Genomic DNA, 115,343 nt, shown 5'->3' on the forward strand with positions numbered 1-115,343 from the left:
ACTCAGCGTCACGGTATAGACGCTCCAGATTATAGTAGCCCCGTTCTTCTTTATGGAAGACATGGACGACGACATCACCGAGGTCAATCAGTACCCAGCGCGCTTCATTGAAGCCCTCCAGGCGGTTGACATCCAGCCCGTTTTTGTGGGCCTGATCTTTTACTTCGCGGGCAATCGCCTGTACTTGTCTATCTGAATTGGCATGACAGATTAAAAAATAATCTGTGATCCCGCTGATTGTTTTGACATCAATTGCTAAAATTTCTTCTGCACGTTTGTCATCACATGCTTTTGCTGCTACTTCCAATAATTGTTTTGAATCCATTCACTCAATCCTTTTCCTATTTTTCTAAGTTATAGTAATTTAAACACTCAATTGTTCTGGGATAAATGCATTTATCATTTTCAAGCAGAAATTTGACGGTCCGCTTCGAAATGTCGTAAATCGCTTTATCAAGTTTTTTCTCGTCAAATATCATTGTTCTCATCTCATCGACACCCGGCTGATTTCGTCCGGGTTCGATATAGTCAGCGACAAAAATAATTTTCTCTGTCAATGTCATCTGCTTGCGACCGGTTGTATGATTAAATATCGCCTGCAGCACTTCTACGTCTTCTATGCCGTGTTCATATTTCATGAGAGCTGCAGCAACCGGTCCGTGCAGTATTTCAGAATTATAGGCAAGCAGTTCCCGGTCAAGTTCATACTTCGTCACCAGCTGATACATGAGCGCTAAATCGTCGTACTTCGCGTAGTCATGCAGAATGCCTGCAAGCTCTACTTTCTCTGCGTCACCGTTGAATAAATCAGCCATTTTGACCGCTGTCTCTGCAACACGCATAGAATGTTCGAATCGTTTTTTCGGCAGCTTCTCTTCTACTAGTTTAATGGCTCTTTTCTTTTTCATAGATCTGTTCCTTTCGGACAAAGGCTTCAATCTCAGGATGCAGCCAGAATTTGACGGTTGCTCCTTCAGTCAGCCTTCTTCTAATTTCTGTAGCGCTGATGTCGATTCTCGGGATATGAAACGATATATCCGGTGCCGTTACTTGATTTTCTTCTGTCTCGCGATTGACGACGATAAAACGGCAGAGCTTTTTAAGTTCATCAATGCGGTGCCACCGATTAAGCTGGACGTATTGATCGGTGCCGATGATGACCACAATATCCTCATCATAACGGCTTAATTCAAGCACAGTATCATACGTATAGCTGTCACCCGTCCGGTTGATTTCCATGTCAGACACTTCGCCGAATTCCAGAACAGCAGCCGCCAGTTTAAGCATATCCAGTCTTTCCTGGTTCGTTGCTACTGTGCGTTTTACTTTCAAAGGGTTTTGACGCGCAGGCATCAGTATGAACCGGTCCGGTCGAAAAGACTGATACACTTCATGAGCAACGATCATATGACCGATATGAATAGGATCAAACGATCCGCCGTAAAGTATAATCATCGCGGTAATTCTAGCTGCTTGTGGTTCCGGGACGGTTTGTAGAGAATGATCGTTGACCCGATGACCTGCACAAGTTCACCGTAGACGCGTCGTGCCAACTCTTCAGCAAGCACTTCTTTTTCGTCCATATTGTTCTGAAGCACACTCACTTTAATCAGTTCGCGTTTCTCCAGTGCATCGTTCAGCTGGTCGATTAAATTACCGTTAATACCACCTTTACCGACTTGAAAAATCGGGTCAATGTGATGGGCTTTTGCTCTTAAATAACGTTTCTGTTTTCCTGTTAACATAGTAACCTCCTCATAGTTCCTGGATAACGCGTTCTTTCATGACACTTCTATCAGCCGGCTCACCCGTCCAGATTTCAAAGCTCTGCGCCCCTTGATTGACAAACATATCTAATCCATTCATCACTGGCAGCTGATGACGTGCGGCTTCAGCGAGAAACGGTGTGACCGCCGGCGTATAAATGATATCAGCCACGTGCGCGGTGTTATTAGCACGATTTAAGTCACAGAGCTCTTCTGCCGCAAAGCCGGTCATACCGATAGGTGTTGTATTGATGATTAAATCCATAGTGCCAATCACTTCATTGACATGCGCCAGCTGAATGGCATTCACAGTAAATGGCCAGTCACTGAAGCGGTCGAGCGAGCGATTAGCGACAGTGACTTCTGCCCCCGCCTGCTGCAGTGCATAGGTGATGGCCCGGCTAGCACCGCCTGCTCCGAGTATCAGCACTTTCGTTCGTTTGAAATCCGTCATGCTGAAATTCTGGCCGAGACTTTCCACAAAGCCGCTGCCGTCTGTATTGCAGCCAGTCCATCTGCCATCTGTTATTTTCACTGTGTTGACTGCCCCCATCATGCGGGCTTCCTCATCAACCTCATCAAGATACGCCATAATAGCAGATTTATGAGGAATCGTGACGTTGAAGCCATCAAGCTGCTGCTCTTTAATAATATCCCTGATATGATGGAAATGAGCCGGCGCAATATCGAGCGCTGTATACGAGTGCTCATGACTGCCGGCTGTAAAATTCGCATGGTGCATGACAGGCGACAATGAATGTCTGACCGGATGGCCGATGACTGCGAAATTCATCTGATCACCTACAATATGCTCGGTCTTAAATAGACATCCACCTGCTGCGGCGCAAACACTTCAATAACCGCTCCGGCTTCCACTGTAATAAACCCAAGACCTGAAATAATAATATCCTGTTTCTTATCTTTGACAGACAACGTATGGCGGCGCACCGCATCAAAATCAAATGTCTTATCACCTGGAGGTGTCAGCAGTTCACCGATCTGACGCTGCCATAAATCATCAGCATTTATAGACTTCGTCCGGTGAATATTTAACCGGTTAGAGATAAAGCAGTTTAGGCTGCGGCGGCCGCCGGACACATAGTCCACACGCACGAGCCCGCCGAGAAACAGTGTCTGACCTTCGTTCAGCTGATAGTTGCGCGGCTTGATCTCTTCTTTCGGCATAATGACCTTCAATTCATCATCTGTCACATAATGCGTCATCTGATGCGCCTGAATGATACCCGGTGTATCGAACATAAATGTCCCGTCACCGAGCGGGATATCAATCAGATCCAGTGTCGTCCCTGGAAAATGAGAAGTAGTGATGACATCTTTTTCGCCGATGCTGCGCTCGATGAGTTTATTGATCAATGTGGATTTACCGACATTTGTCGTCCCGACGATATAGACATCTTTGCCGTCCCGTTCACGTTCAATCGTCTCAAGCAGTTCATCAATGCCCTGATTTTTAGCTGCGGAGATAAGCACGACGTCTTCAGGCTTCATCCCAAGTTCCTTTGCCAAGTGCTTGATCCAGAGTTCGACGCGATTTTTATTGATCAGCTTCGGCAGCAGATCAATCTTGTTTGCTGCAAGAATCACTTTCTTGTTACCGACGATGCGTTTCAGCCCGTTGATCCATGACCCTTGAAAATCGAAGACATCAATCACATTGACAATGATACCATCGCGGTCTCCTAACGCATTCAGCATCGTCAGGAAATCATCACTCGTCATATTAACATCCTGAATTTCATTATAATGCTTCAATCTGAAACAACGTTTACAAATCACGTCTTCCTTATTCAAGCTTGACTGCGGCACATAGCCCGCTTTCGTTGCATCATCGCTCTGGAGTACTGCTCCACAGCCGATACATCTCATTTCATTCGACAAACATATTCCTCCTATAAATAACGAACTCGCCCTATATTCCTTTACTATTCTACCACATAAGCTGAGGAATGAAAAAAGAACTATTCACAGCAAAAAAGTCCAGGGAATATCCCGGGACTTCAGTAAGCGGGTGATCGGAATCGAACCGACGACATCAGCTTGGAAGGCTGAGGTTATACCATTTAACTACACCCGCACATGTATTTAATTATTTTAGCTGATACGCCAGAAAAAATAAAGAAGAAAGCTCCAGATTACTGGAGCAAAGTGCTTACCATCTGTTCTCAAGTTTCTCGAGCATTGACTGCCCTTGCTGTGTAAGTTTCAGATCACTCATCGAGCTGACGACGTATTCACCATTCTGTTGATATGCCGCTTTATCGCCGTCTACTAAGTCATTATCAAATAAGTAGTCAAGTTCAGCCGTAATTCCCTCCGACTGGACATCAACTTTTTCAGCATTAAATGTGCCTTCTTTAGAAATACTGTCTAAATAGTTATAAAGTACATCTTCATTTAAGTTCATTTTTATTCTCCCTTTCGCTGCTTGTTATATTATCTATACCCTTAAATTATAGTTTATACCATTTGATTTAAAGTCAGCAGAGAAAGGTTTTTGAGAAAAACAAAGTATAGGGCGGCCGCTCAAACGAATATTTCTCCACTTTTATTCGCGGGGAGCCGCTCAAACGAATATTTCTCCACTTTTATTCGCCGGGAGCCGCTTCATAGTTTTTCTGCCAGGTCATTCACTAAAACTGCAAGTTTTGCTCGTGCTATCTGCCTGACATTCACCTGTACACGATCCCAGAAACCGTCTTCCTTATATCTTGGTATGACATGGACATGAAAGTGAGTATCTGGATCCATAGCTGCGCCGTTATTTGAGGCGATAGTGACGCCTTGGACTTCAAACTGCTCTTCAATCAGCTGGACGATGAGCTGCTCAAGCCGGATGAGCTCAATGAGTTCCTCGTCCGTCAGTTCAGTCAAATTCAGCCGGTGCTGATTTGAGATCAATAGCAGATGGCCGTTCTGTATAGGGTCAATATCAAAGACAACTTTAAAGCAGCGGGTCTGAAGCAGCAGTTGCTCTTCTTTCAGTTGGTGACAGAATATACAATTATCCATTAAATCGTCCTCCGAATAACATAAAAGCTCTCAAACTTATGAGAGCTTTCCGGTTACTTATTGACATCAACGATGACGCCGTCACTGCCGATAGTGATCGGCTGTTTGCCGTCCCATTTATCGATCATCTGCTTACGGATAATCTGATCGGATAGAGATTTCTCGAGAATTTCATTGGCTGCTGCCTGACCTTCTGCTTCAATCTTCTTCTTTTTAGCGTTCTCTTCTGCTATCGCACGGTCCGTTTTAGCACGCTCCAGCTCCTGGTTGGCTTTCACCCGCTCATCAATCGCTGCCTGTGTCGCTTTATCAGCTTTCGGACTTGAAATGGCAATGTCTTCCACAATAAAACCCTGCTTCGTCAAATTGTCCTGCAGCATCTCAATTGTATTCTTCTTGATTTCGCTTGTTTTGACACCGAACGTCTCAATAACGGAGAACTTCGCCACGGACTGGCGCAGGCCGTCCTGCACACGTGTTCTTAAGAAGCCGCTCTCCAGGCCTTCGATATCGGCATTCCCAAACTTGTTGAAAATATTCACGACTTTCGTCGGATCTACATGATAGTTCACGCTGATGTCCATATTCAAGTTCTTACCGTCTGAAGTCGCTACATTTAAATCATCGTATTCCTTTGTCTGGGTTCTGATCGGGTAATGGACGGCCTTATCAAGTGGTGAAATAATATGCCAGCCTGCAGGTTTTGTCTGTTCTTTAACACCGCTGACTGAATAAATGACGGCCTGGTAACCTTGCGGGACTTTCTCGATGCTCATGAATAGAATGAGTGCACCAAGCAGCAGAATCGCTCCTAATATAGTGGTAAGCAGCAATGACTTGCGGTTAACGGGTTTCTTCGGTTTCGAGGGTGTGGATGAGTTCATTGATTTCTTCAAGCTCCTTCTCTAATGGTTTAATTTCAGAAAGCTGCTGAAAGTGCTGACTGCGGATTTCAATCGCATGTTCAAGCTGCTTTTTCTTCTGCACAAGCCGCTCTTTCTCAAGCTGATCATCATAGTGCTGACGCACATATCCCCGTCTGATATCACCTGCTTCAGCCCGATAAGCAAAATAGTCGTATACTCGGGATAAAATAAAATACAGTGCGATACATAGAATGATTAACAGTAGCATTCCCAGTAAAAAGTAGCGCATGAACTTACTCCTTTCATTCACTTCTTATTATAATTATAGCATTTTCTGATAACCAGCAGCTGATTTCCAACCTTAAAGTTTTCTTAAAAAAAGACATGCCGCAGCATGTCTATTCTTCCCATTTGATAGATGCCATTTAAATAAGAAGTAATACATTATCAATTTCAAGTATATCAAGGGCTAAACGGTTATCAGACCGCTTCTGATGTTAAGTGAAACATTATTTATCATCAGAAAGCTGTCGTTTTTTTGTCGTTTTTTATGCCTGACCCTGGGTGAACGTTTCGTTCTATCAGATCATTGCAATTTACTACATCATACACTAAAGAAGCGGTGATGTCTTTTAGGAATGTGAAAAAGGTAAATCTTTAGAATTCTTAAGGACTTTCGATCATGATGCTAAGGCCGACATTTCGGCTCTATACCAGTCATGGGGTCGTGTTTTACGACGTCATACTATGTCCTAAAGGTCATCGCGTTTCGCGCCCCCCTTTACAAGGGTTAAAGACAAATATGTCGCTTACTCTTTTTTGAGCAATAACCTCTATATTGGTCACACTTTTTTGTGTACTCAAAAATGAGTAACCAATAGCTGTTGTTCAAAATAAGACGATAGCTACTAGTCGTTTTTGACTAATAGGTACAACGTAAAAAAGGACATGTGCTCACTGAACTCATATTTGAGTCGAGCAAAACAATGTGTCCATATATGGACACATTAATGTCCTCAGATTTGGGGATATTGAATACGCTCAATAATGAGCGTATTCATTTTGCTTTTCGGATTCGGAAGGCAAACCAACCTCGTCATAAATGACGCAGTTCAAGGCCGCCCCATCCTTAGGCTACCCTTGCGATATGCTAGGACCTACCACATTGCCGTTTTGGGAATGTGGTCTCAGCCGAAGAATAATAAACCACTACCCTGAATCAGGGCATAGGTTAGGTGTCCCCAATTTTAAGGTGACCTCGCGTTTCACTAGGTCATGCCTTTAAACCAAAAAACGGCTATTTTTTGAATTAGGGATAATGCTAGGGTACCGGTTCGGTACGTCAGCAGCTAACCGATGCATTAAATCGGTCAGCTACCTGATGTAAACAATCCTTACATCAGGTCTAGTAGTCCTCTCTGCTCTCAATAGTCCTTAGTCCAGGGTGTGATCAATCTGCACATCCTTTGGGCGTAAACAATCCTTACGCACTATAACTGTCAGAGTGGCTGACCACTATAATACATCGGTGAGGTTTAATGAGGTCCCAATATAGGACTACACTATATATTTTTGTATTCCGACATTATCCAACAATTCATGTCAACAAATGTCAACATTCCAGGACCCGAAAGCGATAATATCGCTAGCTGGTCGGAACAATCTTCCGTTGAGGTCCAGAACAATCCCTCCTATATAGAATGAAATGTCAAGTTTTGTCAGGTTTTCATGTTAATAAAATTCAACATTCTTCAACATTTCATTTCAGGTTTTTTCAGATTTTCTCAACCTTGCTTCGTTCTGTATGTGCAACCTTTTAGGGAGTTGTTCCGTTTTGTAAAACGCCTGTACTCCGTTCTGAGTTATGTTAGGTAAATCTCTCAATAATCACCTTCCAGCCTTAGAGTGATGCCACATTTTGCAACACTCCAACTAAAAAAAGAGATGCAACCTTTGCACCCCTTTAACCGTGTTCGTTTGATATGAAATTGCAACCTTTTTTAGTTGTCATAATGTTCTTCTTGTAATTACTTCAGCATCATTCAGTTCTTGCAATATATCACGCTTCCGCTTCCAGGTTATCCTTTTCTTGTTGCGCATTATCATGAGTAATACGTCTTTTCTTACATAAAGCTGTCCGGTTTGATCCATCACACAAACGTCATCATCAATTATATGAAAACCTTTATATGTCTCCACCAAGTACTTGTTAGGACGCTGCGCCTTGTACGCTTTAAGTTCTGGTGCTGTTCCATACCTGAGCCGGTTTCCGTTGCCGATTTTAGAAGCGGAATTAGTATTCCCTCTGTTTCCCTTGCTAAATGTGTTGCCGTGCTTGAATCGTCCCTGTGCGTCTCTGAGAGTATCCATGTCATCACTCCTTTTTTATAGCCTCCGAATTCTCTATTTAGGGTGTCCGTTTTGTCCTTTAGAGTGTCGGAAGTCTCGGCTTTTAGGATGTCTAAAATGTCTAAAACCTTAGCATTTCTTAGCATTTGATAACTTTTCTTAGCATCAAAACCCAACAATTCCCTATATCACCTCTTTTTATGGCTGCCGAAAGTGCCGATTTCTTACCTTGTCAAGCAATTTATGAAATACTCTTGGACTTCTAAACACTTTTGATTTCATTATCTTCCTTACTTCTTTCGGGTCATTTTCCATAGCTGCCAATAGCTTAGGTATATCTTCATCTTTAAATTCGTATTCAGTAGTGAAGCTCTTTGTCGCTATCTGTTATATCTCCTTTTTATTGTATTGATTTAACCAACGCAATTTTGCGTTGGCTGATTATCAAAACGTAATATTGCGTTTTGATTAGAATGATTAGAAACCTCAAATTTGAGGTTTGCTATGAGAACGAACTTTTCCGTTTTCAGAATGCCTTTTCTTTTTTAGGGAGCCAATAAGGCCAGTTTAGAATGCTATCACTAATACATGCTAGGAATTGCTAGGTTATATATGATTGTGTTCTAGCATTTTCTAGTAATTGCGTGCCAACATCTGCCGACATTCTTAACGGGTCAGTTTTATTGCTATTTTAGTGAACTACTGCAAAGTCTTCTATCCAGGTACTACTTCTATCAACTCGCTCTTTTGCTATTGCTCGATTAAAGGCTTCTGCTTCTTTAATCTCTCTTTCTCGACACTTCTCTTTGTGTTCTTGTAACGCGATTGCTTCAGGATCCCCTGCTTTCAACTTTGCTTTGAACTCCTCTTGTTCTCTACGCGTTTCTTTATCGTAATATCCTACATGCCACCATTTGACAAAGTTATCTTTCTTAATCGCCTCAAAGTCTATCTCGTACTCAGTAAGACTATCAATTTCAGCACTTAACAGCTGCACTTGCTCTGGCGTGAGTTCATTATAGTCCTCTATGCACTGATAGCCTTTATCCCGCCTTTCTTCTCTGACTTGTTGAAGTGCTTCGATGAATGTATTTAAATGATATATATCACTGCGGATCATCTTACCTGTACGTTGATACTTGTTTACAACGACAAAATTATTGCCTTTCACTCTAATTGAAGCCTCTTGGAAGTCCTCATAATCGCGCTCTGCGCGTTCCATAAACCGAGCGAGACTTTCTTTCTTTTCGATGATTCTGAAAGTGAGATCTTCGACTGAATAGCCACCCATATACCATCCTTTGACTTCATCAATTTTGATGGTACAGACAGACATATCATAAAGGGATTCAATTTCCCTTTGCATCTTCATGATTTTAAGCGTAGTGAAGCGGGGATTGTACTTTGTGAGTAGATGCTTGAAACTTATGTACTTTTCCATGATTACATCAACTCCATAAGAAAGTTAGGCTCATAAGCCGCTTCATCATTAGTATCTTGCGGTGTAGCTTTTTTGCTCAACAAATAATCAAGGATCTCTTGTTTTAACTCTTCGCTGACATAACGACCATTTACAATTAGTTCTACTAACACGATTTTTAGTTGTTCAATCCGACTAGAAGTCGTATCGTTTTCTTGCAAGATCTCCAATTCTTTTTTTATCGCCAGAAAATCTTTTTTGACTTTCTGATTAACAGTGTCTTTATCAACACTCATCTTAGCTTTTTCCAGTAGATTGCGCTGACTTAATTCATGATTAAGGATATTCAGACGATCAAGCTGCCTTTTATAGGCCGGCTCTTCCTTGTTATCTTCATATTCATTCAAAATAATATTCTCGTTTATAAACAAATTGAGTAAATGCTCATCACTTATTTGAAGCGGCGTCTCTTGAATTATTTCGAACACACTTTTAACCATACCTTGTACCCCCTATCCATTTAATAAAAGGCAGGGCCAAAGCCCCACCCCTAAATTACTTCTCTTTGTCTGCCAGCCACTGCTTGAACTCTTTATGATGCAATACAAACTGTTTGAACATTTCTTCCTTGTCGCTCAATGCTTGCTGATAATCTTCAATGAGTTCTTCAATGACCTTGTAAAGCGGATTAGTTGAGCGGGCGTTTTGCGGCTCACCTCGATAAAAGTTATCGAAATTCTCCCTGTTGATATTTTCAATCAATTCACTTCTTGCCGCTTTTACACCTTGATTCTGCAAAATTCTAAAGAAACGCTCTTTTTCTTTCTTGATTTCTTGGTTCAGCTTATTATCAGTCATGTTTTATCCTCCTAAATTCCGTACTCATTTTTATATTTATCAAGCGCTAATCGCATTGTTAATCTAGCTGCGCCTCCGCCATCGGTAGCATAACGGTCCATATCTTCTTTCAGCTTGCGATACACTTTGAGTTTAGGCGGTGTCACAATGTCATCAATGTCGTTTTTGAATGTCGAGAAACTTACTGATGCATAATCTTGCTCAAAATCTGCGAGTTGTTTAATTGCATTCTTGAATAGATAAAGGTTGTTATTGATCGCATGCGCCTTGTATTTGTCGTATTTTGCCGCTTCCAGGTACTCATTGAATAGTACTCGTAATTCAGTAGCTGTTCTGACACTGTCTAATTTCATATTCAGCTCATTAGTCATCTGACTATTGTGATAGACACGCTTAGTGATTTCGTCTGAAGATAGATTGTCTGATTCATTCAGCGCTCTGTTCGCTGTCTCAACGATGAGATTACGCTTCTCAACCTGACTTTGTGCCGCCTGCTGAATTACTTCCTCTGCCTTTGCCCGTTCTTCCTGAATAATCGCTCTGATACCTTCTTTAAGTGCTTCGTCCGTGTATGTCTTGCCATACTCCGCTTTATACTCCGCGATACGTGCATCTGTCGCTTTACCAAAGTCACCGATGTTCTCAGCTGGATTAGTATTCACTAGACCCTCATAGGCTGATTTAACCGCTCCATTGTTAAAGTCTGTCTTGTTCATCAATTCAATAATTTCATTTGTCATTGTCCTGTCTCCTTATCTGTTATGTTTTCTGCTGTCTTTGTCGATTGGTTGTATCGCAATCTGTTCTTTACTTTCTCGTTCTTCTCGTCTTGCCTTCACCATGTCCGCTACATATTCGGGTGGTGCATTAGTCAGGTCGATTAAGTCACCCTCTGCTGTGCGATATAGGCTCCGTCCGTCATGCGTTCTTACCCAGTCACTCATATTATGCCTCCCTGTCTATTTGTTGATGGCAATACTCTAATACATCCAGGCGTCCTGTAAGTGCTTCTACGCGCGATATAAGCGCACGTTTTGCTATATGGAAGTCAGAGTCGTTCTTACAGTAGAAGTAACCTTTACGGCCTTCTATGCTGCTTGAACCGATAGGTATTTCAAAATCATTTACTAGTTCGCTGATGATCTGCTGTAACTTCCTGTGATAGTCTTTGTCCTTGTTTAGCTTTGCGAGTATATCTGTTGATGATATATACTTATGTTCGGCTGATTTAATGATATTAAGTACATTGGCGTGTTCCTGTGTCATTATCAGCCCTTCTTTTTCATGGTCCATCTTGTCCCTCCTTTCCATTTATTGTATTTGAAGCGGCTCAACTTGAATCAAGCCGCTCAAATAATGCTTTCTGAAAGTCATCATCCGCCTTGTCGAACAGTAAAACCTCGTTACTATCAATCATCTGCTTGAGTGCCAGCCCTAAATTTAACCACTGCTTTTTTAACACTTCGTTCTCTTCGCTCTTATAAAGCTCTCTGAGCGTCGTTAAGTATTTTTCTACCGTGAATACCTCTTTCATCAAAAGAAGCCCCCTGTGGTCTTATAGAAGCTAAATAGGGCTGTTCCTGTCGCACTGTCTTTACTTTTTGCGATAATGCACTCAATATCTGACTTACCGAAAGCGTCAGGCTCTTTGGTCCTGTTGTAATAGTCATCACGGTATAAGAGAAAAACCATGTCAGCATCCTGCTCGATGCCTCCAGCCTCCCGTAAATCGCTCATAACGGGCCGCTTCTCTGTCCGGCTTTCTACTCCCCTATTCAACTGAGAAAGTGCGATGATGACGCATTTCTGCTCTTTAGCGATGATTTTCAACTTCCGGCTGATCTCCTCGACTTCTAACCGTCTGTCTCTGTGCTTGCCGTCCGACATCATAAGTGTAAGATAGTCAATGATGATGACATTGTTCTTTGATGTCTGTTTCATTCTGGACGCTTCACGACTAATCATTGAGGGTGTCACATGGTCGTTATCATGTACAACTAGCGACATGTCTTTGTATTTTTCCAGCGATTCAGCTAGCTTGTCCTGTTCGTCATCTGTAAATGCGTCAGGTGTCTTGAACTTATTGAGGTGTACGCGGCTCATTGTGGCTAGGATGCGCTGTGTGATCTTCTTGTTGGTCGTCTCTAGTGAAAACAGTGATACATGACTGCCTTTGTCAGCCAGCTTCAAAGCAAGATTGAGGGCAAAGGCTGTTTTCCCTGTGGACGGCCTCGCTCCCACTACAACAAGCTGACCCGGTTCCCAGCCTCCTATGAGGTTATCAAGCTGACTGTAACCCGTCTTGATAAGACTAGGCTTCACTTCGCCGCTCAACTCTTTGATGATCTCCCCTATGACTTCCTTCTTGCTGTCACGTTTGGAAACTTCCAGGCTGTTCACATATTGCATGACCTCATTCAAGTGCTGCCTGTTCTCCTTAGTGGGGTTGTTGCTGTATTGAATACTTGCATCTGATAAAGTTTTCGCTTTGAATACTTCCATTACTTCGATTTGATACTGAGTAAAGTGCGATTTGAATAACAGATCATCGTTACGCCACTGTTCAATTAATGCTGAGGGTATAAAGTCAACTTCATGCTTCTTAGCTGCCTGATAGAGTGCTGCTAAATTCATTCCATTGTTCTTCTCGATGAATGAGAAGAAGCGGGTAGAATATGGATCATAGAACATTTCAGGTTTCAACACTAGGTCACTGAGAAGCTCCGGGTATTTAACGATTGAGCCGATTACCATATATTCTAGGTTTTCATTCATCATCATTCAGATACTCCTTTAAACGGGCGTAGCGAGCCTGTATGCGCGCTTGTTTCTCTGGGTCCTTAGGTTTACTCCTGTTTGCCTCAATGTCCCGCTGTATGGCCTCGTATTGGCGTTGAGCTTCATTGATTTGCTCATACATGGCAATATCTGAAATGTGAGGAGCATACCGCACTTGGCGGTAATACTCCGATAATCTATTGTTAGTACGTTCATAGTCGGCTGTGCGTAATGCGTCTAGCCATGCCTGGCCTATCTCCCTATTCAGCTTGAAGTTAGGATATAGGCTCTGTACACGCTGTACGATGCTTGCCGCTTCCTTGTCTGTCATCGTTCATCCTCCTCACTCAGTAGATCAGTAATGTTAAAGGTTTCAGTATTGCTAGATTGATTGTTGTAGTCGGTTACTTGTGAATAATCTTCGAGATAGCACTCATTCTGTAAGAATGTCTTTGCGTATTTCTGATATTGCTTATTGGTGACTGTTTTCAAATATGCTTTTGTGCCTTGCATGATCTGTTCAAATGAGTGCTTCTTACGTGCTGCCTTGAATTTAGTTAATGCTGGTTTCTTATCCAGCTTCTTGTTGTATAAGTCCCACCATTCATTGAACTCTTCATCAAGTGCGCTATTTATTGCGCTATTCTTTTTATTAAGATTGTTATTTTTAAGACTGTTCTTTTTAGGGGGGTCATTTTGTTCCGGTACGAATTGTTCCGGTACGAATTGACCCGATACGGTTTCATCATCCTGTTTAGATAGCGGCCTCTCTGTTATCGTGTCGTTTTGTAACGGTACGAATTGACCCGATACGGGGTTAGAAATTAGGGTATATACATTGTTACTGAACCCCTTATCTTTCCTATGACGATTAACAATCAAATATCCATGATCTTGCAGCTGTTTTCTGTACTTTTTGAATCTCTTTTCGCTGATATTAAGCTCATGACAGATTAAATCGACACCTGGGAATGCCGTATCTCCTTTTCCGGCAAATGAAGCCAGGTAACTAAACAATGCTTTAGCTTCAATATCAAGGTTTCTATTGCGTGTAACACTTTGAAAAATATATCCATATCGCTCTTCAAACGGTCGAGTTTCATTGTTTTCTTTCGTCATGTCATGCCTCCGTTCCCTCCTATCTCGATTGTGAATACCGATTATGTTTACGGTGATCTTGGTCATTTAAGTTAAGGTAGCAGTTTAACGGCTGCTACTTCCGTGTTATAATAGCTTTAGAATTATGAATCTATGGTTTGATCCCTATCGGTGTTTGGTCGCGCTGCTAGGGGCTTTTTTATGATGATTAAAGCTAGGTTGTTGAGCTTGATGATGTCCTTGAAGTATCGTTTGAAACCCTCCCTGTTGCTGTCATACTCTTCAAACGCTTCTGACGTTGTAAGCTCAAATATAACGGCCTTGTCGTCTATGGTGATCTTTACACCTCGCATGTTTTCCCCTCCTGGTAATCTTTAAGAGTTTTGAATTTCAGTGATCTGACCGGCATATTCATTGCCTGAATCAGCTCAATGAAAGCATCGTGCCACTCTTCCTTATTGGCCCGATATGCCTCATCAGCATCTTGATGAGTGAAAGTGATTACCACGTCGCCTTGTCTGTCGTACTCGACACTTACACCCTCGCGCCTAACCATTCAGAACCTCGTCTAAACGCTTTTTTGTACACTCCACTGTTCCGCAGAAGCGGCGCTCGCTTACACCTGGCAATAACTTTGCCAGTGCTTCAAAAGGGATAGTTGCGACGATCTGGTCGCTACCTTCTTCTCTCAGGTTGAAGTGGCCGACAATGGTTTTCTTGAATGAATACTTCTTCATCTGAATATCCTCCTAAATAGGATGCTCCATTTTTGGGGAATCCTTTTTTATTTGTTTACTTCCACTTACTGTTGATATGAACCAGGTAAGCATCTAATCGTTCAATGACTATCAGCTTCAATCCACTCGATACCGAGATAGAAATGTTCTCAAACTCCGGTGTGTTCTCCGCCGCTTCTATCAGCCTGTTTGCTGTTGCTTTACTGCAATGAATGTAATTATGCACGAGTGATGCGCGGATATACTTTGCGGGTAATACCGGCATTTGTTCTTCTTTCAGGATGCTTTCATGCGGTTGTGGGTTGTCTAACTGAATGACTTTGCTCATGTTATTTCACCTCCTTAAAATAAAAGAGTTCGTTAAATTCTACGCCGAAGTAATCTAATAACTTCTTAGCTGTCTTCGGGGTAATATTGGCTCTATTATTAGTAGCTGATAAAACAGTTGGATAACTCAGCCCCGCTTTCTCGGCGAGTTCTTTCTTGCTGATCCCTTTTTCAACTAATAATAAATTAAAACGATTTTCATTAAGTTTCATCTTCAAACCTCCTTTAAAATACGCTTTTCTAATAGAAAGACTACTTTCTATTTATTAAGCTAATAAATTTATATCATATATTTTCGTGTTAATCAATAAATAAATATAAAAACTATTTAAAAAATAGAAAGACTACTTTATAATCGTTTATGAGGTGATAAATAATGATAGTATGTACATTGAAAGAGGTAATGAATCAGAGGAATGTTAAAGTTTCTGATATTGTCAGGGATACAAAGGTTACTCGACCAACAATCACAGCGCTTTATAACAACAGAAGTAAAGGCATTCAATTTGAGACTATGGAAAAACTTTGTAACTATCTCAATGTAAATCCTAATCAGCTTTTTACTGTAAGTGATTTAGAAGTAGATTATTCACTAATTAATGACCTTGAGGAACGTATTGGTACACTAAAAAAAGTAGTGGCTTTAAAAATGGATAACGGAATAAATACTCATACTGTGTTTTTTGATTTAACTATACTTGCAACAAATTCCGAAGATAAAGAGATTATTGTAGAAGCGGATCACATCCCCTATGATGAAATTGGCTTTCTAGAATTTATTTTTTCTGTAAACGAAAATACTGATAAAGAAGCATTAGAGTATTTAAATTCTTTAAGAGGGTCAATCAAAAATCATATACTAGGGACTTTGAATGATGGTATAGGTAATAGTATTATTAGCAAATATGAAATTGATAATATTTTAGCTGCTGTGAGAACTGATATCTAAAGGAGGACTAGCCTATGTTCTGTGAAGAGTTCATTAATAAGCACGGGGTGACTCAATACCGCTTCGTTGAGCGCTATACAGACCCGCTGACGAACAAACGTAAGCAAGTGAGCGTTGTCATGAACAAGAACGGTAAACAGTCTCAGAAAGAGGCTCAGAAGCGGCTGAATGCGAAGATAGATGACAAGCTGAATAACATCAGCAACACTAAACTAGATCAGCTGACGTTCTACCAGGCATGTGAAGAGTGGTTTGAACATTACGTCAAGACGTCCGGCAGCAAACGCACGACTATTAAGACGGTGAGAAGTACGCTGAATGGCATCGAGAATAACTTCAATCATGATATGCTCGTTGTGAAGATGGATGCAAAGACGATACAGAAACAATTTAATGAGTGGAATATTGAGGTGACTTATGGTCACCTTGAGAAATGTAAGAACGTTATCAAGTCCGTATTCAAGTATGTCAAAGCGTTCTATGGTTTGAAGGACGTCTCATTCTTTGAGGATATTACTGTACCTAAGAAGGCCCGGACACTCGACCAGGTAAAGGCTAAGAAGAACAACTATCTTGAAGAGATCGAAGTCAAGGAGCTTCTAGTGAAGTTTGATGAAATGATTGAAGTTACACGCAACCAGCTCATGAAGCGGAGCTACAAGCGCATCAAGAACATTGTAGAGTTTCAGATATTGAACGGCTTACGTATAGGTGAGTTAGTCGCTATCAAAGCGAATAATGTTGATCTTGATAACAAGAAACTTGAAGTGGACGGCTCACTTGTACGCGAACCGGACAAGAACGGCAGAACTTTCGGCGTCAAGGACACTACGAAGAATGAATCAAGCTACCGTGTGATTGACCTGACTGATAGAAGCTGTGAGATATTACGCAGAGTGATGCTAGAGAACAAGGCATCCAAACAGTGGGATGATAACTATTTCGATAACGGCTTCATCTTCACCAATAACCACGGCAGCCCGATGCATCTAGACAAGATCAACCTGCTGCTTAAGAATGTCGTTGAGATTACCAGCTTCAAGGATAAGAAAGTCACGTCGCACACCTTGCGTCATACTCATATCTCTACCCTGGCTCAATTAGGCATCCCAATCAAGGCCATCATGGAACGTGTGGGCCATTCCAATCAGAATACGACTATACAGATTTACACTCACGTGACGGATCAGATGAACAAGGACCTGCTATTCAAATTAAATAACCTCGAAAAAAACGGGTGATGAGAACTTAATCTCACACCCGTTTTTCTGTCGTTTTTATTCAAAAATATAATATAGTGTCGTTTTCTTGTCGTTTTTTCTAACTATTTTCTTATTTATGCTCTATAAACCCTTGATATATAAACGTTTAACAAAAAGGGTATATCACTCTTCCCAGTTGATATAGCCTTTACGCTTGAAATACGCAAGAAAGCGCCGTTCCATCATGCGGTTCACTCGTGTCTTCCATTCATCGTTGGCCTTGACCGGTACGACCATAATGGAATAAAAGCCATTTGAATTGGCCGCCAGAACGTCTGTCATCATCTGATCGCCGATCACCACGGTCTCTTCCGGCTTGACATTCATCGCACGGCATGCTTTCTTAAATGCCGCACCCATCGGTTTTCTCGCATTAAAAATATAATCGACTTTAAGCGGCGTCGCAAACGCTGCGACACGAGCCTCATTATTATTGGAGACAATCGTCACTTTAATGCCTTCTTCACTCATACTGTTGAACCAGCTGACGACTTCCTCGGTAGCGAGTTCAACGTCCCAGCCCACTAATGTATTATCAAGGTCTGTGATGATCGCTTTCACACCGCGGCCTGTCAGCTCTTCCGGCGTAATTTCGAAAATATTTTTAGCATACTTACTGGGCAGCAGATATTTTTTAAAGATTCCCATAGTTTCACCTCTATTTCAGCTTATTGTCTCTTACCCTTAATGAGGCAGGTCATTCATATAGAAACCCCAATTCCATGAGAATCGGGGTTGACGACTATTCGATAACTTCTCGTTCGCCACGTTCTACTTCAGTCTCAGAATAGATAATGAAGCCGATAACAGCAGTGGCAACCACAGCGATTGACATAATATAGATCATAATGTGCCTCCTTTAACAGCAATAATCTCTATTAATGATTTTACAATTTTACTGGAAGAGACGCAAGCGACTTCAAGGAACTCATCGAACGTCATGCCCGCCTCGCCGTTAGCAAGGTCAGACACAGCACGCGTAATAATAAACGGCATCTTATACTGATGACATACTTGAGCGACCGCTGCAGCTTCCATCTCCACTGCCAGCACTTCCGGAAAATCATTGATAATCTGCTGTTTTTTTGCTGATGTCCCGATGAAACTGTCACCGGAGACAATTAGCCCGATATGTGCAGTCAGTTCGTTGCTGACAATCGCCTGCTCAGTGAGTGCCATTAAGCGTTCGTCTGCCTCATAAGTAAGCGGCATCCCGGGCACCTGGCCGCGCGCGTAACCAAACTCTGTTGCATCCACGTCATGATGCAGTACGTCGCGGCTGATAACGATATCACCGACTGCAAGACCGCTGCCGAGACCACCCGCTGACCCTGTATTGATGATGGCATCCGGCTGATACTTATCAATCAGCAGCGTTGTACAAATAGCTGCGTTGACTTTGCCGATACCACTCTGCATCAGTACAGCTTCCTGGCCGTAAAGATTTCCTGTGTACACTTCAACATGGGCAAGCTGAATGGTCTCCATGTTCTGCATATCATTTTTCAGAATTGCTACTTCTTCCTGCATCGCTCCGATTATACCTAGCATAACTACCTCCTCATGATAAAAAGTGCTGTTGATCAGTGATCATCCACTGTCCAGCACATATTGAAACACCTTGGCCTCCGGAAACTTGACTATGATTCAGTCATTCCCGAGCGTCCAAGGTGTCACGGATTAATATGATCAGCTGATTTCTACGATTTTTACGCGCATTTCATTACCATTCGGCAGCGGCACATTGATCTCATCATTCACTTGTTTACCAAGCAGTGATTTAGCGATCGGTGATTCATTTGAGATTTTCCCTTCAAATGGATCTGCTTCAGCTGAGCCGACGATCATATAAGTTTCTTCGTCCCCGTCCGGAACTTCCACGAATTTCACTGTACGGCCAAGCTGCACTTCTGATTTTGAGCCATTGTCTGAAATGATGTTAGCATGACGCAGCATCATTTCAATTTTAGTGATTTCCTGTTCGACGAAACCTTGTTCGTCCTTAGCTGCATCGTACTCGGAGTTCTCAGATAAATCTCCGAAGCTGCGCGCCACTTTAATTTTTTCAACGACTTCAGGACGTTTGACTGTCTTTAAGTACTCTAATTCTTCCTCCAGTTTGTTATAGCCTTCCTGAGTCATCGGATATTCTTTTTGGATTTCCATCGTTCTTCCTCTTTTCTCGGTCTGTTAATTTCTAACTAATGATTGTATTTTTGTCGTCATAATATCAATGGCGACGGTATTGCTGCCGCCCTCTGGAATGATGATATCTGCATATCTCTTCGTCGGTTCAATGAACTGATTATGCATCGGTCTGACGACGGTCAAATATTGATCGACCACCGATTCCATCGTCCGGTCACGCTCTTCAATATCTCTGACAAGGCGTCGCAGAATCCTCAGGTCAGCGTCCGTATCGACGTATATTTTAACATCCATCAAATCACGTAATTTTTCATTCTCGAGTGCGAAAATTCCCTCTACTATAATAACATCTTTTGGTTCAAATGTAATCGTTTTCTCGCTTCTAGTATGGATTGTATAGTCATACGTCGGTACATGGACCGTTTTGCCGTCCCTTAAATCGATTAAATTCTGATACAGCAAATCATTGTCAAAAGCAAAGGGGTGGTCATAGTTAGTTTTCAGCCGCTCTTCAAAACTTAAGTCGGACTGATCCTTATAATAATAGTCCTGCTCGATCAGAGCAACACTGAATCCTTCCAGATTCTTCATGATCTGAGAGGTGACAGAAGTCTTACCAGACCCTGAACCACCTGCGATTCCGATGATCGTTGTTTTCATCAGCCAATTTCCTTCCGCATCATATTATTTTTAAAGACAGGATGCGCTGTTTTGAACTGCACAATTTGCAGCGGGTGTCTTGCTGCATCAAGCTCGTTTCCTTCTTCATCATAAATCTTGTCAATCACTTGCTTGAAATTGCGGATCTCTGGTCCGAAGAATTCAATTTCCATACCCGGCTTGAAATTATTGCGCTGCTGAACAGTCGCTATCTGTGTAGTTTCATCATAGTCTAACACTAAACCACAGAAATCAAAAGGTGTTTTTTTGGACTGCTGATGACCGAACATCTGCTCCTCAAATCCTGGCACCCCTTCAAAGAACGCAGGCGCTGTATCGCGGTTTGCACACTTATCCAGTTCAATCAGCCATGCAGGGTCAATCTTGAAGTTCTCTGGATCTGCACAGTAGGCATCGATGACTTTACGGTATACTGACACGACTGTCGCAATATAATGGATGGACTTCATACGCCCTTCAATCTTCAATGAATCAACGCCGATGTCAATCATACGCGGAATAGCTTCAATCAGCTTCAAGTCTTTCGGACTCATCGCGAAAGGTGTCACATTATCACCTTCATAGACGACATCAATGTCATCGTTATCAACCGTCAGCAAGTCATAGTCCCAGCGGCAGCTCTGACAGCAGCCGCCGCGGTTTGAGTCGCGGGCAGTCATATGATTGCTTAACGTACAGCGTCCGGAATAGGCAATACACATTGCACCGTGGACAAATGCCTCGATTTCAATGTCGACTTTTTCTTTCATCAGTTCAATTTCATCGGCACTCGTCTCGCGGGCAAGAACGACACGTTCAAGTCCTTCGTTCTTCCAGTATTCTACAGCTTTCCAGTTCGACAGTGACTGCTGCGTGCTCAAATGAATCTCAAGCTTCGGTGCCACACGTTTACAAGTCTCAATGATTAACGGGTCAGCCACAATAATCCCTGTCGCATTTGCTGCTTCCAGGCCGCGCAGGTAATCTTCCAGACCCGGAATATTTTCGTCATGGGCAAAGATGTTGGTCGTCACATAAACTTTCGCCCCGTATTTCGCTGCGAAGGCGGCACCTTCTTTAATTTCTTCCAGCGTGAAGTTGTCCGCGTTTGAACGTAGACCATATTCCTGTCCACCGAGGAAGACAGCATCTGCCCCGTAATGCACGGCGATTTTCAGTTTCTCAAGGTTACCCGCCGGCGCGAGCAGTTCAGGCTTCTTCAATAATGTTTTTGGTCGAGTTAATTCCATTTCTGCTTTCATATTATCATCCTTAATAAACAGTTTGTTTGTACAGAAAGCCTTGATCCAGCGGACGATATTCAGGCTGGATATCTTCGATGACTTCCAGCAGCTCAAATTTCTCTTCATCATAAAGGTCTGGATCTTCTTCGTATAAGTCGATGGCTTTTCTATATTGTCGAGTGACTTCAGTAATATAATCTTCTGAATGAAGGACGCCGTCAATTTTAAAGCTGTCAATGCCTGCTTCAAATAATTCTTCCAGCTCTTCAATCACACAAATATCATTCGGGCTCATAATATGAGTACCGTTATAATCCTCATAGATCGGATACTTATTATTACGTTCTTCATCGTACAGCAGCATGTTGCGGGCGTCATGACGGTTCTCTATCTTCATCGCCTTTTCCTGATACAGGAAGTAGTTACCCAGCAGCTGACGTTTTGACTGGAACATACAGGTCATCCCGTGGACCTGCACTTCAATCTCAACGTCAGCGTGTTCTTTAATCTCGACGACTTCTTCCATGCTCAGCTCACGGGCAAGCACTGCTCGAACTGCGCCGCGCGCGCCCCAGTAGTTACATTGGAAATGATTGGTGACCACAGTCTCCTGATTCCAGTGCAGAGGAATTGGATGTTCCTGCTCCTTGACGTACATGACTACTGCCGGGTCACCGAAGATAATGCGGTCTACTTTTATTTCATGCAGCCAGTTGATGTATGCTTCGACATCATCAAGATGCTCATTATGGAACAGGCCGTTCACTGCGACATACGCTTTCTTGCCGGCTGCGTGAATCATATTAACTGCAGCAAGCAGCTCTGCTTCCTTGAATTCACCGGCTAATCTCAAGCCGAATTTTTCCTCACCGATGACAAAGGCATCTGCTCCGGCTTCAATCAATGCCTCAAGGTGCGTCAGTGACTTAGGTGTTACTAATAACTCTGTCATATTAAAACTCCTTTACCGAGATGCTCATACCATCTCCGAGATCTATAAAATTCGTCGTATAGCCTGTCTGCTCTGTCAACCAGTCGTTGTACTGTTCGATTTTCCTCACCATCTGCTTAACGTTCCGGCTTCTGACGATTTCAATGTTGCCGACAAAATCGTGGTACAGAATATTGTCTGTAATAATCAGTCCGCCTTTTCTGACCAGCGGGCTGTACAGCTCAAAAAATTTCTTTGACTGGGCTTTAGCCGCATCGATAAACAATATATCATACTGTCTGTCATCAACGTCACATAATGCCTCTGCGGCGTCTTTATAGACGAGGCGGATGCGGTCTGTGCAGTTAAAAGCCGCGACATTTTTCACAGCCTGCTCATACATATCTTCGTTTCTTTCAATCGTTGTAACTGTCACTTCAGCAGCCACAGAAGCAAACTGCAGCGCACTGTAGCCGATCGCTGTACCGATTTCAAGAATGGAGCGGGCACCGTGTATACGGATCAGCTGCTTCACCATCTCAAGAGCGACTTTATCCATTATCGGCACTTGATGCGCTGCTGCATAGACACGTAAGTCATCTATTTCATTCATTTTATTTAACTGAGTAATATATGTTCTGTTGTCCAACACTACCATTCCTTTAACGGAAAAACTACCAACCGGCCGGCTGGTAGAATTCAAATTCATTCAAAATATTGTATCATATTTCAGCGTAAAAATTAAGTGTTATTTTTAACTTCTTACTCCTGCGCACTCCATCCATGACAAAAAGCAGCGGAATTGGCACCGGCTGCTTTTTGTTCGAGTCCTTCAGAGCACTCCACTGGTCACTGGTTATCGATGTGCTCAGCTTTTAACTTGTTATGCTCTTCCAGCGTTTTTGAGAAGTAGTTCTTGCCCGATGAATCAGCAAGGAAGTACAAGTAATCCGTATGCGCAGGATTCAGTACACTTTCCATCGACGCTGTACCGCTTGTCGCGATTGGTCCCGGCGGAAGTCCTGTATTGATATACGTGTTATACGGAGAATTTACTTTTAAGTCTGCTTCATAAGTCACTTCTTTATGACGGCCGAGTGCATAGAGCACGGTCGGATCAGTCTGCAGCGGCATCGGCGGGTTTTGTTCCATCCGGTTAATAAATACTGATGCGATTTTCGCGCGGTCAGTCAGTCCCGTCGCCTCACGCTCAACTAGTGAACTGAATGTCAGAAACTCATGGAACGTCAAATGTTTTTCAGTGCCGCCTTCATTGATGACGATACCACCGTACTTATTCCACAGTGGGAACGCATTGTCCTGTGTTGCCGTCAGCATTTTATCGACAATTTCTTCAGTCGATGGATTCTTTTTTGTGAATTCATACGTCGCCGGATACAAGTAGCCTTCCAGCGGCCGCTTAATATTAGGCGCAAAGACGTCATTTGAAATCAGCTTCGGATGCTTTTTCTGCATTTTCTTGACGAAATCCCTGCTGTTGACTTCCTTCATGAAATCCCCGGCCTTAATCGATGTATTCTTCGCGACAATCGCAGCAATCTCATCAATTGTGATGCCTTCCGGGATGTTCATCTTGAAGACTATCGGCTGATAGACTTTACCTTCCTGGAGACTTTTCGATATCTGCTTGAATGTCATCGATGGAGACAGTTCATAGCTGCCCGCCTGGAAGTTTGAAATATTGTTGAACTTCAAGTAATACTTGAACATATCACTGCTTTTAATGATGTTTTTCTTTTCCAGCTTCTCACCGATCATCGTCGCTGTCTCGCCCGGCAGCACTTCAACCTTCGTCGTTTTCTTGTTGTTCGGATCCAGCGGCTTCTGGCTGGCAGAAAAGTAAAAAAACGCTGCGCTTCCTGCGATGATAAGACCGAGCAGCAGCAGACCGATGATCACTGCTGACAAGGTTCTCGACGCTGATTTTGCGTCTCTTATCTCTTTATTACGGTTGCTCATAAAGTCACCTTAAACCCCTAGAAATTTTCCTCGTCAATTTCAGTGTTGACGATTTCTTCAATCATATCCCACTCTTCGTCTGTTTCGACCGGAAGGAATTTTCCGCCGTCGCCTGTCTCGTTAGGAACATTGATCATTGGAATCAATTCGATTTCATCTTCATCAGATGCGCCTTCTTCAGCAAGGATGACATAATTCTTATCGAACTCAGGATTATAGAACTCGAGAACTTTACGATAAAGTACTTCGTTATTGTCTTCATCATATAATGTCAGTAATTCCTCTTCGTTGTTGATATCTAAAGTACCGTTCACTTCTTCGTTTTCGTGGTTATGGTTATGTTCTGTCATAGTCATTCTCCTTATGATTTAGAATTTAAATACCCTTGTAAAATAAAAACTGCTGCCATCTTATCGATTACTGCCTTGCGTTTCTTGCGGGATACATCTGCTTCAAGCAGAGAACGCTCTGCAGCGACGGTTGAAAGCCGTTCATCCCACATTACAATCTCAAGATGCGGACAAGCTGCTTTCAGCACTTCGCTGAAATGAATGGACGCTTCCCCTCGCGGACCTACAGTGTTGTTCATGTTTTTCGGTAGACCGATGACAGCGACATTGACATGATGCTCGTCAATGATCTCCTGCAGCCGGTCGAGTCCGAGGTAACCTTCCTGCTCATTGATACGGAGTGTTTCGAGTCCTTGAGCAGTCCATCCCATGGCGTCACTCAGCGCTACACCGATTGTCTTCGTGCCGACGTCAAGACCTATCGCCTTATTCATCAGCTTCCTTTTCAGCCAGGATATAGCTTGATACGAGCTGTTCCATTATATCATCGCGGTCCAGTCTTCTGATTTGATTACGCGCCTCATTGTGTCTTGGAATATAGGCAGGATCCCCGGACAGCAGATAGCCTACAATTTGACTGATCGGACTGTAGCCTCTCTCTTCGAGCGTGTTGTACACATTGAGCAGGACTGTACGAACTTCTTCTTTCGGCAGTTCATCAAAGTCAAACTTCATTGTTTTATCGAAATTTTCCACTGTTTACACCCCTTTTACTGACATTGCTTCACTTTGTATCATACTATAAACTGCATGTAATTTATAGTGAAGAAATATGCTCTTTAACAAATTGTAATGCAGCTGTTATTTTAGCAGGGTCATTAGCGCCGCCTTGAGCGGAATCCGGACGGCCGCCACCTTTACCATCTGTCACTGCCGCCACTCCTTTGATCAAGTCGCCCGCTTTCACGCGGTCAGTGAGTGACTTGGCAGCAGTTGCCATGTAGCTCAGCTTGTCATTAGCTGCAGCGAGGAAAATAACTGTATCAGGCAGCTTTGATTTATAGTCATCCATCAGTTCACGCAGTGCTTTGGCATCTTCTGCTTCTACTTCCATAATTAATGCGTCAATGCCATTGATGTGTTCTACGCGCTCTTTAATGTCGCCGACTTTCAGTGCGGATAATTCTTTCTGCAGTTCACCGACCTGCTTCACGAGCTGTTTCTCTGACTGCACAAGTTCTGACACTTTCGTCTCGAACTGTTCAAGGTCCCGTGCTTTAAGCGTCGTCATCAGTTCATTGACCGCTGTCTCATACTGCGTCAGGAATGCATAAGCTCCTTTACCTGTCACCGCTTCAATACGGCGCACTCCCGCACCGGTGCCTGATTCAGAGACGATTTTAAACAGACCGATTTCAGCGGTATTTCTCACATGGACGCCCCCGCACAGTTCAATCGAGAACTCGCTCATCTCGACGACACGGACGACATCGCCGTATTTCTCCCCGAACAGTGCCATCGCACCTTTGGCTTTCGCCTCATCAATCGGCATCTCTTCTATCACAACTTTAATATTCGCCCATATTTTCTCATTGACGATCGCCTCAACTTTATCCAGTTCATCGCGTGTCACAGGACCGAAGTGTGAGAAGTCAAAGCGCAGACGTTCAGGCGTAACGAGAGACCCTGCCTGATTGACATGTGTGCCCAGCACCTGTTTTAGCGCTGCATGCATTAAGTGCGTCGCGCTATGGTTTTTAATGACATCATTTCTGAAGTCTCTGTTGACCGCAGCTTTCACCGTCGAGCCGACATGGACACGGCCGAACTTGACGGTCCCGGTATGCAGATTCTGACCGTTCGGTGCTTTCGTCACTTCCGTCACTTCGATCTCAAAGTCATCATGGCTGACTGTTCCTCTGTCGGCTATTTGACCGCCGCTCACCGCGTAGAACGGTGTCTCACGCAGAATAAACTGAATCGTCTCTTCACCTTCCACTTCCTTGACGTCACTGCCGGCTGCAATAATATGTTCAATCTCAGTCGTATGTGTCAGCGTGTCATAACCGACAAAGCGGCTCGGCGTCGTGATGTTCGCAAGCGTCTCATTCTGCACCTGCATACTCTGTGTCTTCTGACGTGATTCTCTGGCACGCGTACGCTGTTGCTCCATCGCCGCGTCAAAGCCTGCACGGTCAATCTTCAGTCCGTTCTCTTCCGCCAGTTCCTCGGTCAGTTCAACCGGGAACCCGAATGTATCGTAAAGCTTGAAGACATCTGCCCCGTCCAGTTGTCGTGAACCGCTGAGCGCTGCGTCTTTCAGACGGTTGAAGTGAACAAGCCCTTCTTCCAGTGTCTCGTGGAATCTGTCTTCTTCTGACTTGATGACCCGCTTGATGAAATCTTTCTGCGCGTCCACATCTGGATAGTACGGCTTCATAATGTCTGCGACAATATCAACAAGCTCATACATGAAAGGCTGGTTGATATCCAGCTGCTGTGCAAATCTGACCGCGCGGCGCAGCAGGCGGCGCAGCACGTAACCCCGCCCTTCATTTGACGGCAGTGCACCGTCACCGATTGCAAAAGCCACTGTGCGGATATGGTCAGCGATCACTTTGAACGCGACATCTGTTGCCTTTGACACGCCGTATGTTCTGCCGGAAATCTGCTCTGTCTGCTTGATGATCGGCTGGAATAAATCTGTATCGAAGTTTGTGCGCACGTTCTGAGAAACGCTCGCCATCCGTTCAAGACCCATCCCTGTATCGATGTTCTGCTTCGGCAGCGGTGAATAGGTATGGTCAGGATTATGGTTGAACTCAGAGAACACTAAGTTCCATACTTCAAGGTAGCGCTCATTCTCACCGCCCGGATACATCTCCTCTATCGGATCGTCCTGACCGTAATCCTCACCACGGTCATAGAAAATCTCAGTGTTCGGACCAGACGGACCTTCACCGATATCCCAGAAGTTGCCTTCGATACGTGTAATACGGTCATCAGTCAGACCGATCTCATTCACCCACAGCTCATAAGCCTCTGTATCTTCAGGGTGGATCGTCACATAGAGCTTAGCAGGATCTATCGCCAGCCAGCGTTCACTCGTCAAAAATTCCCATGCGAACTGTACAGCTTCCTTCTTGAAATAATCACCGATGGAGAAGTTCCCGAGCATCTCAAAGAACGTATGGTGACGCGCCGTAAAGCCCACGTTCTCAATGTCATTAGTCCGGATGGATTTCTGGGCATTGACGATTCTCGGGTTGTTCGGAATGACCCGCCCGTCAAAATATTTCTTCAGTGTCGCAACACCTGAATTGATCCATAGCAGCGTATCATCATCAATCGGTACAAGCGGTGCAGACGGCTCAATCATATGGCCTTTTTCAACAAAGAAATCCAGATACATCTGTCTGATTTCAGCAGCAGTTAAACGTTTCATTAAATAATCTCTCCCTTAAAATAAAATAAACGTCCGCCCCAGAAAGGGACGAACGTGTTCGCGGTACCACCCTAGTTATGACTGACGTCATCACTCAAAGAATTATTAATTTACACCATGAATGCAGCCTTCAACTGATTGCTGCGCACCTTTCACCGGCCGGTACGTCTCTTTAGACAACAAAGCAGTTTACTCATCATTCACTGAATAATTAAATTATATGGACATTCATGCTATTCGTCAACTGTTTGATAATCATACGGTGAAATCCCGTCCATATTGATCATCGGTGCAATTAAATGCATATTGTCCTCTGTCAGTTCTCCGACCGGAATCGCAGCCGGCACCGTGTCCAGCGCTTCATCCGGCTTGAAATATTCCTGCAGCACCGTGCTGAAGGAAGTCATTCGTTCAAGTCCGGTTCTCGCGATTCCTTCATCGAATGCCTGCCGCTCCCCGCAGATAATGAGGGACTGCTTCGCACGGGTCAGCCCGGTGTATAGTATGTTTTTCTGCAGCATGCGGTAATAGGCACGCACGACTGGCATGATGACGATCGGAAACTCAGACCCTTGGGACTTATGTATGGAACAGCAGTAGGCGTGCGTCAGTTCAGTCAAGTCCTGCTTCGTATAAGTGACTTCGTTCCCGTCATAATCGACGATGACGACGTCTTTATTCAGCGCGTTCTCCGCCGCCATGAAAATACCGACCACTTCACCGATATCACCGTTGAACACGTTGTCCTCGGGCCGGTTGACCAGCTGCAGCACTTTGTCATTTTTGCGGTAGACGACATCGCCGAACGGCAGTTCCCGCTTATCATCAGCCTTCGGATTCAGTATGTCCTGCAGCTCCTGATTCAGAAACTTGATGCCGGCTTTCCCTTTGTATATCGGTGCCAGCACCTGGATATCCCGCTTATCATAGCCTTTATCCACAGCGCGGGTGACCACTTGATTGATGACCGCCGGGATCTGCTCGGTCGAACAAGGTATAAATGACCGGTCATTATAGCGCGCAGCGATATCGAACGGCTGATTACGCTTAATCTGATGGGCAAGCTCAATGATAGAGGACCCTTCCTGCTGCCGGTACACTTCTTCCAGCTCGACCTGCGGCATGATCTTTGATTCGATCATATCTCTGAATACCTGGCCCGGTCCGACTGACGGCAGCTGGTCCTGGTCACCGACAAAGATCAGCTGACAGTCATTCGGCACGGCACGCATCAACTGGAACATCAGCCATGTATCCACCATCGACATCTCATCGATAATGACGAGCTTAGCAGTGATCTCATTTTCAAGAATGTCGTCCGGCTTGCTTTCACGCGTCCAGCCGATCAGCCGGTGAATGGTCGTCGCTTCTAGCCCGGTTGATTCAGACAGCCGCTTGGAAGCCCGGCCGGTAGGCGCCGCAACTGCAATCGGAAAATCAGACTGCTCATAGTCCTTATAGTCCAGGCTGAGGCCGTGGAGCTCCGCATACAAGTTGACGATTCCGCGGATCACTGTGGTCTTACCTGTGCCGGGTCCGCCTGATAGAATCATCATCTTGCTGTTCATGGCTATCTGCAGGGCCTCGCGCTGCTTCCTGGCATAGCTCACTTCAAAGAGATCTTCAAGCTCCCCGATCATCAGCAGCACTTCCGACTGTTCAAACTGCTTGATGTTATCCTGATGGTTCATCAGCCGGTGGAGCGTCTGCACGGTCTTCATCTCAGAATAGAACAGACTCGGCAGATAAATGCGGTCCTGCTCTTTAACAAGCACTTTCTCTTCCGTCAGTTCCAGCAGTTTATGGACGAGCAGCCCGGTGTCCACTGTTTCCCCTGTCTTCGTCAGCAGGTGGTAAGATGTCTCAAGCAGCATATCTTCAGGGATATAAGTGTGTCCGTTCTGCAGACATGCCTGCTCCATCGAATAGACGAGTGCAGCCTTCAGTCGTTCGGGATGACTGCCTGCAATACCGAGACGATGGGCCAGTTCATCTGCTTTGTTGAAACCGATCCCCTGAATATCCATGACCAGCCTGTAAGGCGATTCTTTGATGACCCGGATAGTGTCTTCCTTGTAAAACTGATAGATCTTCATGGCGAGCTGCGGACCGAAGCCCCAGTCATTCAGCTTGATCATAGTCTTTTCAATCGCCTGATTTTCACTGATAGTCTGATAGATCATATCTTTCTTCTCAGGTGACAGCTTCGGCACCCGGTCCAGTGATGACCGGTCATCCATGATGATGTTCAGTGCATCCTCGCCGAGAATGTCGACAATCTGGCGCGCGATTTTCTTGCCGATTCCTTTGAACAGATCACTTGATAAATAATGGATGACACCGTCTTTTGTCTGCGGCATCTCTTTTTCAAACTTGTCCGCAGTCAGCTGTTTTCCGTATTTAGGATGCGTCACTGTCCGCCCGGTGAATGTATATGTATCACCTTCAGCGATCTGCGGGAAATAACCCGTCACTGTGACTTCTTCTTCAAAGTCTTCATTTGAATCAATCACTTCCGCTTTCAAGACAGTATAAAAGTTGTCGGCGTTCTGAAACAGAATCCGGGTGATCGTCCCTTTGACGAACGGCTGATCAAATAAAGACATATTCTCCACGCGGTTATTCCTCCTTCAACTGCTCAAACATCGTGATGGCATGCCCCGCCAGCAGATGATCGGGCTGAATCGCAGTCACTCTGTGAAATGTCTCGAGTGCACGCGCTGCATCGTCATCAGTCATATAGCGGGCAAGCGCGATGTTATATAAAGCATCGGTATGCTCCGGCTGTCCAGCGAGCAGCGCGTCAAGCACGCTCACTGCTTCTTCGTACATGGACAGCTGACAGAGCAGCAGCCCATACTGAAAAGCTACTTCATCATCAGCAGGCTTCAATTCATAGCTGCGCATCATGTAAGGCAGCGCCGACTGAAAATCGCCTGAATTAATGAAGCTCATACCGAGCATATAATGGATATCAGCGTCTCCGTTATTGACCGCCAGCGCTTTCTGATAAAGTGGGACCGCATCGGTATAGCGTTCATAGTTAAAGTAAATGTTCGCGAGGCCGTAGTAAGCACCGCTGTGCTCTGCATCAAGTGTCAGTGCCTTCCGGAAAAAGCGTTCCGCTTCTTCCACTTTGCCGGCATCTGCGAGGATGGTCCCGGCATTGATGTAATGGTTCGGTTCATCCGGATTTTCTTCTATCGCCTTAAAGAGCATGGCCAGTGCCTGCTCATATTTTTTCTGCTGAATCAGTTCAATTAAATACTGTTCGTTCATAGTAGCCTCCTGTTATCCCTATTATATCAGACTATAAAAAAGAAGACATATGTCTTCTCAGACGACATATGTCAGTTGATGGGCATGCTTATAAACATCGTCAATCGTTGCGCCGCCGAGACAGACTTCATTTTGATAGAAGACGACTGCCTGGCCCGGTGTGATAGCACGGACTGGTTCTGCAAAGGTCACTTTCAGCTGAGTATCAGATATTTTGTCGACAGTGACTTTCGTGTCCTGCTGGCGGTATCTGAACTTCGCTGTGCATTCAAGCGGTGACGAGAAATCCACCGCGTTGACAAAGCTGAAGTCAGAGGCGATCAAGTAATCGCTATACAGCGTGTCATGGTGGAATCCCTGCTCAACGTATAGTACATTGTCCTGCAGATTTTTACCGACAACAAACCATGGCTCACCATCACCGCCGATGCCAAGCCCGTGACGCTGACCGATCGTATAGTACATGAGACCAGTGTGTTCTCCCATCTCTTGACCGTCAAGCGTAGTCATACGGCCGTTTGTCGCCGGTAAGTACCGGCTCAGGAATTCCTTGAAGTTCCGTTCACCGATAAAGCAGATACCGGTCGAGTCTTTCTTCTTCGCTGTCGCGAGATTGTGCTCTTCCGCGATACGGCGCACTTCCGGCTTCTCCAGATGGCCGAGCGGGAACATCACATGCTGCAGCTGCTCCTGTGTCAGCTGGTTCAGGAAATAAGTCTGGTCTTTGTTGCTGTCTTTGCCGCGCAGCATTTCGACAGTACCGTCTTCATGACGTCTGACCTGTGCATAGTGACCAGTCGCGACATAGTCCGCACCAAGTTGCAGCGCATGGTCAAGAAATGCCTTGAATTTAATCTCTTTGTTGCACATCACGTCAGGGTTCGGTGTACGGCCTTTCTTATATTCATCAAGGAAATAAGTGAATACTTTATCCCAGTACTCCTGCTCGAAGTTCACCGCATAGTATGGGATACCGAGCTGGTTGCACACGGCGATGACATCCTCATAATCTTCGGTCGCTGTACAGACACCGTTTTCGTCTGTGTCGTCCCAGTTCTTCATAAAGATGCCGATCACGTCATACCCCTGCTCTTTCAGGAGCAGCGCCGTGACTGAACTATCCACGCCGCCGGACATCCCGACGACGACTTTTGTATGATGGTTATCCATTATATCCGCTTCTTTCTTTAGTCATTTCATATATTTTAAGCAGCTGGTCTGCCATATAGTCCAATTGTTCTTCCGTCATCTCATGGCCGAAGCTGAACCGGATGGACCGCTTCGTGCGCGGGTCCTCGCCGAACATCGCAGTGAGCACATGCGACGGTTCGATGGATCCTGCTGTACATGCTGAGCCGCTTGACACGTAGACACCTGCCATATCAAGCAGCGTCAGCATGAGCTCCACATCGCTGAACGGAAAATAAAGGTTCATGATGTGAGCAAGCTGCATATTTTTGTCGCCGTTCATTTCAAAGGGGACGGCCCGCTGCTGCAGACTATGAAGGAAATACTCCTTCAGCTGTGTCAGTCTGATGTTATGATGATCGAGCTGGTCAGCTGCCTCAGTCAGAGCGACTGCCATTCCTTTAATGAGCGGCACGTTCTCTGTTCCTGCACGGCGCTTCGTCTCCTGGGAGCCGCCGAGCTGTGAATACTCGATAGCTGTTCCCTGTTTGATGTAAAGCAGTCCGACGCCTTTAGGGCCGTAAAACTTATGCGCCGTCAAGCTGAGCATATCCACTTTCAGTTCTTTAACATCAATCGGCAGATGACCGGCCGTCTGCACAGCATCAACATGGAACAGTGCTTGATGACCGTCAAGCAGCTCACCGATGTCATCCACCGGCTGGATCGCACCGACTTCGTTATTGCCGAACATAATGGAGACCAGGATTGTATCCGGTCTCAATGCCGCCTTGAAATCCGTCAGCTGGACGACGCCGTATCTGTCCACCGGCAGATAAGTGACGTCAAACCCCTGCTTCTCCAAGTATTCGAAGACATGCAGCACAGAGTGATGTTCAACCTGAGTGGTAATGAGATGACGTCCAAGATGCTGATTCTTATAAGCTGCGCCTTTAATCGCTGTATTATTGGATTCTGTAGCACCGCTCGTAAACAGAATTTCTTTAGGCCGTGCATTGAGCACGCCCGCAATTTGACGACGAGACTGATCGATAATCTGCCGTGCCTCCCGCCCGATCTTATGAATAGATGACGGATTGCCGTAAGCCGTATGATAAACGGTCATCATCTCTTCAATCACCCGCGGAGCAACAGGTGTTGTCGCTGAATAATCTGCATACACTTGCATCTTGAACATCCTTTCCGTTTTTTTCAATACTCTATAATAGCACCGATTCATGTAAATAGCTAGTTACTGGAACTTTACAATTTGTAATCAATCATTTCGCGATTTTTACCGATTATAAAGTAGGAGGTGTTCGAGTGACGAGGACAATGATCAACTTAGAAGTAATGAGTAAGAGAGGCGTATTAGATGATGACGACAGGAAGCTGCTTGACAAGGAAAGGAACGGCTGGAACGGGGAACGGCTCGTTGGAGAAGTGCTGCAGAAGGTGCTTGACGGCCGGTGGTTCACGAGCAATATACTGCTCGAGCATGACCAGAACTATATCCAACTGGATCATGTCATCATTACCCGCCAGCGCGTCATTATATTAGAGGTAAAAAACCACCGTCACGATTATGAGGTCCGTTCCGGAAAATGGTATTTTCAAAACGGACGGGAAGTCAGTAATCCATTGAACCAGCTGGAGCGGGCTAAAAGCATACTCGCTCATTGGCTTCAACGACGAAAGATTTACTTGCAGGTTCATGGTTATATCGTCTGGACAGGTGACAGCCATATTTTCGGACTGCAGCCTGACGATGCAATCATCAAAATGACTAAACTGGCAAGAATAGCCAATGAGTTACAAGTCAGCGACGAGCTATTCCCTCAGCTACACGAAGTTTTTCTTACAGACCAACTGAAAACCAATCCATTCTATCATCATCGTGCTGCGGGTCAGCTCAAAAACGGCTTCAACTGTCCGTCCTGTTATTGTTTAAGTCTGAACGGCAGAAAGCAGCAGATGAAATGTATCGACTGCCGGACTACTTTTTCAATAAGTGAAGTCATCTACACTAATATGATTTATTACTGTTCAGTGCATAACGTCCATGAATTCAGCATCCGCTGTCTCGCGGAATTTTTCGGTGACTACTTTACAGTCAGGACACTCCAGCTTTATATCAGGAGCTATGTAGAGGCGCAGCGGCTCATCAAAATCAATCGCACCACTTATCGACTACCGGAGACGATTGACACCATGATTAAGGAGCACCTGTTAAGTAATAATTAACGGGTGTGTTCGTTTGGCGGGCCTCTTGCGAATATTCCTGCCGTTATATTCTTTTGGCGGGCTTCTTGCGAATATTCTGGCCGCTATATTCGTTTGGCGGGCCTCTTGCGAATATTCCTGCCGTTATATTCGTTTGGCGGGCCTCTTGCGAATATTCTGGCCGCTATATTCGTTTGGCAAGCTTCTTGCGAATATTCTGGCCACTATATTCGTCGGGGAACAATCCAGCAGTTAATCCAGTCGTCAGGCATATTCATTTCTCTGCTATTCCCTGAATGCTAAACTGTCCTATATAACCAGGAGAAAGAGGGCTTATCAATGAACAATACAAAGATTCCAGTAGCTGTACTGGACCTTGCTATATTAAGACAAGGAGAAACGAATCGTCAGGCCATCCAGAATGTTGTCAAGCTGGCGCAGACGGCCGAAGAGCTCGGCTATAACCGGTTCTGGATTGCAGAACATCATAATACGCCGAACTTAGCGAGTTCAGCGACAGTCGTTCTAATCAATCACGTGCTCGCGCACACGTCTCGTATTCAAGTGGGCGCAGGTGGCATCATGCTGCCGAACCATACGCCGTTAATAGTTGCTGAACAGTTCGGCACGCTTGAGACAATCTATCCGAACCGTCTGAACTTAGGGCTCGGCCGGGCACCGGGCACTGATATGATGACCGCAAGCGCCCTCAGAAGAAATCAGCATGAAGCTGTCTATACTTTTCCTGATGATGTCAAGGCGCTTCTTGACTATTTCGGTCCCGAACATAAGCAGGGCTATGTAAAAGCATATCCGGGTGTGGATACTAATGTGCCGCTATACATTCTTGGTTCATCCACTGATTCTGCCCACCTTGCAGCACGTCTCGGACTTCCTTATGTCTTCGCTGCTCACTTCGCACCGGAGCAGATGAAAGAAGCGATTGCTATCTACAGAAATCTCTTCACACCTTCTGAGTATCTGGCTAAGCCCTATGTCATGGTCGGCATGAATGTCATTGCTGCTGAAACTGACGAAAAAGCTGAGTTTCTCGCAACGAGCACGCATATGATGTTCCTGAGCATCGTCAGAAATTCAAGACAGCCGCTCCAGCCGCCGACTCATGACTTAGATGCCATCTGGAGTCCTCAGGAGCGACTGATGGCTACGTCCCGCACTAAAGCGTCGCTGATCGGCTCCAAAGAAACAATCGCGAAACAGCTTGCAGATTTCCAGGAACAGTACCATGCTGACGAAATCATTGCGGTGTCCTATATATACGACCTCGCAAAACAGCGCCGCAGCTATGAAATTCTGAAAGAAGTCACCTCATAAAATAAGCGGCTCCTAGGAGCCGCTTATTAAATATAGAACATGTAACCTTCAATAATATCTTCTTCTTTGTAGTTCATCAGATCTTCAAGTGTGGTTTCATCGAGTACCTGCTTCACGGCATCACGGATTTTGATCCAGAGCTGCTTCTGGGCAGCCGGTTCATCTTCTATGCCTTCTACAGGTGTGATTGGACCTTCAAGCAGACGGATGATATCTCCTGCGGTAATATCACCGGGCGCTTTCATGAGCTGATACCCGCCCTTTGCACCGCGGATGCTTCGGATGAGCCCGGCGTTTCTCAGCGGACCTACAAGCTGCTCGAGATAGAGATCGCTCAGTCCATTTTCTTCAGCGATTGACTTCAAAGAGACAGGCCCCTGTCCATAACGTTTGGCTAAGCTGATCATTAATGTGAGACCGTAGCGGCCTTTAGTTGATATTTTCATACAGACGACTCCTTTTTGTTAAATCAATTTTATCACATTTGACAGAAAGATAAGGTAAACTTTAATAAAAAAGGAGGACAATTATGGAACCATTAGCCTATAGAATGCGACCGACATCCATCGATGATGTCATCGGTCAGCAGCACCTCGTCGGTCCTGGGGGAATCATCAGAAGAATGGTGGATGCCGGACGGTTGTCCTCGATGATTCTCTACGGTCCGCCGGGCACAGGCAAGACAAGCATTGCCCGTGCCATTGCCGGCTCGACCGCTGCTAAATTCAGACAGCTGAACGCCGTCACTGACACCAAGAAGGACATGCAGCTCGTGGCGGAGGAGGCGAAGATGTCAGGGCAGGTGATACTGCTGCTTGATGAGATTCACCGGCTGGATAAGGCGAAGCAGGACTTTCTGCTGCCTCATCTTGAGAACGGCCGCATTATTCTGATCGGTGCGACAACTTCCAATCCCTATCATGCCATCAACCCGGCCATCCGCTCAAGAACACAGATTTTCGAGCTGCAGCCGCTGACAGAAGCAGATATAAAGCAGGCGCTTCAGCGGGCACTGACAGACAAGAAGAACGGCTTCGGCAATCAGGCAGTGGTAGTAGAGGGCCAGGCGATGGACCATTTCATCATGGCAGCAGGCGGCGACGTCCGTGCGAGCCTGAATGCTCTGGAACTAGCCATATTATCAACGCCTGACAAAGATGGTACCATCACTATTACTCGGCAGGACGCTGAAGACTGCCTGCAGAAAACATCCTTCAACTTTGATAAAGACGGTGATATGCACTATGACATTATGAGCGCCTTCCAGAAGTCCATACGCGGCAGCGATGTTGATGCGGCACTCCACTACCTGGCGCGGCTGATTAACGGCGGCGACCTGCCGACTATTGCGAGGCGGCTCTTAGTCATCAGTTTTGAAGACATCGGCCTTGCCTCACCTCAGGCTGCCTCGCGGACACTCGCTGCTATTGAAGCGGCAGAACGGCTCGGCTTCCCGGAAGCACGCATTCCATTGTCCCAGGCGGTCATCGAACTCTGTCTGAGTCCAAAATCCAACTCTGCTGTGACGTCTATTGACAGCGCCCTTGCAGATATTAACAAGGGCCGGACCGGTGACATTCCAGCCCATTTAAAGGACAGTCATTATCAGGGTGCGAAAACACTTGGTAATGGCACCGGCTACCAGTACCCGCATCAGTTTCCGGGCGGCTATATCAGCCAGCAGTACTTGCCGGATCAGCTGAAGGACGCCCGTTACTATCAGCCGAAAGAGACGAGTAAATCTGAGGCCCAGTTCAAGCAGATTTATGATAACATCAGCCGACAGAAAAAGAAGTGACAGCTCAAAGCTGCCACTTCTTTTTTAGTCCGCTACGTCACGCTTAGTAAAGACCCATAGGCCGATGCCAAGCAGCAGAGCGAGCGCGATGATGTTATAGACAAAGCTGAAGCTATAAGACATACTGTCAATCGGCGGTGCGCCCATAAATCCTATATATTGATTCATCGACCAGTTCGCCGGCCAGATGAACTTCACAAGATCTGTCTTGTCTGCTATAAAGTTAGTGATCAGTCCGCTGAAAAACAGCAGGCCGATGGTCAGGCCGAGCGATACGGCAGTATTTTTGAACAGTACTGATAACACATAAGCAATCGTTGCGAAAATAATGACATAGATCAAATCGTTCAGCAGAAGCTGCGTAAAATACAGCCAGAAATCTTCCATGTGATACTTGCCCTTAGCCGTATCGAGTACCGCATGTTTTGTCGTTGGATTTATCTTGCCCGTTACAATACCCACTAGACCGGATATAATAAATGTGAACAATGTGAAGGCCACTGAAATCAGTACAGCCGTCAGCCATTTAGCGAAGAAAATCTTCAGTCGTGATGCCGGACGGATCAGCAGCAGTTTAATCGTCCCCTGCTGATGCTCACGGCTCATCAGACTGCTAGTGATGACCGTCACCATGATAATGACAAAGTTGATCATATTAGTCGTACCGAGAAGATTATCAAAGACGTTATTAATTGCAGGCGGTCTGACGTCGTGTTTCAAGTAGTACTGCAGCCGTGGAATCTCCTGCTCGAGGCTGTACATTTTTGAATAATCCTGCTGCTTAAAATCTTTATCGTCTTGAGCATGCAGCCGTTCAAGGTCTTGAGACATCTTCTTGATATCTGTCTGCACTTCTGTCTTCCAGTGATCCTTACTATATTCCTTTGTGTGATTGATGCCCGAGCCGAATGACATATTCAAGACAGTCAGCAGCACAAACAGCAGCATGATCATAATGAGCATAATATACGTACCCGGCCGGTTGAAGTATTTGATCCATTCATTCTGTATCAGTTTAAGCAATGTCAGTCCCTCCTTCAGCCGTCAGTTCAAGGAAACGGTCTTCCAGCGACTGTTTTGATTTTGTGACGCTGTATATATCAATGTCACGCTTCACCAGCTCCCGGATCAGGCCAGGTACTTCGCTCGGTCGACACGTCATCGTAATCAATTTATCCTGGACGTCAAAATCCAGCTGCCGGTCATTCAAATATTTCACTGCCTGGTCAACAGGATGCAGGTCGAACTGGTGAACTACCCTATCATTAGCTGTGTCTATAGTCTGCACGTCTTCAATACGGATCATCTGACCGTCTTTTATAATGCCGAACCGGTCGCACATGAGCTCCATCTCTGCGAGCAGATGACTGGAGACAATGACTGACATCCCTTCTTCTTCAGCGAGACGTCTGATGTAATTCCTGATTTCACGGATGCCCGCCGGATCAAGGCCGTTGGTCGGTTCATCTAAAATCAGTAGTTCCGGCCGGTGCAGCAGTGCCTGGGCGAGTCCGAGCCGCTGACGCATACCGAGTGAATATTTCTTCACCTTATCTTTGATGCGGTGTTCAAGACCGACCAGTTTGACTACCCGCCTGATGTCTTCAGTCGTGATGCCCTGCTGCATGCGTGCATACTGCTTCAAGTTATCAAGCCCTGACAGAAACGGATAAAGCTCCGGATTCTCGACGATAGCACCCATTTTCTTCATGGCCTCTGCCCGCTCCGTTGCCAGGTTCATTCCAAGCACAGAAATAGTGCCGCCGGTCGGTGTCGTCAAACCGACAATCATCCGGATCGTTGTCGTCTTCCCTGCACCGTTCGGCCCAAGAAAACCGAAGACTTCGCCTTTTCTCACCTGAAAAGAGAGGCCGTTGATAATCTGGCGTTTACCGATTGTCTTCCTTAAATCGTTCACTTCAAGACTATAAAGAATGTCTTCCATAATTCTCCTCCTATTATCATTCGTTCCCTCTTATCATAACGCACAAGATAAGATAATAAATGGAAAACAATAAAATTTAAGGTAACTTTAAGGTAAAAAAAAGAGACTTCTCAGTCTCTTTCAGCTGTATATCAGCCTGCTTATCACTGGCCTTTATCTTTGACGCGCCGCACCGGTATATCTTTCAAAATGTCGTTGATGACAAAACTTGCGCAGATCAGACCGACGACACTCGGCACAAAGGCATTGGATGACGGCGGCATCTGGGCTTTTCGAATAGACGCATCCGGGTTACCGACATAGCCTTTCACATCGTCCCGGATGACAATCGGGCTTTCGTCAGAAAAGACGACAGGTATCCCTTTTTTAATGCCTTCTTTTTTCAGACGCGTACGGATGACTTTCGCCATCGGGTCAGTATGCGTCTTTGAGATGTCTTCTATCTTGAAGCGTGTCGGGTCTGTCTTGTTCGCAGCACCCATACTGGAGATGATTTTAATGCCGCGTTCCAGACATTCCTTCATCAGATGAATCTTATAGACGATCGTATCAGAAGCATCGACGATATAATCGATGTGATGGCTGAACAGCTCTTCATACGTCTCTTCTGTATAGAACATATGCATCGGTGTCACCCTGCATTCCGGATTGATGAGCTTGATCCGCTCCTCCATCAGCGTCACTTTCGACCGGCCGATTGTCGTCGTCAGCGCATGCAGCTGCCGGTTGACATTCGTGATATCCACATCGTCCTTATCAATCAGGATGATATGGCCGATATTCGTTCTTGCCAGCGCTTCAGCCGCAAAGGAACCGACGCCGCCGACACCGAGCACTGCGACTGTCTTATTGTTCAGAAGGTCAAGCCCTTCTTTTCCATAGGCGAGTTCATTTCTGGAAAATTGATGTTTCATTCTTTCACACACTTTCACATTTTATACTTATATCCTACCACAACACTCATAGTAATCCATAAAAAAAATACACAGGACCGAAGTCCTGTGTACCGATAACATCCGACTGAGCCGTCATCTTAAAGTTGATTATTTTGGCCTGCTATATACAGGTGGGTGTCCTGTTTCTTACATTGCACGTCCTATAATATAGGCTTGTGCTTAGTATGAAAACCCATTAGACTCCCTAATCAAAAGTGTTAGGTCAAAATAGAAAAACAAATGTCGAACTCTTCAGATATTCATCTTGTAAATATATAATAGCACATTGAATCTATAATGCAACTTATTTGTCTTCTTTAATATTCAACGTCAGATTCAGCTCGCTAAGCTGTGCTGAATCCACCGGACTCGGCGCGTCAGTCAGCAGACACGTCGCTGAAGCCGTTTTAGGGAAGGCGATGACATCTCTTAAGTTGGTACGGCCGGACAGCAGCATCACCATGCGGTCAAGTCCAAGTGCGATACCGCCATGTGGTGGCGCACCGTATTTAAACGCGTTCATCAGGAAGCCGAACTGTTCCTCTGCTTCTTTCTGTGTGAAGCCGAGTGCTTCAAACATCTTCGCCTGCATCTCCTGGTCATGGATACGGATGGAGCCGCCGCCGAGTTCATAGCCGTTCAGCACGATATCGTAGGCATTCGCCTGCACTTTATCTTTATGCGTTAACAGCATATCGACATGTTCTTTCTTCGGTGCGGTAAATGGATGGTGCGCCGCGAAATAACGCCCTGCTTCTTCGTCGTACTCGAAGAGCGGCCAGTCAGTGACCCAGAGGAAGTTGAACTGGTTGTCGTCGATCAGGCCGAGTTCTTTGCCGAGTTTGTTTCGCAGGTTAGCAAGTGACGCATTGACGACGTCCTGCTTATCCGCCACGAATAATACGAGGTCTCCGGCTGCAGCTGCAGTCACTTCAAGTAATTCAGTGGTGATAGCTTCGTCAAAGAATTTCGCGATTGGGCCATTCAGTCCTTCTGCTGTCACTTTCACCCAAGCAAGGCCTTTTGCACCGTAAATTTTAGCGAAGTCCTGCAGCGCATCGATATCCTTGCGGGAATATTTGTCCGCTGCCTCTTTAACGACAAGCGCTTTGACTGCGCCGCCGTTCTCAACAGCTTCCTTGAACACTTTAAAGTCCATTTTTGAAGCCAGTTCATTCAACGTCTTCAGCTTCATATCAAAACGCGTATCCGGTTTATCGATCCCATAGTCACGCATCGCTTCCTCGTATGTCATACGTGGGAATGGCAGCTTGACATCAATACCTTTCACGTCTTTCATAATGCGTGCCATCATCCCTTCATTCATCGCGATGACGTCTTCCTGGTCGACGAAACTCATCTCAACGTCAATCTGTGTGAATTCAGGCTGGCGGTCAGCACGTAAATCTTCATCGCGGAAACATTTGACGATTTGATAATATTTATCAAAGCCGCCGATCATTAAGAGCTGCTTGAAAATCTGCGGTGACTGCGGCAGCGCGTAGAATTCACCTTCGTGCACCCGTGACGGCACAAGGTAGTCACGCGCACCTTCAGGCGTTGACTTCGTCAGGACAGGTGTCTCTACTTCGTAAAATCCTGATTCGTCCAGATAATTACGTACAGCACGTGTAATCTGATGGCGCATACGGAATGTCTGTGCTAACGGCTCACGGCGCAGGTCAAGATAGCGGTACTTCAGACGGATGTCCTCAGCGATATCCACTTCAGATTCAATCTGGAACGGCGGTGTCTGTGCTTTATTGATGATATTCACTTCAGCGATCTGCACTTCAACCTTACCGGTCTTGATCTTCGGATTCACTACTGCTGCATCGCGCGCCGTCACTTTACCGCGCACTTCAATGACGTATTCAGAACGCAGCGTCTCAGCGACTGCCAGTGCCTCCTGTGAGAAGTCAGGGTTAAAGACGATCTGAACGATGCCTTCACGGTCGCGCAGATCAATGAAGATCAGGCCGCCGAGGTCACGGCGTTTCTGTACCCATCCCTTCAAAATGACTTCCCGGCCGATATAATCTTCTGTGACAAGACCACAGTATGTTGTGCGTTTCTCCATTATGCTCTCTCCTTCAAGTAAAGTGCGATTTCTTCCAGTTTAACATCCGTGACGTCACCTGATGTCATTTCTTTTAATTTGACTGTGCCTGTCTCGAGCTCATTGCCGCCGAGCACGAAAGTATACTTTGCGTTCAACCGGTCTGCCTGCTTCATCTGTGCCTTCATCTTGCGGTCCAGGTAATCCATATCTGCTCTGACGCCCTGCACCCGCAGGTCAGCGATCAGCTTCACCGCATCGTTCATCGTCTCAGGCATCGTCACGATAAAGAGGTCCAGCCGTTCATCTGTCTCAAGTTCAATGCCTTCTGCTTCCAGTGCAAGCAGCAGACGTTCGATACTGAGTGCGAAACCGATCCCTGTCTCACTCGGACCGTCCAGCATCTCAAGCAGCCCGTTGTAACGGCCGCCGCCGCATAATGTCGTAATAGCACCGAACCCTTCCGCTTCACTCATCATCTCAAACGCTGTATGCGTATAATAATCCAGTCCGCGGACAAGGCTTGCATCTTCCATATAAGGAATGCCGAGTCTGTCCAGATATTTCTTCACTTCATTGTAATAGTTCTTCGAGTAATCATTCAAGTAGTCCGTGATTTTCGGCGCACTTGCCACGGACGGCTGATCTTTGTCCACCTTGCAGTCAAGAATGCGCATCGGATTTTTGTGCAGACGGTTCTGACAGTCCTGACAGAACGCGCCGATGTACGGCGTGAAATGCTCGACGAGCGCATCCTTATACTCTTTACGGGAGTCGATGTCACCGATGGAATTGATGACGAGCTTCAATGATTTCAGACCGAACGAGCTGTAAATATGATAGAGCATGTGCAGCACTTCTGCGTCGATGGCAGGATTTTCTGCACCAATCGCTTCGACACCAAACTGGACAAACTGACGGTAACGTCCTTTTTGTTTACGCTCATAGCGGAACATCGGCCCCGTGTAGTAAAGTTTAATCGGTTGATTCGCGTCGCCGTGCATCTTGTTCTCGATATAGCTGCGGACGACGGCTGCCGTCCCTTCCGGCCGGAGCGTCATACTGCGGTCGCTCTTATCCTTGAATGTGTACATTTCTTTCTGGACGATGTCAGTTGAGTCGCCGACCCCTCTTGCAAACAGGTCAGTGCTTTCAAACATTGGTGTTCTGATTTCTTTATAGTTATAAGCCGCTGCGATTTCATTTAACTTCGCTTCAACGTAGCGCCATTTCGGCGTATCTTGCGGCAGAATATCCTGCGTTCCTCTTGGTATACTGATCATTATCTTGACCTCCTTTAAAATAAAAAAGCCCCTTATACGCTGATGCGTATAAGGGACGAAATAACCGTGTTGCCACCCAAATTGATACATGAAGTATCCACTCTTAAGGACAAGTATCGTTTGTCTGACGGCTCTACTTTTCATAGAACGACCTCACCTGTTGTTCACAGTCATATGTTTCTCGTCTGCTTTCAGCAGCTGCAGACGTCTCTTCGAAGAAAGGGATATCACTTTGACAGGTTCTAGCGGTTATAATTTTCAATTAAATTCATCTTACTTCTTCATTGCGTTAAAGTCAAGTTAATAGAGGAAGTAGTTTCTCAGTCCATCGACGATAGCAGTCGTCACCAGCTGGCGGTCAGTTTTGTCGGTCATCATCAGCTCATCAGTCGGATTGCTGATATAACCAAGCTCCAGCAGTACAGCAGGTATCTTTGTCTGGCGGATCACCTGGAAGTTCTCCTGTCTGACACCTCTATCGGAGAGCAGCGTTTTATTCTTGATCGCTAAATGCAGTGTATCAGCTAACGGCTTCTGAGAATCCTTGTAATAGTAGACCGTCAATCCGTGCGGGGAACTTTCACCGAGTGCGTCACTGTGAATGCTGATAAAAGCATCAGCCACACCCTGCCGGTCTTTCAGCTTGACATATTCGTCACTGTCACGTGTCATGATGACGCGTGCGCCTTCAGCCTTCAGTTTGTCGCGCAGCATGAGTCCGGTCTTCAATGTCACTTCTTTTTCCAGTGTTCCTGACTTACTGCTTGCACCTTGGTCGGAGCCCCCGTGACCAGGGTCCACAATGACCGTTCTGCCTTTGAACGGATTCTGCTGCACGACCTGGTCCTTCGCGATATTAAGGTTCGTATGCCAGCCCGCAATCCAGCCTATTTTATCGTCTCCCTGCACATAGAACCATTTGCCGCGGCGTTCGATAATCGCGAACTGTTCACCTTTTTGCACTTCAAAAATAACGGGATAGGCAGCCTCCGGACCTGTCCGCAGTTCGTTGTTTTCAATCATGGTCAGTCGTTTAGGCGCTTCCGCCTGACCGCTCATTAAATAAAAAGCAGTCACTGCTATAAGGATGCCTATTATTAATGCAAGTACGATGGATAATGGTGCCTTCTTCAGTTTAATGCGGCTCATCGGATTTTACCTTCATGGCATTCATAAATAACAGTGACCGGCCCGTCATTGATGAGCTCGATATCCATCATCTCACCGAAATCGCCTGGTTTAACAGTCACACCTTCAGCCGCCAGCTGACGATTGAACGACTCATAAAAAGCACGCGCGGTATCCGGTCTCATCGCACGCGTGAAGCTGGGACGGTTCCCTTTTCGCACGTCCGCATATAAGGTGAACTGGGAAATCGACAAAATTTCGCCGCCTATTTCCTTGATGGACAGATTCATCTTATCTTCATGGTCTTCAAATAACCGGGCCTGCACTATCTTTTTCGCCATAACCGGCACGTCCTGTTCGACCGTTTCTTCGCCGATACCGACTAACAGTAGCAACCCCGGCCCGATCTCATGATACATAGCTGCACTTTTAACTGATGCGCGCTTCACTCTCTGTAATACAACTTTCATCATACACCTCAGTTCCAGATTCGGGTCACAGTGTAGATATCACTTAACTGCTTTATTTTTTCCACGACTTTATATATATCATTGACGTTCTTGACCATAATGCCGATATTGATTTTAGCCCGCTTGTCGATGTCGGCGCGGCCGTTCACCTGGACAAGCGCTATTTTAGTGGAATTCACAGCCTGCAGCACTTCATTCAGCAGACCATTGCGGTCATAGGCAGTGATCTCAAGGTCCACTTGATACGTCTTGTTGGAGTTCGTGGATTCCACCCATTCCACATCGATGATCCGCTCAGTCTCGTCCTTAATGTTAGGACAGTCCGTACGGTGGACTTTGACACCGTGACCTTTTGTGATGTAGCCGATTATCTCGTCTCCCGGCACCGGGTTACAGCACTTCGACAATTTGATCAGCATATTGTCCATGCCTTCCACGTAGACGCCGGATTCGGTCTGAATATCCCGCTTGATGTTCAGCGACTTATTGACTTCCTGCACTTGATTCAGTGCCTGTTCCTTCTGCTTGACTCTCAGCTTCTCGGTCATTTTCGCGACGACACTGCCTGCCGCAAGACCACCAAAACCGACGGCTGCATAAATATCATCCATCTGTGAGAAGCGGTACTTATCCATCAGCACATTGAAGTTATCCGCCGTCAGCACTTCATCGGCCCGGTAACCCTGATCTTTGATCTCCGCTTCAATCATAAATTTACCTTTTTCAACATTGCTTGAGCGGTCCTGCTTCTTGAAGAAACTGCGGATCTTACTCTTCGCACTGGACGATTTAACGATTTTCAGCCAGTCACGGCTCGGTCCGTATGAATGTTTAGATGTCCGGATCTCAATGATATCACCGGTATGCAGCTGGTAATCAATCGGCACAATTTTACCGTTCACTTTCGCCCCGATCATCTTATTGCCGACTTCACTGTGGACGGCATACGCAAAATCAATCGGCACCGCACCGAGCGGCAGCTCCACGACGTCACTTTCCGGCGTGAAGACATACACCTTATCACTCTGCAGATCGTATTTCAGCGACTCCATAAAGGCTTCCGCATCCATCGACGTGGAATCCGTCTCCTCAATCTCCTTGATCCAGTCCATATTGCTTAAGTTCTTGGCTTCATCCGGATTGACGATCGTCTTGCCTTCTTTGTAGGCCCAGTGAGCCGCGACACCGTGCTCAGCAACTTCGTGCATTTCGCGCGTCCGGATCTGTATTTCGAGCGGATCTCCGTTTGGACCGACGACCGTTGTATGCAGCGACTGATACATGTTCGGCTTCGGCATTGCGATATAGTCCTTGAAACGGCCGGGCATCGGTTTCCATAATGTATGGACCAGTCCCAGCACAGCGTAGCAGTCCTTGATGGATTCAACGATGATACGGATGGCCAGCAGATCGAATATCTGGTCGAACTGCTTCTTCTGCTTGACCATCTTACGGTAAATACTGTAAATGTGTTTCGGACGGCCGGAAATATCTCCGTCGATACCTGTAATCTTCATTTCATGGGCAATGTTCTCAATCGCATTGTCGATATACGCTTCCCGTTCGCTGCGCTTTTTCTTCATGAGATGAACGATGCGGAAGTACTGGATGTTATCGATGTAGCGGAGCGAGATGTCTTCCAGCTCCCACTTGATGGTGTTAATACCGAGCCGGTGAGCAAGCGGGGCATATATTTCAAGCGTCTCCTTGGAAATTCTGATCTGCTTCTCATGCGGCATCGCTTTCAATGTCCGCATATTATGTAATCTGTCAGCGAGTTTGACGAGAATGACCCGGACATCTTTAGCGATAGCGATAAACAGCTTACGGTGATTTTCCGCCTGCTGCTCTGCCTTAGACCGGTACTTCACTTTCTCAAGCTTAGTCACCCCGTCAACAATGGCCGCGACCTCTTCATTGAACATGTCCTTTAAATCTTCGTAAGTATACGGCGTATCCTCGACGACGTCGTGCAGAAATCCGGCGATAATAGTCGGACTATCCAGTTTCATTTCAGCTAGAATGCCTGCCACCTGAATGGGATGCATGATATAAGGCAATCCATTTTTGCGGAACTGGCCTGCGTGGGCTTTTTCAGCAAGCTCATAACTCTTTACAACAAGCTGATAATCCTCATCTGTCAAATACGCTTTCGTCATCGCCAGCACATCATCTACAGTGTATGGATATTCGTTATTCATGCAGTCACCTCACTTATTTAATAATGTTAATATCATACTACATATTTTATGATAAATAAACATATGAAAAAAAGAATAAAACAGCATGCGCTGCATTATTCTTCATCGTATGATACAAGGGAGAGCACGTCATAACCTTCCAGCTTTGCCATACCATTCAAATACTTCAGATCAATGATGAAGGCAATACCTGCGACAATGCCGCCGAGCTCTTCGACAAGCTTGATCGTCGCTTCAATCGTGCCGCCGGTTGCCAGCAGATCGTCGGTTATCAGCACGCGCTGGCCTGGTTTGATGGCATCTTTATGCATCGTCAGGACATTTGATCCGTATTCAAGGTCGTATTCATAGCGGATCACTTCACGCGGCAGTTTCCCTTCTTTTCTTACCGGTGCGAAACCGATGCCGAGCGCGTAGCTCACCGGGCAGCCGATGATAAAGCCGCGCGCTTCCGGCCCGACGACAAGGTCAATCTGCTTTTCTTTCGCAAAGTCGACGATTTGGTCGGTCGCATATTTATAAGCTTCCCCGTTATCCATAATCGTCGTGATATCTTTAAAGCTGACACCCGCTTTCGGCCAGTCCTGTACTTCTGCTATATACTGTTTTAAATCCATAATATCCTCCTGTGACTAATTCATATTATCCAGAATAAGCTGCTTAATGCTGTCGAATGAAGCAAACAGCAGCTGCTGCTCCATTTTCAGTTGCTGTTCCCGCTGCTGATAACAGACGGCTGACGGAATATCCACTTTGCCGGCCGTTAAATCAAGCTGATAAGTTTCTCCGGTCACACTGACGACGCCGAGTTCCGTAAGGACGGCGAGCATAAACAGCAGCACGTTCGGCGTGACATTCAGTCGTGCGGTCAACGTCATACCATGCTGTGACAGCACGACCGGCCGATTGACCATCAGCTTATAGAGTTCCCGAAATTGCTGCAGACTTGGCATCCCTTCGAAGTAGACTTGCTTCGCTTCATGGAAGATGATATACATTTGACTGGCAGTCGATGACCGCATCGTCTGCTGAAACAAGTCAAGATTATCCGGCAGATCCCTCAGTACAATTTTATCATGGCCCGCTATATTATCACCATAAAAATAATAGTGATCGCTGTTCTTTCTGCGGTTGCGGTTGATCACATAGATGACCGGCTCATCTTTCAGGAAGGCGAATGTGCGGGGATGCTGGTTTCTGAAGTCGACCATAAGGATTTGATCTGACTTCATGTCTTCCATCATCAGCTGCGGCGATACATGATTATTCCACTCATTCAGCTGAAGTCTGCCGCACACGTCAACCGTCGTTCCTTCCGGAAACTTTCTGACCAGTTCGCCTGCCGACCATTTCAGTACGTTCAGCCGGCCGTTCAATGTCATTTTCAGATGATTCGCCTGCTGACCAATGGCCTTGATCTGAGTGATCGTTGAACCCGTGATACTGAAAATCGGCTGTGGATTAGCAGTGCCGAACGGACGCAGCCGGTCCAGCTCGTAAATATGGTCGACCGTCAGCTCATCGAGTGTGACATCGGCATCAATGATGATGGCCGGCTGCAGTTCATGCTCCGCTAAGTATCGATCAAGCCGGTCATTCAGCCGGCTTTCCAGTTCGCTGACATTATCAAGCGGCAGTGTCAGTCCTGCTGCCATATGATGGCCGCCGAACTTGGTCAGCAGTTCGATTTCCTGGTCGAGGTAATCATACATGGAGAGCTGAGGAATACTTCTTGCCGAGCCTTTGGCATAACCTGCTTCCCGGTTGATGTTCAGTACGATGACCGGAAGATAGTAGCGGTCCATCAGTTTTGAGGCAACGATGCCGAGCACTCCTTCATTCCAGTCTTCACCGGCAATGACAAGAAAGTTAAAGCCCCGCGCGACCTTATCTTCAGCCGCCGCTGCTGCCTGCTCGACTATGGTCTCCACAATGCTTTTCCGCTCGACGTTAAGCTGCTCCACCTGCTCAGCGAGAAAGACCGCTGACGTCATATCCTGCTCCATCAGCAGGTCAGCAGCAGGTCTCGCGTCATCCAGCCTGCCGACCGCATTCAGTCTCGGACCGATCATAAAGCCGATTGTCTCTTCAGTGACCAGTCCTTTATGCCCGGCCTGCTGGAGCAGCGCTTTAATACCGACCGGCGGCCGCTGATTGAGCTCGCGCAGTCCGAGCTTCACAAGTGTCCGGTTCTCATCAGTCAACGGCACAAGATCGCTGACTGTACCGACCGCAGTGAGTCCGAGCATTTCCGGGATATCTTGTCCGAGCAGTGCAGCGGCGAGTTTGTATGCGACGCCGACGCCTGCCAGATGAGGGCATGGATAGTGTCCGTCGGGATGTGCCGGATGGATGACCGCATAGGCATCAGGCAGTGCGTCACCGATTTCATGGTGGTCCGTGATGATGACGTCTACGCCAAGCGACTTCGCCACTGTAACTTCGTGCTGGCCTTTAATGCCGTTATCAACCGTAATGATCAGGCCGACACCGTCATCTGCTGCCTCTTTAAATGCCGTTTCATTCGGCCCATAGCCTTCAGTAAAGCGGTTCGGAATATAAAAGTCAGCCATGGCTTCCAGCTGTTCCAGCGCATACATCAGCACGGTGACACTGGTCACACCGTCTGCATCATAATCCCCGTAGACAAGAATCGGTTCGTCATTGCTGACTGCTTCGTGAATGCGGTCGACCGCTTTAGCCATATCATACATCAAGAACGGGTCGTGCGTCTTTTGATCAGTCAGTAATGCCGCTATCTCGCTGCGCTCTGTCAGCCCTCTTGCTGCCAGCACCTTTTGAACTAACGGGGAAATCTTGAATTCTTCAACTAAAGATGGCAGCAGTTCCTCTGAACTTCCGGTCACCCATTGTTTATTAACGGTCATAGTCATCCTCCTAACCGTTTCATTATACATGAGCGTTACAATCAACTCAAATGCCGCTGACGCAGAAAGACGCCGGGACAGAAATTCCCGGCGTCTTTTAATTAGACGTAAATCTTTTCTTCATTTGATTTCTTTTCTTCGTACACGGTCAGTTTTCCGCCGTTATTTTTCAGCTGGCGTTTCTTCAGGATACCCCATAACGGGACAGCGATGAAGATTGAACTGAACACCCCTGACATCAAACCGATGAGCAGGGCGAGCGAGAAGTTGAAAATACTTGGTGCACCGAACAGCAGCAGCGCGACAACGACGATGATGACTGTTAACACGGTATTGATGGAGCGTGTCATCGTCTGTCTGATAGAACTATTGACGATCCGGTCGATCTGTTCAGGTGCTGTGATGACTCTGACTTTACGCAAGTTCTCACGCACACGGTCAAACGTCACGATCGTATCGTTGATGGAATAACCAATAATGGTCAGCACTGCTGCGATAAATGTCATATCGACTTCCATTCTGATGACACTAAATATGGCCACAATGAGAAACGCGTCATGCAGCAATGCAAGTACTGATGTCAGCCCCATCCGCCATTCAAACCGTAAAGTGACGTACAGGATAATTCCTAATGAGGCAATGATCGTTGCAATAATCGCATTTTTAGCAAGTTCTTTACCGATGATCGGCGACACGGTGTTAACGTTCGGCTCATAGCCGTATTTGTTGTTAATCGCAGTTTTCAAGTCCTGAATTTCATTCTTCGTCAGTGCCTTCTTATACTGCACCACACCATTTTCATTGTTGGTGCCGGCAAGTGTCACATTGTCAGCAGGCAGATTGACAGCTGTCAGTTCCTGCTTCAGCTCATCCACTTTAATCGGCTGTGCGCTTTTAATATCGACACGCGTACCACTCGCAAAATCGATGCCGAGGTTAAGCTTGAAGATTGCAAGTGACGCAATACCGAGCAGGATGGTGATGGCTGATGCAATCAGTAATGGTTTCGCGAGTTTGACGAAATTGATGCGGTCCCATCTTGAATGCAGGTCATGGACGTCGATTCCTTCACTTAAATCATAGCGGTTAGATGGTTTCACACCGAACCAGCTGAACTTGTCGTTCAGCATATTGGAATTGACCACGAGTGACAGCAGCAGGCGTGTCATGAAGACAGATGTGATGAAACTCATCAGAATCGCCAGCAGCAGCATCGTCGCAAATCCTTTGACACTGCTCACACCGAAGACAAACAGCACAAGTGCCGCAAGCACAGTTGTAATATTGGCATCAAAGATCGTCAAAAATGATGACTGGGAACCTTTATGATAAGCCTGCTTAATGCTGCGGCCGATCTTCAGTTCATCTTTGATCCGTTCATACATGATGATATTGGCATCGACTGCCATACCGACACCCAGCACAAGGGCTGCGATACCCGGCAGCGTCAGCACGCCGTTGATCATATTGAACGCTACAAGCGTCAAATAAATATAGGCTGATAATGTGATGACCGCGATTAACCCTGGCAGTCTATAGTAGAGCAGCATGAACAGGAAGATGATGCCTACCCCGACTGCTGAAGCGAGCAGCGTTTTGTGCAGGGCATCCTGACCAAACTGGGCTCCGACTGAAGTCGAGTAGATTTCATCAAGTTTAACCGGCAGTGAGCCTGCGTTCAGTAAAGCTGAAATATTTTTAGCACGCTGCAATCCTTCCTGTCCGGAGAACCCGCCTGAAATCTCGACATCACTTGAGTTGATCGGCTGGCTTACTGTCGCAGCGCTGACATACTTCGGCTGCTTGCCTGCTTGTTCACGTTTTACTTCTTCCTTGTAGCTGTCCTTGCCTTTCTCAAAATCCATCCAGATGACCATAATGTTAGGATTCATCTTGGATACTTTCTCTGTCACTTGTCTGAACTTATCGGCAGACTTCAACTTTAATAAGACGTTAGGTTCATTCGTATTCTGCTTGAATCCCTGCTTGGCAGCACCTTGGACAAGGTCCTTACCGGACAGCAGCAGCTTATCATTAGCATCACGAATCGTTAAGTTCGCGCTCGTCGACAGTATTTCACGCGCTTCGTTCTGGTCTTTCACGCCGGCCAGCTGTACGCGGATCCGGTTACCTTCTTCAATCTGAATTTTAGGTTCAGAAACTCCGAGCACGTTGACCCGGGACTCCAGTGTCTCACTTGTCGCCTTGACAGCTGTCTCGTCAATTTTGTCACCTGTCTCAAGGGGTTTTACTTTGTACAGTACTTCAAAACCGCCCTGCAGGTCCAGTCCAAGATTGACATTCTTTATAATGGTTTTAGCTGTCACCCCTATTAATGAGAACAACAGAACAGTGATCAGTACAAGGGCAACGATTCTACTACGCTTTTTCACACTTTCACCTCTTAATCATCAGTCACTAACAAAAATCTGACATTATCATATCATAGTTTGTCCGCCTGATTACAATTATTTATGACCGTCTTGTTGATTTTACTGCTTCTTTGTCCAGTGTCAGTTCGTGACCTTTGCTGTTCACTGCAATGGTCACCGTTTGAGCGTCAACTGCACGCACTGTGCCGTGGATACCGCCGATTGTCGTCACTTTGTCTCCACGCTTCAAGCTCTGCATGAGCTGCTGCTGAGATTTCGCACGTTTCTGCCCGGGTCTGATGATCGCGAAATAAGCGACCAGCAGCAGGACTAATAACGGCAGTACATTGAATAATATCATCTGAAATTGTTCGTTCATAAGTTCCTCCTAGAAGTTTTTCGGATTTTCGACATTCAGGCCGTAATTCTCAAAGAATTCCTCTTTGTAATCCAGCAGCCTGTCATTACGGATCGCTTCTCTTACTTCTTCCATCATGTTCAGCAGGAAATGCAGATTATGGATTGTTGTCAGCCGGATCCCGAATGTCTCATCCGCTTTAATCAAGTGACGGATATACGCTTTTGTATAGTTTTTACATGTATAGCAGTCACAGTTAAGGTCAAGTGGTGTGAAATCGCGTTCATACTTCGCGTTTTTAACGACAACACGTCCCTGCGATGTCATGCAAGTACCGTTACGCGCAATGCGGGTCGGCAGCACACAGTCAAACATATCAATGCCGCGGATAGCGCCTTCAATCAGGGCATCCGGTGAGCCGACGCCCATCAAATAACGCGGTTTATTGAACGGCATCAGCGGTGTCGTATGCTCAAGCATGCGGTACATGATCGGTTTCGGTTCACCGACTGATAAGCCGCCGATTGCGTAGCCCGGGAAATCCATCGCCACGAGGTCTTTCGCACTCTGCGTGCGCAGGTCTTCATACTCACCGCCCTGAATGATGCCGAACAGCGCCTGGTCTTCAGGACGCTGATGCGCTTTCAGACAGCGCTCAGCCCAGCGTGATGTTCTTTCGATGGAATCCTTCACATATTTATATTCAGCCGGCATCGGCGGACATTCATCAAAAGCCATCATAATATCAGAGCCTAAGTCATTTTGAATATGCATCGCTTTTTCCGGGCTTAAAAAGAGCTTTGAACCGTTCAGATGATGTCTGAAATGCACACCTTCCTCTTCAATCTTGCGCATATCGCTCAGACTGAACACCTGAAAGCCGCCTGAATCAGTTAAAATCGGACCGTCCCAGTTCATGAACTTGTGCAGGCCGCCTGCCTCGCGGATGATGTCGTTACCCGGACGCAGCCATAAATGATAAGTGTTGCTTAAAATAATTTTGGCGTTCATCGCCTTCAGTTCTTCAGGGCTCATTGTTTTGACGGTCGCCTGTGTCCCGACCGGCATAAACATCGGTGTCTCAAAAGAACCATGCGGGGTATGGACGATGCCGAGACGTGCGCCTGACTGTTTACACGTTTTAATATGTTCATAAGTTACTGCTGGCATAATACTCTCCTTTAATAGATGAACATGGCATCGCCGAAACTGAAGAAACGGTATTCTTCTTCAACTGCCTGTCTGTAGGCATTCAGCACATGTTCTCTTGTTGATAAACTTGAAATCAGCATCATCAGCGTCGACTTCGGCAGATGGAAGTTCGTGATCATCGCATCAATCCCTTTGAATTCGTAGCCCGGATAGATGAAAATATCCGTCCAGCCGGATTCCTCCTGAAAATGGTCATTGCGTGAAGCAATCGTCTCAAGTGTTCTTGTAGATGTCGTTCCGACAGTGACAATCCGGTGACCCGATGCTCTTGTCTCATTTAAGAGACGTGCCGTTTCCGCCGTCATCTCATAATATTCGCTGTGCATATCATGCTCTTCGACATTGTCGACGCTCACCGGTCTGAATGTGCCAAGGCCGACATGAAGCGTAATATAAGTCACATGGACACCTTTTGCCTTGATCGTTTCCAGCAGCTCTGCTGTGAAGTGCAGACCTGCTGTCGGTGCCGCAGCAGAACCCACTGCCTTCGCATAGACCGTCTGGTAGCGTGACTGATCTTCCAGCTTCTCCTTAATATAAGGAGGCAGCGGCATCTCGCCCAGCTCTTCGAGACGTTCCTGCAGAATGCCCTCAAACTGCAGCGTCATGATCCGGCCGCCCTGCGGCAGGTTCTCTTTGCAGAGCGCTTTCAGCTTGCCGTCACCGAACGTCACGACAGAACCCGGATTAATCCGTTTGGCCGGCTTCACCAGCACTTCCCAGTCATTGCCTTCCAGCTGTTTGAGCATCAGCATCTCTACTTTTGCCCCAGTCTCTTCTTTGACACCAAACAACCGCGCGGGCATGACTTTCGTATCGTTCAGCACGAGCGTGTCACCCGGCGTCAAATAATCGATGATGTCCTTGAAATGTTTGTGGGTCACTTCACCTGTTGCTTTATTCAGCAGCATCAGCCGGCTTGACGTACGGTCAAGAAGCGGCGTCTGTGCTATTAATCGTTCCGGCAGTTCAAAATCAAAATCATTCACATTCACTGTCATTTCCTCTTTTCATTACTATACGGATAATTGAAGTGCGCATAAGCAAGCGGCGTCGCCTGTCGTCCACGGGTCGTCCGTTCAAGAAACCCTTTTTGAATCAGGAAAGGTTCATAGACGTCCTCGATAGTGACACGTTCTTCACCGACGCTGACTGCAATCGTATCGAGTCCGACCGGACCGCCGTTATAGCGTTCGATAATATTAATCATGATCTTATGATCGATATGGTCAAGCCCGTGCTTATCCACCTGCAGCATATCGAGCGACTCGGTCGTTGTGCCCGCTTCAATACGGGCTTCGCCGTTCACCTGCGCAAAGTCACGGACGCGGCGCAGCAGCCGGTTGGCAATCCGCGGCGTTCCCCGGCTTCTGCCCGCTATCTCTGCAGCTGATTCTGCATCAATCTCTACATCAAAGACTGCAGCCGTCCGTGTGATGATCTCCATTAAATCATGATCGTCATAATAATCAAGGCGCAGATGCACGCCGAATCGATCACGGAGCGGTGCAGACAGATTGCCGGCACGCGTCGTTGCGCCGACCAGCGTGAACGGCGGCAGGTCAATCCGGATGCTTCTCGCTTCGTCACCTTTACCGACTACAATATCGAGACAGAAGTCTTCCATCGCCGGATAAAGTATTTCCTCAACGACCCGCGACAGCCGGTGAATCTCATCAATGAATAAGACATCGCCTGCATTCAGTGACGATAAAATAGCTGCAAGATCTCCCGGACGTTCAATAGAAGGTCCCGAAGTCGTTCTGATATTAACATCCAGTTCATTGGCGATGATATTGGCAAGCGTCGTTTTACCAAGACCCGGCGGTCCATAGAGCAGCACATGATCCAGCGCTTCATTCCTCAGTTTAGCTGCCTGAATAAAAATATCCAGGTTATTCTTAAGTTTCTTCTGACCGATATACTGATGGAGCAATGTCGGACGAAGACTCAGTTCTGCCTTCGCTTCCTCTATATCCATCAGCGTATCGTCCATCATCCGTTCTTCCATATCGACACTTCCTTAAGACACTAAAATCTGCAAACCACGTTTGATGTTTGCATCTACTTCACTGATGTGCTCAGTCTTCAATATTTTCTCAACTTTAGCAAGCTCCCGGCCGGAATAACCGAGCGCTTCCAGGGCAAGCAGTGCTTCACTGACTGCACTATGGTCATCATACGCCTCAAACACAGCTGACTCATCAGTGATCAACAGCTTTCCTTTTAGATCAAGGATAATCTGCCGCGCTGTCTTCTTGCCGATGCCGGGAAACTTGATTAAATAGGCTTCATTCTCCTGTTCAATCGCCTGCTTCACTTCATGCGGCGTACTTGTCGCAAGAATCGCGAGCGCCGACTTCGGACCGATCCCGGTCACTTTGATCAATGATAAAAACAGGCTTTTCTCCTCCGCGGACTGAAAACCGTACAGCGTATGTGCATCTTCACGGACAATAAGCTGCGTAAAGATCTGCAGCTCCTTATTTAAATGCTGCTGAAAACGATATGGATTAGGGGTCAGGCATTCATAGCCGACACCGCCGATATCAATGACAACATGCGTCGGTTCAATGTGATTGAGAATTCCTTTCAAATAAGCGTACATAGCTCCTCCTTACATCGTCATACCGATCAGCTGCACCTGGTTGACACCGTCGACTTTTTTCAGCCGGTCAAGCAGTTCGTTAATAGTCAGCTCAACGTATGTCGCATCCAGTGTGATCGTAATCGTTGTCTTCTCTTTAATGGGCAGACTTTGGTGAATGGTCAGCACTGAGCCCTGCTCTTTAGCGATATGCTCGAGCACCCGGTTCAACAGACCGATCGTATCATCGACATGCAGCAGCATCGTCACATGACGCTCTGCCTTCGAATTGTCCACCGGAAAGATGGTATCTTTATATTTATAGTAAGCGCTGCGGGACAAATCAAAACGTCTGACCGCATCAAAAATAGACAGCTGCGGTTCACAGTTAAGCAGTGCTTTGACTTTTAATGTCTTCTTGATGGATTCCGGCAGCACATCTTCTCTGATCAGGTAAAACTTCTTGTTATCTGACATGGCGCCCCCCTATTCTACAAATTCAAATTCCCCGCGTAAAATACGGACGATATCACCGTTTTTAGCGCCGCGTTCACGCAGTGCGTCATCGATTCCCATCGTACGCATCTGACGTGCAAAACGTCTGACAGCCGCATCACGCGTGAAGTCCGTCATCTTGAACATCCGTTCAATAGAATTTCCGCTCACGACATAGGCACCGTCATCATCGCGTGTGATTTCAAAGTGGTCCGCTGATTTTTCATGTTTATACATGACACGATGAACGCCCGTTTCCTCTTCCTGCAGGTCATAGTCGACATCTTTCGTCGCATCCAGCAGATCGGCCACCCGGTAGAGCAGTTGATCGATATTCTGGTAAGTCGCTGCACTCAGTTCAATCACTTCGATGTCACTACCTACTTCTTCTTTGAACAGCTCAAGGTTTTCGTCAGCGCCGAGCATATCCATTTTATTCGCGACGATGATCTGCGGACGTTTAGCCAGCTTTTCATTGTACTGTTTCAGCTCTTTATTGATGGTCACATAATCCTCATAAGGATCGCGTCCATCTGTCCGCCCCATATCAATGATATGAATGATGACCCGCGTCCGTTCAACGTGGCGCAGGAACTGATGGCCGAGACCGACACCTTCAGATGCTCCTTCAATCAGACCCGGCAGGTCAGCCATGACGAAACTTCTGTTGTCCTTTGTCTGGACGACCCCGAGATTCGGCTTGATTGTCGTGAAATGATAAGCCCCGATTTTCGGTTTTGCTTTAGAGACGATGGACAACAGCGTCGACTTGCCGACGCTCGGAAAGCCGACAAGGCCGACATCTGCCATGAGTTTAAGTTCAAGCATAACTTCAAGCTCTTCTCCCGGCTCACCGTTTTCACAGAACTCAGGCGCAGGGTTCGCTGATGTTGCAAAGCGTGAGTTCCCACGACCACCGCGGCCGCCTTTTGCGACAACCGCCTGTTGTCCGTGCATGACGAGGTCAGCAATGACTTCTCCTGATTCAGCGTTTTTGATGATTGTACCCGGAGGTACTTTTAAGATAAGGTCCCGGGCACCACGGCCATGCATATTGCTGGTCTGCCCGTTCTCACCTTTATCTGCTTTGAACATCCGCTGGAAACGGAAATCAAGCAGTGTCCTTAATCCTTCGTCCACTTCAAAGATAACGGAAGCTCCTTTACCGCCGTCTCCACCGGCCGGACCACCAAGCGGTACATATTTCTCGCGTCTATAGGCGACGATACCATTTCCTCCGTCGCCTGCTTTAAGATTAATTTTGACCTGATCGACAAACATTTGAACACCTCTTTATTTGTTAATTTTAAATGCTGCTGCTATTGTAGTTTCTGTTATTTCCCAGTCAAATGCATCGTTGCCCTGCACCGCTGAATAGTCGCCTCCGGACAAGACGAAACGTATATCAATACTGTCTTCATCATCAGTCAGCTCCAGTTCTATCAGCTGCTTGTCAGCTGCAGGAATCACGCTGATGAAGGCCATCCATCGCTTCAATTGTGCAGTGACATAGTCATCACTGAAACGGTCGCCTGTCGTATTCACTTCAAACCGCCAGCTGTAATTCTGTTCTATTGTCCTATAGCTGATAACTGCTTCCAGAAAGCGCGGCCACGGCAGCTGGAACAGCTGCTGCTCTTCGTGAATTTTCTTCGTCCATAGGCCAGCTGCAGCTTTCGCTTTGTCGTACTGCTCTAATTCGAGATAGCAGCTGATCAGCTGCAGTTGATTGCTGATATCATGTTTTGCACGTGTATACACATCAAGAGCTTTCATCACATTCTCCTTTATCCTATTATAACAGAAGAGTGTACGGTGGGGGTGAACACAACGTCAAAAAGAAAAGCACTAGAACATAATGTCCAGTGCTTTAATGTATTATTATTTTGCTTCAGCATAGACAGAAACTTTCTTCTTGTCACGACCGAAACGTTCGAATTTTACGACGCCGTCGATTTTAGCGAATAGAGTATCATCTCCACCACGACCTACGTTTTCACCAGGGAAAACTTTAGTACCGCGCTGACGGTAAAGGATTGAACCACCAGTGACGTACTGACCATCAGCACGTTTAGCACCTAAACGTTTTGATTCAGAGTCACGACCGTTACGTGTAGAACCTACCCCTTTTTTCGATGCGAAAAATTGTAAGTTTAATTTCAACATGAGTTACACCTCACTTAAAGTTTAGTTTTATGAACTGCCCATATTCATCAGCGATTGTCTCGAGTGACACAATCATCGTCTGAATGATCAGCTGTGCTTCGTTATTGTTCAAGTCAATCACACGGAATTTAAAAAATCCACCATCATGTGCATAATCGATATCCGGCCGTTCATCTGTCAGTCCAAGAATTGCATTCATACTGCCGAAAACGACAGCTGATGCACCGGCACATACTAAATCCTGTCCATACGGCGCAGAATCTGCATGACCTGTCATCTCGAAATCAGTGACTTTACCATCATCATTTACAGCAATGGTTACATTAATCATTACGCGTTAATCGCTTCGATTGTTAAACGTGTGTAAGGTTGACGATGACCTTGTTTACGTTTGTAGTTCTTTTTAGGTTTGTATTTGAATACAGTGATTTTTTTACCGCGGCCGTGTTTTTCAACTGTCGCTGTAACAGTAGCACCTTCAAGAACAGGTGAACCTACTTTAACTGATTCTCCACCAACTAATAATACTTTGTCGAAAGTGAACGTCGTACCTTCTTCTGCGTTGATTTTTTCAACCCAGATCGTTTGACCTTGCTCAACTTTCAATTGTTTTCCACCAGTTTCGATAATAGCAAACATACTTGCACCTCCTAATATATTTTAAGTCACGCCGTCTGCAGGTGGATTGCTCACTTAAACCTGAAGTCGTGCGGTTGTATGTAGCTATAAACTACTCAACTTAAATATAGTATCACTCTAACTTTCAGAAGTCAACTTTATTTATAGGTTCGCTCCAATGTTTTAAGAACAAGCGGAAAGATCAGGACGATAAGCAGTAAGTTGATAAGACTGGATGGCAGACCGTGCCGGATGAGAAACTCAAAAACATTCATCGTTGTCCCGGATAATATGATAGCCATCACATAGAACACACTTTCGAACAGCAGCACGAATATAAACAGCAGCCCGATCATGACCTCAATATCTTTATAGAATACTTTAAACAGCTGATTCATCATGATAATGAACACGATATAGCTGAATGTATAGAGACCATATATCGTGCCGAGATAGACATCAGACAGCAGACCGAAAAAAGCGCCGAGAATAAGAGCGACCGTCGGATTTTTGTACACTGTGAGCATTAGTAAATAGAGCAGCACTAAATGACTTGTAAAGTAAAAATTATGGCCGAACAGCATGACCGGCATCATCGTGTTGATCAGCGTATCAAGATAAAAGAGCAGCAGTGCAATAAGCGGAATGATTACAAACTGCATTAACTGCCACTTCCTTCAGTGACTTTCGGGCTTTTCTTGGCCACGTATACTTGGGTGATATCATTCAAGTTCGCTTCTGTCTCAACATAAGCCATCTGGCTCAGACCGAATTCATCATTTTCCACCTTCTTGACTCTGCCGATTAAGATGCCTTTTGGAAACTGGCCGCCGAGACCGCTCGTCGTCACTTTAGTTCCGACTTTGACTTTGACATTGTTTTCAATGTCACTGAGGACGAGCAGACTTTTGCTGTCATCATAATGATTGATCATGCCAAAAATCTCTGAACCGCTCTGCTGCAGCGAGACACTGATCTTACTTGCTTTGACGCTCGAGGAAATCAGCTCAACCTGGCTCGAATACGCATTCACCTTTTTAATGCGGCCGACGAGTCCATTGTTGGTCATCACCGCCATATTTTCCTTGATACCTGCGGATTCACCTTTATTGATAATGAAAGTGTTCATCCATTCGTCCTGATTGCGCGCGATAATAGTAGCAATCTCAGGATCATAGTCAGCGATGCTGGCTGTTTTCAGCAGATCGCGCAGTTCCTTGTTCTCTTTCTCCAGGCGGTAGTTATCCGCTTCAACCTGGCTGAAACCTTTAATCTTCGCTTTCAGCTGTCTGTTTTCTTCTTCAGCATTCCACATATTGACTAGATTCGATAAGTTGTGCGAGATGAACAGAGCGGGATACGACACAATGCGCTGCCCGAGTGCCGCAGAATCGCCGGCAATCTGTTCAGGGACAGAAGTATTTCTTTCTCTTAATGACAGACCGACAAGCATAATAAAAATAATCAGCCCGAATAGCACAAAGACCAATTTGTTCCGACTGTAGAATTTCGGCAACTTAAACACCTCATTGATAGTAATCGTTAGTAGTTAAAGAATAACATATTTTAAATTCAATCGAAGTATATTTTTTCAATAATTATCGAGGGTTTCTTATGAAGTGCGTTTATGACATAAAAAAATAACTATCCGGAGATAATTATTTTTATTGTTATTGATACGCTGATTTTTCCTGCAGGCTGATCTGCTGACCGAGCGCTTTCAGCTGATTCTGGAGATCCTGCTCTGACTGGAACAATGTAATGTTCTTATCGCCGAAACGGTATAACAGATAATCCGAACCCCGCTCGGCAATCAAATAATCGTCATTATAACCCATGCGGGATAATCCTGACACTGCCATGAATTCCTGTTTATCCATAAAATTGAAAATATTTTTCACTTGTGTCAGTGGAATATTCCTAAATAGCTTATTGTCTTCCAAAGAATAATTAATGCCGTTCTGAACAAGATGGTCCGCCTGAGCGGTTTCTTCATTTCCCCACAAACCCATATGACCTTTAAACATTATAACTAAAACGACTGCTGCAACAATGGCAGACAGAACCACTGTCCGTATTAACCCCATGAACATTCTCAATGAAAATCTCATCGCTATCACCTCTGACATCACTATATAAGATACTACGTCAGCTGACATCGGTCTTAAGATGGAACTTCCAGCAGCATAATGTAAAACGACAGCCGCTCATTACCTTCAACGACTTCAAACTGCTGCACGTGCTGAAAACCCATGCGCTCATAAAGACGAACTGCCCGGCTGTTGAATGCAGCGACTGTCAATCTGAAGTAATTGACCTGCTGCATGTTCCTGTAGAACTCCATCAGCGCGGCCATCAGCTGTCTGCCGTAACCTTGTGATGTCAGGTCAGGACGGAGTGCCAGACCGATATCAAGGCAGTCCGTTATGATATCGTAATCGAATGCGACGGTTGCCATCTCGCCGTCACAGAAAAATCCAATCAGTTCATCATCGCAGAACGCTGCATAATAATGGCCGTTCAGGAACTCCTCGATAATGTAAAGGTCTCCTTCTATATTATAGAACTCATAGCCTTCGCCGAAATCCCAGCCGCCAATCTGTTCTGCCCAGCTGCGGGTCATCGGTCTGATTTCAATAGCTTCCATCCATTCAATCTCCTTATGATCTGCTAGTGCCCGGCCGACTGCAGACGATACATTTTAGCATACTGGCCATCATGCTGAATGAGTGCTGCGTGGTTTCCTGATTCAATAATTTCACCTTTATCCAGCACGATGATTTTGTCGGCGTTCTTAATAGTAGACAACCGGTGTGCAATAATGAACGTCGTTCTTCCCTGCTTCAGCACATCCATCGCATTCTGAATGATCTCCTCTGTCTCAGAATCAATGCTTGCCGTTGCTTCGTCCAGAATCAAGATGGCAGGATCGAACGCAAGCGCCCGTGCAAACGAGATCAGCTGACGCTGTCCGCTTGATAACGTGCTTCCTTTCTCAACGACCGGCGTATCAATGCCGCGTTCCAGCCCGTGAATGACACGGTCACCACCCACTGCATTCAATGCTGCGACTGCACGCTCCCTTGAAATACGAGGGTCGTTCAACGTGATGTTGCTGAGAATAGTGCCACTGTATAAATAAGGATCCTGCAGTACAATGCCCATCGATTGTCTGAGCGACTGCTTCGTCACTGTTGTGGAATCTACACTGTCAATCAAGATCTGACCGTGAGACGGATCATAGAAACGGAACAGCAAGTTCATAATGGAACTTTTCCCGGAGCCGGTATGGCCGACGAGTGCGATGGTCTCGCCGCGGCGCGCCTGAATATTAATATGCTTCAGCACATACTGATCATTCTTATAGGCAAATGACACGTCTTTGAACTCGACCTGTCCTTGTGCAGGCATCATCTCTTTGTCTTCCATGACTTCAGGTTCTTCGTCCATCATTTCATAGACGCGGTTAGCGGACACTCTGGCCTGTTCCAGTACACTTAAGTTGTTGACCATATTAAACATCGGATTGAATAAGCGCGTCAAATAGTCGACGAGTATATACATCATCCCGACAGTCATCGCATTGGAGCCGCTGAGGAACGTTGTCCCGAATACATAGATCATAACGGCAAATATCAATGCGCGGATGGTGCCCATCAAGTTATGGCTGGTCAATGAATCCAGCTGAATGATTCTTGAATAGTTCTTCAAGTAAGTTTCATTCAGCTCATTGAACTCCGCCTGAATCTTCTGCTCCTGGTTAAATGCCTGGATAATCGTCATCCCGTTGATCGATTCATTGAGCATCGCATTCATATCACTGTTCTTCTCTCGTGTGACATGATTGTACTGGTCTGATAACTTCCGGTAGAACGTCAGCCAGGCAAACAGCAGCGGCACAACAATCAATGCTGTCAATCCCAGCTTCCAGTTGAAATAGAAAATCGCAATGATAATGCCCAGTATGTTAGCGATTCCGGAAATATAAGTCGGCAGCATCACTGTGAATAATTCAAGGATGGTCTGCGTATCGTTTGTAATTCTGGCGACGACTTTTCCGGCCGGTAAGTTGTCGAAATATTTGATAGGCAGCCGCTGCATATGGACAAATAAATGATTTCTCAAATTTTTAATCACATTGGAGCCGGCATTCTGAAAATAAATGGTCTGATAATAACTCAATACAGCATTGATCACAGCGACCACTGCATACAATGCAAGCAGTTGATAAATCGGTGCCATATTAATGACCCCTGACTTCGCAGGTCTCACATGATCATCAATAATGGTCATAGCGATGATTGGTCCGATAAGTTCTGCCATCACGGCTAGAATCAAGATAACCAGACCGATAATGAACATACGCTTATATTGCATGGCTTCTTTGAACAAGCGTTTCGTCACTGACATTACAGTTCCTCCTCCCCTAACTGCTGACGGTCAAACTGTTCCTTATACCAGCCGCCTGACTGCAGCAGCTCCTGATGCCTTCCTTGCTGAACAATCTTTCCGCGGTCCATGACAACAATCAGGTCAGCGTGCTGCACGGCTGACAACCGGTGCGTAGCGATGACTGTTGTTTTCCCCCGTCTTGACTGCTGAATATTACTGATGATTGCTGTTTCCGTCTTCGCATCTACCGCTGACAATGAATCATCAAGTATTAATATTTCAGGGTCTTTGATCATCGCCCGTGCAATTGAGATGCGCTGCTTCTGACCACCTGAAATAGCGATTCCTTTCTCCCCGACCAATGTCTCAAGGCCCTGCGGCAGCCGTCTGACATCTTCCGTGAAGTTTGCGAGATGGATGGCATGCTGGATTTCTTCATCGGTTGCGTCCGGACGGCCGAACTTAATGTTTTCTTTCACCGTTCTTGAAAACAGTATATTTTCCTGGGAGACATAGCCGATTTTCTTTCTGACATCTACTTTTGTCATATGCTGGATGACATGACCACCAAGTGATATATTGCCCTGCCCTACCGGATATTCCTTCAGAATCTGCTTGATCAATGTCGTCTTACCGCTTCCGGTCGGACCGACGATACCAAGCGTCTGACCTGCCTCCACCTGAATATTGATGTCTGTTAAGTTCGCCGTTTCACTGAGCGGATACTGGAAGTCAACATGCTGGAAGGCCACTTGATGACCGTCAGGTATGACAGCATCAACCGGATCCAGCAGCACATCCTGTTCATCGAGCACCGCCATGACACGGTCAAGCGATGCATTCCCGCGCTGCATAATATTGAAGAGAAGACCAATGGCAAACATCGGCCAGACAAGCATGTTCAAATAGACGTTAAATGTAATCAGCCCGCCGATAGTGATCTCACCTTGATTGACAAGAAAACTGCCATATCCTAATGCAATAATAAAACTTAGCATTGTCACAATAATCGTCAGCGGCTTGAACAGGGCATCCAGACGCTCCACATGCATGAATTTGTTGACGACATCTGTTGTCATCGCAAAAAACTTATTGTTCAAGTTGTCTTCCTGCGCGAATGCACGCGTCACGCGAATTCCTTCAATGGATTCAAGGACATCATCATTCATGTCACCGAACGCATCCTGGCTCACTGTATAACGCTCGTGAATCAGCTTACCGAGCTTCTGCTCGACAAGCGCAAGAAACGGCAGCGGCAGCAGTGCAAATAACGTCAACTTCCATGAGATAGTGAATCCCATCATCAAAATGATGGTCGCCATAAAAGTCGTGCTGTCGATCAATGTCAGAATCCCGAAACCGACAGTCTGTCTGATGGCTGATAAATCATTGGTCGCTCTTGCCATCAAGTCACCTGTTCTGTTCTTCTCATAAAAACTCGGACTCATCGTCAGCAACTTCGCCATCAATTTCCGGCGCATCAGACTTTCCAGCAGCTGTGAGCCGTTGAACAGTAAATAGCGCCAGAAATAATGAATCATATAGCCGACGACGGTCAGTCCGACGAAGAAGACGAGAATCTCGGTCAGTAGTTTCCGTGTCAGCGTGCCTGTATTGATGTAGTCAATCGTCCTGCCGATGATCCACGGCGGCAGAATCTCTGTCACGTTGGCAGCAAGCAGCAGCAGCACAGCAATCAAATACCGTTTCTTTTCCTGCTCAAAAAACCAGCTTAATTTAAATAGTACGGAAAACATAAGTTCACTCCTTTTCTGTCAATCATGCTGTCCTAAACGCAAAAAAACGCACACCTTCCGAATGGAAAGCATGCGCTTTAAACGTAAGGAGTTATACTCCTCCAATAAACTAAAAAACAGCCCATTGAGGAGGAAGATATGAAATTACGAGCAGTTTATCCTGATAGTTTTTCATGGTCTTATCCTCCTTTTCTTAATTTTCAATATTATCATAATTCAAAAAACTAAGTTTGGCAATATAAATATTCGTTTTCCGAACAATTATCTTTTCAGCCATTTTTTAATGACGAACAGAAACAGCACAGAGAGCAGCCCCCAGATGACTCCTGCGGCAAGCGCGCTGAGCACAACGCTGATGATACTTCCCGCATATGTATTCTTCAGCAGTGTAAAGAAAATAATCGGAAATAGGCTCATACCGGCAAATGCCATTATAAATGTTGTCACAAAATGCTTTCTTACAATCACGGGTTCTTTGTTCAATATGCTGTACATATAGACCATCGGGGCTATCAGCAGCAGCAGAAAAATCGTCGCAAATATATCCATAGTTCACCTCTCCCTAATTATAGCGGATAGCTGAACAGATAACACTACAGCAGCCCTTTTTCCTTGATGCTGACAAACGTACCGTCACCGATGATCAAGTGATCCAGCACCTCTATGCCGAACATCGTCCCGCAGTTCATCAGCCGCTTCGTCGCTTCGATGTCTTCGACAGACGGCGTCGGATCACCGGATGGATGATTGTGGACTACGATGATATTTGCAGCCGACCGCTTGACCGCCTCCCGGAATACTTCACGCGGATGCACAATCGATGCATTCAATGACCCTTTAAAGATCAGCTGTTCATGAATAATGATATTTTTTGTGTTTAAATATAAGCCGATAAAGTGCTCCTGCGTATAATAGCGCATCCGCTCCATCAAAAGATCAGCGACACATTGCGGAGTTTTAATGCGTATTTTATCTTCCAGCGAGTGCGTATGCATGCGTACCGCAAGTTCAATCATCGCAAGCATGGTCACCGCCTTCTTTTCGCCGATTCCCCGGATCTCCCTCAGTTCCTGCAGTGTTAAATACCTCAATTCTCTGACGTTGCCGACTTGATTCAGTACTTTATTGGCGACTTCAAGCACGGATTCGTCCTTAGTTCCTGTATTGATGACAATGGCCAGCAGCTCCTGGTTGGTGAGCTGCTCGGGGCCATAGGTCATCAGGCGTTCGCGTGGTTTATCATGTTCAATCATCGTCAGCATCAAGTTAAAAAACCTCCGAAATAAATAGAATATAATTCATCGTAGTAAAAGAGCACAATCATCGTGCTTGTCGCAATGAAAGGAACAAACGGAATCTTCTTCAGCTGGTTCTTATAGCAGAGAAAGATGATGGCGGCAATGCCGCCGATGACATAAGTGAGCATAAAAATGAGCACGAAATACGGCCAGGGCAGAAAGAGCGACATGACAGAAAGCAGCTTCACATCGCCGTAACCGATACTTCCCGTCAGAAAATAAAATAAATGCAGCAGCAGAATCATCAGACCGGCTGACAACAGATGACCAAAATCCAGCAGCTGCTCAACGTTGAAGATCAGCAGCAGCAGAAAAAAGAGGAACGTCATATGGTCCGGAATACGAAAATGATACGTATCATAAATCGCAAGCGGTACTAGAAAGCAGATCAAAAGCACACAGTTGGCGGTCATCTCGTCAGGACGGGCGGTCAACAGCAGAAACATAAGCGCAAACAGCACTTCAACGACAACGTGACTGACAGGTATACGCTGACGGCACAGCCTGCATCTGCCGCGCTGCATGAAATAACTTAATACAGGAATCAGTTCATACCAGCCAAGAGACTTGCCGCATGACTGACAATGCGACCGTCTCAATAAAGAACCCTCGTTATCCATTACACACCACATAAAAGAACCGATCACACTACCGATGATCATCGACCACATATTATCACCTCCATCATTGATAGTTCTACTGTATAACAGACAAATCTGTTCGTAAAAATACAGAAAATGATGAAAATCCAAAAAAATCCTGCAGATTTTGATGAACGTCGTCGTTTTCATCAAAATCTGCAGGATTAGTGATTGTTTTCAGGAAAATGAGCAGTGATTATCATTATGAGCCAAAAAATTGTTAGTCATCAAGTTATAGAAACAGACAATCAGGGCAGATCGCGACCCTAATCAGCGCAATCTTCCAGACAAACTTCAGCCATCTTGTATAAAGGATGCCGGCCGCTGCAAGCAGTGACGCATGTAAGCCGGGCGTAAGAATAAGCAGTAAAGCGTATTGATGCGGTAATCTTGTCTCCATAGGAAAAATCAAATAACCATTAGTTATTTTTTAAATAATTTTTCACGGCGCTGATGAAATAAAGACTGCCGGTCACAAGCAGCAGATCTCCGTCATAGTTTTTAATGAGCGAGCCGTAATCTTTCACTTTCTCGACGCGTTCATGTTCGACATTCTCATAGATGACATCGACAGGCAGCGCTTTAGGGAAGTCAAACTCCGTGACATAAAACGTCGCGGCGATGTCTTCAAGCGCCATCAGCATGCTGCCGATCGGTTTACCGTCAATCGCACTGAACAGCACATCGATGCGCCGGTCCGGATAATGCGTATTCATCGTCTCCACAAGGACATCGATGGACTCCTTGTTGTGGGCGCCGTCCAGTATGATGGTCGGATGGTCCTGAATCTTCTCAATGCGGCCGGTCCATGTCGTCTCCTCAATGGCTTCAATCATCTTGTTGAAATCAAGCATGATCATGCCGCGTTCGAACATTTCTATCAGTGTAGTGATGGCCACTGCAGCATTTTCCTGCTGATGTCTGCCGATCATCTTCAGTTCAATATGCTCCAGTTCATAGTCTTTGTAACGGTATGTGAATTCCCTGCCGAAAGGAATGACATGGAAATCCCGTGTCAGTTCAATCGCTTTCGCATGATAATGTTCGGCCTGCTGAATGACATAGTTACGCGCCTCATCATTTTTGATCGCATAGACAAGTGGTACGCCGGGCTTGACGACACCCGCTTTTTCTTTAGCGATATCGAGGTATGTGTCACCTATAATGTTCGTATGGTCAAGACCAATGCTTGTCAGCACCGTCATTACGGGTACAAAAACGTTCGTTGAATCATTCTTCGCACCGAGTCCTGCCTCAACGACAACAAAGTCAACCGGGTGGATTTCACCGAAATAAAGGAACATCATCAATGTGATGATTTCAAACTCTGTCGCCTGACCGAGTTCTGTTTCGGCAGCCAGCTGTTCACTGACCGGTCTGACACGGTCAACAAGACAGACGATGTCGTCATCTGTTATCGGCTGACCATTCAAGCTGATACGCTCGTTGAAAGTCTCGATATAAGGAGACGTAAACGTACCGACCTGATAGTTGTTAGCCATCAGCACATTCTTCAAATAGCTGACGGTCGAACCTTTGCCGTTCGTCCCGACGACATGAATGCCGTTAATATGCTGCTCTGGATTGCCTAGACGGTCAAGCATCCAGCGCATCCTTTTGACACCCGGCTTGATTCCAAACTTCGTCCGCTCATGTATCCAGTATAAACTCTCTAAATAATCCATAATTTCGCCTCTACTTTAATTGTGCTAAACGTTCTTTCACAGCGTTATAGCGCTCTGTATAAGTGAGCTGCTTTTCTTTTTCTTCGTTGATGACTTTCTCCGGTGCTTTTGATACAAAGCGTTCATTGGCAAGCTTGTTGTTGACACGGTCAAGCTCCTGCTGCCATTTTTCAAGTTCTTTTGTCAGACGGGCGCGTTCCTTATCCATGTCAATCAGACCTTCCAGCGGCAGAATGATTTCTGCACCTGCAACAGGTAAAGTCATCGCTTTGTCGATCGTCTCCGGCTGCTCACTGATAATCAGTTCTGACGGATTACAGAAACGCTCCAGATAGAAGCGGTTCTCTTCCAGCTTCGCTGTAATAGCATGATGATTTGTCTTGATGATCATCGGTATTTCTTTTGACATCGGTGTATTGACTTCATTCCGGGCAGTACGGACTGCACGGATAATCTCCATGAGCTGCTCCATATCCTGTTTGGAAGATAAATCAGACCATTCGTCGCGGACGACCGGCCACGACGCCGTCACGATTGACTCGCCTTCGTGCGGCAAGTTCTGCCAGATGGATTCTGTGACAAACGGCATAAACGGATGCAGCATACGCATAATCTGATCCAGCGTGTAAGCAAGAATAGAACGGGTCGTCTGCTGCGCTTCCTCGTCGTCTCCGTTCATCGGAATCTTACTCATCTCAATGTACCAGTCACAGAAATCATCCCAGATGAAGTTATACAGGCTGCGGCCTACTTCACCGAATTCATATTTCTCAGCAAGACGTGTCACTTCTTCAATGGTTTCATTCAGCCGCGTCAGAATCCACTTATCAGCCACTGACTTTTTACCGCCCCAGTTAATATCTGCGACCGTGAAATCGTCACCGATGTTCATCAAGCTGAAACGGGAGGCGTTCCAGATCTTATTGATGAAATTCCATGCTGCTTCCACTTTCTCTGTCGAGTAGCGTAAGTCCTGCCCCGGTGTCGAGCCGGTTGCCAGAAAGTAACGCAGGGCATCCGCTCCGTATTTGTCGATGACATCCATCGGATCAACACCATTACCCAGCGATTTACTCATCTTACGGCCGTCTTCCGCCCGTACAAGCCCGTGAATAAGCACGTTATCAAATGGGCGTCTACCTGTAAACTCAAGTCCCTGGAAGATCATGCGTGCGACCCAGAAGAAGATAATATCATAGCCGGTAACAAGGACATTCGTCGGATAGAACTCCTTGAAGTCTGCTGCGTCAACGTTCGGCCAGCCGAGCGTTGAGAACGGCCAGAGCGCACTTGAGAACCATGTATCCAGCACATCCGCGTCCTGCGTCCAGTTCTCAGTATCCGCCGGTGCTGTTTTACCGACATAAAGTTCGCCCGTCTCATTATGATACCACGCCGGAATCTGGTGCCCCCACCAAAGCTGACGGGAAATACACCAGTCATGTATACCTTCCATCCAGCGGTTGAAAGTTCCTTCAAAGCGCGGCGGAATGAAATCGATACGGTCCTCCGTCTCTTGATTAGCCAGTGCCTGTTCAGCAAGCGGCGCCATCTTGACGAACCACTGCGTCGATAAGTAAGGCTCAACGACTGCACCGCTTCGTTCGCTGTGACCGACCTGGTGAATATGTTTCTCGACTTTTACGAGCTCACCGCTCTCCTTTAAGTCAGCAATCAGCTGTTTGCGGCAGTCAAAGCGGTCCATGCCCGCGTATGGACCAGCCAGCTGATTCATCGTGCCGTCTTCATTCATGACATTGATGCGCGCAAGGTTATGACGGTTACCGATCTCAAAGTCATTCGGATCATGGGCAGGCGTCACTTTCATCGCCCCTGTACCGAAGTCCTTCTCAACATAGTCATCACCAAGCACCGGAATCTCACGGCCGAGCAGCGGTAAGATGACCGTCTTACCGATCATGTGCTGATAACGTTCGTCTTCAGGATGCACGACAACTGCAGTGTCGCCGAGCAGCGTCTCAGGACGAGTCGTCGCGATCTCGATGAAGCCGCTGCCATCACTCAGTGGATAGTTGATGTGATAAAAAGCACCCTCAATTTCCTCGTGAATGACTTCGATGTCGCTCAGTGCTGTACGTGCAGCAGGATCCCAGTTGATAATCCGTTCACCGCGGTAGACCAGCCCTTTTTCGTACATCTTAACGAACACTTCGCGCACTGCCTCAGACAGCCCTTCATCCAGTGTGAAGCGTTCACGTGAGTAATCGAGGCCGAGACCGAGCTTCGCCCATTGCTCACGAATGAATCCGGCATATTCCTCTTTCCATTCCATCGTCTGCTCCAGAAACTTCTCACGGCCGATATCATGACGTGAAATACCGTCAGCGCGCAGCTTTGCTTCTACTTTTGCCTGTGTCGCAATCCCGGCATGGTCCATACCCGGCAAGTACAATGTATTGTAGCCCTGCATCCGCTTCATACGCGTGATGATATCCTGCAGCGTTGTATCCCATGCATGGCCGATATGCAGCTTCCCTGTCACGTTCGGCGGCGGAATGACAATAGTAAACGGCTTCTTGTCAGAGCCGCTTTCCGCTTTAAACAGTGCGTCGTCCACCCATTTCTTATATGTGCCTTCTTCAACTAGTTCATGATTGTATTTAGTATCCATCCAGTAACCTCCAATTAATCATATGGTAATGCTCAGAAAACAAAAAAATCCCGTCCTAAAACAATAGGACGGGAATAATCTCGTGGTACCACCTAAATTCAGCCGCAGCTGCACTCATTAAGATTAACGCTCTTCCACGCTTCCACCTACTGAATGTTCAATGAAAGACACTTGCGGGCTACCTTCAATCAAAGTCACTGCACAGTTTCACCAGACCTGCACTCTCTAGAAGTTTCTGTTGACCTACTCTTCCCGATAATCATATGAATTTGATTTAATAGTAGCTGATTTACAGCCTCTTGTCAATCTGACTTTTCTTCAGTATGTACTGGACGAGCGGTGTGACAATGAGCAATATGAAGAATATCCTGAAAATATGATAGCTTGAAATCATAGCGACATTGGCACCGGTTTCAATACCGACCACGATAATCTGTGCCATGCCGCCCGGGGCCGCACTGAGAAACAGGTCGTTGAACGGATGAGCGGTCAGCCAGGTGAACACAATGACCATGACGAGCGTCGCACCGATCAGCAGCAAGTTGTGAATGCATATACCGACAAACAGCCGCCTGGACAGCTGGTTCGATAGACTGTACATTTGAAGGCCGATTCTAATACCGAACAGCACTTGCGCTAAAGCAACCAGCATATATGGAATCGAGAAGGTCTGTTCCGTCATCATATTCCATATAATCAGCACCAGTATCGGCGCCAGCAGCTGCGGGACCGGAAAATGGATTTTGGTCATGAGCCGGTAGACAGCAGCAGTACTGAGCACGAGCAGGATGAACGACAGCGGACTCAGCTGCATAAAGAGAGATGGTGCTTTATGAGCGGCATGTGATACGCCGCCGCTCTGCCATGAACTGACCAGCGGCACAATCATGATGACAAACAGCAGCCGTGACGTCTGGGATAAAGTCACTACAAGCAGATTCGCCTGTTTATTTTCCTCGGCCATCACAATCATCTGACTCAGTGCACCAGGAATCGAACTGAGCAGTGCCGTTTCAAACGTGCAGTCCACAATTTTTTTAAACAAAAGGGACAGCAGGACGGCCGCAGCAAGCAGCAGCATATTCAGGATGACGATATTGACAGCATCATCTTTAATATCCAGCACGACTTGACGGGTGAAAGCAGCCCCGATCTGAGCGCCTAAAATAAACAGACCGAGGTCACCGAGTACTTTCGGCCAGACAATCGTTCGCCGGGAGAATTTGCTGCACAGCACCGCCGCAATGATCGGGCCGAACAGCCACGGCAGTATCATACCGACTTTCATCAGCAGAAAACCGACCGAAAGAGCGAGAATTACTAATAACAGTTGAAACATTGCCGTCACTTCCTCTACTTAATATTGTAACAAATTTGTTTAGAAAGTTGTGAGCAGGCTATTTATTAATTAAGAAGCTAAAGGAGGCAGACAGATGTTTAGATATGCAGGGGGATCCACAGGGTGCTTGTTCTCGATCATCATTTCAATCGTTTTATCCATCTTACTGACATTACTGCTCAATATAATTTTTTAAGAATTTTTTAAGAATTAAAGAAAGCACCGCTGAGGAATAATATCTTCAGCGGTGCTTTCTTTCAATATATCAACCATCAAAATAAAAAACCGTGAACTAATCCACGGTTTCAATTATTAAGACGCAAGGTCAAAGTTAACGATTGAAGCTAAGTCGAATTTCACTACAGAAGCTGATTCAGTTGTTGCTTTTTCTGTAGTTGCTTTTTCTGTAGTTGACTCTTCTGTTTTATTATCGTCTTTTTTGTCATCTTTGTCATTGTTACACATGCTCATTAGCAATGGAATCGCAAGAAGAAGGATTAATAATGGAATCAACCAAGGCCATGGACTTTTCTTCTTCGGTTCTTCACGATGAACGTGTGTATCACGTGTTTCTCTTACACGGTCCCCGTCCCGATTTGTAGTACCATCCGCTTGATGTGTTACATGACGATCTTTTTCTGAATCATAGATAACGTCTTTGTCGTTAACGTTTTTGTTGTTAGCCATAGTAGAAAACCTCCGTTAAGATTATTTTTGTAAATTTTATTTACATCAATATTATTGCCTTTAATCAGGAATATAAACATCATTCATAAAAAAAAATGAAAATCACATGAGAATAATGTGATTTTCATTATATAAACCCTTTATTTAACGGCGTTCAGCGCTTTATCAAATGCCGCTAAAGTTTTCTCGATATCTGCTGATGTATGCTTCGTTGACAGGAACATGCCTTCGAACTGGGACGGCGGCAGGAACACACCATTTGCAGCCATCTCGCGGTACATCTTCGCAAACAGCTTGAGGTCAGACTTGCTCGCCGTCTCAAAATTCGTCACTTTCTGTTCATTCAGGAAGTAGCCGATCATGCTGCCGGCACGATTAATCGTGATCGGCACACTATGTTTAGCGAACACTTCTGTTAAGCCCGCTTCCAGCTGGTCACCCAGCTGATTGAAATACGTATAGCTGTCTTCTGTCAGCTGACTGAGCGTATAATAGCCGCCGGTCATCGCCAGTGGATTACCGCTCAGTGTGCCTGCCTGGTAAATATCTCCTGCCGGTGCGATACGTTCCATAATGTCACGTCTGCCCCCGAACGCGCCTACCGGCAGTCCGCCGCCGATAACTTTGCCGAGACAAGTCAGGTCGGGTGTCACATTGAAGTAACCTTGCGCACAGTTGTAGCCGACGCGGAAGCCTGTCATGACTTCATCAAAGATCAGCAGCGCACCATATTCATTTGTGATGTCCCGCAGTCCTTGCAGAAAACCTTCCACCGGTGGGACAACGCCCATATTACCGGCTACGGGTTCAACGATAACACAGGCAATATCATCACCATATTTCTCAAATGCTGTCTTCACTGCATCAAGGTCATTATAGTGAACCGTGATTGTGTTTTCAGCCGTTCCTTTCGGTACACCAGGGGAATCCGGCAGTCCAAGCGTCGCTACACCAGAGCCCGCTTTAATGAGCAGACTGTCACTGTGACCGTGGTAGCAGCCGATGAACTTCAGAATTTTGTTCCGGCCAGTATAGCCGCGCGCGAGACGCAGGGCAGCAAGTGTCGCCTCAGTACCGCTTGAAACCATACGGACCATCTCAATGGACGGGACGCGTTCAATGACAAGTTCCGCCATTTTCGTCTCGAGCTCAGTCGGCGCGCCGAAGCTTGTGCCGTTCAAGACAGTCTTGTTCAGTTGTTCAGTGACTGTCGGATCAGCATGCCCTAAAATAAGCGGGCCCCAGCTCAGGACATAGTCGATATACTCATTGCCGTCGATATCATATATTTTTGAGCCTTTACCATGGTCCATGAAAATCGGGTCCATATCTACGCTCTTGAACGCCCGGACCGGACTGTTGACGCCGCCCGGCATGACTTTCTGTGCTGCTTCGAATGCCTGCTGTGAACGATTCATTAGTATCCTCCTTTATTGATGTAGCTGCAAATATCTTTAGCAAAGTAAGTGATGATCATGTCTGCACCAGCGCGCTTCATGGAAATCATCTGTTCCATCACGATGCGTTCCTCGTCAATCCAGCCGTTTTGTGCAGCGGCTTTCGTCATCGCGTATTCACCGCTGACATTGTAGGCGACGACCGGCAGATTGCTGTTGTTGCGCACATCACGGATAATATCAAGATAGCTGAGTGCCGGCTTCACGATCATCATGTCAGCACCTTCTGCGATATCACTGTCAAGTTCGCGCATCGCTTCCAGACGGTTCGCCGGATCCATCTGGTAGGATTTCCGGTCTCCTGTCTGCGGCGTGCTTTCAGCGGCGTCACGGAACGGACCGTAGAATGCTGAAGCATATTTGATGCCGTAGCTCATAATAGGGATATTGTAGAAGCCTGCTTCATCAAGACCCTGTCTAATATGCGCGACAAAGCCATCCATCATGTTGCTCGGTGCAATGATATCAGCACCTGCTTTTGCCTGTGAGACGGCCGTCTGCACAAGAATCGGCAGCGTCTCGTCATTGATGACATCACCGTGATCATCCAGTACACCGCAGTGACCATGGTCCGTATACTCACAAAGACATGTATCCGCAAGAACAAGCATATCAGGATACAGCTGTTTGCAAAGACGTGTTGCCTTCTGGATAATGCCATCATCGATGAATGCACCAGTGCCGCATGCATCCTTCTCGTTCGGAATACCAAAGAACATCACAGCGCGAATGCCGAGATCATAAGACACTTTCAGTTCTTCATGAAGAAGGTTCAGACTGAGCTGGAAAATTCCCGGCATCGATTGAATCTCGTTTCTCACATCATCTTTCTCAATAACAAAGATAGGATAGATCAAATCCTTTTTGGAAATGGTAGTTTCTCTTACCATGTCTCTCATTACGGCTGAAGAGCGAAGTCTTCTATGTCTGTCAAATTGCATTACTGTCCCTCATTTCAAGTATTTTATCGATAATTGCCTCTTTCGTTGACTGCAAGGCGGTGATATGCGGCTGATGAACGTTCTGCAGCGCCCGGCTCGTCACCGGCCCAATCGCTACGACCAGCTGATGAATCTTGCTGTACGCCGTAAAATAGGCGCGGACGGCTGACGGACTCATAAATACGACCACATCTATACTACCACTCAAGAGCAGTGTGTTCATCTTCTTTGCATTATTTTCATTGGTGACAGGTTCATAGAGGGCGATTGTTGTCACGGCTGCCCGCCTGCTCAGAAAATCCGCGAGCTTCGGCCGCGCCTTTGCACTGCACGGCAGTAGAATCGAGCAGTCGTCAAAGCGGTCCGCCGCATGCGCGATAAATGACTCCTGATTGAATTCAGGCGGCTCATAGTCGATTGCGACACCATGCGTGATAAGTGCCTCTGAAGTCCTGCTGCCGATTGAAGCCACTTTGCTGAATGTGATGTCCGGATACTGCTCAAAGAAGAGCCGGACTGCATTTCTGCTCGTAAAAAGAAGCCAGTCATATTGATTACGAGCATACGCGTGAACAACAGGCAGCTGTCGTATTCCTATTAAAGGAAGATGGACAATGTCTACTTTATCGCTCTTAGTGGCGTGGCTGTCAGTCATCAATATAACTGGCTTCATATTACCGGCTTCCTTCTTCATTCAACGCTGCAATGATGTTGTGTGCCCCGTTAACCTGCATCTCTTCTGCTGCCTGACGGCCGACTGCAGCCGGATCAGTTCCGGTGACATCAGAAACATATTTCTCTTTCCCGTCCGGAGACATAATAAGACCTTTGAAATGTATCTGGTCTCCGTCTATGACTGCATGACCTGCAATCGGCACTTGACAGCTGCCATCCATCAGTTTCAGGAACTGGCGTTCAGCCTGTGTACAGCGCTCCACTTCTTCATTATGGACCGCTCGTAACAGCTCCAGCACTTCTATATCGTCTGCACGGCATTCAATACCGAGTGCGCCCTGGCCGATAGCCGGCAGCATTGTTTCATGGTCCAGATATTCAGTGACGGTGTCATCGCTCCAGCCCATCCGTTTCAGACCGGCCGCTGCTAGAATAATCGCATCATAATGTTCATGTTCCAGTTTATTCAGCCGCGTGTCAATATTGCCGCGGATCCATTCAATCTGAAGTTCAGGATATAAGCTCAGCAGCTGAGCACCCCGGCGCAGCGAACTTGTACCGATGACACTCCCTGCCTTCAAATCTGCTAACTTCACATGACCTTTAGAGATGAAGGCATCGCGTGGATCCTCTCTATCTGGAATACAGCCGAGCGTCAGTCCATCGGGCAGTTCACTTGGCACGTCTTTCAGCGAATGGATGGCCATGTCAATCTCTTTGTCAAACAGCGCCTGTTCAATCTCTTTGACGAACAAGCCTTTGCCGCCGACTTTTGACAGCTGCACATTAACGATTTTATCGCCTTTTGTGACAATTTCCTTGATTTCAATGTCCACTTCAGGGAAACGGTCTTTAATTTTCTGGATAAACTGGTTACTCTGTGTCAGAGCAAGCTGACTTCTTCTTGTTCCTACTATAATCTTTCTCATGTGAAGCCTCCTAGTTGATTAACTGATGAAATTCAGAATATCTGGATAAGAGCAGGTAATTAATCATACAGATCAAGAACAGAATAATATTAATCTCCATCAAAATATTCACTTTCAAACGTTTCTGATTAAATACAAATATGAATGCACCGTATATGAACAGCACAATCATGGAACCGATTACTTTGCTGTCCGCCCAGATGGAGCCGCCGATCAGGATCAGCCCCCACTGTACGCCGAGAATGAGAGAAATCAGAAGAAGCACAAAACCCGCTATACTGAATATACTGACAAATTTCCCGATGGACGCAAGGTCATTGATCCTGAAAAACTTCTGATTGAATTTCTTCTTCTTTAAGTTATTCATCTGTATTAAATACAGCAGCGCGTGCAGCGCCGCGATAAGAAACATGACATACGCTGTGATGGCGAGCGTCACGTGAATCATCAGCAGTTCGTTCATCATATGCGAGACAGCGGTATCCGAGTTATACTGCAGCGGCTGAAACGTATGGATCGCCATAAACGTAAAGCCGATCAAGTTCATCATAAACGTGATCAGTTCCGACCGCGTGCTCACCGACAGAATGATGGAGATCAAAATGATCAGCCAGGTGAAGAAATAAAACCCTTCGCTGATCGTCTGCACCGGAAACCTTCCGGTATTAACGATGAACTGGCCCACAAGCAGTGTCTGCATCATAAATACGCCCACTAACATCATAAAACCGGTTTTCTTTACTCTATTGTTTTTCTCAACGAAATCGAAGAAATAACAGGCAACACTCAACATGTAGATGAAGAGTATTGCCTCGTGCAACCGAATCATAACTATATCAGACATTCACTCACCCATTTCTTGGTTCAAGCTGCCCCCGAAATGATTTAATATTATAGTTTTCCCGTTCGTTAATGATTTCTACTTCAGTTGTAATATTAAAAATCTCCTGGAAGAACTGCAGCTCTTCACTGCGGTTGTTATGGCCGCTCAGTTCTTTCGCCTGCTGAATCGGATCTTTTAACATCTGGTTGATGACGCTCTTCATATGCTTCGAGATCACTTTACGGTCACGGTCAGAAAGGTCGGGCATTTTGCGCTCGATGCTTTCCATCGTTGTTTCCTGAATACGGAGTGCTTTCTCGCGCAGTGCCGTAATGACCGGAACTACACCGAGCATATTCACCCATTCTGTAAACTGCAGTACTGATGTATCAATCATCAAGCGGATTTTCTCAGCTGCTTTCTCACGCTCAGCAAGATTGGCATCAACAAGACCTTTCAAGTCATCCACATCATAATTGAAGACGAGATCCAGCCTGCCGACCATCGGATCAATGTCACGCGGAACGGCGATATCAATCAGCACAATCGGATGAGACGGACGCATGCGCATCAGGCCGCTCATCATCTCCTCAGTAATGATATAATCACGGGCGCTTGTTGATGAAATGACGATGTCACTGTTCATCAATGCGCACTGCAGTTCACTGATCATCATATGTCTGCCGCCGAACTTATGAGCAAGTGACACTGCTTTCTCCGGTGTGCGGTTGATGACTGTGATATGTTCAGCACCACTGCCTGATAAGTTCTCAAGCGCGAGCTCCGCCATCTCTCCTGCACCGATGATCAAAATCCGTTTGTCATTCAATGTACCAAGCACTTTCTTCGACAGTTCCACCGCAGCATATGACACCGACACTGCTTTAGAAGAGATGTCCGTTTCAGAATGCGCACGTTTCGCCAAAGTGATGGCTTCCTTGAACAATTTGTTGAAAATCGTGCCGGTCGTCCCTTCACTTTGGGCCATTAGAAAGCTGTCGCGGATCTGTCCTAAAATCTGCGTCTCACCGAGGACGATTGAATCAAGCCCTGCTGTCACATTATAGAGATGAGCGACTGCTTCGTCGTCTACTTTGACCGTAGTGACTGACTTCACGACTTCCAATGCCACATCAAACCATTCTGCTAAAAATGACTGAATGTAGTAGCGTCCTGTATGCAGCTGGTCGACGACCGCATAAATCTCCGTCCGGTTACATGTCGATACAATAATTCCTTCAAACACTGATTTCTGGTTGATCAGTGTTTGATGTGCCTCTTCTATATTCAACTCTGAAAATGTCAGTTTTTCTCTTAAACTTACATCTGCTGTACGATGATTAACGCTCACTACAACAATATGCATTCATGTCGCCCCCATTTATAGCCATTAGTCCTATTATAACATAATTCCATTGTTTGATAAGGGCTCATGCTCTATAAATATTTTTCGATGGCCTGCCAGATCAATGTGTTTTTATCTTTTGATAATGACGAATAACTGATCAAAGTGTCACCAGAATCCATCTCAAGTGTCTGACGGACTACTTTCAGATGCTTCTGCACTTTGCCCTTTGGGATTTTGTCTTCTTTCGTTGCGATGATAATGACGGGAATGTCGTAATGCTTCAGAAAATCATACATCAGGACGTCATCCTGCGTCGGTTCGTGACGGATATCAACGAGCTGAATGACAACCGCAAGATTCTCACGTGTCGTCAAATAAGTCTCGATCATTTTACCCCAGCGTTCCCGCTCTGATTTTGATACTTTTGCATAACCGTAGCCCGGCACATCGACAAAGACGAGCTGCTCATCAATGTTAAAGAAGTTAAGCGTCTGTGTTTTACCCGGTTTCGATGAAATTCTCGCCATGCTTTTGCGGTTGATCATCGTATTGATGAAGGACGACTTCCCGACATTTGACCGGCCGGCAAGCGCGATTTCCTGCAGTCCCGTGTCCGGATACTGCTCCGGCTTGACCGCACTGATAATGATTTCTACGTTGTTCGGATTGATATTCATAGTTTTCTCCTGTTTTTCTTCTTATTATACATAGTCAAATCATCAAAAAGAAACCTCATAGAGTAAACGACCCCATGAGGTTAAGTGTTATGCTGATTTTTCTGACTCGATCAAGTTTGAAGCTTCATCATACATCTCCGGAGAAGTCGATTCACGGATCGTCTCTTCTGTGATGATGACTTTAGCGACGTTCTCTTCAGATGGGATATCAAACATAATATCCATCAGACTTTCTTCAATAATTGAACGCAGGCCACGTGCCCCTGTTTTACGTTCGATTGCCAGTTCACTAATCGCTGTCAGCGCTTCATCTGTGAATTCAAGTTCAACGCCGTCCAGTTCAAGCATCTTCTTGAACTGTTTGACAAGCGCGTTTTTCGGCTGCGTCAAAATGCTCTTCAGCGCATCAACGTCGAGCTGTTCCAGGTTCGCAACAACCGGAATACGGCCGATGAACTCAGGAATCAGACCATATGCCTGCAGGTCCTCAGGTTTGATCTGTGATAACAGCGCCGCTTCATCGATGTCTTTGTCTTTCTGACCTGTGAAGCCGATGACTTTTTCACCGAGACGGCGTTTGATGACTTCATCAATACCGTCAAACGCACCGCCGAGAATAAACAGAATATTGGTTGTATCAATCTGAATGAATTCCTGGTTCGGATGCTTACGGCCGCCTTGAGGTGGGACAGAAGCTACAGTCCCTTCAAGAATTTTCAGCAGTGCCTGCTGCACCCCTTCACCTGACACATCACGCGTAATTGAAGTGTTCTCAGATTTACGGGCAATCTTATCGATTTCATCGACATAAATGATGCCTTTTTCAGCGCGCTCAATATCAAAATCAGCGGCTTGAATTAAACGCAGCAAGATGTTCTCTACGTCTTCGCCGACATAGCCCGCTTCAGTCAGGCTTGTCGCGTCTGCGATAGCGAACGGCACGTTCAGTGAACGGGCAAGTGTCTGTGCAAGAAGCGTCTTACCACTACCGGTAGGACCGATCAGTGCGATGTTACTTTTTTGCAGTTCGACTTCTTCTTCATCTGTTTTAGCAGGCTGAACAATACGTTTGTAGTGATTGTAAACCGCTACCGCAAGTGCTTTTTTCGCCTTTGTCTGGCCGATGACATACTCATCCAGCAGCGCCAGCATTTCTTTAGGTTTCGGTATTTCTGTCAGTTCCTCTGTACCCGTTGTCTTCAGTTCTTCCTCGACAATCTCAGCACATAGTTCAATACATTCATTGCATATATAAACGCCGCTGCCGGCTACTAATTTCTTAACCTGGTCCTGATCCTTACCACAGAAGGAACATTTCAAGTTTTCTTCATCTTCATCAAATTTAAACATGTCTACACCCCTGTCTTTAGACGAATATACTAAAAAGATACATGATATGCAACTAATTAAACCGGGAAGAGTCTGACTTGCAGCTTCTGCAGTTAAACAGTCAGAAAGTCAAACAATGCCCGTATTCAATTATTTCGCTGGCTTACTATCATAACGTATTCTCAGTCTGCATGCAATATGAATGCTTATGGACGGTCATGACGAGAAAGCCGATATATCTCTACATAAAAAGACGGCCGTATATCCAGTGAATAGATATATGGCCCCTTTTCATCAATTATATTTTCTTATTACTTAGTTTTAGCTTCGCTGACTAATACATCGATTGCTTTTTGGATGCGCAGGTCATCTTTCAGCACAGCTGTGTTGCCAAGCGCTGAACGGATATCATCTACTGATAAACCGAACTGTTCGCTCATTTTAGTTAATTCAGCTTCTACATCTTCATCAGAGATTTCAATGTTTTCTGCGTTAGCGATAGCAGCAAGTGTTAAGTTTGTTTTAACACGTTTCTCTGCATCTTCCTGCATGCTTTCTTTTAACTGCTCTTCTGATTGACCAGAGAACTGGTAGTACAACTCAAGGTTTAACCCTTGCTGTGCGATGCGCTGTTCGAATTCCTGCATCATGCGGCCGAGCTCAGTGTCAACCATAGCCTGTGGAATATCAACTTGTGCATTCTCAGTCACTTGAGCGATCAATGATTCTTTTGTCGCGTTTTCAGCGGCGAATTTCTTCTGCTCAGCTAAGTCAGCGCGGAATTTTGTTTTGTAAGCATCCACTGACTCAGCAGACTCATCAAGCTCTTTCGCTAACTCGTCATCAAGTTCAGGTACTTCTTTAGTTTTCACTTCGTTGATTTTCACTTTGAACACTGCATCTTTACCTGCTAATTCTTCAGCGTGGTACTCTTCAGGGAATGTAACGGTAACGTCTTTCTCTTCGCCTGTTTTAGCACCTACTAACTGTTCTTCGAAGCCTGGGATGAACTGGCCGGAACCGATTTCAAGGTCATAGCCTTCTGCTTTTCCGCCTTCGAACTGCTCATCGTTCACATAACCATCGAAGTCCAGGTTAACAACATCGCCGTTTTCAACAGCACCGTCTTCTTTAACAACAAGTTCAGCTTTACGTGCAAGTTCTGCATTGATAGCTGCTTCGAATTCTTCGTCTGACACTTCAGTGTCTGCTGCTTCTACTTCAAGTCCTTTGTAGTCGCCTAAAGTCACTTCCGGCTCAACAGTCACTTTCGCTGTGAAGATCAGCTCTTTACCTTTTTCCATCTGTTCGATGTCGATCTCAGGACGGTCAACCGGGTTGATCCCTGCTTCATCCACTGCATCTGCATAAGCATCCGGCAAGATGAAATCAAGCGCATCCTGATATAAAGATTCAACGCCGAAACGTTGTTCGAATAACGGACGCGGCATTTTCCCTTTACGGAAACCTGGTACGTTGACTTGTTTAACGACTTTTTTGAATGCTTTGTCCAAGCCTGAATTTACTTCTTCTGCAGGAACAGTAACTGTTAAAACGCCTACGTTACCTTCTTGCTTTTCCCATTTTGCTGTCATGTGTAATAACCTCCAGTTAATTTTCAACTCTTTTATTATAGCATAATTCACAAGACGTTCAACAATATGAATCATTTTAACTGCCGGCAGTCTCCGTCCGTTCAATGGCCCGGATAATGGCGGTATGGTCTGCTGTCTCTTGAAGCGTCTCCTCTTCAAGTGCAAACAGCCGCGTCAAGTATATAACATAAGCTTCTGCTATCGTTTCGATGTCATAAAGCATATCCGTACTGTCTTTGAAGTCAAGCGGGTAGCGCATCATCTGCTGGTCGTTCAGCCATTCGCTGACCGCAGGCGACTGTGCCGGCGCATGCATATCAAACCAGTCGATGACGTGCGGCCATACAGCAGCAAGCCTGGATTCCTGCACATGAGGCAGATCGGCCAGATTAATAGTCACATGCTGCTCCAGCTTGTTGAACTGAATCTTCCCTTCAGCACCGGCCAGCAGCAGATATTCAATCATCAGTGTCTGCACTTTGGGATGAAGGGACTGACCAAGTAAATGACGGACCGTTGAGCAGTAATTGAACTGCTCACCTTCAATAAGTTCCACCATATAGTGCAGCTGCCGGCTGACCGGCCACTGGAGAAACTGCTGCAGCTGACCGGTTGAACGTTTATCACGTTCATTACGCCTGTGCTGTGCGGCATCGTAAAGCGGCAGCAGCTGCATCATCAGCCCATGGTCCAGGTCTTCTGAGCGCAGTGATTCAATGAGCTCAATCACAGTCTGGTACTGCTCGAGTGCGAACAGACTTTCAAGGAAATAACGGATGATCACGTCATAGGAAGGATGACCTTGATTGAGTAGTATACTTGCTTCTTCCCTGAGCTCAATAAATGAACCGATGTGCTGTAAAATCTCGAGCTTGATGAGCTGCTGCTTATGACTGAGCTCGATATGACGCTCCATCTCATGGATGATATCATAAGCCCGTTCGTAATCTTGTGCTGCCATCGCCTCTTCCAGCTGCCGGTTCAGCCCGTCATCTATTTTCGGGAAGATGATGATCTCACTCATTTAGAAACCTGCTGTATATAGTGCATCGATGATCAGCCGGCTCCATGTCTCGTAGCTGCCCGCCGCCAGAAGGTCTGACTTGTTTCTCCACTGGATGGCAAGCGTATCCGTCTCAACAACGTTCACCTGTGCTGCCTCCACTTTGATCTTGAAAACAAGTCCGATATGTACGCGTCCGACTTCATTGTCATCATCGTTGATGAACCCCATAAGTTCAAGGTCGTTGTCAGGGATGGCTGACAGGCCGACTTCCTCTGCCAGTTCACGTCTTGCGTTTTCCATCAGGATCATCTCAATATCATCGCCGTCCAGATGGTTCATATGGCCGCCGATACCGAGTGAGCTCAGACCGTGCAGCCTTCCTTCACCGCCGCCGGATAAACGCTCATAGACAAGCAGCTCGTCGTGTTCATTTTCAAGGATACAGTAAGAGATCAACTGCTTGAACGCAGGGTCCTCTTCCATATCACCGCGACGTTTCACTTCATATTTAGACAATGTCTCGAACATTTCAAGGGCGCGCTGATCTTCTATAGTAATAAAGCCGTTAAATGCATTCTTTTCATGACTGAACAATGATTCTCTGTCGACCACGATGATCTGTTCATCAAATTTATTCATCGGTTTACCCCTCATCTATCGATTGTTAGTTAAATTTTATATGATTTATCATGACTGTACAAATAAAAAAGGAAATGTGAAGAATCACATTTCCTTTTGTTTTAGCGTCCTGGGAGGGATTCGAACCCCCGACCGACGGCTTAGAAGGCCGTTGCTCTATCCAGCTGAGCTACCAGGACTCATTCAAGACAAGATTAATTATAATCAAGTTTGAACTTTAAAGTCAACAACAATTAGCGGGAAAACAATAGATCGCTAAAAGTTTTATAGTGTTATTACACTAAAATACTAGAACTTCTTTATCCATGATTTCATGCCGCTCATTCAGGAAGGTGATGACTTTCTCCGTCTCATCAAAAGTGATGACCGCATAGCTTTCCGGGTCAGCGCTGCGCGACTGGCTGATACTGCCCGGATTGATGCAGACGACGCCGTCGACTGTCTCGACATGCCGTACATGCGTATGACCATAGAAAGCAATGCTGCACTGATGTTCAGCGGCACGGGCGGCTAACTGCTTCAGTCCGCGGTTCACAGATAACTTATGGCCGTGCGTCATATAGGCGTTGATATCATGATACTGGATGAGCTGCTCGTCTTTAAAGTCAGCGCCGTAGTCACAGTTTCCGGCGACTTTCGTATAATGCTTCAGCTCAGGGGCATGATAGTCAAACTCAGAATCACCGAGGTGGACCCATAAGTCCGCGTCATCATGAATCGTCTGAATATCCCGCAGCACTTCTTCACCATGATTGTCACTTACAATTACCCATTTCATCTTGCCATCTCCTTACTAGAAATCTTGTTTCAACTGTTCGATCGCTTGGCGGCGGTGGCTGATTTCCGCTTTCTCCTCGTTGGTCAGCTCAGCCATTGTTTTACGGTACGCCGGCAGGTAAAAGACCGGATCGTAGCCGAAGCCGTGCGTACCTTGCCGCTCTAAAGCGATTTCACCTGCGACTTCACCGCGGTATGTCCTGGTCGCTCTGCCCGGCTCACTGACGGCAATGGCACAGACGAACTGCGCCGAACGGTCGGTGATTCCTGCCATATTACCGAGCAGAAGGTCGATGTTCGCTTCATCATTTTTAGCGGGTCCTGCATAGCGTGCGGAATAAATACCCGGCTCACCGTTCAGTGCATCCACTGCTAATCCTGAATCATCAGCAATCACGATTTTGCCGAGCAGACTGCAGCCAGCCTCAGACTTCAGCCGGGCATTTTCTTCAAAGGTCGTCCCTGTTTCTTCGACGTCGAAGTCCGGTACGAGTGTCTGGATACCGATGACATTATCTTCAGGGAAGATATATTTGAAGTCGTTGATCTTTCCTTGGTTTCCTGTTGCGATGACGATATCTCTCATGCTAATTCCTCCTCTAAATTGATCGCTTCCACTATAAGTGAGTCATCTTCCAGCCATTCCCGGGCAATACGCATGAACTTCTCCGGGTCGCCGTTGACAAAAAACCGGTGCGCTTTGACCCGCGTATTATGCGCATGCTCCTGACTGAACGTCAATAGTGCACTGACTTCTCTTGCAGTCTCAAGACCTGACGAAATAATGGTTTTCTCACCGCCGAAATACTGTTCGATGTAATCTTTCAGCAGCGGGTAATGCGTGCAGCCTAGTATGACGGTGTCACTCTTATCTTGACGCCACTGCTTGAGCGTCTGATGGATGACGATGTTGGTCACAATGGGGTCTTTATAGCGCACCTGCTCTACAAGCGGCACAAATCCCGGGCAGCTGACCCCTTTCACTTCAATCGCCGGATTGATGGACATCACTTTTTTGCGGTATGCTTCAGATTTAATCGTTCCTTCTGTCCCGAGGACGAGCACTTTGTTGTTGTGGGTCGTCATGATGGCTGTCCGGGCGCCGGGTTCAATGACGCCGATCACAGGAATCGGCAGCATTTCCTGCAGTGCCGTCAGAGCAACCGCAGTCGCTGTATTACAGGCAATCACAAGCATCTTGATGTTTTTTGTCATCAGAAATAATGCAAGCTCCGTCGTGAACCGCTTCACTTCCTCGCCATGCCGCGGCCCGTAAGGACAGCGCGCTACGTCACCGAGATAATAGATCGCTTCATTGGGCAGCTGCCGCATGATTTCCTTCGCCACCGTCAGGCCGCCGACACCTGAATCAATAACGCCGATCGGTCTATTCATCGTGCTGCTCTCCAATCGCCTCATAGAGCGTCGCCACCGACTGCTGCAGTGCTTCTTTGTCATCCTGTGACATCCCGCTCATCAAGCCGTTCAAATAGTTCTGACGATGCGTGATCACTTCTTTGATGATCGCGCGGCCTTTATCTTCAAGCAGCAGGTTCACTTTCCGTTTGTCGTTCAGATCTTTCTCCCGGCGCACACAGTTTTTGAGGATCAGCTGATCAACCATCTCAGAAGTTGTCGAGACCGCAAGCCCCATATTTGAAGCGAGCTGGCCGACGGTGACCGGACCTTCCCCGACCCACTGTATCGCGATGAACTGCTGATTTGAGAGCTGATAGGACTGCAGGATGCTGCGGCCCTGGATTTTGATGCGGTCGGCAATTCTTCTTAACTGATATTCAATTGAAATAACCATTTCCTTATTGTCCATAATGACTCCCTCTTCTACATATAGCACTATCATATCAAAAAAAGCAGCAGGCGGAAATCTCCGCCTGCCGTCATAATTAATTGACCTGATAATCAGAACCAAAGAATGATTTGAATAACTGGAAGTTCGTCTGCCGGTTCATCGCTGCGATTGATGTTGTCAAAGGAATCCCTTTAGGACAAGCTTTCACACAGTTCTGGGAGTTACCGCATTCAGCCAGTCCGCCTTCACCCATCAAGGCGTGAAGACGTTCGTCTTTATTCATACTGCCTGTCGGATGCAGATTGAACAGACGGACTTGTGAGATCGGCTGCGCTCCCATGAATTTAGAATTCTGGTTGACGTTCGGACATACTTCAAGGCAGACACCACAAGTCATACATTTAGAAAGCTCATAAGCTGTCTGACGTTTCTTCTCAGGCATACGGGGCCCTGGTCCTAAGTCGTAAGTACCATCAACCGGCACCCATGCTTTGACACGTTTTAAGTTATCGAACATTTTAGAACGGTCGACCTGCAGGTCACGCATCACCGGGAATGTCGCCATCGGTTCAAGGCGGATCGGCTGCTCCAGCGTATCGATAATCGTTGAACATGACTGACGCGCACGGCCGTTGATGACCATTGAGCAGGCACCGCACACTTCTTCCAGACAGTTCATGTCCCATGTGACAGGTGTTGTTTTCTCACCCTGTGCATTGACTGGATTACGCTGAATCTCCATGAGCGCTGCGATGACGTTCATGTTCGGACGGTATGGAATAACAAACTTTTCATCATAAGGCTTAGCTTCCGGCTTAGCCTGACGTCTGATCACTAATTCGATTGTTTTTTCTGCCATTAATGTTTGCCTCCTTTTTTAGAGTAATCGCGGACACGCGGAGGAATTAAGCTGACATCGACATCTTCATAGTTGAAGATCGGTGGATTTTCTGGTCCGTCAAATATCGCCATTGTTGTTTTCAGCCATTCCTCATCGTTACGGTTCGGAAATTCCGGCTTATAATGGGCGCCGCGTGATTCATTACGGTTATACGCACCGATGGTCATGACGCGCGCAAGCACCAGCATGTTCCATAACTGACGCGTAAAGAATACTGCCTGGTTGCTCCATGTCGCTGTATCTTCCATATCAATGTTCTGGTAGCGTTCCATCAGTTCGACAATCTTCTTGTCTGTTTCAAGCAGCTTATCATTGTGACGGACTACCGTCACGTTAGCTGTCATGATTTCACCGAGTTCTTTATGAAGTTTGTACGCATTTTCTGTGCCGCGCATATTCAATAATGACTCAAAGCGGGCTCTTTCGCTCTCGACTTGACGTTCAAATATTTCTTCCGGAATATCTTCATAAGAAGTTTCAAGGTTTTTAATATATTTAATGGCGTTCGGTCCTGCGACCATACCACCGTAAATGGCTGACAATAATGAATTCGCACCAAGACGGTTACCGCCGTGCTGTGAATAATCACATTCACCGGCAGCGAACAGTCCAGGGATGTTTGTCATCTGGTCATAGTCCACCCAGATGCCGCCCATTGAATAATGCACAGCAGGGAAGATCTTCATCGGTACTTTACGCGGGTCATCACCTGTGAACTTTTCGTAGATTTCGATGATACCACCGAGCTTCACATCCAGTTCGTGCGGGTCTTTATGACTTAAGTCAAGATAGACCATGTTCTCACCATTGATACCGAGCTTCTGGTTGACACAGACATCGAAGATCTCACGAGTTGCGATGTCACGCGGCACTAAGTTACCGTAATCCGGATATTTCTCTTCCAGGAAGTACCATGGCTTACCATCTTTATATGTCCAGACACGTCCGCCTTCACCACGCGCAGATTCACTCATCAGCCGCAGTTTATCATCGCCGGGAATCGCTGTCGGGTGAATCTGGATGAACTCACCGTTTGCATACGTCGCACCTTGCTGGTAGACAACAGAAGCGGCAGAACCTGTGTTGATCATAGAGTTCGTTGATTTACCGAAGATAATACCAGGACCACCCGTTGCCATAATGACAGCATCAGCTGCAAATGATTTGATTTCTGCGTTGATTAAGTTCTGAGCAACGATACCGCGGCAGACACCGGCGTCATCTTTAACGATGCCGAGGAATTCCCAGCCTTCAAATTTTGTGACTAATCCTTCTACTTCGTAGCGGCGTACCTGTTCGTCCAGAGCATACAATAACTGCTGCCCCGTTGTCGCACCGGCATAAGCCGTACGGTGATGCAGTGTCCCGCCGAACCGACGGAAGTCAAGTAACCCTTCAGGTGTTCTGTTGAACATAACACCCATACGGTCTAATAAGTGGATGATAGCAGGCGCTGCTTCAGTCATCGCTTTAACGGGGGGCTGGTTCGCCAGGAAGTCACCGCCGTATACTGTATCATCGAAGTGAATCCAAGGTGAATCGCCCTCACCTTTCGTATTAACCGCACCATTGATTCCACCTTGTGCGCACACTGAATGAGACCGCTTAACAGGTACTAATGAGAACAGCTCCACATTGGTGTTCTGTTCTGCTGCTTTAATCGCTGCCATTAACCCGGCGAGCCCGCCGCCGACAACGATAACCTTACTGTTTGCCATATATATGCCACTCCTCTAAATTAAATGAATGCAAATAATGCTGTTAAACCTAATGCTGATACTGCCAGGAATACGACTAATGACACATAAGTCATGATGCGCTGCGACTTGTCATTCTGAGTGATACCCCAAGTAATGGCAAATGACCATAGACCATTCGCAAAGTGGAACACTGTGCTCAAAATACCGATGACATAGAAACCGATGTAGAAAGGATTCGTCATCAACTCATGCATCATGCTGTAATCCACGTGGTGACCGAATGCAACTTGCACGCGTGTCTGCCAGACATGGACAGCGATAAAGATGAACGTGATGACCCCGGTCACACGCTGCAGCAGGAACATCCAGTTGCGGAATGTTGAGTAATGTCCAATGTTATTGCGTGATGTAAATGCGATATATACGCCGTAGATCGCATGGAATAAAATCGGGATGTAGATGACTACTGTTTCCAGCAGCAATTTCAGTGGTAGGTTGCCCATGAAGTCAGAAGCTCTGTTGAAGCTCTCAGGACCGTAAACTGCAAAGTGGTTAACGAATAAATGCTGGAGTAAGAATACACCAATCGGCAGCACACCAATTAAAGAATGCAACCTGCGTAATGCAAAAGACTGTTCTGGTTTCGCCAAGCGAAGTCCCCCCTAATAATTTTGTAGCAAGATAAATGAACACGTTTAATTCTACGCTTCTTAAATTATGAAATCAAGAAACCGATTACATTTCGCAGAAAAAAATAATAACTTGCTGTATGGCATTATTGTATCACTTTTCAAACCCTTGTGAACTATGATAATTATTTTCAATTAGCGGGATGCTGGCATGAAATCATAATAAAAAACACGGACACTCGTTCCGTGTTTTTTATTATCACGAACTGTTCAGCGTCGTCTGAATGATCTCCGCTGTCGCTTTCGGTATACCGAGTGCCGTCAGTTCCTCAAGCGGGGCCTCTTTAATGCGTTTAATCGAACCGAAATGCTTGATCAGCTGTGTCTTCCGCTTCGGACCGACACCTGGTATAGTGTCCAGCTGAGACTGCAGCCCTGTCTTCTGCCGGGTCTGCCTATGGAACGTGATGGCAAACCGGTGCACTTCGTCCTGAATGCGCTGCAGCAAGTAGAACGCCTGGCTCTTCTTGTCGAGCGGAATGATGTCTGCGTTATCGCCGTACAATAGTTCTGCTGTCTGGTGCTTCGCATTTTTCTTCAGACCGGCGACCGGGATATCGAGTCCCAGCTCATCTTCCAGCACACTCGTAATAATGTTCATATGGCCTTTGCCGCCGTCGACAATGATCAGGTCAGGAAGCGGCAGCCCTTCCCGCAGCACCCTCATATAGCGTCGTCTCACGACTTCCGCCATCGATTTGTAGTCATCCGGCCCCTGCACCGTCCGGATTTTATACTTCCGGTAGTCTTTCTTGCTCGGCCTGCCGTCGATGAACGTAATCATGGCTGACACCGGGTCCACCCCTTGAATATTGGAGTTATCGAATGCTTCGATGCGGATAGGTGTCTGGATGTTCATCGCACGTCCCAGTTCTTCAATCGCATTAATTGTGCGTGACTCATCGCGCTCTATCATATCGAACTTATTGGACAGGGCGATCCTCGCATTTTTCTCCGCCAGCTCGACCATCTCCCGCTTCGCACCGCGCACCGGCTGAACGACTTTCGTCTCGACGACGGAACGCACTATCTCGATGTCCAGCCCGACCGGTATATGTACTTCCTTCGGCAGAATGTTCTGGTTCAGCTGATAGAACTGGCCGATGAAGTTGTAGAATGCATCTTCCGGATCCTGCAGCAGCGGTATCATCGTCACGTTCCGCTCGATTAAATTCCCCTGTCTGATGAAGAACACCTGCACGCACATCCAGCCTTTATCCACACTGTAACCGAAAATATCTCTCACCGTCATATCAGCTGTCATCATCTTCTGCTTGAACATGATAGCCTCCACGTGACTGATCAAGTCACGGTACTCCTTGGCCTGCTCAAAGTTCAGTGCGCTGCTCGCCTCTTCCATCTTGCGGCGCAGGTCTTCAATGATCGTTGAATCCTCACCGTTCAGAAACTGGGTGACCGTCTGCACCATCGCCTGATATTCCTGCTCCTCGACCGGATAGACACACGGACCGAGACACTGGCCGATATGGTAGTAAAGACACAGTTTGTCCGGCATATGGTTGCATTTCCGGAACGGAATAATACGGTCCAGCAGCTTCTTTGTCTCCTGCGCGGAATACGCATTCGGATACGGGCCGAAATATTTGCCGCTGTTCTTCTTCACCTGGCGTGTGACAAGCAGCCTCGGATGCTTCTCCTTTGTGATCTTGATGAACGGATAGCTCTTGTCATCCTTCAGCAGAATATTGTAGCGCGGATAATGCTTTTTGATCAGCGTCAGCTCAAGGAGCAGCGATTCAATCTCCGTACTTGTGATGATGAACTCAAAGTCCCGGATCTCCGCGACAAGCCGGGTCGTCTTCTCATCATGTGCACCGCTGAAATAAGAGCGGACACGGTTGCGCAGATTCTTCGCCTTACCGACATAGATGATCTCCCCCTGCCTGTCCTTCATCAAATAACAGCCGGGTTCCATCGGCAGCACCGCAAGTTTCTGCCTGATTTTTAACTGAAAGTCTTCCATACGCTATTCCCCATTCAAAATAAAAAAGAGCCGAAGCTCTTTTTTAATGCGTCCTATACGCTTCTTAGTAATGTTTTTCAAGAACGGACTGAAGTTGTTCTTTAGGTTGGAAACCTACGACTTTGTCAACGACTTGACCGTCTTTGAAGACGATTAACGTCGGAATGCTCATCACTTCGAATTTCGCAGCAGTCGCCTGGTTTTCGTCAACATCCACTTTAACGATGTTGGCTTTTCCGTCGATATCACCTGCTAAATCTTCAAGCACAGGAGCGATCATTTTACATGGTCCACACCAAGGTGCCCAAAAGTCTACTAAAGTTACGCCTTCTTTAATATTTTCTTCAAAGTTTGCATCAGTTGCATTAATCAATGCCATTGTTTGTTCCTCCTAAAATTTCATGATAACAGGAGTATAACATGGTGCTAATCAACCGTCATCCTCTTTGCTCACACTCGTGCGGCTTTAAAGGCATCCGTCAGCATCGGTACGACATCGAACAGATCACCGACGATGCCGTAGTCCGCCACACTGAAAATATTCGCTTCCGGATCTTTGTTGATCGCGACGATGACTTTGGCATTGCTCATGCCCGCCAGATGCTGAATGGCACCTGAAATACCACACGCGATGTATAAGTCAGGTGTGACGACTTTACCGGTCTGGCCGATCTGCAGTGAATAGTCGCAGTACTCAGCGTCTGTCGCACCGCGTGAAGCACCGACTGCTCCGCCGAGCACATCTGCCAGCTCCTGCAGCATGTTAAAGCCTTCTGCTGATTTAACGCCGCGGCCGCCCGCTACGACGACTTTCGCTTCTGCGAGGTCTACACCTGCCGTTGTCTTCTGCACGATTTCATTGATTGTTGTCCGTAAATCCTTGATTGTCACGTCAAGCGGCACGACTGTGCCTGCCCCTGCTATGTTCAATACCGCAAAGTTATTCGGTCTGATTGTCACGACTCTGAAGTCACTGTTGAACGTCTTCTCCTCGAATGCTTTGCCGGAATAGATCGGCCGCTTGAAGTGCCCATCACTGTAAGCAACGACATCAGTGATCAGTCCGGCCTGTCTTCTGACCGCAATGACTGGTGCCAGATCCTTGCCGACAGCCGTATGACCGAGAATCAAATAGTCAGGTGATACAGCATCCAGCGCCGCCTGGATGACTTGAGTATAACCGTCGCTGCTGTATGACGTGAGCTGCTCGTCTGTCACTGTCAGAATGCGGTCTGCTCCGTGTGCTGCCAGCTGACCTGCCATATCATCTGTCCCGTTGATCAACAGCGTCGTGACTTCTCCTAACTGCCTGCCAAGTGCAATGGCTTCAAATGAGACATGTCTCAGCTGATAATCTTTAATTTCTGCTACTGTTAAAATATTCGTCATGATAATCCCCTTTTCCTATCCGACTATTTTTCTGTCATGAATCAGCAGACCGACCAGTTCGTCTATTTGCGCCGTCAGTTCACCGTCAAGAATACGGCCCGCAGCTTTGTCCGCAGGAAGCGATAGCGCTTCCCGGCGGGTCAATGCTTCGTAATCATCCACTTCTATATCATCGAGCGCTACTTCATCAAGCGGTTTTTTCTTCGCCTTCATGATGCCCGGCAGTGACGGGTAACGCGGTTCATTCAACCCTTGCTGACACGTCATAAGAAACGGCAGCTGCACGGATACTTTCTCCGTGTCACCTTCTGCATCTCTTGTAATATGCGCCGTCGTGCCGTCAATTATAAGTTCTACTGCTGTCGTCACGTACGGTATATCAAGAAGTTCAGCTACAGCCGGCCCGACAGAACCGCTGCCGCCGTCGATAGCGACATTGCCCGCAAGAATCACATCAACATCCTGCGCTGCCACATACGCTGCAATAATCCGTGCGACGCTGCTGCTGTCTAAGTCTTCGTAGTCATCCTCAGCATTGATCAGCACAGCGCGGTCCGCACCCATCGCGAGCGCGGTCCGCAGCTCCTTCTCGCTCTCCTCAGTGCCGACCGTCAGAACAACAATCTCGCCGTCATGTGATTCCTTCAGCTTGACTGCTTCTTCAATCGCATATTCGTCATACGGATTGATGATAAACTCTGCGCTGTCCTCGTCTATTCTGTCCCCCTGCAGCTGAATCCGTTCCTCTGTGTCAAATGTGCGTTTCATCAGTACATAAATGTTCATCCTTCAATCCCCTTTGTTGATGTTATTTAAAGTCTGGTCTGCGTTTAGCGATGAATGCCTGAACCCCTTCTTTAGCATTATCGGTGTCAAAGATCCGGCCGAAGAGCCGGGCTTCCGTGTCATCACTCTTCTCAGCTTCTGTTTCTGCGCTGACGGCCATGATGCCTTGGATGGAATCCAGTGAATAGCCTTCAATGGTTGAACTGAGCTGTTCTGCGTAGCGCACCATGTCATCTTCTGTCGGAAATGCCTTTGTGACAAGCCCCATCACTTCCGCTTCAGCGCCGCTCACTGCCTGACCGGTCAGTGCCATCTCCAGTGCTTTTGCCGTGCCGACATGGCTTTTCAGGCGGCGTATCCCGGAATAACCTGGCATGACGCCGAGATTGATTTCCGGCAGGCCGAGCTGCGCATCAACTGTGCTCAGACGAATGTGGCAGCTCATCGCAAGTTCAAGCCCGCCGCCGAGTGCTGCACCTTTGATCAATGCGATCACCGGCACGTTAAAATGCTCAAGCCGGTTGAACACTGCATGAGTATCACGACTCTGCTGCTCGAGTTCTTCGGCACTGCGGAGAGCGAACTCCTTGATGTCAGCTCCTGCTGAGAAGAACCTGCCCTCCCCTTGCAGCAGGACGACTTTGACAGTGCCGTCAGCTTCCACAGCATCCAGCTTCTCCCCGAGCTGTGCTACAAGTTCTGCCGACAGCGCATTCGCTTTCGGTCGGTCAAGTGTCAACGTACAGCGCTTATCATTAATAGTCATGTTAATCATGATGGTCCTCCTTGGTTACGGCTTTACTGATCAAATAGTACAGGTCGTCAAACTGGGCGGTAATATCATACTTGAAATCAGCGACTACCCATGTCGAGATCGCCTCATCAATCGCTCCGAAGATGAGCTGCCTTGCAAACTTCAGATTCATCGCCGGGTCAAAGACACCGGCATCGATTCCTTTGACAAGAATATTTTCAAGCAGCCGGTGATAAGGGATGAGCAGATGATTCAGTTTGTTCCGCATCTCCTTCTTCGACTGTCTGAGCTCCAGCTGCACGCATGCTGCAAGCGAGCGGTCAAGTGCCAGCCACTCCACATGGTTTCTGACGAATGTCTTCAGCTGGTCTTCAGGTGATGCAGCTGATGTCGCTGTCATGGTCGCCATCAGCTGGTCGACTTTATCTTCAAACAGACCGAACAGAATATCGTCCTTATTTTTAAAGTACAGATAGATGGTTCCGTCGGCGACTCCCGCCTGTTTCGCTATTTTTGACACTTGCGCGCCGTGATAGCCGTGCTCTGCGATGACTTCCACAGCAGCGTTGATGATGATTTGTCTTTTTTCCGTCAATGATGTTCTCCCTCTCTACTGAATGACCATTCATTCAACTATTAGTATAAAAAAGAAGTAATTTTCCGTCAAGTTATTTTCAGAATATTACTTCTTTTTGTTCAAATTACTGTAAAAACAAGTAGGTGACCCCGCCGAGCAGCATGAGTGTTGCCACGATGATCAGCACGACGGCAAGTTTATACATATCAAAGTTCCACATCATATCCTCCTACTTCAGTTCGACGACTGTCACACCGAAGCCGCCTTCTGACGGCATACCGCCTCTGAATGATTTCACCATCTTAGCACGTTTCAAATAGTCCTGCACACCTTTTTGCAGCGCGCCTGTCCCTTTACCGTGGATGATGGTGACCTGACCATAGTTGCTGAGCAGCGCCTGATCCAGATAATTCTCGAGACGGGTCAATGCCTCTTCATAGCGCTCACCCCGTAAATCGAGCTCCATCTTGATGGTCTGGCGGTTGACGCGCGGGACAACCCGGATCTGCTTATCCTTCTCAGGCTGCTCCTTCTTGAAGTCAGACAAAGGCAGCTTCATCTTGATGATACCCATCTGGACGACCGCTTCTTCCTTGTCCACTGACAGAATGACACCTTTCTGGCCGTAAGACAGCACTTTGACATTGTCACCCGGTGCGATGACCTCCTGCACTTCTGCTGTACGTGATTTTTTGAGCGTTGTTTCATTGTATAAGTCTTTGAACCGGCCTTTCTTCTCGATCAGCTCGTTTTCTTTAATGCCCTGCTGCTCTGTCCGGAGCGTCTTCAAGTCTTTAATGATGTCGTCCGCTGCTTTCTCAGCTTTCGTGACAATCTCATTCGCCGACTGCTTCGCCTGTTCAATGAGCGATTCTTTCTGACGGCTGTACTGCGCGTACTGGTCAGACAGTTCTTTATGCAGCTGCTCCGCTTCTTTTTTCAGGCGCTCCATTGTAATGCGGTCATTTTCTGCCTGCCGTGTATTTCTCTCTAATGCGGCAATCATTTCATTGACTTCGACGTTGTCCATATGGATGAGCTGCCGGGCATGTTTGATGACCGATAGCTCGAGCCCTAACTTCTTCGAGATTTCAAAGGCATTACTTTTTCCGGGCACACCCATCAGCAGTTTATAAGTCGGGCTCAATGTCTCCACATCGAACTCGACACTTGCATTCATGACATGCTCACGGTTATAGCTGTATGCTTTCAGTTCAGGATAATGCGTCGTCGCCATCGTCATGACATCCTTCTCAAGACAGCGGTCCAGTATGCTCATCGCAAGCGCCGCACCTTCAGCGGGATCTGTCCCTGAGCCGAGCTCATCAAACAGCACAAGACTTCTGTCATCCATCTCCTGCAGTATGCTGACGATGTTCGTCATATGACTTGAGAATGTGGAGAGTGACTGTTCGATCGACTGCTCATCACCGATATCACAGAAAACTTCGTGATAGATGCTGAGGGCCGCGCCTTCTGCAGCCGGGATCATCATGCCGGACTGGGCCATCAGCACAATGAGGCCGACTGTTTTCAGTGTGACGGTCTTCCCGCCGGTGTTCGGCCCTGTAATAATGACTGAATGAATGTCATCTCCGAACGTGATGCTGTTTTTGACGACTGTCGCAGGATCGAGCAGCGGATGCCAGACGAGCGGCAGGTCAATCGTCCGCTCGTCTTCAATGACCGGGATCACGCCTTTCAGTGAATGGCCGTACTTTGCTTTAGCGAGCTGATAGTCAAGTTCACCCATGACCTCGGTCACCCAGTTAATCTCATGATGAGCTTCAGCGACGAGTCCGGACAGCTCGTACAGAATCCGGCTCACTTCCTCGTTCTCACGGGCAGCGACTGTGTTCAGCTGGCTGCTCAGTTCGACTATGCTGTTCGGCTCGATGTAGAATGTCTGACCGGATGCCGACGTATCGTGGACGATGCCCGGGAAATCCTGCTTGTACTCACTGCGCACCGGTATTACCTGCCGGTCATTACGGATCGTCACGATGGCGTCAGACAGTTTCTTCTGATTGGCCTGCGAGCGCACGATGGAATCAAGCTTGTCCTTAATTCTGCGGTTGATACCTTTTTTCTGCTGCCGGATATCATACAGTGCAGCGGAGGCGTGATCGCGCAGTTCTGCCTCGTCACATTTCGCATCGATCTCATCACTGACGTGACTGAGTACGGGCAGCTTCTGAAACTGTGCGCTCAAGACCGGCAGAGAAACATCGCCGCCTGACGTCAAATTGAGGATGTATGTTTTGTAGCGGTTCGTCACCCTGATGTTGTTTTTGATGCGGTTCAGCTCAGTGACGCTGAGCATGGAGCCGATATGCGCCCGCTTCGTCAAGCTGTGAACAGCGGTCAGCGTGCTCATGCCGGGTTCACTGCCCTGCATATTGATGATGCGCGCTTCATCGAGTCTGCCGAGCTGCGCCGTCACCCAGTCTTTATCGGCTGACGGGTTCATCGCCTGGACAAGTGCCGTGCTGACTTCATTCTGCGCATAGCTGATGACGCGTTCTTTAACGCGGTTATATTCTAAAACGTTGAGTGCTTTAACGTTCATTTTATTTTCTTTCCTTCCTTAAGCCACTTTCTGAATGCGTCACGCGTCATCGTGTTGATGACTGAAGCTGTCGTGACATGGCCTTTAATGGCTGTGCCGACGCCGTACTTCATCAAGTCGAGGTGATTGATATGATGGGCATCGGTATTGATGGCGATAGTCAGTCCCGGATTGCTTTTAAGGACAGCACTGCTGATGTCCAGCCTGATCGGATGGGCATTCACTTCAAGCACTGTGTTCGTCTCCTGCGCCGCTGCGATCAGCTGCGCCATGTCAACCGGATAGCCGGAGCGTCCGCCGAGCAGTCTGCCTGTCGGATGGGCGAGCTGTCTGACATAAGGATTATGACAGGCATTCAGCAGCCGTTCCATAATTCTGCTCTCCGGCTGGCTGAATGACTGATGGATGGCAGCGATGACATAATCGAGCTGTGCCAGCACGTCATCCGGGAAATCAAGCGTACCGTCCGGCAGTATGTCCATTTCTGTGCCGCTGTAGATATCGATCTCACTGTAAGCTTTATCGAGCACTTTGATCTTCTCATGCTGTTCCAGCAGCCGCTCAATAGACAGCCCATTCGCGACGCGCAGGCTTCTTGAATGATCGGTGATGACCATGTAGTCGTACCCTTTCTTGATGCACGCTTCAATCATCTCCTCAAGTTCGTGGGCGCCGTCACTTGCAGTCGTATGCATGTGAAGGTCACCTCTGATCGCATTGAGCGTCAAAATAGTCGACTGGTCCACATCGAAGGCATCGACCGTATCACGCATTTCAGGTGGTATGTACGATTGACCGTAATGCTGATAGATCTCTTCCTCCGTCGCATACTGGATCAGTTCGCCGTCTGCTGTCGTGATGCCGTACTCATTGACTTTCTCACCGCGCGCTTTAGCGAGCTGACGCATCTTGACGTTATGGTCCCTGCTGCCCGTGAAGTGATTCAGCATCTGCACAAATCCCGCAGCATCCGTGAACCTGAAATCAACCGCTGTCTCAATATCCTCGATCATGACGGTGACAGACACTTTCTCAGTGCCGCTCACCTCGACGTGAGTGACGATATCAAGTGACTCGATTTCTTGCGCTGCCTGCTCAGGATGCGCAGTCTCAACAATATAGTCCAGGTCCTTGCTGTATTCAGCCATCCGCCGGTGACTGCCGGCAACTTGAAAACGGCTGACGGACGGGCAGCTTTCCAGCCCTTCATTGATGAACAGCGTCAGCTTCACCGCCTCATTGATGCTTAAATCATGTTTAGTCGTCAAGTCTTCGATGCCCTTTAAGATGGTCTCCTCTGTCTTGGCACCGAAGCCTGCAAGTTCCTGCACTTTCCCTGCGGTGCATGCTGCTTGCAGCTCATCAATCGTGGTGATGCCAAGGGTTTTATACAGCTTGACGATTTTCTTCGCCCCGAGATTTCTGATCTTCAGCATTTTAATATGGCCTTCAGGCACTTCTTCCTTCAGCGTATCAAGAAGCGATGACTGCCCCGTGCTCCGGTATTCGTCGAGCAGCTCCGAGACGCTCTTACCGATAGCCGGCAGCACTGAAAAATCCTTGATGTCGTCAATCGGTGTCTGCGACTGTTCAATCGCTCCGGCCGCTTTACGGTATGCGGAGACTTTGAAGCTGTTCTCACCTTTCAGTTCCATGTATAATCCGATTGTTTCCAGCAGCTTGATATAATCTTTCTTTGTCATATGAAGACCCCCAAAATAAAAGTCATAGACCTCCGCCTATGACTGATGATTTAAAATTATGAACGCGGCATTCTGAAACCAGTGGATGGCACGGTCGCTTAATATCGGTGTATATTCCACTACAAACTTCGCAATGAAACTGCCGTTGATACGGTCCTGCAGGAATGGAACAGGAATCATCGCGATAAAGAAAAACAGGAGAAAGACAAGCAGATAACTTTCAATGAAACCGAGCAGTGAGCCGAGCCATGCATTTAACTGCTTGAGAAGCGGCAGCTGGGCGATATAGTCAAAGACCGTCGCAATCATCTGCAGAATGACCTTGCTTACAATGAACAGAAATATAAAGCTGATGACATTGTAAAACGCCTGTTCGCTGTTGAACCAGTGAATCAGCTCAGAAGGCTGCTGACCGGCGGCTGGATAAGGAACGATTAAATAGAGCTTCGCCGCTAGTGCCTGGTAGAACAGGCGGGCGATGATGAATGCACCGATTGTACCTAATAAGTGCATGGACTGTAATATAAAACCTCTTCTGAGACCGATGACCGCTCCAAGAATGAGGAAGAACAATAAAATAATATCAATCATGTGCAGAACCCTGACCTTCTGAATCATATTTAGCGAGCAGTTCTTCGTATTTCTCCTGCAGCTTGACATAATCATCCATAATATTGACAGCTGTCAGTACAGCTTTGCGTGATGTGTCAAGACCGGAGTTATAGCGGGAGATCTCTCTGATGCGGGAATCCACCAGTCCGGCGACGTATCTAATATGACTCGGTTCGTCTTCACCGATGATCGTGTAATGTTGATCATATATAGAAACGGTTATTCTGTTTTTAAATTCACCCATATGGTCCACTCCACTGTCCGTCATTTACTTTATATGTTACCATTTTTTATAAAGAATACACAATAAAAATACGCTTATAATGAGGGATTTACTGTGAGTACAGTCGTAAAAATGATGGATAAAATAGAAATTGAGAAACTGCTGAAGAAAATCACCCATGAAACGGAAAATCTGCCGCCCGGTATGATCGCCCGTGCAAAAATCCAGGGGCATTCCATTTCAGTCTACCGCTCGAACAAAGTGATGATACAGGGCCGTGACGCTGACAATCTGGCAGCTGAACTGCTCGGCGCGCTGCCGGCTGAACAGCAGGAACCGAAACAAATGACACTCGCATACGACCAGTATAACTGCATCGGCTCAGATGAAGCCGGTTCAGGTGACTACTTCGGTCCGATGACCGTCGTCGCAAGCTACGTCTCCAAGCAGCATGCCGAGATTCTCAAGCTGCTCGGTGTGATGGACTCAAAAAACTTAAAGGACCCGAAAATCGTCGAGCTCGCGGAGCAGATCATCCCGCTGCTCCCGCATTCCCTGCTCGTGCTTGATAATCCGAAATACAACCAGCAGAAGGCACGGGGCTGGAGTCAGGTCAAGATGAAGGCAGTGCTGCATAATCAGGCGATCCATAATGTGCTGAATAAGATTGACACAAAGCCCGACTATATCGTCATCGACCAGTTCGCCGTCCAGGGCGTCTACGAGAACTACGCGCTCACCCCAATACCGGAGCGCGCGCGCACACGTTTTGAGACGAAAGGTGAATCGAAGTCCATCGCTATTGCGGCGAGCTCCATCATCGCAAGATATGCCTTCATCAAACAGATGGACAAAATCGAACAGGCAGCAGGGCTTGAAATTGTTAAAGGCGCCGGTGCGAAAGTCGACCTGCAGGCGGCGAAGATCATCGAACGCCGGTCGCTTGATTACCTCGATTCAGTCACAAAGAAAGACTTCAAAAACAGAGCAAAAGCCATTAATCTAGTTGAAAGGAAGCGGTCATAATGGAACCGATCTATTACGGCGCAGGTCTCGGCATCATTGCCTACCTGTTATGGTATATTGCCAAGGAAATAGGGAAAAGACGTAAGTGATATCGTTTACGCTTTCGTGCCGGTCAAGACTTTGAAAACGTGACACGCAAACCGGAATGCCTCTCAAGAAATCAAAAACGTGACGCGCAAACCGGAATGCCTCTCAAGAAATCAAAAACGTGACACGCAAACCGGAATGCCCCTCAAGAAATCAAAAACGTGACACGCAAACCTTGTATAGAAAGGACTTTTCCTTATGAACAACATCATCATCAAAGGCGCAAGACAGAACAACTTAAAGAATATCACACTCGAGATTCCTAAAAATAAGCTCACCGTCTTCACAGGTCGGTCGGGTTCCGGTAAATCGTCACTAGTATTCAGTACGATTGCTGCCGAATCTGAACGATTATTAAATGAAACATATTCTTCCTACATCCAGTATCAGCTGACGCAGTATGCGAAGCCGGACGTCGATGTCATCCGCAACCTGCCGGTGTCCATGGTCATCGGCCAGAAACGCCTCGGCGGTAACTCGCGGTCAACAGTCGGCACGATCTCTGATATTTATTCAGCGGTGCGCCTGCTCTGGTCGCGCGTCGGCACACCATTTGTCGCATACTCCACCGAATTCTCCTTCAACAATCCGGTCGGCATGTGCGAGACATGTCAAGGACTCGGTTACGTCGAAGATATCAATGTCGATGAACTGCTCGACTACGATAAATCACTGAATGAGCATGCCATCAACTTCCCGACATTCGGCCCAGGCCACTGGCGTGGTAAGCGCTATACGTTCTCCGGCCTGTTTGATAATGACAAGAAACTGAGAGACTATACAAAGGAAGAAATGGAGACTCTGCTCTACACAGAACCGAAGAAGTTAAAAGATGCACCGGAGAAATGGCCGAAGACTGCTAAATATGAAGGCGTCATCCCGCGCTTCCGCCGCAACTTCCTGATTAACGACGGCTTTGAGAAGAAGCGCTGGCTGACTGAAGTGAACCGCGTCGTCACAGAAATGCCGTGTCCTGCCTGTCACGGCAAACGATTAAACGACCGGATTTTAAGCGCTAAGATCAACGGGCTCGACATCGCAGACTTCACGAGCCTGACCATCCATGAGGCCATCCAGTTTCTGGACGACGTTCATGATGACAAAGCCGCTTACATCATCAAGCCGCTCCGCGCACAGCTGCAGTCGCTGATTGATATCGGCCTCGGCTATTTAACGCTCGGGCGTGAGACCCCGACGCTGTCCGGCGGTGAATCACAGCGCATCAAGCTCATCCGGCATTTGAACAGCCCGCTGACTGACCTTGTCTATATCATTGATGAACCGAGCGTCGGCCTGCATCCTGAGGACATCAAGAACATCAATGAAATCATCCGCTCGATCCGTGACAAAGGGAATACCGTGCTCGTTGTGGAACATGACCCAGACATCATCAAGACAGCGGACCACATCGTCGATATCGGTCCCGGTGCCGGTAAAAATGGCGGGACAATCACTTTTGAAGGCAGCTACAACGAACTGCTCGCATCAGACACCGCGACGGGTCACGCACTGAGACGACATCATCAGCTGAAGGAAGTACGGACACCGGAGGCATTCATCAAGCTTAAGAACATCACTAAAAATAACCTTAAAAATGTGTCTGTTGATATTCCACAGCACGTCATCACAGCAGTTACAGGTGTCGCAGGTTCCGGTAAAAGCACGCTGATCAAGACCGGCTTTAAAAATAAAGAGCACACCATTTTTATCGACCAGAAGCCGGTCCATGCCTCGAATCGTTCAAACCTGCTCACCTACACGGCTATTTTCGATGAAATCAGAGCCTTTTTCAGCAGGGAGACAGGTCTGAAGAAAAGTCTGTTCAGCTATAATTCTGACGGCGCCTGTCCGAACTGCCATGGTAAAGGGGTATTGAAGACGGAGCTTGCCTATATGGCAGACTTTACGCAAATATGTGAAGTCTGTAACGGCACCCGCTATCGACCGGAAGTACTGGCGGCGACAGTCGACGGCTATTCCATCGCAGACGTCCTGAAGCTGACCGTTGAAGAAGGTATCGATTACTTCAAAGAACACGAGGTGATCACGGAGACACTGCAGTCACTCGCAGCGACCGGTCTCGGCTATATGACACTCGGTCAGTCACTTGATACTTTGTCAGGCGGCGAAGTGCAGCGCGTGAAACTCAGCAAGTATTTGATTGACACTGTCACAGACCGGACTTTTATCTTCGATGAGCCGACGACGGGCCTGCATGAGGAAGATATCCATGTGCTTATCACTTTATTCAACAGGCTCGTAGATGACGGCAATACCGTTATCCTGATCGAACATAATCTGACGATGATGACTGCTGCCGACTGGATCATCGATATGGGACCGGAAGCCGGCCAGCACGGCGGCAGGCTGCTCTACAGCGGCCCGCCAGCAGGGCTCCTCGATGTCGAAGAGAGTTATACTGCTGACCATCTGAGCAATTATTTGGAGCTTGAGCGTATATAGGAACGAATCCCATAATAATAACCCCGGCAGTCTGCCGGGGTTATCTGCTTCACCATTAGTCACATATCAGTCCACGGACTTTATAAGTTCCCGGGTTCAACTTTTTCTTACCCGCGATGCCAAGATATTCTTCCAGTGTCACATGGTTTTTATACATGGCCGTCGCACCTTTTTGACCCACATACCTGATGTGCCATGGCTCATACATAAAACCAGTAATAGACTCCTTACCTTTCAGATAACGAATAATAAAGCCGAAGCGGTGGGCATTGGCCTTCAAATAGCGGGAAGCCAGTGTATATTCAAAGGCAGTGCTCAATGTCCCGTAGTTACTGTTATCCCTGATATCCATCGCTACACCCGCCTGATGTTCAGAAGTCCCCGGTTTAGCGGAGATTTTTGAGGCATAATTAAAGCCGTACATATTGATGTAATCATTATATAACGTCTGCTGCGCCTGATAGCTGCGGAAGCCATAGGCACCCTGTGTCCCTACAATGCCTAATATTATCCCTTTTTTCTTCGCATCGGCAGCCATCGCCTTGTAGTTTCTGATCATCGTTGAACTAGCTCCCGGATTATAATCACGTGACATCCCGTATACTTTGTTGGCGATCACATAATTGTTGATCTTAGTCACGCCGCCTTTATTCACGACATTGATAGTGCACGTTTTCGGTGTCACTGCTGCATCAGCAGTTGCGGCTGAGACTGTCACTGCCACTGCAGCAGTCAATGTTATCATCCATCGCTTCATCACTATACGCCTCCATTTGTTGTATTCTACTTAATTATATAGTGCAGCATCACGAACGTATATAATTTCTGTAAAATTATATCAATTCATCCTAAAAAAAGAGACCTGTCCAGGTCTCTTTCTCTTAGCCTCTTAACTTAGCACCCGCTGCTGTTAAGTTTTCAAGAATCTGATCGACAATCGGCTGAATATCCGCGTCTTTTAATGTCTCTTCCGGGTTCAGGAACTCCATGCGGATTGCAACAGATTTCTTATCTTCAGCGATATGCTCGCCTTCATACACATCAAAGACCATTGCGCGCTGCAAATACTTGTTGTCAGCACTCATGATGATGTCAATCAGTTCGCCTGTCTCGCGTGTCCGTTCCACTTCAAGCGCGATATCACGTGCGATACCCGGGAATTTCGGGATCATATGATACTTCACGGCACTTGTCTCTTCTAATATACGCTGTAAATTCAGTTCGAAGACATACGTCTCTTTTAAGTCATGCTCGCGTTCAATGAGTGGATGCAGCTGACCGATGAAGCCGATGACTTCGCCGTTCAGGAGAACTTGTGCACTGCGGCCTGGATGCAGTTCCGTGACATCTGCACGCTCGTAAGTGAACTGCACACTTAATTTAGCAGCTAATGCTTCAACAATCCCTTTGATGACGAAGAAATCAACCGCTTCGACTTTACCCTGCCATTCAGTCGCGCTGAACTGACCTGTGATAATACCCGCTAATTTCTCTGTCTCAACCGGCTGCGCTGAACCGCGGCCACGGAAGACATTACCGATTTCGTATAACGCGACGTCTTTCAGCTGACGGGCATTGTTATACTGCACGGCATCGATTAAATGCGGCAGCAGGCTTTGACGAAGAACGGCATGGTCCGCACTCATCGGCATCATCAGTTTGACCGTCTCCTCTGTCTTGTCCGTGAACTGCTGCGCTTTTTCTGCTGACACGAGCGCATAAGTGATCGCCTGGTTCAGCCCCAGTCCTTCAAGCAGTGATTTTACTGCACGGCGTTTCGCCTGGTAAGCCGTCAGACCGACACGTTTACTGGCATGCGTCACAGGTAACGTCGACGGCAGTTCGTCGTAACCGTAAATACGCGCCACTTCCTCGATCAAGTCTTCCTTGATCGTGATGTCACCGCGTCTTGTCGGCACATGGACGTTGAACGCGTCACCATCCACCTGGCTGTCGAAGCCGAGTCGTTCAAAAATAGTCTTGATTTCTGTATTGGAGAGATCAAATCCGATTAGGCCGTTCACTTCATCAGTCGTGATCTGCACCGTCACTTCAAGGTCAGGCAGTTCTCCTGCTGCCACAATACCTGCAAGCACGTTGCCGTTCGCATGTTCCTGCAGCAGGAATGCGGCACGGTCAAGCGCCATGTTCACACGTTCAGGTGCGACGCCTTTTTCGAAGCGGCTGGATGCTTCTGAACGCAGACCCGTCTGACGGGACGTCTTACGGACATGGACCGGGTTGAATAATGCTGATTCAATGACAACGTTCTTCGTCTCCTCTGTCACTTCAGAGAAATCACCGCCCATGACACCCGCCAGCGCAATCGGTGCGCTGCCGTTCGTCACAACGATATCCTCAGCAGTCAGCACGCGCTCCTTGTCGTCAAGCGTCGTCATCTTCTCGCCTGCCTCAGCATAACGGACAACGATTTTCTGTGAGCCGATTTTGTCAGCATCGAACATATGAAGCGGCTGACCGAGTTCCATCATGACATAGTTGGAGACGTCGACGACATTATTGATCGGACGCACGCCTGCTTTGATGAGACGCATCTGCATCCATGTCGGAGACGGCTTGATTTCCACATTTCGGACGACACGCGCTGCATAATAAGGAGAAGCATCAGCATCCTCAATCGTCACCGCAATCGCATCTGCTGCGTTCCCGGATTCCTCTAACTCTGCTTCAGGGAACTCAATCTCTTCTTCGTACAACGCACTCACTTCATAGGCAGAGCCGAGCATGCTCATCGCATCCGCACGGTTAGGCGTCAGACCGAACTCCATCACACCGTCTGCCAAGAACAGTGCTTCAAGCGCATCAGTGCCCGGCGTCACTTCTTCAGGGAAATGGAAGATCCCTGTCTCATACTGTTCAGGTACCAGATTCTTCGGAATACCGAGCTCGCCTAACGAACAGATCATCCCGTTTGATTCAACGCCGCGCAGTTTCGCGCGCTTGATCTTAACGCCGCCCGGCAGACGACCGCCCGGCTTGCAGACGATGACATACTGGCCCGCGTCGACATTCGGTGCACCGCAGACAATCTGCAGCGTCTCGTCGCCGACATCCACAGTCGTGACATTAAGTTTGTCCGCATCCGGATGTTTCTCCTTCGTCAGCACATGACCGACAACCAGGTTTTTGATATCTTTCGTATAATCGGTGATCTCTTCTACTTCAATCCCGCTTCTTGTGATCTTCTCGGCCAGCTCTTCAACCGGCACATTGACGCGGACAAATTCATTCAGCCATTCTTTACTGACTAACATGTTCACTACCTCCATCTTCTACTGCTTTGAACTGTTCAAGGAAACGTAAGTCATCGGTATAGAAATGACGGATATCTTCAATCCCGTATTTCAGCATCGCGATACGGTCAGGCCCCATACCGAAGGCAAAGCCTGAATATTTCTCTGAATCGAACCCCGCCATCTCTAGCACATTCGGATGCACCATACCGGCACCGAGAATCTCGATCCAGCCTGTGCCCTTACAGACGTTACAGCCGGCGCCGCCACACTTGAAGCATGAGATATCGACTTCAACAGATGGTTCTGTAAACGGGAAGAAACTTGGACGGAGACGAATCTCGCGCTCAGCCCCGAACATCTTCTTCGCGAACAGCTCCAGTGTTCCTTTTAGGTCGCTCATCTTGATGTTCTCATCAACAACCAGCCCCTCAATCTGCGTGAACTGATGGCTATGCGTCGCGTCATCACTATCACGGCGATAAACTTTACCTGGACAGATGATCTTGACCGGACCCTGACCTTTACGGCTCTCTAATGTTCTCGCCTGTACTGGTGACGTATGCGTACGCATCAGGAGCTCTTCTGTGATATAGAAACTATCCTGCATATCACGCGCCGGATGCGACTTCGGCAGATTCAGTGCTTCGAAGTTATAGTAATCTGTCTCGACTTCGTAGCCTTCCACGACTTCATAGCCTAAACCGATAAACAGATCTTCCAGTTCCTCGACAATCTTTGTCAGCGGATGTGCACTGCCGACATTGAAATTGCGACCGGGTAATGAGATATCAATCGTCTCATTCTGAAGCTTATCATTGATCGCTTTGTCCTTCAGCTCCGTATCTTTCTCTGTCATCGCCGCTTCTACAGCCTGACGCGCCTCGTTCACGAGCTGACCGAACATCGGCTTCTCCTCGTTCGGCAGTGACTTCATCTCTTTCATCAATCCGGTGATAATCCCCTTCTTACCGAGATACTCCACCTTCACCTGCTGCAACGTCTGCGCATCACTCGCGTCATTCACTTTCGCCAGTGCTTCCTGCTGCAATGCACTTAACTTATCCTTAAGCTCCATCATAATCCTCCTAAAAAATTGATAAAAAAAATAGCCCCACGCCCTAACAAGGGACGAAAGACTTCCGCGGTACCACCCAAATTTATGCCTAAGCATACACTTCATTCATGCGTAACGGGCAGGGACCGGCTTAACTTCTTATTAAGCAACCAAAAAGATGAAAAGAAACACAGCTCATGATGATCGTTGCACCATAGTCGACCACTCTCTGGACATAAACTATTAATCCCGTCTTTTTATCGGTTCAATATTCATTTCCTATTCATTATAGGAGATAATTAAAAGAGAGGCAAGTAGGTAAAATGATGGACCTACCTGAACAGTTGAAATGATGGATGATGTGTCTAAAGTTATAAGCGATAAAGACGATTTATCGCTTATAACTATTTGATAAATTGATGAAATCAAAAGTTATGATTGATAAACATAATTTATCGTTCATAACTCTGATGAATTTAGAGCTTGTGAAGAAGTAAGAACCTTGACTGTTTTCTGACAAATAATGAACAGCTGATAGCAGTAAAAGTCATACCTTATGGATTGATATTGATTTCATTCATAATAGCTGACAATTCCTCACTCCTCTTTTCCATTGCCCAATATAATAACTACGCTTCCAGTTGAATACATAATCTATAATTACCAATCAAAAGCATAATAGTTCCAAACACTAAAATGAAAATTTCAAAACTGCTCTGTTCATTTCCATCATAAATAGTTATCTTTAATTTTATCATTCAACATACTCGTTTAGAGCAATTTATATGCACAAAAAAACAGGACGATTTCTCGTCCTGCTCCACTCCTATGCTTCTGTCTGTTCTACGACTGCATCTTTATCTGAGTAAATCCCTTTATTGAATGTACCGAGCATACGTGATGTGATTTTTCCGCTCAGCATACTACCATTAACATTCAATGCAGTACGGCCCATATCGATGAGCGGTTCGACTGTAATCAGTACACCAGCAAGCGCAATCGGTAAGCCCATTGAAGACAGGGCGATGATAACAGTAACACCACCAACACTGAATGAACTGATCGCTGTGATTACTGCTCTCTAACGTTTCATCCTTTTATATATATTATAGAATAACGGACGTAACGGTTTTTCAAAATCACCGATATATTCTTCTACTACTGCGTTAAATCCCTTTTTGAACTTCACGACTCCAAGGTCCGGTGATTTCTCTGTAAAGTCACCGCTCACACCGTAGAAGTTATATTTCTTCAAATTCAGTGACTGCGCATACTGAATCATCTGCCACATCATGTTATAAGGACCCATAAACTGATTGTACTTAGGATTCGAGCCACTGGATAGATAATAAAGTTCATGATTATTGTGGATGTATAGCGCACTTGCGAGCACCAGAATAGCACCGTCTGACGCTCTCAGACTCTCGGTCTCCTTAATTTTCTTCGCTAATACCTGCAGCTTCTTGTCCTGCTCGTTATGCTTATTTTTCAGCTTTCTGAAATCCGGGTTCTCTGCCAGTTCCTTTGAAGACACTGCGAACTCCTGCTGCATTTGCTGCTGTTCATTCTTTAAGCGGTCGAGATACTCATCTAAGTCAATATAACTCAGGACTAACCGGCACTTATCGCCATAGGTCTCCTGCATGCGGACGAAATAGTCGTACTTGCGGAAAGAGAAGCCGTGTTTATCTTCAGCCATTTTAAACAGACGGTAAAACGTCTCGGTTTCATCAATAGATAAATCTCTTAGTTTTACACCCATCTCAAGTGTTTTCTTAATATTTCTTCTCGTCTGATAGTCCATTGCTTTCAGCAGCTGAGCTTCATCTTTATTCTCAATATCCAAAACGGACAGCCAGCGGGCCTGGGAATCCATCGAATAACCGACTGTAAAACCTTTATGGCGATAGCCGAGCTGAGCAAGGTGCGAGATGAAGTCTTCCACTTCGAAATGCTGCATCAGTTCGCCTTCGTGATTTCTATAGTTCATTAAAATATGAGGATCTACAAGTACAAATAATCCTTTTCTCACTTTTAAATACTTTATTAGTTCACTATAAAACAGATCAACAAGTGCAGCGTTAGTGTAGTCCATCACCGGTCCTCTATGTGAATAGAAGTAGCTAAAGAACTTTAAAGCTCTGGCACTTGTCAGCAGACATGCTGCAAGTACTTGTTCACCTTCTTTCACGCCAACAAGGTATACAGGCTCGTTATTATTTTTCTTGTAATTATAATGGGTGACTGACTGGGTATAATGACTGAAATGATGGTTGACATGCTTCTCATATTCCTCAGGTGTTAACTCACAAAATTTCATGCTCTACCCTCTATTCTCAAATTTACTGTAATAAAAGATTACACATTAATATGTAATCTTTTTTCATAGCGGAGGGAGAAAGATTTGAACCCTCTTAAGCATTAAGCTCCTAATTGAGAAAATAATTCCCCTTAAGCCAGACGTGGGTTTCCCTCCATATTATGTATCTATATACTAATTATACATGATTATATTTTAGTTACAATATATTCCTTATTATTATTTTTCAAATATTCATCCTCCTTATTTATAAAAAAACCGACATTCGCTTGAATGCCGGGCCTTTTTCCATCATACGATGATGTTATTGTCACCTATCAATCTATTACTTATAATTTTTGACATCCACAAGTTCACTATCTAAATAGCGGAAATAATCCTGCTGTCAGCTCTGAGTCTGCTCTGCTGTCCGTTTTAACTTAGACTCCTAAAACGGATACACTCTAAACGCCATTTTCCGGTTGATATTGGTCCATCTCATTAGACTTCAAGTTGATTCGTCGTTTTCTGATCCTTACTGTAACCCCTCATTTTCTTTTACTTTTCAACCAGCTCTTTTTTTATCGCGCTGTAATCATACCTTCTGAACGATTTAATAATCATGTCTTATCACATTAATCACCAGGTCAGATATTTCTTCCTGAGTTAACCACCGATTTTCATATGGATGTTTACCTAATTTTATAATTTGCACTTGTTTATCAAAACTAAATGTCCTGCTGGTTGAACCTTGAACTAGATATATATTCTTAAAATCAAACTGATTCATAAAATCATTTAGCATTTCATAATAAGGGCTGTGTACCCAGACTAATAGCGTTGATATATAATTCAAATTAATTGAATTTTTTAATGCTTCATAAGATTTCGGATCTTGAAAATCAAAATAATGAAAACATACGTTTTTCTCTACTATAAGATGTCCATATTTATTAGGATTTCTACTACATAAAATAACCGAAGTATCTTCTTTTTCAATCATCCATTCTGTTGCTTTAAGCAGCATACCAGAGCCACCAATGATTACTGTAGTCATCAACCCACCTCCACTTTATATTTTACTAGTGATACCAATTATTATTACATCTTATATTGTTAAATTTATAGCAATATAGATTCAGTCATGAGCAGTTATATCGCCTATTATGAAATAGAGGTGATTATAATGAAAAATAGATTAAACTTCGTATTGTATATTATGGGTGGGAGCATCAGTACTACAGGTGATGTCCTATCAAATATGGGAATATTGTTTTTAAGTTATGAAATATCAAAGTCAGTTAAAATGACATCGATTGTTGGAGCATTTGAAACAATGCCTTTTATTGTATTTGGTTTAATAGGGGGAGTAGTCGCAGACTGGTATTTGAAAAAGGAATTATTAATAACTGTTCAGTTAATACGAATCCCTATAATGATTATCTTTGTATATTTGATGTCAATAAATCAAATCAATATTTCATACCTTATCTTTTATGTAATGCTTTTAAGTCTATGTAGTTGTTTTTATAATCCAGCTCATAGAGCGTTATTACCACAGATATCTCAAGATGATAATCTGATTAAAATCAATTCAATTTACGATGCTTCAATTAGAATAACTACAATATGTGCATTACTGTTAAGTGGAGTTCTTCTAACTCGCTTTGATTTAATCACTTTCTTCATAATTGACCTATTTACTTTCTTTATCAGCCTGAGCACTTTAGTTTTTATAAGGTCATCTGAAATAAAAGTAAAATCTCAGAAAACAATAAAAAGAATTAAGGAAGATTTATTAGAATTTGTTAAATACATAAAATACAATGAGGAAATCAAACATCTTTTTTTGTTTACCTTTATTATGGTGTTTTTAAATACTTGGCTATTTGATGTAGGATTTTTAATGTTAGTAAAACAAACGAGTGAAAAAGCAAATAGTGATTTTAGTTTTTATAAAGGATTTTATAGTTTTTGCGCTATCTTTATAAATATATTCATTCCAATAGTCTTTAAAAAACAGAGTATTCACACCTACATTTTAGGTTCATTTATCTGGGGTAGTGGTTTCTTCATTATGTCTTTAAATCAATCTAAAATTAATATTTACTTTTCACTCATTATAATAAGTGCAGGTTTGATATTATCAAGTATGACCCGTTCTTATCTTATTCAAACAAAGATAGAGCCATTTATGCATGCTCGTGGATTTAGT

121 protein-coding genes, 2 tRNA genes, 1 other RNA gene and 2 other annotated features (2 of these 126 cut by a window edge) are annotated in these 115,343 nt (G+C 46.3%); of the genes, 8 read left to right on the forward strand and 116 right to left on the reverse strand.

What is annotated here, in order from left to right; genetic code table 11:
- The 27 genes from rsfS to KFV11_RS06980 form a co-directional block, all read right to left on the reverse strand.
- Positions 1–325, reverse strand: partial view of a ribosome silencing factor gene (gene rsfS / locus KFV11_RS06850; RefSeq protein WP_149458518.1) — the 5' portion only. Its footprint begins 26 nt before the window's first position; only the first 325 of its 351 coding nucleotides appear in the window; the start codon lies at positions 323–325; its stop codon lies off the left edge, out of view.
- A gap of 16 nt (positions 326–341) precedes the next feature.
- Positions 342–908, reverse strand: coding sequence for a bis(5'-nucleosyl)-tetraphosphatase (symmetrical) YqeK (gene yqeK, locus KFV11_RS06855; RefSeq protein ID WP_149458517.1), 567 nt, complete (start codon positions 906–908; stop codon positions 342–344).
- Positions 886–1,455, reverse strand: coding sequence for a nicotinate-nucleotide adenylyltransferase (gene nadD, locus KFV11_RS06860; RefSeq protein ID WP_254249546.1), 570 nt, complete (start codon positions 1,453–1,455; stop codon positions 886–888). Before nadD ends, yqeK begins: the two co-directional genes overlap by 23 nt.
- Positions 1,452–1,745: a ribosome assembly RNA-binding protein YhbY gene (gene yhbY, locus KFV11_RS06865; protein ID WP_149458515.1), complete on the reverse strand. Its 294-nt coding sequence runs from the start codon at positions 1,743–1,745 to the stop codon at positions 1,452–1,454. Before yhbY ends, nadD begins: the two co-directional genes overlap by 4 nt.
- A gap of 10 nt (positions 1,746–1,755) precedes the next feature.
- Complete coding sequence (gene aroE / locus KFV11_RS06870) at positions 1,756–2,559, reverse strand: shikimate dehydrogenase (protein WP_254249547.1); 804 nt, start codon at positions 2,557–2,559, stop codon at positions 1,756–1,758.
- A gap of 8 nt (positions 2,560–2,567) precedes the next feature.
- A complete protein-coding gene (yqeH, locus tag KFV11_RS06875; RefSeq protein WP_254249548.1) occupies positions 2,568–3,665 on the reverse strand; it encodes a ribosome biogenesis GTPase YqeH in 1,098 nt (365 codons plus the stop codon).
- A gap of 125 nt (positions 3,666–3,790) precedes the next feature.
- Positions 3,791–3,861 (reverse strand) — tRNA-Gly (locus tag KFV11_RS06880).
- A 75-nt stretch (positions 3,862–3,936) separates the two neighbouring features.
- Entirely contained in the window at positions 3,937–4,191 is a 255-nt protein-coding gene (locus KFV11_RS06885) for a hypothetical protein (protein ID WP_149458512.1), read from the reverse strand.
- 200 nt (positions 4,192–4,391) lie between these two features.
- Positions 4,392–4,796, reverse strand: a complete 405-nt coding sequence (locus KFV11_RS06890) for an HIT family protein (RefSeq protein WP_254249549.1) — start codon at positions 4,794–4,796, stop codon at positions 4,392–4,394.
- A gap of 53 nt (positions 4,797–4,849) precedes the next feature.
- Entirely contained in the window at positions 4,850–5,680 is an 831-nt protein-coding gene (locus KFV11_RS06895) for a prohibitin family protein (RefSeq protein ID WP_149458510.1), read from the reverse strand.
- Complete coding sequence (locus KFV11_RS06900) at positions 5,640–5,951, reverse strand: hypothetical protein (RefSeq protein ID WP_254249550.1); 312 nt, start codon at positions 5,949–5,951, stop codon at positions 5,640–5,642. Before KFV11_RS06900 ends, KFV11_RS06895 begins: the two co-directional genes overlap by 41 nt.
- A gap of 1,718 nt (positions 5,952–7,669) precedes the next feature.
- Complete coding sequence (locus tag KFV11_RS06905; RefSeq protein WP_254249551.1) at positions 7,670–8,032, reverse strand: hypothetical protein; 363 nt, start codon at positions 8,030–8,032, stop codon at positions 7,670–7,672.
- Positions 8,033–8,702: 670 nt separating this feature from the next.
- Positions 8,703–9,452 (reverse strand): encapsidation protein CP3, encoded by a 750-nt coding sequence (locus KFV11_RS06910; RefSeq protein WP_254249552.1) that lies wholly within the window; start codon positions 9,450–9,452, stop codon positions 8,703–8,705.
- A 2-nt stretch (positions 9,453–9,454) separates the two neighbouring features.
- Positions 9,455–9,931, reverse strand: coding sequence for a hypothetical protein (locus tag KFV11_RS06915; RefSeq protein ID WP_254249553.1), 477 nt, complete (start codon positions 9,929–9,931; stop codon positions 9,455–9,457).
- 55 nt (positions 9,932–9,986) lie between these two features.
- Positions 9,987–10,289, reverse strand: coding sequence for a hypothetical protein (locus KFV11_RS06920; RefSeq protein ID WP_254249554.1), 303 nt, complete (start codon positions 10,287–10,289; stop codon positions 9,987–9,989).
- 11 nt (positions 10,290–10,300) lie between these two features.
- Entirely contained in the window at positions 10,301–11,029 is a 729-nt protein-coding gene (locus KFV11_RS06925) for a hypothetical protein (RefSeq protein ID WP_254249555.1), read from the reverse strand.
- Positions 11,030–11,041: 12 nt separating this feature from the next.
- Positions 11,042–11,233 (reverse strand): hypothetical protein, encoded by a 192-nt coding sequence (locus tag KFV11_RS06930; protein WP_254249556.1) that lies wholly within the window; start codon positions 11,231–11,233, stop codon positions 11,042–11,044.
- 1 nt (position 11,234) lies between these two features.
- Positions 11,235–11,582, reverse strand: a complete 348-nt coding sequence (locus KFV11_RS06935; RefSeq protein ID WP_254249557.1) for a hypothetical protein — start codon at positions 11,580–11,582, stop codon at positions 11,235–11,237.
- Between the two features lie 37 nt (positions 11,583–11,619).
- Positions 11,620–11,823 (reverse strand): hypothetical protein, encoded by a 204-nt coding sequence (locus tag KFV11_RS06940; protein ID WP_254249558.1) that lies wholly within the window; start codon positions 11,821–11,823, stop codon positions 11,620–11,622.
- The gene (locus KFV11_RS06945; protein ID WP_254249559.1) at positions 11,823–13,070 is read right to left on the reverse strand and encodes a replicative DNA helicase; all 1,248 of its coding nucleotides are present in this window, start codon (positions 13,068–13,070) and stop codon (positions 11,823–11,825) included. The genes KFV11_RS06940 and KFV11_RS06945 overlap by 1 nt, the downstream gene beginning before the upstream one ends.
- Positions 13,057–13,398, reverse strand: coding sequence for a replicative helicase loader/inhibitor (locus KFV11_RS06950; protein WP_254249560.1), 342 nt, complete (start codon positions 13,396–13,398; stop codon positions 13,057–13,059). The genes KFV11_RS06945 and KFV11_RS06950 overlap by 14 nt, the downstream gene beginning before the upstream one ends.
- Positions 13,395–14,186 carry a helix-turn-helix domain-containing protein gene (locus KFV11_RS06955; RefSeq protein ID WP_254249561.1) on the reverse strand — a complete coding sequence of 264 codons (792 nt, stop codon included), beginning with the start codon at positions 14,184–14,186 and terminating at the stop codon, positions 13,395–13,397. The genes KFV11_RS06950 and KFV11_RS06955 overlap by 4 nt, the downstream gene beginning before the upstream one ends.
- 122 nt (positions 14,187–14,308) lie before the next feature.
- Positions 14,309–14,518 carry a hypothetical protein gene (locus KFV11_RS06960; protein WP_254249562.1) on the reverse strand — a complete coding sequence of 70 codons (210 nt, stop codon included), beginning with the start codon at positions 14,516–14,518 and terminating at the stop codon, positions 14,309–14,311.
- A complete protein-coding gene (locus tag KFV11_RS06965; protein WP_254249563.1) occupies positions 14,506–14,721 on the reverse strand; it encodes a hypothetical protein in 216 nt (71 codons plus the stop codon). Before KFV11_RS06965 ends, KFV11_RS06960 begins: the two co-directional genes overlap by 13 nt.
- Positions 14,714–14,902: a hypothetical protein gene (locus KFV11_RS06970; RefSeq protein ID WP_254249564.1), complete on the reverse strand. Its 189-nt coding sequence runs from the start codon at positions 14,900–14,902 to the stop codon at positions 14,714–14,716. The genes KFV11_RS06965 and KFV11_RS06970 overlap by 8 nt, the downstream gene beginning before the upstream one ends.
- Before the next feature lie 55 nt (positions 14,903–14,957).
- Positions 14,958–15,230, reverse strand: a complete 273-nt coding sequence (locus tag KFV11_RS06975) for a hypothetical protein (RefSeq protein ID WP_254249565.1) — start codon at positions 15,228–15,230, stop codon at positions 14,958–14,960.
- A 1-nt stretch (position 15,231) separates the two neighbouring features.
- A complete protein-coding gene (locus KFV11_RS06980; RefSeq protein WP_254249566.1) occupies positions 15,232–15,441 on the reverse strand; it encodes a helix-turn-helix transcriptional regulator in 210 nt (69 codons plus the stop codon).
- Between the two features lie 164 nt (positions 15,442–15,605).
- Between KFV11_RS06980 and KFV11_RS06985 the strand changes: the two genes are divergently transcribed.
- Positions 15,606–16,178 (forward strand): helix-turn-helix domain-containing protein, encoded by a 573-nt coding sequence (locus KFV11_RS06985; protein ID WP_254249567.1) that lies wholly within the window; start codon positions 15,606–15,608, stop codon positions 16,176–16,178.
- A gap of 14 nt (positions 16,179–16,192) precedes the next feature.
- Positions 16,193–17,419, forward strand: a complete 1,227-nt coding sequence (locus KFV11_RS06990; RefSeq protein WP_254249568.1) for a tyrosine-type recombinase/integrase — start codon at positions 16,193–16,195, stop codon at positions 17,417–17,419.
- Positions 17,420–17,563: 144 nt separating this feature from the next.
- Here the strand turns inward: KFV11_RS06990 and KFV11_RS06995 are convergent, their stop codons facing one another.
- The 16 genes from KFV11_RS06995 to KFV11_RS07070 all read right to left on the reverse strand — a co-directional run bounded on the left by KFV11_RS06995 (position 17,564) and on the right by KFV11_RS07070 (position 33,734).
- Complete coding sequence (locus KFV11_RS06995) at positions 17,564–18,088, reverse strand: YqeG family HAD IIIA-type phosphatase (protein ID WP_254249569.1); 525 nt, start codon at positions 18,086–18,088, stop codon at positions 17,564–17,566.
- A gap of 195 nt (positions 18,089–18,283) precedes the next feature.
- A complete protein-coding gene (gene mtnN, locus KFV11_RS07000) occupies positions 18,284–18,991 on the reverse strand; it encodes a 5'-methylthioadenosine/S-adenosylhomocysteine nucleosidase (RefSeq protein WP_149458507.1) in 708 nt (235 codons plus the stop codon).
- A 138-nt stretch (positions 18,992–19,129) separates the two neighbouring features.
- Entirely contained in the window at positions 19,130–19,606 is a 477-nt protein-coding gene (gene greA, locus KFV11_RS07005; protein WP_149458506.1) for a transcription elongation factor GreA, read from the reverse strand.
- Positions 19,607–19,630: 24 nt separating this feature from the next.
- Positions 19,631–20,251 carry a uridine kinase gene (gene udk, locus KFV11_RS07010; RefSeq protein ID WP_254250606.1) on the reverse strand — a complete coding sequence of 207 codons (621 nt, stop codon included), beginning with the start codon at positions 20,249–20,251 and terminating at the stop codon, positions 19,631–19,633.
- Positions 20,248–21,510, reverse strand: a complete 1,263-nt coding sequence (locus KFV11_RS07015) for a peptidase U32 family protein (RefSeq protein ID WP_149458504.1) — start codon at positions 21,508–21,510, stop codon at positions 20,248–20,250. Before KFV11_RS07015 ends, udk begins: the two co-directional genes overlap by 4 nt.
- A gap of 10 nt (positions 21,511–21,520) precedes the next feature.
- On the reverse strand, positions 21,521–22,444 hold the full coding sequence (locus tag KFV11_RS07020; protein WP_254249570.1) for a peptidase U32 family protein: 924 nt from the start codon (positions 22,442–22,444) through the stop codon (positions 21,521–21,523).
- 1 nt (position 22,445) lies between these two features.
- Positions 22,446–23,075 carry an O-methyltransferase gene (locus KFV11_RS07025; RefSeq protein WP_149458842.1) on the reverse strand — a complete coding sequence of 210 codons (630 nt, stop codon included), beginning with the start codon at positions 23,073–23,075 and terminating at the stop codon, positions 22,446–22,448.
- Between the two features lie 197 nt (positions 23,076–23,272).
- Positions 23,273–24,403 (reverse strand): endolytic transglycosylase MltG, encoded by a 1,131-nt coding sequence (mltG, locus tag KFV11_RS07030; RefSeq protein ID WP_149458502.1) that lies wholly within the window; start codon positions 24,401–24,403, stop codon positions 23,273–23,275.
- A 17-nt stretch (positions 24,404–24,420) separates the two neighbouring features.
- A complete protein-coding gene (locus KFV11_RS07035) occupies positions 24,421–24,753 on the reverse strand; it encodes a DUF1292 domain-containing protein (RefSeq protein ID WP_149458501.1) in 333 nt (110 codons plus the stop codon).
- Between the two features lie 11 nt (positions 24,754–24,764).
- Positions 24,765–25,187 (reverse strand): Holliday junction resolvase RuvX, encoded by a 423-nt coding sequence (gene ruvX, locus KFV11_RS07040; protein WP_149458500.1) that lies wholly within the window; start codon positions 25,185–25,187, stop codon positions 24,765–24,767.
- Positions 25,180–25,449, reverse strand: a complete 270-nt coding sequence (locus KFV11_RS07045; RefSeq protein WP_149458499.1) for an IreB family regulatory phosphoprotein — start codon at positions 25,447–25,449, stop codon at positions 25,180–25,182. Before KFV11_RS07045 ends, ruvX begins: the two co-directional genes overlap by 8 nt.
- A 61-nt stretch (positions 25,450–25,510) precedes the next feature.
- The gene (alaS, locus tag KFV11_RS07050; protein WP_254249571.1) at positions 25,511–28,138 is read right to left on the reverse strand and encodes an alanine--tRNA ligase; all 2,628 of its coding nucleotides are present in this window, start codon (positions 28,136–28,138) and stop codon (positions 25,511–25,513) included.
- A 233-nt stretch (positions 28,139–28,371) separates the two neighbouring features.
- Positions 28,372–30,753 (reverse strand): SF1B family DNA helicase RecD2, encoded by a 2,382-nt coding sequence (recD2, locus tag KFV11_RS07055; RefSeq protein ID WP_254249572.1) that lies wholly within the window; start codon positions 30,751–30,753, stop codon positions 28,372–28,374.
- Positions 30,754–30,757: 4 nt separating this feature from the next.
- Positions 30,758–31,417 carry a tetratricopeptide repeat protein gene (locus KFV11_RS07060; protein ID WP_149458496.1) on the reverse strand — a complete coding sequence of 220 codons (660 nt, stop codon included), beginning with the start codon at positions 31,415–31,417 and terminating at the stop codon, positions 30,758–30,760.
- A gap of 57 nt (positions 31,418–31,474) precedes the next feature.
- Positions 31,475–32,587, reverse strand: a complete 1,113-nt coding sequence (gene mnmA, locus KFV11_RS07065) for a tRNA 2-thiouridine(34) synthase MnmA (protein ID WP_254249573.1) — start codon at positions 32,585–32,587, stop codon at positions 31,475–31,477.
- Positions 32,580–33,734, reverse strand: a complete 1,155-nt coding sequence (locus tag KFV11_RS07070; RefSeq protein WP_254249574.1) for a cysteine desulfurase family protein — start codon at positions 33,732–33,734, stop codon at positions 32,580–32,582. Before KFV11_RS07070 ends, mnmA begins: the two co-directional genes overlap by 8 nt.
- Positions 33,735–33,868: 134 nt before the next feature.
- Here KFV11_RS07070 and KFV11_RS07075 point away from each other — a divergent pair, with 134 nt between their 5' ends.
- Together KFV11_RS07075 and KFV11_RS07080 are read left to right on the forward strand one after the other, a co-directional pair.
- Positions 33,869–34,789 (forward strand): nuclease-related domain-containing protein, encoded by a 921-nt coding sequence (locus tag KFV11_RS07075; RefSeq protein ID WP_254249575.1) that lies wholly within the window; start codon positions 33,869–33,871, stop codon positions 34,787–34,789.
- A gap of 318 nt (positions 34,790–35,107) precedes the next feature.
- On the forward strand, positions 35,108–36,103 hold the full coding sequence (locus tag KFV11_RS07080; protein ID WP_254249576.1) for an LLM class flavin-dependent oxidoreductase: 996 nt from the start codon (positions 35,108–35,110) through the stop codon (positions 36,101–36,103).
- Between the two features lie 26 nt (positions 36,104–36,129).
- On the opposite strand, the gene cymR is transcribed toward KFV11_RS07080, so the two are convergent.
- Positions 36,130–36,549, reverse strand: a complete 420-nt coding sequence (gene cymR, locus KFV11_RS07085; RefSeq protein ID WP_149458491.1) for a cysteine metabolism transcriptional regulator CymR — start codon at positions 36,547–36,549, stop codon at positions 36,130–36,132.
- An 83-nt stretch (positions 36,550–36,632) separates the two neighbouring features.
- Here cymR and KFV11_RS07090 point away from each other — a divergent pair, with 83 nt between their 5' ends.
- Positions 36,633–37,901 (forward strand): replication-associated recombination protein A, encoded by a 1,269-nt coding sequence (locus KFV11_RS07090; RefSeq protein WP_149458490.1) that lies wholly within the window; start codon positions 36,633–36,635, stop codon positions 37,899–37,901.
- Between the two features lie 24 nt (positions 37,902–37,925).
- On the opposite strand, the gene KFV11_RS07095 is transcribed toward KFV11_RS07090, so the two are convergent.
- From KFV11_RS07095 to zapA, 66 genes are all read right to left on the reverse strand, one after another.
- Positions 37,926–38,924 (reverse strand): ABC transporter permease, encoded by a 999-nt coding sequence (locus KFV11_RS07095; protein WP_254249577.1) that lies wholly within the window; start codon positions 38,922–38,924, stop codon positions 37,926–37,928.
- Positions 38,917–39,846 (reverse strand): ABC transporter ATP-binding protein, encoded by a 930-nt coding sequence (locus tag KFV11_RS07100; RefSeq protein ID WP_149458488.1) that lies wholly within the window; start codon positions 39,844–39,846, stop codon positions 38,917–38,919. Before KFV11_RS07100 ends, KFV11_RS07095 begins: the two co-directional genes overlap by 8 nt.
- 143 nt (positions 39,847–39,989) lie before the next feature.
- Complete coding sequence (locus tag KFV11_RS07105; protein WP_254249578.1) at positions 39,990–40,760, reverse strand: tRNA threonylcarbamoyladenosine dehydratase; 771 nt, start codon at positions 40,758–40,760, stop codon at positions 39,990–39,992.
- 95 nt (positions 40,761–40,855) lie between these two features.
- Positions 40,856–41,043, reverse strand: a non-coding RNA gene (ssrS, locus tag KFV11_RS07110) — 6S RNA.
- 42 nt (positions 41,044–41,085) lie between these two features.
- Positions 41,086–42,861: an aspartate--tRNA ligase gene (aspS, locus tag KFV11_RS07115; protein ID WP_254249579.1), complete on the reverse strand. Its 1,776-nt coding sequence runs from the start codon at positions 42,859–42,861 to the stop codon at positions 41,086–41,088.
- Positions 42,861–44,123, reverse strand: coding sequence for a histidine--tRNA ligase (hisS, locus tag KFV11_RS07120; RefSeq protein ID WP_149458485.1), 1,263 nt, complete (start codon positions 44,121–44,123; stop codon positions 42,861–42,863). The genes aspS and hisS overlap by 1 nt, the downstream gene beginning before the upstream one ends.
- Before the next feature lie 300 nt (positions 44,124–44,423).
- Entirely contained in the window at positions 44,424–45,272 is an 849-nt protein-coding gene (locus KFV11_RS07125; protein WP_149458484.1) for an N-acetylmuramoyl-L-alanine amidase family protein, read from the reverse strand.
- Positions 45,269–45,721: a D-aminoacyl-tRNA deacylase gene (dtd, locus tag KFV11_RS07130; protein ID WP_149458483.1), complete on the reverse strand. Its 453-nt coding sequence runs from the start codon at positions 45,719–45,721 to the stop codon at positions 45,269–45,271. Before dtd ends, KFV11_RS07125 begins: the two co-directional genes overlap by 4 nt.
- 8 nt (positions 45,722–45,729) lie before the next feature.
- Entirely contained in the window at positions 45,730–47,922 is a 2,193-nt protein-coding gene (locus KFV11_RS07135; protein WP_149458482.1) for a RelA/SpoT family protein, read from the reverse strand.
- 95 nt (positions 47,923–48,017) lie between these two features.
- The gene (locus KFV11_RS07140; RefSeq protein WP_254249580.1) at positions 48,018–48,539 is read right to left on the reverse strand and encodes an adenine phosphoribosyltransferase; all 522 of its coding nucleotides are present in this window, start codon (positions 48,537–48,539) and stop codon (positions 48,018–48,020) included.
- A 15-nt stretch (positions 48,540–48,554) separates the two neighbouring features.
- A complete protein-coding gene (gene recJ / locus KFV11_RS07145; RefSeq protein ID WP_254249581.1) occupies positions 48,555–50,810 on the reverse strand; it encodes a single-stranded-DNA-specific exonuclease RecJ in 2,256 nt (751 codons plus the stop codon).
- Positions 50,811–50,911: 101 nt separating this feature from the next.
- Positions 50,912–53,203 carry a protein translocase subunit SecDF gene (secDF, locus tag KFV11_RS07150; protein ID WP_254249582.1) on the reverse strand — a complete coding sequence of 764 codons (2,292 nt, stop codon included), beginning with the start codon at positions 53,201–53,203 and terminating at the stop codon, positions 50,912–50,914.
- Positions 53,204–53,282: 79 nt separating this feature from the next.
- A complete protein-coding gene (yajC, locus tag KFV11_RS07155) occupies positions 53,283–53,561 on the reverse strand; it encodes a preprotein translocase subunit YajC (RefSeq protein ID WP_246143107.1) in 279 nt (92 codons plus the stop codon).
- A gap of 9 nt (positions 53,562–53,570) precedes the next feature.
- A complete protein-coding gene (tgt, locus tag KFV11_RS07160; protein WP_149458478.1) occupies positions 53,571–54,710 on the reverse strand; it encodes a tRNA guanosine(34) transglycosylase Tgt in 1,140 nt (379 codons plus the stop codon).
- An 11-nt stretch (positions 54,711–54,721) separates the two neighbouring features.
- Positions 54,722–55,747 carry a tRNA preQ1(34) S-adenosylmethionine ribosyltransferase-isomerase QueA gene (queA, locus tag KFV11_RS07165; protein WP_149458840.1) on the reverse strand — a complete coding sequence of 342 codons (1,026 nt, stop codon included), beginning with the start codon at positions 55,745–55,747 and terminating at the stop codon, positions 54,722–54,724.
- A 2-nt stretch (positions 55,748–55,749) separates the two neighbouring features.
- A complete protein-coding gene (ruvB, locus tag KFV11_RS07170) occupies positions 55,750–56,763 on the reverse strand; it encodes a Holliday junction branch migration DNA helicase RuvB (RefSeq protein ID WP_149458477.1) in 1,014 nt (337 codons plus the stop codon).
- A gap of 12 nt (positions 56,764–56,775) precedes the next feature.
- The gene (ruvA, locus tag KFV11_RS07175; protein ID WP_149458476.1) at positions 56,776–57,360 is read right to left on the reverse strand and encodes a Holliday junction branch migration protein RuvA; all 585 of its coding nucleotides are present in this window, start codon (positions 57,358–57,360) and stop codon (positions 56,776–56,778) included.
- 9 nt (positions 57,361–57,369) lie between these two features.
- On the reverse strand, positions 57,370–57,816 hold the full coding sequence (locus KFV11_RS07180) for an ACT domain-containing protein (protein WP_254249583.1): 447 nt from the start codon (positions 57,814–57,816) through the stop codon (positions 57,370–57,372).
- 9 nt (positions 57,817–57,825) lie between these two features.
- On the reverse strand, positions 57,826–59,115 hold the full coding sequence (gene obgE, locus KFV11_RS07185) for a GTPase ObgE (protein WP_149458474.1): 1,290 nt from the start codon (positions 59,113–59,115) through the stop codon (positions 57,826–57,828).
- 12 nt (positions 59,116–59,127) lie between these two features.
- Positions 59,128–59,610: a Spo0B domain-containing protein gene (locus KFV11_RS07190; RefSeq protein ID WP_149458473.1), complete on the reverse strand. Its 483-nt coding sequence runs from the start codon at positions 59,608–59,610 to the stop codon at positions 59,128–59,130.
- Positions 59,611–59,715: 105 nt separating this feature from the next.
- Complete coding sequence (gene rpmA, locus KFV11_RS07195) at positions 59,716–60,000, reverse strand: 50S ribosomal protein L27 (protein ID WP_149458472.1); 285 nt, start codon at positions 59,998–60,000, stop codon at positions 59,716–59,718.
- Positions 60,001–60,010: 10 nt separating this feature from the next.
- Positions 60,011–60,331 carry a ribosomal-processing cysteine protease Prp gene (locus tag KFV11_RS07200; RefSeq protein ID WP_149458471.1) on the reverse strand — a complete coding sequence of 107 codons (321 nt, stop codon included), beginning with the start codon at positions 60,329–60,331 and terminating at the stop codon, positions 60,011–60,013.
- On the reverse strand, positions 60,331–60,639 hold the full coding sequence (gene rplU / locus KFV11_RS07205; protein ID WP_149458470.1) for a 50S ribosomal protein L21: 309 nt from the start codon (positions 60,637–60,639) through the stop codon (positions 60,331–60,333). The genes KFV11_RS07200 and rplU overlap by 1 nt, the downstream gene beginning before the upstream one ends.
- A 14-nt stretch (positions 60,640–60,653) precedes the next feature.
- Positions 60,654–60,725: a sequence feature (ribosomal protein L21 leader region), on the reverse strand.
- Positions 60,726–60,776: 51 nt separating this feature from the next.
- Positions 60,777–61,280 carry a rod shape-determining protein MreD gene (gene mreD, locus KFV11_RS07210; protein ID WP_254249584.1) on the reverse strand — a complete coding sequence of 168 codons (504 nt, stop codon included), beginning with the start codon at positions 61,278–61,280 and terminating at the stop codon, positions 60,777–60,779.
- On the reverse strand, positions 61,280–62,134 hold the full coding sequence (gene mreC, locus KFV11_RS07215) for a rod shape-determining protein MreC (RefSeq protein WP_149458468.1): 855 nt from the start codon (positions 62,132–62,134) through the stop codon (positions 61,280–61,282). The genes mreD and mreC overlap by 1 nt, the downstream gene beginning before the upstream one ends.
- Before the next feature lie 154 nt (positions 62,135–62,288).
- Positions 62,289–62,729 (reverse strand): DUF4930 family protein, encoded by a 441-nt coding sequence (locus KFV11_RS07220; RefSeq protein WP_254249585.1) that lies wholly within the window; start codon positions 62,727–62,729, stop codon positions 62,289–62,291.
- Positions 62,730–62,782: 53 nt separating this feature from the next.
- Complete coding sequence (locus KFV11_RS07225) at positions 62,783–63,265, reverse strand: GNAT family N-acetyltransferase (protein WP_149458466.1); 483 nt, start codon at positions 63,263–63,265, stop codon at positions 62,783–62,785.
- Positions 63,266–63,288: 23 nt separating this feature from the next.
- The gene (locus tag KFV11_RS07230; RefSeq protein WP_149458465.1) at positions 63,289–65,028 is read right to left on the reverse strand and encodes an ABC transporter ATP-binding protein; all 1,740 of its coding nucleotides are present in this window, start codon (positions 65,026–65,028) and stop codon (positions 63,289–63,291) included.
- Complete coding sequence (locus KFV11_RS07235) at positions 65,028–66,767, reverse strand: ABC transporter ATP-binding protein (RefSeq protein WP_254249586.1); 1,740 nt, start codon at positions 66,765–66,767, stop codon at positions 65,028–65,030. Before KFV11_RS07235 ends, KFV11_RS07230 begins: the two co-directional genes overlap by 1 nt.
- A gap of 261 nt (positions 66,768–67,028) precedes the next feature.
- A complete protein-coding gene (locus tag KFV11_RS07240) occupies positions 67,029–67,316 on the reverse strand; it encodes a hypothetical protein (protein ID WP_149458463.1) in 288 nt (95 codons plus the stop codon).
- Between the two features lie 44 nt (positions 67,317–67,360).
- Positions 67,361–68,029, reverse strand: a complete 669-nt coding sequence (radC, locus tag KFV11_RS07245; protein ID WP_149458839.1) for a RadC family protein — start codon at positions 68,027–68,029, stop codon at positions 67,361–67,363.
- Positions 68,029–68,736 carry a prepilin peptidase gene (locus KFV11_RS07250; RefSeq protein WP_170234519.1) on the reverse strand — a complete coding sequence of 236 codons (708 nt, stop codon included), beginning with the start codon at positions 68,734–68,736 and terminating at the stop codon, positions 68,029–68,031. The genes radC and KFV11_RS07250 overlap by 1 nt, the downstream gene beginning before the upstream one ends.
- A gap of 202 nt (positions 68,737–68,938) precedes the next feature.
- The gene (locus KFV11_RS07255) at positions 68,939–69,106 is read right to left on the reverse strand and encodes a hypothetical protein (RefSeq protein WP_170234518.1); all 168 of its coding nucleotides are present in this window, start codon (positions 69,104–69,106) and stop codon (positions 68,939–68,941) included.
- 19 nt (positions 69,107–69,125) lie between these two features.
- Positions 69,126–70,391, reverse strand: coding sequence for a bifunctional folylpolyglutamate synthase/dihydrofolate synthase (locus tag KFV11_RS07260; RefSeq protein ID WP_149458461.1), 1,266 nt, complete (start codon positions 70,389–70,391; stop codon positions 69,126–69,128).
- A 10-nt stretch (positions 70,392–70,401) separates the two neighbouring features.
- Positions 70,402–73,023, reverse strand: coding sequence for a valine--tRNA ligase (locus KFV11_RS07265; protein WP_254249587.1), 2,622 nt, complete (start codon positions 73,021–73,023; stop codon positions 70,402–70,404).
- 61 nt (positions 73,024–73,084) lie between these two features.
- Positions 73,085–73,292, reverse strand: a binding site (T-box leader).
- 20 nt (positions 73,293–73,312) lie between these two features.
- Positions 73,313–74,362 (reverse strand): AbrB family transcriptional regulator, encoded by a 1,050-nt coding sequence (locus KFV11_RS07270; protein ID WP_149458459.1) that lies wholly within the window; start codon positions 74,360–74,362, stop codon positions 73,313–73,315.
- A gap of 312 nt (positions 74,363–74,674) precedes the next feature.
- A complete protein-coding gene (locus tag KFV11_RS07275; protein WP_149458458.1) occupies positions 74,675–75,049 on the reverse strand; it encodes a hypothetical protein in 375 nt (124 codons plus the stop codon).
- 140 nt (positions 75,050–75,189) lie between these two features.
- On the reverse strand, positions 75,190–76,467 hold the full coding sequence (gene hemL, locus KFV11_RS07280; protein WP_436970198.1) for a glutamate-1-semialdehyde 2,1-aminomutase: 1,278 nt from the start codon (positions 76,465–76,467) through the stop codon (positions 75,190–75,192).
- Complete coding sequence (gene hemB, locus KFV11_RS07285) at positions 76,467–77,447, reverse strand: porphobilinogen synthase (protein WP_149458456.1); 981 nt, start codon at positions 77,445–77,447, stop codon at positions 76,467–76,469. The genes hemL and hemB overlap by 1 nt, the downstream gene beginning before the upstream one ends.
- Positions 77,437–78,120, reverse strand: a complete 684-nt coding sequence (locus KFV11_RS07290; RefSeq protein WP_170234517.1) for a uroporphyrinogen-III synthase — start codon at positions 78,118–78,120, stop codon at positions 77,437–77,439. Before KFV11_RS07290 ends, hemB begins: the two co-directional genes overlap by 11 nt.
- Position 78,121: 1 nt before the next feature.
- Positions 78,122–79,051 carry a hydroxymethylbilane synthase gene (gene hemC / locus KFV11_RS07295; RefSeq protein ID WP_149458454.1) on the reverse strand — a complete coding sequence of 310 codons (930 nt, stop codon included), beginning with the start codon at positions 79,049–79,051 and terminating at the stop codon, positions 78,122–78,124.
- A 10-nt stretch (positions 79,052–79,061) separates the two neighbouring features.
- Positions 79,062–79,754 carry a cytochrome c biogenesis protein CcsA gene (gene ccsA, locus KFV11_RS07300; protein WP_254249588.1) on the reverse strand — a complete coding sequence of 231 codons (693 nt, stop codon included), beginning with the start codon at positions 79,752–79,754 and terminating at the stop codon, positions 79,062–79,064.
- Positions 79,755–79,899: 145 nt separating this feature from the next.
- Complete coding sequence (gene hemA, locus KFV11_RS07305) at positions 79,900–81,240, reverse strand: glutamyl-tRNA reductase (RefSeq protein WP_149458452.1); 1,341 nt, start codon at positions 81,238–81,240, stop codon at positions 79,900–79,902.
- Between the two features lie 71 nt (positions 81,241–81,311).
- Positions 81,312–81,899: a ribosome biogenesis GTP-binding protein YihA/YsxC gene (gene yihA, locus KFV11_RS07310; protein WP_149458451.1), complete on the reverse strand. Its 588-nt coding sequence runs from the start codon at positions 81,897–81,899 to the stop codon at positions 81,312–81,314.
- 87 nt (positions 81,900–81,986) lie between these two features.
- Positions 81,987–83,249, reverse strand: coding sequence for an ATP-dependent Clp protease ATP-binding subunit ClpX (clpX, locus tag KFV11_RS07315; protein ID WP_149458450.1), 1,263 nt, complete (start codon positions 83,247–83,249; stop codon positions 81,987–81,989).
- Positions 83,250–83,539: 290 nt separating this feature from the next.
- Positions 83,540–84,823, reverse strand: a complete 1,284-nt coding sequence (gene tig / locus KFV11_RS07320; protein ID WP_149458449.1) for a trigger factor — start codon at positions 84,821–84,823, stop codon at positions 83,540–83,542.
- Positions 84,824–84,899: 76 nt separating this feature from the next.
- Positions 84,900–85,847, reverse strand: coding sequence for a hypothetical protein (locus tag KFV11_RS07325; protein WP_254249589.1), 948 nt, complete (start codon positions 85,845–85,847; stop codon positions 84,900–84,902).
- A complete protein-coding gene (locus KFV11_RS07330; protein WP_149458447.1) occupies positions 85,848–86,468 on the reverse strand; it encodes an NUDIX domain-containing protein in 621 nt (206 codons plus the stop codon).
- A 105-nt stretch (positions 86,469–86,573) separates the two neighbouring features.
- A tRNA-Arg gene (locus KFV11_RS07335) sits at positions 86,574–86,647 on the reverse strand.
- 101 nt (positions 86,648–86,748) lie between these two features.
- Complete coding sequence (locus tag KFV11_RS07340) at positions 86,749–87,246, reverse strand: metallophosphoesterase family protein (RefSeq protein ID WP_149458446.1); 498 nt, start codon at positions 87,244–87,246, stop codon at positions 86,749–86,751.
- Positions 87,247–87,261: 15 nt separating this feature from the next.
- Positions 87,262–87,831: an XTP/dITP diphosphatase gene (locus KFV11_RS07345; protein WP_149458445.1), complete on the reverse strand. Its 570-nt coding sequence runs from the start codon at positions 87,829–87,831 to the stop codon at positions 87,262–87,264.
- Positions 87,828–88,640, reverse strand: a complete 813-nt coding sequence (gene racE / locus KFV11_RS07350; RefSeq protein WP_149458444.1) for a glutamate racemase — start codon at positions 88,638–88,640, stop codon at positions 87,828–87,830. The genes KFV11_RS07345 and racE overlap by 4 nt, the downstream gene beginning before the upstream one ends.
- Positions 88,633–89,073, reverse strand: coding sequence for a MarR family winged helix-turn-helix transcriptional regulator (locus KFV11_RS07355; protein ID WP_254249590.1), 441 nt, complete (start codon positions 89,071–89,073; stop codon positions 88,633–88,635). Before KFV11_RS07355 ends, racE begins: the two co-directional genes overlap by 8 nt.
- Before the next feature lie 76 nt (positions 89,074–89,149).
- A complete protein-coding gene (gene sdhB / locus KFV11_RS07360) occupies positions 89,150–89,914 on the reverse strand; it encodes a succinate dehydrogenase iron-sulfur subunit (protein WP_149458442.1) in 765 nt (254 codons plus the stop codon).
- Positions 89,914–91,674: a succinate dehydrogenase flavoprotein subunit gene (gene sdhA / locus KFV11_RS07365; protein ID WP_149458441.1), complete on the reverse strand. Its 1,761-nt coding sequence runs from the start codon at positions 91,672–91,674 to the stop codon at positions 89,914–89,916. The genes sdhB and sdhA overlap by 1 nt, the downstream gene beginning before the upstream one ends.
- 20 nt (positions 91,675–91,694) lie before the next feature.
- On the reverse strand, positions 91,695–92,306 hold the full coding sequence (locus KFV11_RS07370) for a succinate dehydrogenase cytochrome b558 subunit (RefSeq protein WP_149458440.1): 612 nt from the start codon (positions 92,304–92,306) through the stop codon (positions 91,695–91,697).
- A 238-nt stretch (positions 92,307–92,544) separates the two neighbouring features.
- Positions 92,545–94,329: an excinuclease ABC subunit UvrC gene (gene uvrC / locus KFV11_RS07375; protein ID WP_149458439.1), complete on the reverse strand. Its 1,785-nt coding sequence runs from the start codon at positions 94,327–94,329 to the stop codon at positions 92,545–92,547.
- A 64-nt stretch (positions 94,330–94,393) separates the two neighbouring features.
- Entirely contained in the window at positions 94,394–94,708 is a 315-nt protein-coding gene (gene trxA, locus KFV11_RS07380) for a thioredoxin (protein ID WP_149458438.1), read from the reverse strand.
- A gap of 71 nt (positions 94,709–94,779) precedes the next feature.
- The gene (locus tag KFV11_RS07385) at positions 94,780–95,721 is read right to left on the reverse strand and encodes an electron transfer flavoprotein subunit alpha/FixB family protein (RefSeq protein ID WP_254250608.1); all 942 of its coding nucleotides are present in this window, start codon (positions 95,719–95,721) and stop codon (positions 94,780–94,782) included.
- Between the two features lie 12 nt (positions 95,722–95,733).
- The gene (locus KFV11_RS07390; protein ID WP_149458436.1) at positions 95,734–96,504 is read right to left on the reverse strand and encodes an electron transfer flavoprotein subunit beta/FixA family protein; all 771 of its coding nucleotides are present in this window, start codon (positions 96,502–96,504) and stop codon (positions 95,734–95,736) included.
- A gap of 22 nt (positions 96,505–96,526) precedes the next feature.
- Positions 96,527–97,279, reverse strand: a complete 753-nt coding sequence (locus KFV11_RS07395) for an enoyl-CoA hydratase-related protein (protein WP_254249591.1) — start codon at positions 97,277–97,279, stop codon at positions 96,527–96,529.
- The gene (gene fadR / locus KFV11_RS07400; RefSeq protein WP_149458434.1) at positions 97,272–97,853 is read right to left on the reverse strand and encodes a fatty acid metabolism transcriptional regulator FadR; all 582 of its coding nucleotides are present in this window, start codon (positions 97,851–97,853) and stop codon (positions 97,272–97,274) included. The genes KFV11_RS07395 and fadR overlap by 8 nt, the downstream gene beginning before the upstream one ends.
- A 211-nt stretch (positions 97,854–98,064) precedes the next feature.
- Positions 98,065–100,404, reverse strand: coding sequence for an endonuclease MutS2 (locus tag KFV11_RS07405; protein WP_254249592.1), 2,340 nt, complete (start codon positions 100,402–100,404; stop codon positions 98,065–98,067).
- Positions 100,401–102,107 (reverse strand): DNA polymerase/3'-5' exonuclease PolX, encoded by a 1,707-nt coding sequence (gene polX, locus KFV11_RS07410; protein ID WP_254249593.1) that lies wholly within the window; start codon positions 102,105–102,107, stop codon positions 100,401–100,403. The genes KFV11_RS07405 and polX overlap by 4 nt, the downstream gene beginning before the upstream one ends.
- 36 nt (positions 102,108–102,143) lie before the next feature.
- Positions 102,144–102,698: a CvpA family protein gene (locus KFV11_RS07415; RefSeq protein ID WP_254249594.1), complete on the reverse strand. Its 555-nt coding sequence runs from the start codon at positions 102,696–102,698 to the stop codon at positions 102,144–102,146.
- Positions 102,691–102,963 (reverse strand): cell division protein ZapA, encoded by a 273-nt coding sequence (gene zapA, locus KFV11_RS07420; RefSeq protein ID WP_149458430.1) that lies wholly within the window; start codon positions 102,961–102,963, stop codon positions 102,691–102,693. Before zapA ends, KFV11_RS07415 begins: the two co-directional genes overlap by 8 nt.
- A gap of 93 nt (positions 102,964–103,056) precedes the next feature.
- Here zapA and rnhC point away from each other — a divergent pair, with 93 nt between their 5' ends.
- Both rnhC and KFV11_RS07430 read left to right on the forward strand, forming a co-directional pair.
- On the forward strand, positions 103,057–103,968 hold the full coding sequence (rnhC, locus tag KFV11_RS07425) for a ribonuclease HIII (RefSeq protein ID WP_254249595.1): 912 nt from the start codon (positions 103,057–103,059) through the stop codon (positions 103,966–103,968).
- Between the two features lie 285 nt (positions 103,969–104,253).
- Positions 104,254–106,518, forward strand: coding sequence for an ATP-binding cassette domain-containing protein (locus KFV11_RS07430; RefSeq protein ID WP_254249596.1), 2,265 nt, complete (start codon positions 104,254–104,256; stop codon positions 106,516–106,518).
- A gap of 55 nt (positions 106,519–106,573) precedes the next feature.
- Here KFV11_RS07430 and KFV11_RS07435 read toward each other — a convergent pair whose 3' ends face one another.
- The 6 genes from KFV11_RS07435 to KFV11_RS07460 all read right to left on the reverse strand — a co-directional run bounded on the left by KFV11_RS07435 (position 106,574) and on the right by KFV11_RS07460 (position 114,185).
- Positions 106,574–107,275: a M15 family metallopeptidase gene (locus KFV11_RS07435; protein ID WP_149458428.1), complete on the reverse strand. Its 702-nt coding sequence runs from the start codon at positions 107,273–107,275 to the stop codon at positions 106,574–106,576.
- A gap of 124 nt (positions 107,276–107,399) precedes the next feature.
- On the reverse strand, positions 107,400–109,793 hold the full coding sequence (gene pheT / locus KFV11_RS07440) for a phenylalanine--tRNA ligase subunit beta (protein ID WP_254249597.1): 2,394 nt from the start codon (positions 109,791–109,793) through the stop codon (positions 107,400–107,402).
- Positions 109,780–110,850: a phenylalanine--tRNA ligase subunit alpha gene (gene pheS / locus KFV11_RS07445; RefSeq protein ID WP_254249598.1), complete on the reverse strand. Its 1,071-nt coding sequence runs from the start codon at positions 110,848–110,850 to the stop codon at positions 109,780–109,782. Before pheS ends, pheT begins: the two co-directional genes overlap by 14 nt.
- Before the next feature lie 805 nt (positions 110,851–111,655).
- Positions 111,656–111,901: a cation:dicarboxylate symporter family transporter gene (locus KFV11_RS07450; protein WP_367305191.1), complete on the reverse strand. Its 246-nt coding sequence runs from the start codon at positions 111,899–111,901 to the stop codon at positions 111,656–111,658.
- A 9-nt stretch (positions 111,902–111,910) separates the two neighbouring features.
- Entirely contained in the window at positions 111,911–113,149 is a 1,239-nt protein-coding gene (locus KFV11_RS07455) for an aminoacyltransferase (RefSeq protein ID WP_254249599.1), read from the reverse strand.
- 592 nt (positions 113,150–113,741) lie between these two features.
- Positions 113,742–114,185: a Rossmann-fold NAD(P)-binding domain-containing protein gene (locus KFV11_RS07460; protein ID WP_254249600.1), complete on the reverse strand. Its 444-nt coding sequence runs from the start codon at positions 114,183–114,185 to the stop codon at positions 113,742–113,744.
- A 129-nt stretch (positions 114,186–114,314) separates the two neighbouring features.
- Between KFV11_RS07460 and KFV11_RS07465 the strand changes: the two genes are divergently transcribed.
- Positions 114,315–115,343: the 5' portion of an MFS transporter gene (locus KFV11_RS07465; protein ID WP_254249601.1), read on the forward strand. It continues 153 nt past the right edge of the window; the window shows 1,029 of its 1,182 coding nt (coding positions 1–1,029); its start codon is at positions 114,315–114,317; its stop codon lies off the right edge, out of view.

It is taken from the genome of Macrococcus equipercicus (assembly GCF_024205945.1).
Classification (GTDB): Bacteria; Bacillota; Bacilli; order Staphylococcales; family Staphylococcaceae; genus Macrococcus; species Macrococcus equipercicus.

Coding starts and splice junctions, on each gene's coding strand:
- ruvX (WP_149458500.1), bottom strand. CDS start 25,187: ATGAATAAGGCGATAGGTCTTGACGTCGGCACGAAGACAATCGGTGTA.
- hemA (WP_149458452.1), bottom strand. CDS start 81,240: ATGCATATTGTTGTAGTGAGCGTTAATCATCGTACAGCAGATGTAAGT.
- KFV11_RS06910 (WP_254249552.1), bottom strand. CDS start 9,452: ATGGAAAAGTACATAAGTTTCAAGCATCTACTCACAAAGTACAATCCC.
- pheT (WP_254249597.1), bottom strand. CDS start 109,793: ATGTTAGTCAGTAAAGAATGGCTGAATGAATTTGTCCGCGTCAATGTG.
- KFV11_RS06890 (WP_254249549.1), bottom strand. CDS start 4,796: ATGGATAATTGTATATTCTGTCACCAACTGAAAGAAGAGCAACTGCTG.
- KFV11_RS07260 (WP_149458461.1), bottom strand. CDS start 70,391: ATGGATTATTTAGAGAGTTTATACTGGATACATGAGCGGACGAAGTTT.
- nadD (WP_254249546.1), bottom strand. CDS start 1,455: ATGATTATACTTTACGGCGGATCGTTTGATCCTATTCATATCGGTCAT.
- KFV11_RS07090 (WP_149458490.1), top strand. CDS start 36,633: ATGGAACCATTAGCCTATAGAATGCGACCGACATCCATCGATGATGTC.
- KFV11_RS07070 (WP_254249574.1), bottom strand. CDS start 33,734: ATGCAAGTGTATGCAGATTATTCAGCGACAACACCTGTTGCTCCGCGG.
- uvrC (WP_149458439.1), bottom strand. CDS start 94,329: ATGGAAGACTTTCAGTTAAAAATCAGGCAGAAACTTGCGGTGCTGCCG.
- KFV11_RS07330 (WP_149458447.1), bottom strand. CDS start 86,468: ATGAATAAATTTGATGAACAGATCATCGTGGTCGACAGAGAATCATTG.
- KFV11_RS07455 (WP_254249599.1), bottom strand. CDS start 113,149: ATGAAATTTTGTGAGTTAACACCTGAGGAATATGAGAAGCATGTCAAC.
- KFV11_RS06950 (WP_254249560.1), bottom strand. CDS start 13,398: ATGACAGACAAGGAAGCGGCAAGCATCGTACAGCGTGTACAGAGCCTA.
- KFV11_RS06915 (WP_254249553.1), bottom strand. CDS start 9,931: ATGGTTAAAAGTGTGTTCGAAATAATTCAAGAGACGCCGCTTCAAATA.
- polX (WP_254249593.1), bottom strand. CDS start 102,107: ATGACAAAGAAAGATTATATCAAGCTGCTGGAAACAATCGGATTATAC.
- KFV11_RS07275 (WP_149458458.1), bottom strand. CDS start 75,049: ATGGCTAACAACAAAAACGTTAACGACAAAGACGTTATCTATGATTCA.
- ruvB (WP_149458477.1), bottom strand. CDS start 56,763: ATGGAAGAACGGATGATGGACGATACGCTGATGGATATAGAGGAAGCG.
- KFV11_RS07405 (WP_254249592.1), bottom strand. CDS start 100,404: ATGAACGTTAAAGCACTCAACGTTTTAGAATATAACCGCGTTAAAGAA.
- KFV11_RS07220 (WP_254249585.1), bottom strand. CDS start 62,729: ATGAGATTTTCATTGAGAATGTTCATGGGGTTAATACGGACAGTGGTT.
- KFV11_RS06935 (WP_254249557.1), bottom strand. CDS start 11,582: ATGGACCATGAAAAAGAAGGGCTGATAATGACACAGGAACACGCCAAT.
- cymR (WP_149458491.1), bottom strand. CDS start 36,549: ATGAAAATATCAACTAAAGGCCGCTACGGTCTCACATTAATGATCAGC.
- KFV11_RS06925 (WP_254249555.1), bottom strand. CDS start 11,029: ATGACAAATGAAATTATTGAATTGATGAACAAGACAGACTTTAACAAT.
- ccsA (WP_254249588.1), bottom strand. CDS start 79,754: ATGATGCAGACACTGCTTGTGGGCCAGTTCATCGTTAATACCGGAAGG.
- hemL (WP_436970198.1), bottom strand. CDS start 76,467: ATGAATCGTTCACAGCAGGCATTCGAAGCAGCACAGAAAGTCATGCCG.
- KFV11_RS07080 (WP_254249576.1), top strand. CDS start 35,108: ATGAACAATACAAAGATTCCAGTAGCTGTACTGGACCTTGCTATATTA.
- aroE (WP_254249547.1), bottom strand. CDS start 2,559: ATGAATTTCGCAGTCATCGGCCATCCGGTCAGACATTCATTGTCGCCT.
- KFV11_RS07100 (WP_149458488.1), bottom strand. CDS start 39,846: ATGGAAGACATTCTTTATAGTCTTGAAGTGAACGATTTAAGGAAGACA.
- greA (WP_149458506.1), bottom strand. CDS start 19,606: ATGGAAATCCAAAAAGAATATCCGATGACTCAGGAAGGCTATAACAAA.
- KFV11_RS07200 (WP_149458471.1), bottom strand. CDS start 60,331: ATGATTAATGTAACCATTGCTGTAAATGATGATGGTAAAGTCACTGAT.
- yqeK (WP_149458517.1), bottom strand. CDS start 908: ATGAAAAAGAAAAGAGCCATTAAACTAGTAGAAGAGAAGCTGCCGAAA.
- KFV11_RS07435 (WP_149458428.1), bottom strand. CDS start 107,275: ATGAAGCGATGGATGATAACATTGACTGCTGCAGTGGCAGTGACAGTC.
- KFV11_RS06965 (WP_254249563.1), bottom strand. CDS start 14,721: ATGGTTAGGCGCGAGGGTGTAAGTGTCGAGTACGACAGACAAGGCGAC.
- radC (WP_149458839.1), bottom strand. CDS start 68,029: ATGCTGACGATGATTGAACATGATAAACCACGCGAACGCCTGATGACC.
- KFV11_RS07060 (WP_149458496.1), bottom strand. CDS start 31,417: ATGAACGAACAGTATTTAATTGAACTGATTCAGCAGAAAAAATATGAG.
- KFV11_RS07290 (WP_170234517.1), bottom strand. CDS start 78,120: ATGAAGCCAGTTATATTGATGACTGACAGCCACGCCACTAAGAGCGAT.
- KFV11_RS06930 (WP_254249556.1), bottom strand. CDS start 11,233: ATGAGTGACTGGGTAAGAACGCATGACGGACGGAGCCTATATCGCACA.
- racE (WP_149458444.1), bottom strand. CDS start 88,640: ATGAATAGACCGATCGGCGTTATTGATTCAGGTGTCGGCGGCCTGACG.
- KFV11_RS07180 (WP_254249583.1), bottom strand. CDS start 57,816: ATGTCAGATAACAAGAAGTTTTACCTGATCAGAGAAGATGTGCTGCCG.
- yhbY (WP_149458515.1), bottom strand. CDS start 1,745: ATGTTAACAGGAAAACAGAAACGTTATTTAAGAGCAAAAGCCCATCAC.
- KFV11_RS07345 (WP_149458445.1), bottom strand. CDS start 87,831: ATGAGAGATATCGTCATCGCAACAGGAAACCAAGGAAAGATCAACGAC.
- mnmA (WP_254249573.1), bottom strand. CDS start 32,587: ATGGATAACCATCATACAAAAGTCGTCGTCGGGATGTCCGGCGGCGTG.
- KFV11_RS07340 (WP_149458446.1), bottom strand. CDS start 87,246: ATGAAATGGGTAATTGTAAGTGACAATCATGGTGAAGAAGTGCTGCGG.
- KFV11_RS07105 (WP_254249578.1), bottom strand. CDS start 40,760: ATGAAACATCAATTTTCCAGAAATGAACTCGCCTATGGAAAAGAAGGG.
- mreD (WP_254249584.1), bottom strand. CDS start 61,280: ATGCAGTTTGTAATCATTCCGCTTATTGCACTGCTGCTCTTTTATCTT.
- KFV11_RS06995 (WP_254249569.1), bottom strand. CDS start 18,088: ATGGGAATCTTTAAAAAATATCTGCTGCCCAGTAAGTATGCTAAAAAT.
- alaS (WP_254249571.1), bottom strand. CDS start 28,138: ATGAAACGTTTAACTGCTGCTGAAATCAGACAGATGTATCTGGATTTC.
- KFV11_RS07140 (WP_254249580.1), bottom strand. CDS start 48,539: ATGGATTTAAAACAGTATATAGCAGAAGTACAGGACTGGCCGAAAGCG.
- KFV11_RS07265 (WP_254249587.1), bottom strand. CDS start 73,023: ATGGATACTAAATACAATCATGAACTAGTTGAAGAAGGCACATATAAG.
- pheS (WP_254249598.1), bottom strand. CDS start 110,850: ATGGAGCTTAAGGATAAGTTAAGTGCATTGCAGCAGGAAGCACTGGCG.
- KFV11_RS06940 (WP_254249558.1), bottom strand. CDS start 11,823: ATGAAAGAGGTATTCACGGTAGAAAAATACTTAACGACGCTCAGAGAG.
- clpX (WP_149458450.1), bottom strand. CDS start 83,249: ATGTTTAAATTTGATGAAGATGAAGAAAACTTGAAATGTTCCTTCTGT.
- dtd (WP_149458483.1), bottom strand. CDS start 45,721: ATGAAAGTTGTATTACAGAGAGTGAAGCGCGCATCAGTTAAAAGTGCA.
- obgE (WP_149458474.1), bottom strand. CDS start 59,115: ATGTTTGTCGATCAGGTCAAAATTAATCTTAAAGCAGGCGACGGAGGA.
- tig (WP_149458449.1), bottom strand. CDS start 84,823: ATGACAGCAAAATGGGAAAAGCAAGAAGGTAACGTAGGCGTTTTAACA.
- KFV11_RS06920 (WP_254249554.1), bottom strand. CDS start 10,289: ATGACTGATAATAAGCTGAACCAAGAAATCAAGAAAGAAAAAGAGCGT.
- KFV11_RS06945 (WP_254249559.1), bottom strand. CDS start 13,070: ATGATGATGAATGAAAACCTAGAATATATGGTAATCGGCTCAATCGTT.
- yajC (WP_246143107.1), bottom strand. CDS start 53,561: ATGAACGAACAATTTCAGATGATATTATTCAATGTACTGCCGTTATTA.
- KFV11_RS07390 (WP_149458436.1), bottom strand. CDS start 96,504: ATGAACATTTATGTACTGATGAAACGCACATTTGACACAGAGGAACGG.
- KFV11_RS06905 (WP_254249551.1), bottom strand. CDS start 8,032: ATGGATACTCTCAGAGACGCACAGGGACGATTCAAGCACGGCAACACA.
- KFV11_RS07225 (WP_149458466.1), bottom strand. CDS start 63,265: ATGGAAGCTATTGAAATCAGACCGATGACCCGCAGCTGGGCAGAACAG.
- KFV11_RS07230 (WP_149458465.1), bottom strand. CDS start 65,028: ATGTCAGTGACGAAACGCTTGTTCAAAGAAGCCATGCAATATAAGCGT.
- KFV11_RS07255 (WP_170234518.1), bottom strand. CDS start 69,106: ATGGAGACAAGATTACCGCATCAATACGCTTTACTGCTTATTCTTACG.
- trxA (WP_149458438.1), bottom strand. CDS start 94,708: ATGGCATTGATTAATGCAACTGATGCAAACTTTGAAGAAAATATTAAA.
- KFV11_RS07430 (WP_254249596.1), top strand. CDS start 104,254: ATGAACAACATCATCATCAAAGGCGCAAGACAGAACAACTTAAAGAAT.
- KFV11_RS07355 (WP_254249590.1), bottom strand. CDS start 89,073: ATGGACAATAAGGAAATGGTTATTTCAATTGAATATCAGTTAAGAAGA.
- KFV11_RS06990 (WP_254249568.1), top strand. CDS start 16,193: ATGTTCTGTGAAGAGTTCATTAATAAGCACGGGGTGACTCAATACCGC.
- ruvA (WP_149458476.1), bottom strand. CDS start 57,360: ATGTACGCTTATTTGAAAGGAATTCTCAATCACATTGAACCGACGCAT.
- KFV11_RS07270 (WP_149458459.1), bottom strand. CDS start 74,362: ATGTTTCAACTGTTATTAGTAATTCTCGCTCTTTCGGTCGGTTTTCTG.
- yihA (WP_149458451.1), bottom strand. CDS start 81,899: ATGAATATCAATCCGAACAACGTAGAAATCATTATCAGTGCGGTCAAG.
- KFV11_RS07135 (WP_149458482.1), bottom strand. CDS start 47,922: ATGAATAACGAATATCCATACACTGTAGATGATGTGCTGGCGATGACG.
- hisS (WP_149458485.1), bottom strand. CDS start 44,123: ATGATCAGTATACCAAGAGGAACGCAGGATATTCTGCCGCAAGATACG.
- KFV11_RS07415 (WP_254249594.1), bottom strand. CDS start 102,698: ATGATTGATATTATTTTATTGTTCTTCCTCATTCTTGGAGCGGTCATC.
- KFV11_RS07460 (WP_254249600.1), bottom strand. CDS start 114,185: ATGACTACAGTAATCATTGGTGGCTCTGGTATGCTGCTTAAAGCAACA.
- KFV11_RS06895 (WP_149458510.1), bottom strand. CDS start 5,680: ATGAACTCATCCACACCCTCGAAACCGAAGAAACCCGTTAACCGCAAG.
- rplU (WP_149458470.1), bottom strand. CDS start 60,639: ATGTTTGCTATTATCGAAACTGGTGGAAAACAATTGAAAGTTGAGCAA.
- rpmA (WP_149458472.1), bottom strand. CDS start 60,000: ATGTTGAAATTAAACTTACAATTTTTCGCATCGAAAAAAGGGGTAGGT.
- KFV11_RS06985 (WP_254249567.1), top strand. CDS start 15,606: ATGATAGTATGTACATTGAAAGAGGTAATGAATCAGAGGAATGTTAAA.
- hemB (WP_149458456.1), bottom strand. CDS start 77,447: ATGCAATTTGACAGACATAGAAGACTTCGCTCTTCAGCCGTAATGAGA.
- KFV11_RS06980 (WP_254249566.1), bottom strand. CDS start 15,441: ATGAAACTTAATGAAAATCGTTTTAATTTATTATTAGTTGAAAAAGGG.
- KFV11_RS07395 (WP_254249591.1), bottom strand. CDS start 97,279: ATGATTAACATGACTATTAATGATAAGCGCTGTACGTTGACACTTGAC.
- KFV11_RS07035 (WP_149458501.1), bottom strand. CDS start 24,753: ATGACAGAACATAACCATAACCACGAAAACGAAGAAGTGAACGGTACT.
- KFV11_RS06975 (WP_254249565.1), bottom strand. CDS start 15,230: ATGAGCAAAGTCATTCAGTTAGACAACCCACAACCGCATGAAAGCATC.
- KFV11_RS06900 (WP_254249550.1), bottom strand. CDS start 5,951: ATGCGCTACTTTTTACTGGGAATGCTACTGTTAATCATTCTATGTATC.
- zapA (WP_149458430.1), bottom strand. CDS start 102,963: ATGGGTGAATTTAAAAACAGAATAACCGTTTCTATATATGATCAACAT.
- KFV11_RS07240 (WP_149458463.1), bottom strand. CDS start 67,316: ATGGATATATTTGCGACGATTTTTCTGCTGCTGCTGATAGCCCCGATG.
- KFV11_RS07125 (WP_149458484.1), bottom strand. CDS start 45,272: ATGAGCCGCATTAAACTGAAGAAGGCACCATTATCCATCGTACTTGCA.
- KFV11_RS07190 (WP_149458473.1), bottom strand. CDS start 59,610: ATGAAAGCTCTTGATGTGTATACACGTGCAAAACATGATATCAGCAAT.
- sdhA (WP_149458441.1), bottom strand. CDS start 91,674: ATGGCAAACAGTAAGGTTATCGTTGTCGGCGGCGGGCTCGCCGGGTTA.
- hemC (WP_149458454.1), bottom strand. CDS start 79,051: ATGAGAAAGATTATAGTAGGAACAAGAAGAAGTCAGCTTGCTCTGACA.
- KFV11_RS07325 (WP_254249589.1), bottom strand. CDS start 85,847: ATGAGTGAGATCATCATCTTCCCGAAAATAGATGACGGGCTGAACCGG.
- KFV11_RS06955 (WP_254249561.1), bottom strand. CDS start 14,186: ATGACGAAAGAAAACAATGAAACTCGACCGTTTGAAGAGCGATATGGA.
- mtnN (WP_149458507.1), bottom strand. CDS start 18,991: ATGCTAGGTATAATCGGAGCGATGCAGGAAGAAGTAGCAATTCTGAAA.
- aspS (WP_254249579.1), bottom strand. CDS start 42,861: ATGGAGAAACGCACAACATACTGTGGTCTTGTCACAGAAGATTATATC.
- recJ (WP_254249581.1), bottom strand. CDS start 50,810: ATGACCGTTAATAAACAATGGGTGACCGGAAGTTCAGAGGAACTGCTG.
- KFV11_RS07015 (WP_149458504.1), bottom strand. CDS start 21,510: ATGAAAGCAGAAATGGAATTAACTCGACCAAAAACATTATTGAAGAAG.
- KFV11_RS07020 (WP_254249570.1), bottom strand. CDS start 22,444: ATGACAGAGTTATTAGTAACACCTAAGTCACTGACGCACCTTGAGGCA.
- tgt (WP_149458478.1), bottom strand. CDS start 54,710: ATGCCAGCAGTAACTTATGAACATATTAAAACGTGTAAACAGTCAGGC.
- KFV11_RS06970 (WP_254249564.1), bottom strand. CDS start 14,902: ATGAAGAAGTATTCATTCAAGAAAACCATTGTCGGCCACTTCAACCTG.
- KFV11_RS06960 (WP_254249562.1), bottom strand. CDS start 14,518: ATGCGAGGTGTAAAGATCACCATAGACGACAAGGCCGTTATATTTGAG.
- sdhB (WP_149458442.1), bottom strand. CDS start 89,914: ATGGCAGAAAAAACAATCGAATTAGTGATCAGACGTCAGGCTAAGCCG.
- mltG (WP_149458502.1), bottom strand. CDS start 24,403: ATGAGCAACCGTAATAAAGAGATAAGAGACGCAAAATCAGCGTCGAGA.
- KFV11_RS07250 (WP_170234519.1), bottom strand. CDS start 68,736: ATGTGGTCGATGATCATCGGTAGTGTGATCGGTTCTTTTATGTGGTGT.
- KFV11_RS07235 (WP_254249586.1), bottom strand. CDS start 66,767: ATGTTTTCCGTACTATTTAAATTAAGCTGGTTTTTTGAGCAGGAAAAG.
- KFV11_RS06885 (WP_149458512.1), bottom strand. CDS start 4,191: ATGAACTTAAATGAAGATGTACTTTATAACTATTTAGACAGTATTTCT.